113 protein-coding genes and 1 tRNA gene are annotated in these 112,992 nt (G+C 55.0%); 41 read left to right on the top strand and 73 right to left on the bottom strand.

Going from position 1 to position 112,992, the window contains the following annotated elements:
- The first annotated feature begins 561 nt into the window (after positions 1–561).
- The 5 genes from dapF to dacB are packed head-to-tail and all read left to right on the top strand — an operon-like array spanning position 562 to position 5,444.
- Complete coding sequence (gene dapF, locus SynSYN20_RS07320) at positions 562–1,704, top strand: diaminopimelate epimerase (RefSeq protein WP_186522624.1); 1,143 nt, start codon at positions 562–564, stop codon at positions 1,702–1,704.
- Positions 1,691–2,878 (top strand): cysteine desulfurase family protein, encoded by a 1,188-nt coding sequence (locus SynSYN20_RS07315; RefSeq protein ID WP_186522622.1) that lies wholly within the window; start codon positions 1,691–1,693, stop codon positions 2,876–2,878. The genes dapF and SynSYN20_RS07315 overlap by 14 nt, the downstream gene beginning before the upstream one ends.
- Before the next feature lie 34 nt (positions 2,879–2,912).
- Positions 2,913–3,614, top strand: a complete 702-nt coding sequence (locus tag SynSYN20_RS07310) for a DUF1995 family protein (RefSeq protein ID WP_186522620.1) — start codon at positions 2,913–2,915, stop codon at positions 3,612–3,614.
- A 46-nt stretch (positions 3,615–3,660) separates the two neighbouring features.
- Complete coding sequence (locus SynSYN20_RS07305; protein WP_186522618.1) at positions 3,661–4,176, top strand: DUF4330 domain-containing protein; 516 nt, start codon at positions 3,661–3,663, stop codon at positions 4,174–4,176.
- Complete coding sequence (gene dacB, locus SynSYN20_RS07300) at positions 4,173–5,444, top strand: D-alanyl-D-alanine carboxypeptidase/D-alanyl-D-alanine-endopeptidase (RefSeq protein ID WP_186522616.1); 1,272 nt, start codon at positions 4,173–4,175, stop codon at positions 5,442–5,444. Before SynSYN20_RS07305 ends, dacB begins: the two co-directional genes overlap by 4 nt.
- On the opposite strand, the gene SynSYN20_RS07295 is transcribed toward dacB, so the two are convergent.
- Positions 5,419–6,369, bottom strand: a complete 951-nt coding sequence (locus tag SynSYN20_RS07295) for a hypothetical protein (protein ID WP_186522614.1) — start codon at positions 6,367–6,369, stop codon at positions 5,419–5,421. The two genes, dacB and SynSYN20_RS07295, sit on opposite strands and share 26 nt — an antisense overlap.
- Before the next feature lie 10 nt (positions 6,370–6,379).
- Positions 6,380–6,862, bottom strand: coding sequence for a pantetheine-phosphate adenylyltransferase (gene coaD, locus SynSYN20_RS07290; RefSeq protein WP_186522612.1), 483 nt, complete (start codon positions 6,860–6,862; stop codon positions 6,380–6,382).
- A gap of 55 nt (positions 6,863–6,917) precedes the next feature.
- Here coaD and uvrC point away from each other — a divergent pair, with 55 nt between their 5' ends.
- From uvrC to SynSYN20_RS07260, 6 genes are read left to right on the top strand one after another with little or no spacing between them, the layout of a single operon-like run.
- Positions 6,918–8,873 carry an excinuclease ABC subunit UvrC gene (gene uvrC / locus SynSYN20_RS07285; protein ID WP_186522610.1) on the top strand — a complete coding sequence of 652 codons (1,956 nt, stop codon included), beginning with the start codon at positions 6,918–6,920 and terminating at the stop codon, positions 8,871–8,873.
- Positions 8,870–9,184: a hypothetical protein gene (locus tag SynSYN20_RS07280; RefSeq protein WP_186522609.1), complete on the top strand. Its 315-nt coding sequence runs from the start codon at positions 8,870–8,872 to the stop codon at positions 9,182–9,184. The genes uvrC and SynSYN20_RS07280 overlap by 4 nt, the downstream gene beginning before the upstream one ends.
- 6 nt (positions 9,185–9,190) lie before the next feature.
- Positions 9,191–10,597, top strand: coding sequence for a cryptochrome/photolyase family protein (locus SynSYN20_RS07275; protein WP_186522607.1), 1,407 nt, complete (start codon positions 9,191–9,193; stop codon positions 10,595–10,597).
- Positions 10,598–10,632: 35 nt separating this feature from the next.
- Entirely contained in the window at positions 10,633–11,226 is a 594-nt protein-coding gene (gene hemJ, locus SynSYN20_RS07270; RefSeq protein ID WP_186522605.1) for a protoporphyrinogen oxidase HemJ, read from the top strand.
- On the top strand, positions 11,219–11,872 hold the full coding sequence (locus SynSYN20_RS07265; RefSeq protein ID WP_186525515.1) for a PHP domain-containing protein: 654 nt from the start codon (positions 11,219–11,221) through the stop codon (positions 11,870–11,872). The genes hemJ and SynSYN20_RS07265 overlap by 8 nt, the downstream gene beginning before the upstream one ends.
- Before the next feature lie 27 nt (positions 11,873–11,899).
- The gene (locus SynSYN20_RS07260) at positions 11,900–12,475 is read left to right on the top strand and encodes a hypothetical protein (RefSeq protein WP_186522603.1); all 576 of its coding nucleotides are present in this window, start codon (positions 11,900–11,902) and stop codon (positions 12,473–12,475) included.
- Here the strand turns inward: SynSYN20_RS07260 and cobN are convergent.
- The gene (gene cobN / locus SynSYN20_RS07255) at positions 12,465–16,241 is read right to left on the bottom strand and encodes a cobaltochelatase subunit CobN (RefSeq protein WP_186522601.1); all 3,777 of its coding nucleotides are present in this window, start codon (positions 16,239–16,241) and stop codon (positions 12,465–12,467) included. The two genes, SynSYN20_RS07260 and cobN, sit on opposite strands and share 11 nt — an antisense overlap.
- 76 nt (positions 16,242–16,317) lie before the next feature.
- Here cobN and SynSYN20_RS07250 point away from each other — a divergent pair, with 76 nt between their 5' ends.
- The 3 genes from SynSYN20_RS07250 to SynSYN20_RS07240 are packed head-to-tail and all read left to right on the top strand — an operon-like array spanning position 16,318 to position 21,239.
- The gene (locus SynSYN20_RS07250) at positions 16,318–17,235 is read left to right on the top strand and encodes a branched-chain amino acid transaminase (RefSeq protein WP_186522599.1); all 918 of its coding nucleotides are present in this window, start codon (positions 16,318–16,320) and stop codon (positions 17,233–17,235) included.
- Between the two features lie 58 nt (positions 17,236–17,293).
- A complete protein-coding gene (gene metH / locus SynSYN20_RS07245) occupies positions 17,294–20,914 on the top strand; it encodes a methionine synthase (protein WP_186522597.1) in 3,621 nt (1,206 codons plus the stop codon).
- Between the two features lie 52 nt (positions 20,915–20,966).
- Positions 20,967–21,239 (top strand): DUF4090 family protein, encoded by a 273-nt coding sequence (locus SynSYN20_RS07240; RefSeq protein ID WP_186519126.1) that lies wholly within the window; start codon positions 20,967–20,969, stop codon positions 21,237–21,239.
- Positions 21,240–21,267: 28 nt separating this feature from the next.
- Here SynSYN20_RS07240 and SynSYN20_RS07235 read toward each other — a convergent pair whose 3' ends face one another.
- A complete protein-coding gene (locus SynSYN20_RS07235; RefSeq protein WP_186522595.1) occupies positions 21,268–21,498 on the bottom strand; it encodes a hypothetical protein in 231 nt (76 codons plus the stop codon).
- 111 nt (positions 21,499–21,609) lie between these two features.
- Between SynSYN20_RS07235 and SynSYN20_RS07230 the strand changes: the two genes are divergently transcribed.
- Complete coding sequence (locus tag SynSYN20_RS07230) at positions 21,610–22,017, top strand: DUF2237 family protein (RefSeq protein ID WP_186522593.1); 408 nt, start codon at positions 21,610–21,612, stop codon at positions 22,015–22,017.
- On the opposite strand, the gene SynSYN20_RS07225 is transcribed toward SynSYN20_RS07230, so the two are convergent.
- Complete coding sequence (locus SynSYN20_RS07225) at positions 21,999–22,739, bottom strand: SDR family NAD(P)-dependent oxidoreductase (protein WP_186522591.1); 741 nt, start codon at positions 22,737–22,739, stop codon at positions 21,999–22,001. The genes SynSYN20_RS07230 and SynSYN20_RS07225 overlap by 19 nt on opposite strands.
- Here SynSYN20_RS07225 and SynSYN20_RS07220 point away from each other — a divergent pair.
- From SynSYN20_RS07220 to SynSYN20_RS07195, 6 genes are all read left to right on the top strand, one after another.
- Positions 22,738–23,715: a SpoIID/LytB domain-containing protein gene (locus SynSYN20_RS07220; protein WP_255476194.1), complete on the top strand. Its 978-nt coding sequence runs from the start codon at positions 22,738–22,740 to the stop codon at positions 23,713–23,715. The two genes, SynSYN20_RS07225 and SynSYN20_RS07220, sit on opposite strands and share 2 nt — an antisense overlap.
- Positions 23,705–24,601 (top strand): ATP adenylyltransferase, encoded by an 897-nt coding sequence (locus SynSYN20_RS07215; RefSeq protein WP_186522589.1) that lies wholly within the window; start codon positions 23,705–23,707, stop codon positions 24,599–24,601. Before SynSYN20_RS07220 ends, SynSYN20_RS07215 begins: the two co-directional genes overlap by 11 nt.
- A 57-nt stretch (positions 24,602–24,658) precedes the next feature.
- On the top strand, positions 24,659–25,312 hold the full coding sequence (locus SynSYN20_RS07210; RefSeq protein ID WP_186522588.1) for a sigma-70 family RNA polymerase sigma factor: 654 nt from the start codon (positions 24,659–24,661) through the stop codon (positions 25,310–25,312).
- Positions 25,300–25,446, top strand: coding sequence for a hypothetical protein (locus tag SynSYN20_RS14700; protein WP_186522587.1), 147 nt, complete (start codon positions 25,300–25,302; stop codon positions 25,444–25,446). Before SynSYN20_RS07210 ends, SynSYN20_RS14700 begins: the two co-directional genes overlap by 13 nt.
- Positions 25,447–25,594: 148 nt before the next feature.
- A complete protein-coding gene (locus SynSYN20_RS07200; RefSeq protein WP_186522586.1) occupies positions 25,595–27,262 on the top strand; it encodes a DUF3370 family protein in 1,668 nt (555 codons plus the stop codon).
- Between the two features lie 41 nt (positions 27,263–27,303).
- Entirely contained in the window at positions 27,304–28,386 is a 1,083-nt protein-coding gene (locus SynSYN20_RS07195) for a molecular chaperone DnaJ (RefSeq protein ID WP_186522585.1), read from the top strand.
- Between the two features lie 788 nt (positions 28,387–29,174).
- On the opposite strand, the gene SynSYN20_RS07190 is transcribed toward SynSYN20_RS07195, so the two are convergent.
- Positions 29,175–29,669 (bottom strand): allophycocyanin subunit alpha-B, encoded by a 495-nt coding sequence (locus tag SynSYN20_RS07190; protein ID WP_186522584.1) that lies wholly within the window; start codon positions 29,667–29,669, stop codon positions 29,175–29,177.
- Positions 29,670–29,749: 80 nt separating this feature from the next.
- Between SynSYN20_RS07190 and rlmD the strand changes: the two genes are divergently transcribed.
- On the top strand, positions 29,750–31,144 hold the full coding sequence (gene rlmD / locus SynSYN20_RS07185; protein ID WP_186522583.1) for a 23S rRNA (uracil(1939)-C(5))-methyltransferase RlmD: 1,395 nt from the start codon (positions 29,750–29,752) through the stop codon (positions 31,142–31,144).
- Here rlmD and pheT read toward each other — a convergent pair.
- Positions 31,122–33,572, bottom strand: a complete 2,451-nt coding sequence (gene pheT, locus SynSYN20_RS07180; RefSeq protein WP_186522582.1) for a phenylalanine--tRNA ligase subunit beta — start codon at positions 33,570–33,572, stop codon at positions 31,122–31,124. The genes rlmD and pheT overlap by 23 nt on opposite strands.
- Positions 33,573–33,700: 128 nt before the next feature.
- On the opposite strand from pheT, the gene rpmG reads away from it, so the two are divergent.
- From rpmG to SynSYN20_RS07165, 3 genes are read left to right on the top strand one after another with little or no spacing between them, the layout of a single operon-like run.
- Entirely contained in the window at positions 33,701–33,901 is a 201-nt protein-coding gene (gene rpmG / locus SynSYN20_RS07175) for a 50S ribosomal protein L33 (RefSeq protein WP_011619264.1), read from the top strand.
- A 38-nt stretch (positions 33,902–33,939) separates the two neighbouring features.
- The gene (gene rpsR / locus SynSYN20_RS07170; RefSeq protein WP_006041316.1) at positions 33,940–34,161 is read left to right on the top strand and encodes a 30S ribosomal protein S18; all 222 of its coding nucleotides are present in this window, start codon (positions 33,940–33,942) and stop codon (positions 34,159–34,161) included.
- Positions 34,115–36,205 carry a ribonuclease catalytic domain-containing protein gene (locus SynSYN20_RS07165; protein ID WP_370586645.1) on the top strand — a complete coding sequence of 697 codons (2,091 nt, stop codon included), beginning with the start codon at positions 34,115–34,117 and terminating at the stop codon, positions 36,203–36,205. Before rpsR ends, SynSYN20_RS07165 begins: the two co-directional genes overlap by 47 nt.
- Here SynSYN20_RS07165 and SynSYN20_RS07160 read toward each other — a convergent pair.
- Positions 36,202–38,025, bottom strand: a complete 1,824-nt coding sequence (locus SynSYN20_RS07160) for an FAD-dependent oxidoreductase (RefSeq protein ID WP_186522581.1) — start codon at positions 38,023–38,025, stop codon at positions 36,202–36,204. The genes SynSYN20_RS07165 and SynSYN20_RS07160 overlap by 4 nt on opposite strands.
- Complete coding sequence (locus SynSYN20_RS07155; protein WP_186522579.1) at positions 38,022–38,672, bottom strand: Mo-dependent nitrogenase C-terminal domain-containing protein; 651 nt, start codon at positions 38,670–38,672, stop codon at positions 38,022–38,024. The genes SynSYN20_RS07160 and SynSYN20_RS07155 overlap by 4 nt, the downstream gene beginning before the upstream one ends.
- Positions 38,673–38,732: 60 nt before the next feature.
- Between SynSYN20_RS07155 and metG the strand changes: the two genes are divergently transcribed.
- Positions 38,733–40,277 carry a methionine--tRNA ligase gene (gene metG, locus SynSYN20_RS07150; RefSeq protein WP_186522577.1) on the top strand — a complete coding sequence of 515 codons (1,545 nt, stop codon included), beginning with the start codon at positions 38,733–38,735 and terminating at the stop codon, positions 40,275–40,277.
- On the top strand, positions 40,274–41,491 hold the full coding sequence (gene lptC, locus SynSYN20_RS07145; RefSeq protein ID WP_255476192.1) for an LPS export ABC transporter periplasmic protein LptC: 1,218 nt from the start codon (positions 40,274–40,276) through the stop codon (positions 41,489–41,491). Before metG ends, lptC begins: the two co-directional genes overlap by 4 nt.
- 1,456 nt (positions 41,492–42,947) lie before the next feature.
- Here the strand turns inward: lptC and SynSYN20_RS07140 are convergent.
- On the bottom strand, positions 42,948–43,589 hold the full coding sequence (locus SynSYN20_RS07140) for a cofactor assembly of complex C subunit B (RefSeq protein WP_186525331.1): 642 nt from the start codon (positions 43,587–43,589) through the stop codon (positions 42,948–42,950).
- Positions 43,590–43,657: 68 nt separating this feature from the next.
- Here SynSYN20_RS07140 and SynSYN20_RS07135 point away from each other — a divergent pair, with 68 nt between their 5' ends.
- The 7 genes from SynSYN20_RS07135 (at position 43,658) to SynSYN20_RS07105 (ending at position 49,909) form a co-directional block, all read left to right on the top strand.
- Positions 43,658–44,065: a tellurite resistance TerB family protein gene (locus SynSYN20_RS07135; protein WP_186525330.1), complete on the top strand. Its 408-nt coding sequence runs from the start codon at positions 43,658–43,660 to the stop codon at positions 44,063–44,065.
- A gap of 30 nt (positions 44,066–44,095) precedes the next feature.
- Positions 44,096–44,773 carry a photosystem II repair protein Psb32 gene (psb32, locus tag SynSYN20_RS07130; RefSeq protein ID WP_186525329.1) on the top strand — a complete coding sequence of 226 codons (678 nt, stop codon included), beginning with the start codon at positions 44,096–44,098 and terminating at the stop codon, positions 44,771–44,773.
- Positions 44,774–44,779: 6 nt separating this feature from the next.
- The gene (gene pxcA, locus SynSYN20_RS07125; protein ID WP_186525328.1) at positions 44,780–45,928 is read left to right on the top strand and encodes a proton extrusion protein PcxA; all 1,149 of its coding nucleotides are present in this window, start codon (positions 44,780–44,782) and stop codon (positions 45,926–45,928) included.
- A gap of 4 nt (positions 45,929–45,932) precedes the next feature.
- The gene (locus SynSYN20_RS07120; protein ID WP_186525327.1) at positions 45,933–46,499 is read left to right on the top strand and encodes a bifunctional adenosylcobinamide kinase/adenosylcobinamide-phosphate guanylyltransferase; all 567 of its coding nucleotides are present in this window, start codon (positions 45,933–45,935) and stop codon (positions 46,497–46,499) included.
- A 53-nt stretch (positions 46,500–46,552) separates the two neighbouring features.
- Positions 46,553–47,041: a tRNA (cytidine(34)-2'-O)-methyltransferase gene (locus tag SynSYN20_RS07115; RefSeq protein ID WP_370586723.1), complete on the top strand. Its 489-nt coding sequence runs from the start codon at positions 46,553–46,555 to the stop codon at positions 47,039–47,041.
- 109 nt (positions 47,042–47,150) lie between these two features.
- Complete coding sequence (locus SynSYN20_RS07110) at positions 47,151–48,155, top strand: M23 family metallopeptidase (RefSeq protein WP_186525326.1); 1,005 nt, start codon at positions 47,151–47,153, stop codon at positions 48,153–48,155.
- 308 nt (positions 48,156–48,463) lie between these two features.
- Entirely contained in the window at positions 48,464–49,909 is a 1,446-nt protein-coding gene (locus tag SynSYN20_RS07105; protein WP_186525325.1) for a hypothetical protein, read from the top strand.
- 10 nt (positions 49,910–49,919) lie between these two features.
- Here the strand turns inward: SynSYN20_RS07105 and SynSYN20_RS07100 are convergent.
- The 35 genes from SynSYN20_RS07100 to SynSYN20_RS06930 form a co-directional block, all read right to left on the bottom strand.
- A tRNA-Met gene (locus tag SynSYN20_RS07100) sits at positions 49,920–49,993 on the bottom strand.
- A 57-nt stretch (positions 49,994–50,050) separates the two neighbouring features.
- A complete protein-coding gene (locus SynSYN20_RS07095; protein WP_222929767.1) occupies positions 50,051–50,269 on the bottom strand; it encodes a hypothetical protein in 219 nt (72 codons plus the stop codon).
- Between the two features lie 69 nt (positions 50,270–50,338).
- A complete protein-coding gene (locus SynSYN20_RS07090) occupies positions 50,339–50,545 on the bottom strand; it encodes a hypothetical protein (protein WP_186525323.1) in 207 nt (68 codons plus the stop codon).
- A 211-nt stretch (positions 50,546–50,756) separates the two neighbouring features.
- Positions 50,757–50,960 (bottom strand): hypothetical protein, encoded by a 204-nt coding sequence (locus tag SynSYN20_RS07085; RefSeq protein ID WP_186525322.1) that lies wholly within the window; start codon positions 50,958–50,960, stop codon positions 50,757–50,759.
- Positions 50,957–52,222, bottom strand: a complete 1,266-nt coding sequence (locus SynSYN20_RS07080) for a glycoside hydrolase family protein (RefSeq protein WP_186525321.1) — start codon at positions 52,220–52,222, stop codon at positions 50,957–50,959. The genes SynSYN20_RS07085 and SynSYN20_RS07080 overlap by 4 nt, the downstream gene beginning before the upstream one ends.
- A gap of 38 nt (positions 52,223–52,260) precedes the next feature.
- Positions 52,261–52,566: a hypothetical protein gene (locus tag SynSYN20_RS07075; RefSeq protein ID WP_186525320.1), complete on the bottom strand. Its 306-nt coding sequence runs from the start codon at positions 52,564–52,566 to the stop codon at positions 52,261–52,263.
- A gap of 70 nt (positions 52,567–52,636) precedes the next feature.
- Positions 52,637–52,990 (bottom strand): hypothetical protein, encoded by a 354-nt coding sequence (locus SynSYN20_RS07070; protein ID WP_186525319.1) that lies wholly within the window; start codon positions 52,988–52,990, stop codon positions 52,637–52,639.
- Positions 52,991–53,037: 47 nt separating this feature from the next.
- The gene (locus tag SynSYN20_RS07065) at positions 53,038–53,361 is read right to left on the bottom strand and encodes a hypothetical protein (RefSeq protein ID WP_186525318.1); all 324 of its coding nucleotides are present in this window, start codon (positions 53,359–53,361) and stop codon (positions 53,038–53,040) included.
- A 66-nt stretch (positions 53,362–53,427) separates the two neighbouring features.
- Complete coding sequence (locus SynSYN20_RS07060; RefSeq protein WP_186525317.1) at positions 53,428–54,360, bottom strand: major capsid protein; 933 nt, start codon at positions 54,358–54,360, stop codon at positions 53,428–53,430.
- 171 nt (positions 54,361–54,531) lie between these two features.
- Positions 54,532–55,269: a hypothetical protein gene (locus tag SynSYN20_RS07055; RefSeq protein ID WP_186525316.1), complete on the bottom strand. Its 738-nt coding sequence runs from the start codon at positions 55,267–55,269 to the stop codon at positions 54,532–54,534.
- A 60-nt stretch (positions 55,270–55,329) separates the two neighbouring features.
- A complete protein-coding gene (locus SynSYN20_RS07050; RefSeq protein ID WP_186525315.1) occupies positions 55,330–55,953 on the bottom strand; it encodes a hypothetical protein in 624 nt (207 codons plus the stop codon).
- Complete coding sequence (locus SynSYN20_RS07045; protein ID WP_186525314.1) at positions 55,953–56,870, bottom strand: hypothetical protein; 918 nt, start codon at positions 56,868–56,870, stop codon at positions 55,953–55,955. Before SynSYN20_RS07045 ends, SynSYN20_RS07050 begins: the two co-directional genes overlap by 1 nt.
- Positions 56,843–57,913, bottom strand: coding sequence for a hypothetical protein (locus tag SynSYN20_RS07040; RefSeq protein WP_186525313.1), 1,071 nt, complete (start codon positions 57,911–57,913; stop codon positions 56,843–56,845). Before SynSYN20_RS07040 ends, SynSYN20_RS07045 begins: the two co-directional genes overlap by 28 nt.
- 95 nt (positions 57,914–58,008) lie before the next feature.
- Positions 58,009–59,706: a hypothetical protein gene (locus tag SynSYN20_RS07035; protein ID WP_186525312.1), complete on the bottom strand. Its 1,698-nt coding sequence runs from the start codon at positions 59,704–59,706 to the stop codon at positions 58,009–58,011.
- 99 nt (positions 59,707–59,805) lie between these two features.
- Positions 59,806–63,642 carry a hypothetical protein gene (locus SynSYN20_RS07030; RefSeq protein WP_186525311.1) on the bottom strand — a complete coding sequence of 1,279 codons (3,837 nt, stop codon included), beginning with the start codon at positions 63,640–63,642 and terminating at the stop codon, positions 59,806–59,808.
- Between the two features lie 34 nt (positions 63,643–63,676).
- Positions 63,677–66,022 (bottom strand): hypothetical protein, encoded by a 2,346-nt coding sequence (locus tag SynSYN20_RS07025; protein ID WP_186525310.1) that lies wholly within the window; start codon positions 66,020–66,022, stop codon positions 63,677–63,679.
- Positions 66,022–71,637: a LamG domain-containing protein gene (locus tag SynSYN20_RS07020; RefSeq protein ID WP_186525309.1), complete on the bottom strand. Its 5,616-nt coding sequence runs from the start codon at positions 71,635–71,637 to the stop codon at positions 66,022–66,024. Before SynSYN20_RS07020 ends, SynSYN20_RS07025 begins: the two co-directional genes overlap by 1 nt.
- 38 nt (positions 71,638–71,675) lie before the next feature.
- Positions 71,676–72,236, bottom strand: coding sequence for a hypothetical protein (locus SynSYN20_RS07015; protein WP_186525769.1), 561 nt, complete (start codon positions 72,234–72,236; stop codon positions 71,676–71,678).
- 36 nt (positions 72,237–72,272) lie between these two features.
- On the bottom strand, positions 72,273–80,309 hold the full coding sequence (locus SynSYN20_RS07010; protein ID WP_186525308.1) for a hypothetical protein: 8,037 nt from the start codon (positions 80,307–80,309) through the stop codon (positions 72,273–72,275).
- A 3-nt stretch (positions 80,310–80,312) separates the two neighbouring features.
- Positions 80,313–80,531 (bottom strand): hypothetical protein, encoded by a 219-nt coding sequence (locus tag SynSYN20_RS07005; RefSeq protein ID WP_222929766.1) that lies wholly within the window; start codon positions 80,529–80,531, stop codon positions 80,313–80,315.
- 36 nt (positions 80,532–80,567) lie between these two features.
- Positions 80,568–80,849 (bottom strand): hypothetical protein, encoded by a 282-nt coding sequence (locus tag SynSYN20_RS07000; protein ID WP_186525307.1) that lies wholly within the window; start codon positions 80,847–80,849, stop codon positions 80,568–80,570.
- Positions 80,849–81,286 carry a hypothetical protein gene (locus SynSYN20_RS06995; RefSeq protein WP_186525306.1) on the bottom strand — a complete coding sequence of 146 codons (438 nt, stop codon included), beginning with the start codon at positions 81,284–81,286 and terminating at the stop codon, positions 80,849–80,851. Before SynSYN20_RS06995 ends, SynSYN20_RS07000 begins: the two co-directional genes overlap by 1 nt.
- A 14-nt stretch (positions 81,287–81,300) precedes the next feature.
- Positions 81,301–81,639, bottom strand: coding sequence for a hypothetical protein (locus SynSYN20_RS06990; RefSeq protein ID WP_186525305.1), 339 nt, complete (start codon positions 81,637–81,639; stop codon positions 81,301–81,303).
- A 45-nt stretch (positions 81,640–81,684) separates the two neighbouring features.
- Complete coding sequence (locus SynSYN20_RS06985; protein WP_186525304.1) at positions 81,685–84,126, bottom strand: hypothetical protein; 2,442 nt, start codon at positions 84,124–84,126, stop codon at positions 81,685–81,687.
- 37 nt (positions 84,127–84,163) lie between these two features.
- Positions 84,164–86,380, bottom strand: a complete 2,217-nt coding sequence (locus SynSYN20_RS06980; RefSeq protein ID WP_186525303.1) for a hypothetical protein — start codon at positions 86,378–86,380, stop codon at positions 84,164–84,166.
- Positions 86,381–86,383: 3 nt separating this feature from the next.
- Positions 86,384–86,818, bottom strand: a complete 435-nt coding sequence (locus SynSYN20_RS06975; protein WP_186525302.1) for a hypothetical protein — start codon at positions 86,816–86,818, stop codon at positions 86,384–86,386.
- 80 nt (positions 86,819–86,898) lie between these two features.
- Positions 86,899–93,363 (bottom strand): phage tail tape measure protein, encoded by a 6,465-nt coding sequence (locus SynSYN20_RS06970; RefSeq protein WP_186525301.1) that lies wholly within the window; start codon positions 93,361–93,363, stop codon positions 86,899–86,901.
- 288 nt (positions 93,364–93,651) lie between these two features.
- Complete coding sequence (locus SynSYN20_RS06965) at positions 93,652–94,062, bottom strand: hypothetical protein (RefSeq protein WP_186525300.1); 411 nt, start codon at positions 94,060–94,062, stop codon at positions 93,652–93,654.
- 156 nt (positions 94,063–94,218) lie between these two features.
- The gene (locus tag SynSYN20_RS06960) at positions 94,219–94,848 is read right to left on the bottom strand and encodes a phage tail tube protein (RefSeq protein ID WP_186525299.1); all 630 of its coding nucleotides are present in this window, start codon (positions 94,846–94,848) and stop codon (positions 94,219–94,221) included.
- Positions 94,849–94,950: 102 nt separating this feature from the next.
- Positions 94,951–95,619, bottom strand: coding sequence for a lipase family protein (locus SynSYN20_RS06955; RefSeq protein ID WP_186525298.1), 669 nt, complete (start codon positions 95,617–95,619; stop codon positions 94,951–94,953).
- Positions 95,619–97,442: a hypothetical protein gene (locus SynSYN20_RS06950; RefSeq protein WP_186525297.1), complete on the bottom strand. Its 1,824-nt coding sequence runs from the start codon at positions 97,440–97,442 to the stop codon at positions 95,619–95,621. Before SynSYN20_RS06950 ends, SynSYN20_RS06955 begins: the two co-directional genes overlap by 1 nt.
- 33 nt (positions 97,443–97,475) lie before the next feature.
- Positions 97,476–97,700, bottom strand: coding sequence for a hypothetical protein (locus SynSYN20_RS06945; protein ID WP_186525296.1), 225 nt, complete (start codon positions 97,698–97,700; stop codon positions 97,476–97,478).
- A 48-nt stretch (positions 97,701–97,748) separates the two neighbouring features.
- Positions 97,749–99,539, bottom strand: a complete 1,791-nt coding sequence (locus tag SynSYN20_RS06940; protein WP_186525295.1) for a hypothetical protein — start codon at positions 99,537–99,539, stop codon at positions 97,749–97,751.
- A gap of 58 nt (positions 99,540–99,597) precedes the next feature.
- On the bottom strand, positions 99,598–100,665 hold the full coding sequence (locus tag SynSYN20_RS06935) for a collagen-like protein (RefSeq protein WP_186525294.1): 1,068 nt from the start codon (positions 100,663–100,665) through the stop codon (positions 99,598–99,600).
- A gap of 34 nt (positions 100,666–100,699) precedes the next feature.
- A complete protein-coding gene (locus SynSYN20_RS06930; protein ID WP_186525293.1) occupies positions 100,700–101,131 on the bottom strand; it encodes a hypothetical protein in 432 nt (143 codons plus the stop codon).
- Positions 101,132–101,217: 86 nt separating this feature from the next.
- Here SynSYN20_RS06930 and SynSYN20_RS06925 point away from each other — a divergent pair, with 86 nt between their 5' ends.
- Positions 101,218–101,763 (top strand): HNH endonuclease, encoded by a 546-nt coding sequence (locus tag SynSYN20_RS06925; protein ID WP_186525292.1) that lies wholly within the window; start codon positions 101,218–101,220, stop codon positions 101,761–101,763.
- Here the strand turns inward: SynSYN20_RS06925 and SynSYN20_RS06920 are convergent.
- From SynSYN20_RS06920 to SynSYN20_RS06875, 10 genes are all read right to left on the bottom strand, one after another.
- Complete coding sequence (locus tag SynSYN20_RS06920; RefSeq protein WP_186525291.1) at positions 101,729–102,163, bottom strand: hypothetical protein; 435 nt, start codon at positions 102,161–102,163, stop codon at positions 101,729–101,731. The genes SynSYN20_RS06925 and SynSYN20_RS06920 overlap by 35 nt on opposite strands.
- Before the next feature lie 62 nt (positions 102,164–102,225).
- On the bottom strand, positions 102,226–102,942 hold the full coding sequence (locus SynSYN20_RS06915; protein ID WP_186525290.1) for a hypothetical protein: 717 nt from the start codon (positions 102,940–102,942) through the stop codon (positions 102,226–102,228).
- Positions 102,943–103,139: 197 nt separating this feature from the next.
- Complete coding sequence (locus SynSYN20_RS06910) at positions 103,140–103,574, bottom strand: hypothetical protein (protein WP_186525289.1); 435 nt, start codon at positions 103,572–103,574, stop codon at positions 103,140–103,142.
- The gene (locus tag SynSYN20_RS06905; protein ID WP_186525288.1) at positions 103,574–104,038 is read right to left on the bottom strand and encodes a hypothetical protein; all 465 of its coding nucleotides are present in this window, start codon (positions 104,036–104,038) and stop codon (positions 103,574–103,576) included. The genes SynSYN20_RS06910 and SynSYN20_RS06905 overlap by 1 nt, the downstream gene beginning before the upstream one ends.
- A 3-nt stretch (positions 104,039–104,041) precedes the next feature.
- The gene (locus tag SynSYN20_RS06900) at positions 104,042–104,641 is read right to left on the bottom strand and encodes a hypothetical protein (protein WP_222929765.1); all 600 of its coding nucleotides are present in this window, start codon (positions 104,639–104,641) and stop codon (positions 104,042–104,044) included.
- Positions 104,642–104,687: 46 nt separating this feature from the next.
- On the bottom strand, positions 104,688–104,897 hold the full coding sequence (locus SynSYN20_RS06895; RefSeq protein ID WP_186525286.1) for a hypothetical protein: 210 nt from the start codon (positions 104,895–104,897) through the stop codon (positions 104,688–104,690).
- A gap of 45 nt (positions 104,898–104,942) precedes the next feature.
- The gene (locus SynSYN20_RS06890) at positions 104,943–105,149 is read right to left on the bottom strand and encodes a hypothetical protein (RefSeq protein ID WP_186525285.1); all 207 of its coding nucleotides are present in this window, start codon (positions 105,147–105,149) and stop codon (positions 104,943–104,945) included.
- Positions 105,146–105,301 (bottom strand): hypothetical protein, encoded by a 156-nt coding sequence (locus tag SynSYN20_RS06885; RefSeq protein ID WP_186525284.1) that lies wholly within the window; start codon positions 105,299–105,301, stop codon positions 105,146–105,148. The genes SynSYN20_RS06890 and SynSYN20_RS06885 overlap by 4 nt, the downstream gene beginning before the upstream one ends.
- A complete protein-coding gene (locus SynSYN20_RS06880; protein WP_186525283.1) occupies positions 105,298–105,642 on the bottom strand; it encodes a hypothetical protein in 345 nt (114 codons plus the stop codon). Before SynSYN20_RS06880 ends, SynSYN20_RS06885 begins: the two co-directional genes overlap by 4 nt.
- A gap of 82 nt (positions 105,643–105,724) precedes the next feature.
- Positions 105,725–105,964, bottom strand: a complete 240-nt coding sequence (locus SynSYN20_RS06875) for a hypothetical protein (protein ID WP_186525282.1) — start codon at positions 105,962–105,964, stop codon at positions 105,725–105,727.
- Positions 105,965–105,966: 2 nt separating this feature from the next.
- On the opposite strand from SynSYN20_RS06875, the gene SynSYN20_RS06870 reads away from it, so the two are divergent.
- The 3 genes from SynSYN20_RS06870 (at position 105,967) to SynSYN20_RS06860 (ending at position 106,806) form a co-directional block, all read left to right on the top strand.
- Complete coding sequence (locus tag SynSYN20_RS06870) at positions 105,967–106,107, top strand: hypothetical protein (RefSeq protein WP_186525281.1); 141 nt, start codon at positions 105,967–105,969, stop codon at positions 106,105–106,107.
- 5 nt (positions 106,108–106,112) lie between these two features.
- On the top strand, positions 106,113–106,412 hold the full coding sequence (locus SynSYN20_RS06865; protein WP_186525280.1) for a hypothetical protein: 300 nt from the start codon (positions 106,113–106,115) through the stop codon (positions 106,410–106,412).
- 91 nt (positions 106,413–106,503) lie between these two features.
- Positions 106,504–106,806, top strand: a complete 303-nt coding sequence (locus SynSYN20_RS06860) for a hypothetical protein (RefSeq protein WP_186525279.1) — start codon at positions 106,504–106,506, stop codon at positions 106,804–106,806.
- A gap of 48 nt (positions 106,807–106,854) precedes the next feature.
- Here the strand turns inward: SynSYN20_RS06860 and SynSYN20_RS14495 are convergent, their stop codons facing one another.
- From SynSYN20_RS14495 to SynSYN20_RS06850, 5 genes are all read right to left on the bottom strand, one after another.
- Complete coding sequence (locus SynSYN20_RS14495; RefSeq protein ID WP_255476402.1) at positions 106,855–106,983, bottom strand: hypothetical protein; 129 nt, start codon at positions 106,981–106,983, stop codon at positions 106,855–106,857.
- Positions 106,980–107,402 (bottom strand): hypothetical protein, encoded by a 423-nt coding sequence (locus SynSYN20_RS06855; protein WP_186525278.1) that lies wholly within the window; start codon positions 107,400–107,402, stop codon positions 106,980–106,982. Before SynSYN20_RS06855 ends, SynSYN20_RS14495 begins: the two co-directional genes overlap by 4 nt.
- A 63-nt stretch (positions 107,403–107,465) precedes the next feature.
- Positions 107,466–107,597: a hypothetical protein gene (locus SynSYN20_RS14490; protein WP_255476401.1), complete on the bottom strand. Its 132-nt coding sequence runs from the start codon at positions 107,595–107,597 to the stop codon at positions 107,466–107,468.
- A complete protein-coding gene (locus SynSYN20_RS14485; RefSeq protein ID WP_255476400.1) occupies positions 107,594–107,722 on the bottom strand; it encodes a hypothetical protein in 129 nt (42 codons plus the stop codon). Before SynSYN20_RS14485 ends, SynSYN20_RS14490 begins: the two co-directional genes overlap by 4 nt.
- 36 nt (positions 107,723–107,758) lie before the next feature.
- On the bottom strand, positions 107,759–108,076 hold the full coding sequence (locus SynSYN20_RS06850; RefSeq protein WP_186525277.1) for a hypothetical protein: 318 nt from the start codon (positions 108,074–108,076) through the stop codon (positions 107,759–107,761).
- A gap of 4 nt (positions 108,077–108,080) precedes the next feature.
- Here SynSYN20_RS06850 and SynSYN20_RS06845 point away from each other — a divergent pair, with 4 nt between their 5' ends.
- Positions 108,081–108,455 carry a hypothetical protein gene (locus tag SynSYN20_RS06845; protein WP_186525276.1) on the top strand — a complete coding sequence of 125 codons (375 nt, stop codon included), beginning with the start codon at positions 108,081–108,083 and terminating at the stop codon, positions 108,453–108,455.
- A gap of 105 nt (positions 108,456–108,560) precedes the next feature.
- Positions 108,561–108,968: a hypothetical protein gene (locus SynSYN20_RS06840; protein ID WP_186525275.1), complete on the top strand. Its 408-nt coding sequence runs from the start codon at positions 108,561–108,563 to the stop codon at positions 108,966–108,968.
- A gap of 15 nt (positions 108,969–108,983) precedes the next feature.
- Here SynSYN20_RS06840 and SynSYN20_RS06835 read toward each other — a convergent pair whose 3' ends face one another.
- From SynSYN20_RS06835 to SynSYN20_RS06785, 12 genes are all read right to left on the bottom strand, one after another.
- Entirely contained in the window at positions 108,984–109,256 is a 273-nt protein-coding gene (locus SynSYN20_RS06835) for a hypothetical protein (protein WP_186525274.1), read from the bottom strand.
- Complete coding sequence (locus SynSYN20_RS06830; protein WP_186525273.1) at positions 109,253–109,429, bottom strand: hypothetical protein; 177 nt, start codon at positions 109,427–109,429, stop codon at positions 109,253–109,255. Before SynSYN20_RS06830 ends, SynSYN20_RS06835 begins: the two co-directional genes overlap by 4 nt.
- Positions 109,393–109,521 carry a hypothetical protein gene (locus tag SynSYN20_RS14480; protein WP_255476399.1) on the bottom strand — a complete coding sequence of 43 codons (129 nt, stop codon included), beginning with the start codon at positions 109,519–109,521 and terminating at the stop codon, positions 109,393–109,395. The genes SynSYN20_RS06830 and SynSYN20_RS14480 overlap by 37 nt, the downstream gene beginning before the upstream one ends.
- An 83-nt stretch (positions 109,522–109,604) precedes the next feature.
- The gene (locus SynSYN20_RS06825) at positions 109,605–109,844 is read right to left on the bottom strand and encodes a hypothetical protein (protein WP_186525272.1); all 240 of its coding nucleotides are present in this window, start codon (positions 109,842–109,844) and stop codon (positions 109,605–109,607) included.
- Positions 109,841–110,047 (bottom strand): hypothetical protein, encoded by a 207-nt coding sequence (locus tag SynSYN20_RS06820; RefSeq protein ID WP_222929764.1) that lies wholly within the window; start codon positions 110,045–110,047, stop codon positions 109,841–109,843. The genes SynSYN20_RS06825 and SynSYN20_RS06820 overlap by 4 nt, the downstream gene beginning before the upstream one ends.
- Positions 110,048–110,067: 20 nt before the next feature.
- Positions 110,068–110,382 (bottom strand): hypothetical protein, encoded by a 315-nt coding sequence (locus tag SynSYN20_RS06815; RefSeq protein ID WP_186525270.1) that lies wholly within the window; start codon positions 110,380–110,382, stop codon positions 110,068–110,070.
- Between the two features lie 213 nt (positions 110,383–110,595).
- Entirely contained in the window at positions 110,596–110,838 is a 243-nt protein-coding gene (locus SynSYN20_RS06810; RefSeq protein WP_186525269.1) for a hypothetical protein, read from the bottom strand.
- On the bottom strand, positions 110,835–111,056 hold the full coding sequence (locus SynSYN20_RS06805; RefSeq protein WP_186525268.1) for a hypothetical protein: 222 nt from the start codon (positions 111,054–111,056) through the stop codon (positions 110,835–110,837). The genes SynSYN20_RS06810 and SynSYN20_RS06805 overlap by 4 nt, the downstream gene beginning before the upstream one ends.
- Entirely contained in the window at positions 111,053–111,415 is a 363-nt protein-coding gene (locus SynSYN20_RS06800; RefSeq protein WP_186525267.1) for a hypothetical protein, read from the bottom strand. Before SynSYN20_RS06800 ends, SynSYN20_RS06805 begins: the two co-directional genes overlap by 4 nt.
- The gene (locus SynSYN20_RS06795; RefSeq protein WP_186525266.1) at positions 111,399–111,557 is read right to left on the bottom strand and encodes a hypothetical protein; all 159 of its coding nucleotides are present in this window, start codon (positions 111,555–111,557) and stop codon (positions 111,399–111,401) included. Before SynSYN20_RS06795 ends, SynSYN20_RS06800 begins: the two co-directional genes overlap by 17 nt.
- A 28-nt stretch (positions 111,558–111,585) precedes the next feature.
- The gene (locus tag SynSYN20_RS06790) at positions 111,586–111,786 is read right to left on the bottom strand and encodes a hypothetical protein (RefSeq protein ID WP_186525265.1); all 201 of its coding nucleotides are present in this window, start codon (positions 111,784–111,786) and stop codon (positions 111,586–111,588) included.
- Positions 111,787–111,839: 53 nt separating this feature from the next.
- Positions 111,840–112,355, bottom strand: coding sequence for a hypothetical protein (locus tag SynSYN20_RS06785; RefSeq protein ID WP_186525264.1), 516 nt, complete (start codon positions 112,353–112,355; stop codon positions 111,840–111,842).
- A gap of 158 nt (positions 112,356–112,513) precedes the next feature.
- On the opposite strand from SynSYN20_RS06785, the gene SynSYN20_RS06780 reads away from it, so the two are divergent.
- Positions 112,514–112,699, top strand: coding sequence for a hypothetical protein (locus tag SynSYN20_RS06780; RefSeq protein ID WP_186525263.1), 186 nt, complete (start codon positions 112,514–112,516; stop codon positions 112,697–112,699).
- Between the two features lie 57 nt (positions 112,700–112,756).
- Here SynSYN20_RS06780 and SynSYN20_RS06775 read toward each other — a convergent pair whose 3' ends face one another.
- Positions 112,757–112,957, bottom strand: a complete 201-nt coding sequence (locus SynSYN20_RS06775; RefSeq protein ID WP_186525262.1) for a hypothetical protein — start codon at positions 112,955–112,957, stop codon at positions 112,757–112,759.
- Positions 112,958–112,992: the final 35 nt, after the last annotated feature.

The raw sequence follows: 112,992 nt of genomic DNA, 5'->3' as shown, positions 1-112,992 counted from the left end.
ACTAATGAAAAGCCAAAAAAAGCACAGATGTGGGCGCCCAAGGTTTGGATCTTTTTCTATTTTCCTAGGCTAGCCGCTGAAATCCTTTGCTATCACTGGTAGTTCGTTAGATAAAGTATCTAGCGCAAGGCTTCAGTACTCATAGAACCAGTGATGTAGGCCCACCGCTAAGTATTTCTACTCAGTCCTAATTAGCTGTCGATAGGGGTGGCTGAGACGTGCTGACTAGCTGGTCTTGGCTAAGTATTTATGCTTATTGGTCTGTTTTGTTTGGGATCTGTACGTTTTTTGTACCAGGATGACTGGACCAACGACGCTAGAATGCTCTGAGAGGGGCCTAGAAGGGCCTACAGCAAGCCTTAGATCCATCTATAGGCATATAGCCTAGAGATATTCAACACCCTCACAGGTCATCCTCGAAGGACTGAGAGGGTCCAGTTCTAATGAGACAACAAGCCCAATACAATGGCTACATCAGGCAAGGGTCACAGAAGTTAATGGGCTTACACAGTGGGCTTACACACTTTCTAAGAACCCAGTCACAGACAAGCTTTTAGAGAGATGTTGCAATTCAGCAAGTATCAGGGTTTAGGCAACGACTTCGTGCTGTTGGAAGGCCGCGGGGGACAGCTTCCTCTGACCATCACGGAGCCAGATCCCGTTTGGGTGCGCCGGCTATGTGATCGCAGATTTGGGATCGGAGGCGATGGCTTGATTTTGGCCCTGCCCCCACAGCATGGCGAAGAACTACGGATGCGCATTTTCAATGCGGATGGAAGCGAGGCCGAAATGTGCGGCAACGGCATCCGCTGCCTAGCCCGTTTTCTTGCTGATAGCGATGGAGATCAGCCAGGACGGACATGGAGAACCGAAACCATGGCGGGCGTCATCGTCCCTGAACTTTGTGATGACGGACAGATACGGGTCGACATGGGGCAGCCATTCCTGGAACCCGAAGATGTTCCCACCACACTCTCAAAGGGGCGGTCTGGACTTCCTCAAGGGGAAATCGAACTCGAGAGCAGCACTCTTCAGCTCGCCGCTGTGGGGATGGGCAATCCCCATGTGGTTGTGCCGGTACAAGACCTCAAAGCCATTCCCTTTGACGCATGGGGATCTGCGCTGGAGGTCAATCCTTTGTTTCCAGCCAAAACCAATGTGCACTTTTTGGAAGTGATCGATCAACATACACTCGAGATCCGTGTGTGGGAGCGCGGGGCAGGTCCAACCCTGGCTTGCGGCACGGGAGCCTGCGCCACGCTCGTTGCTGCAACGCTGCTCGGGTTATCGGAATCAGAAGCCACGGTGAAACTTTCAGGCGGGCCTCTCGAGATCAGTTGGCCTGATCGCAAGGGCTCCGTGTTTATGACCGGACCCGCCGTAGCAGTTTTTGATGGCGTTTTAAATCCTGAATTACTGCCAGAAACAAGGCAAGAGCAGCCAACTTCGGCGGCAGCTGGTGGACAAACCATGCCGTCTACAGCTGCTGCCGCCACACAATCAACGCAGAACTCGAAGAGCTTGAACTGCGCGAATGATTGCAAAGACACCTGCCAGAAACCGGACCATTGCTTACGCGATGAAGCCCAGGCTCGCGTCCAAGAATTTTTGTCGTCAACCTCTCTCGACGCCATGCTCAACCTCGCTGGCGACTCCCTCGAAGAGCGAACCCTGTCACGCTTGAATCGCGATGACAAACCCTGAAGACCCCTATTTTTATCTGGATGGGTGTGCCACCGCTCCTGTGAGAGAGAGCGTGATCACTTCCATGCTTAAGGCACAGAAGGGCAGCTGGGGCAACCCTTCCAGCCTTCATCGCATCGGCTGTGATGCAGCTGAGTCACTGGAACGTGCTCGCCTTTCGATCGGCGAGAGCCTGGGAGCTGAACGATCAGACATCCTGTTCAGCTCCGGGGCCACCGAGTCGGCCCATCTTGCATTAATAGGGCTGGCCAAAACTGAATCAGCAGGGCGGTTGGTGATCTCTGCTGTGGAACATCCCGCTGTTGCGGCTGCAGCTCAGCAATTGATCGCGTGCGGATGGACGGTTGAACGATGGCCTGTAGATGCCTACGGACAGATCCAAATGTTCCATTTGGATCGACTGCTAGCCCCTCCAACCAAAATCGTGTCCTTGATCTGGGGTCAAAGTGAAGTGGGAACGCTGCAACCGATCCAAGCTGTAGGTGAGGCCTGTCGTTCCAGGGGGATTCCGTTCCATACCGATGCCACCCAAGTCTTGAGCCAGGGTTGCCCTAATTGGGGAGAACTTCCAGTTGATCTGCTCACGGCCTCAGCACACAAGTGCGGAGGTCCAAGAGGCATCGGCTTGTTGCTCCTAAGACAAGACATCGCTGAACGGATCCAACCCTTATTTGCCGGTGGCCAACAGGAGAATGGGCTTCGCGCTGGTACTGAATGCCCCGTCTTAGCGCAAGGCATGGCGGCAGCATTCCGTGACATCGCTTCTTGTCAGGCGAATCAGGTCGAATCATCAGGATCTGGGATCGCTCGGTTGCGCGATGCCTTGCTTGCCCTGCTTTGCAAAAACGATGCAATCCGTCTCAGTGGACATCCCAGGGAGCGTTTGCCGCACCATCTCTCAGTGCTGGTCTCCGATCGTCACGGTCAGCCCATGTCGGGTCGCGCCTTGGTACGAGCCCTAGATCGTGAAGGAATCGCGGCGAGCAGTGGAAGTGCTTGTTCCTCCGGCCGCGATAGTGACAGCCCCGTACTTGCAGCAATGGAGGTGGATCCCTTATGGCGTCGATCAGGACTTCGGCTCAGTCTTGGTTACTGGAGTGACCCCTCAACATTGCCAGCGATCAACGATCGAATTCAAAACGCGATTGATCGTATGAATCACGATCGCGCCTGACGTCTAGGTACTCTCCGCACAGCACTCCAACGAGTTGAGTTTGTCCGTCACCCTTCCTGTCGATCTTGTACAGGCCGAGGCGATGACCCTCGCCTCTCTCAAGCAAGCTCTGAGCGATCGTCAGCAACGGCGTTGGACCGTGACCTGGCGCTTTGAAGGACTAAGGCTGCTCAAACCGGCTTTGCGCTTGGCCACGGCCTTGGAGACTGCAGGGTATGACGTGGTGTTGGGCTGGCCTGATGCAGGATCAACGGCCTTAGCGCAACGAGAAAGCCCGGAATTGGCTGCTCACTGCTTTGCCTTGAAGGATCTGATGCTCTGCAGCGACCCAGAGATCACAGGCCGAATGCTGTTGGCCATTGGACCGCAACCAAGCGATTACGAGATGGTCGAGCAGATCTGCAACAGCTGGCAAGGAGCGGTGGTTCTCCTCAATGGAAAGCTTGAAGATGCTGGTGTGGGCATTGGCAGTGTCGCCAGGGGAAGGCGCAAAGGGTTTCTCTCCATCTGGCGGTCTGCCTTCCACTTAGAGCCACTGGCTGAAGGGGCACTCCTGCAAACCGAAAAGGAGATGTGGCATCTGTTTAAGGCGGATCCTGATGGCTATCGGTTCCTGGGCACCATGCCTTCCAAACCAGACGCTGAAGCGATTGGGATGGCACTGAACGGCGATCGTGACAGTCTTGGGCGTCAATTAGGTGCTGTCGATCGCTTTATCGAGGATCTACGTGGTTGATGTTCCTAGTTAACGCTTTTACTGTGGCCAGGTGATCGGAATGGGTATGGCTTTAGGAAACCGATTACGAGGGTTCTCAGCTCTTGATGCCACTGCTGGACTGATTGCCCTAGGGGCCCTTGGTGGTGTTCTTTGGAGTCCCAAGCTCTCCAATGCGTTAGCCAAAGCAAACGGGTCAGTGAAATCCGTGCAGGTGATGGTTGACGTCCGTCGTGTGAGTGCTGCAGACCCTGAAGCCTTGGTCCAGGACGCCCTTGCCTCTGGACGGACGAGCATCATTATTCGGAATCAGCCCGCCGGAAGCGTCAAGTTGATTCGCGTAGACGACATCAACCGAGTGCTGGTACAGGTTCAACCTGATGGATCCGTCGTGACAGCACCCGATCCCAACCGGGCGAATATGGGCACCTTGAATGCTCGCTTTGTGCTTGAAGGCGATGCAACAGTTTCAAAATCTGGCGTGGTCCTCGCCGGTACCAAGTTGAAAGTCGGCACACCCGTGGAACTTGAAGGTGCTCTTTACCGCCTGAATGGGACCGTTAGCGGCGTCAAGGTGCAATGAAAGCAGCCCTCCTTCTCCTAACGCTGGCGGCAACAACTACAGCATCGATCCCTGGTCGTGCCGAGCCTGTCTTACTAACCCCTCCAGCGCCGCCCTCCGACCAACCTCTTCCTGATCTTCAACAACGGGGGCGTTCATGTGAACCCCTACAGCAAGCTTTGAATCGCTTAATCGCCCCCGTTGCCAGGGCATGGAGCGTGTCAGTGGTCAACAGCAATGGTGATCTGTTGGGTGATGTGAATGGTGCGATGGCACGCATTCCAGCCTCCAACCAAAAACTCATCAGCACGGCCTTCGCTCTCGACCAATTAGGTCCAGATTTCCGCTTGCGAACACAGTTAATGCAACGTGCTGATGGAACCCTTGAGCTCAAGGGTCAAGGTGATCCTGATCTAGGAATTGCCGGTTTACAGCGTTTTGCCATGGCCGCTATGGGCCAGGGAGGAGCGCGGGGAGCCTCTGCCGGGCCCGTTAACTTGATGGTGCGAGAGGAACCTCGTCAAAATTGGTGGCCAAACGATTGGCACCTTGCAGATCGCGCCTATGCCTATGGAGCCCCAATTACTCGGCTGGCCCTAACCAGTAATGCGTTGGGAGGTGCCGTGAGCGATCCCTACAGGCGGTTAGAGACGCTGTTCAAAAAAGAAGTGAAGCGTCGCGGCGGATCCGTTCAAGTGCAACAAGCTCGACCGATCAGCAACACTCAGTTTCAACAAAGCGATGATCAGATCGTGCTGCATGAGGAGACTTCTGCTCCGATGCATGCTCTGCTCAGCCTTGCCAACACCGAAAGTCACAACTTCACGGCAGAAGTGTTGCTGAGACAAGCAGCTGACCAATGGGATGTCCGAGCTGCATCGGCGTCCGCACATCGTTGGATGCAACAACAAGGAATCCCCGTGAGGGGGCTCATGGTTGCAGACGGCAGTGGTCTCTCGCGCAACAACCGTGTGTCGAGTCAGACCATCGCAGCGTTGCTGATGCGGATGGATCAACATCCTTACGCCGCCTATTACCAAGCTTCGATGGCGATTGCTGGACAGCGCGGAACGCTGCGCAATTACTTCATCGGCTCACCGATCCAAGGCAAGTTTTGGGGGAAAACAGGAACCATCAGTGGGGTGCGCTCGATTTCTGGAATCCTCCAAACCAGCGATGGCCCTAGGTATGTGAGCATGATCTCGAATGGTGCCAGCCGACCGAATGCAACGATCGGCCAGATTTTGAGGATCGTTTACAACCTCAGCCCGTGCTCTTCATCGATCTGAGACGGGACGCAGCACGACGTGCTTTGTTCATCGACACTGCTTTCCCCTGACGGTTTTTCGCTTCAGGGGTCTCTGTCTCAGGTGCGGAACTGTCGGGGCGAATCATCTGAATTTTGACGAGCTCCTGGCGACCGGCCAAAACCACCTGGGCCATCTCTTTGAGTCTTTGCTCAAGCTCACCAAGCGTTTGCTCGGCATAGCGGTTGGCACCATCCTGAACAGATGCGGCATCGTGACGTGTGCGCTGAATCAACGACTCACACTGCTGTTGGGTCTGCTGGCGAAACTGGAGTGCATCGTGATGAATACGCTCAGCTTCCGTTTGTGCTTCCTTCTGGAGTTTGACCCCTTCACTACGAATCTGCTCGAGCTCCTGAGCTGACTGCTGTTGGCTGCGCTCATGGTGCTCGGCCAATTGGCGCTTCAGTTCGAGCGCTTCCTGATCGAGCTGTTGACGGCGTTGCAAGGCCTCTTGCTCTAATTGTTGCCGACGCACAGCAAATTGCTGCTCCAGCTGAACCTGCTTGGACTGCATGTCGTGCTCCATTTGAGCGGCCTGCTGGCGAGAGCTCTGGAGGAGCTGTTCGCACTGCTGGCGAACTTGATCTCTCATCTCATTCACTTGGCGCTCCGCTTCCTGCCGAACCGCAGCAGCACTCACAAGCTGTTCACGCTGAATCTGAGCTTTTTGAACAATTTCGTCGGCCTGACTGCGGGCTGAGGTGATGAACTCATCCTTCTTTTGCAGCAACTGATCGGCCTGAGCAACCTGCACGGGCAGCGATGCTCGAACGCCATCCATGATCTCGACGGCATCCTGCTCATTGACCAGCCTTCCACCACTAAAAGGAATGCGGCTACCTTCGAGAACAATTTCCTCGAGCTGGTCGAGCTGGTCGAGCACGGAGAACTGGATCTCGCTCATCGCAACTGACTTATAAAGCCGAATTAAAGAACCTCTTGAGGTCCTCCGCCACCACCGCAGGGACCATGTGTTCAACACGACCGCCAAATCGAGCTACCTCCTTCACAACTGAACTGCTCAGAAAGCTGTGGTGGGCAGCGGTACTGAGGAAAATGGTTTCAAATTCAGAATCCAAAGATCGGTTCGTATGAGCGATCTGGAGTTCATATTCGAAATCACTCATCGCTCGTAAGCCTCGCAAAATCAACTGGGCATGATGGTCGCGAGCGCACGTCACCGTCAGGCCGTTAAAGCTGGTCACCGTGACCCCCTGCAGATGGGAGGTGGCCTGGGTGATTTGCTCTAGCCGCTGATCAAGGCTGAAAGCGGGGGACTTCCCTGGGTTCTGGAGAACGGCGACAACCACTTCTCCGAAAAGAGAACATCCACGTTCGATTAGATCGAGATGTCCAAGGGTGAGAGGATCAAAACTGCCCGGGTAGAGAGCGCGCATCAGCCATGAAGGACTGATCGGATCCTATGCAGCGCAGGGTCTCTAGATTCAGCACATGCAGCGTCCTTTGCTTGAGCAACCGGAGCGCCTGGAACAGCGCTTGAAAGAGATCCCCCCTGAGCCGGGCTGTTATCTCATGCGCGATGCCGACGATCGCTTGCTTTACGTCGGAAAATCAAAAACCTTGCGCAGCAGGGTTCGAAGTTACTTTCGCAGCAGCCATGACCTGAGCCCACGCATTCGCTTGATGGTGCGTCAGATCTGCGAAATCGAATTCATCGTGACTGACAGCGAGGCAGAAGCGCTCGCTCTGGAATCGAATCTCATCAAAAACCAGCAACCGCATTTCAATGTGTTGCTTAAAGATGATAAGAAATATCCCTATCTCTGTATTACCTGGAGCGAACCCTACCCCCGAATTTTCATCACTCGACGTCGAAGATTTCGAAGTCCACTGGATCGTTTTTACGGACCCTATGTAGATGTGGGATTACTAAGAAGAACCCTCTTTCTTGTGAAACGTGTGTTTCCTCTACGCCAACGTCCACGACCTCTCTATCCAAATCGTACCTGCCTCAATTACTCCATTGGACGTTGTCCAGGTGTTTGTCAGGAAAAGGTTAGTTCGGAGGATTACCACCAGATTTTACGCAAGGTTGCGATGGTGTTTCAAGGGCGGAGCGATGAGCTCAGGCAACTCCTCAACCAGCAGATGGAGCGCTACGCCGAGAGACTTGATTTTGAATCTGCTGCTGGAATACGCGATCAACTTCAAGGCATTGATCAGTTAACGGCAGATCAAAAAATGAGCTTGCCGGAAGCATCCGTGAGCAGAGATGTTCTTGCTGTTGCTCAAGATGAGCACTTTGCCGCGATTCAGTTGTTCCAGATGCGAGCTGGAAAACTCGTGGGAAGGCTCGGCTTTGCAGCAGACGCAACAGACCTGCAGGCAGGATTAATTCTTCAGCGGGTGATTGAAGAGCACTACAGCCAGGTTGATGCTGTTGAAATTCCTCCAGAAGTCTTAGTGCAACATCCGCTTCCTCAACAGCCTTTGATTGCCGAATGGCTTAGCGAGCAAAGAGAGCGCAAAGTTCAGGTGTTGCATCCCCAACGGCGCCAAAAAGCTGATCTTATTGATTTGGTCATGCGTAATGCTGAATTCGAACTAGGGCGTGCTCGCCAAAGCCAAGAACAACAAGCTTTAGCGAATGAAGATCTCGCTCAACTTCTTGAATTAGCCACACCTCCAAGGCGAATCGAGGGTTATGACATCAGTCATATTCAAGGCAGTGATGCTGTTGCCTCCCAAGTGGTTTTTATAGACGGGCTTCCTGCTAAGCAGCATTACCGCCGTTACAAGATCCAAAGCAGCAGTATTCAGGCCGGTCACAGCGATGACTTCATGGCCATGGCAGAAATTATGCGCAGGCGCTTTCGCAAATGGGCCCGCGTGAAAGCGGAGGGTGCTGACCTGGTTCAAATCAGGCGTCAATCCAGCAGCAGTCTGAACATGGACGGACTGCATGATTGGCCCGATGTCGTGATGATTGACGGAGGTAAAGGTCAACTATCAGCCGTGATGGAAGCCTTGCGCGAGTTGGATTTGCATGAGGACCTTGTGGTGTGTTCCTTGGCCAAACAACGAGAAGAGGTTTTCCTCCCAGAAGCCAAGCAACCCCTTGAAAGCGAGCCCGATCAACTCGGGGTGGCCTTGTTGCGACGTTTGCGTGACGAGGCGCATCGCTTTGCGGTGACCTTCCATCGACAGCAACGGGGCCAGCGGATGAAACGCTCACGCCTCTCCGATATTCCTGGGCTAGGCCCAAAACGCGTGCGAGATCTTCTGGCCCACTTTCAATCGATTGATGCCATTCAGCTCGCAAGCGTGGATCAGCTCCATCAAGCCCCCGGGGTGGGACTCTCGCTGGCCAAACAGATCCGCGCCTATTTTCATCCTCAAGACTTGGATGACAACAACGTGGTGATGGCAGGCGAGGACACGGCATGAAAAGGTGCTTTCAAGCCACAAATCTGGTCTTCACTGTTTTGATCGGGGTCGCCGTCACGCTGATCAGTCCTGATCGGGCTCTCGCAGCACCTGGTCTATGTACAGGTGTGGTGTGCGCCGATGAGATCACCCGCAGCGCTAAAAATCACTGGCAATTGCGCATGCGCCTGGAAGATCAACAAGGGCATCGAGAACGGGTGGTGATGGATTGCCGCAACCAACAGCTCAGCCCACGAGGCGGACTGGTGGATCGAATCCCAGCAACAGCTCTTGGAAAGCGAGCCTGTCGACTGGCGGGAGAAGCCGGTTAAGACGCTATGGACATCACCCTTGTTTTCCCCCATCAGCTGTTTGAACACCATCCCGGCATTCGTGCCAACAGAAGCATTGCCCTGATTGCTGACGGCTTGATCCTTGGAGGTGACCCTCAGTGGCCACTCACCATCCATCCACGCAAGCTCGAATTGCATCAACAATCGATGCTGGCGTATCAGAAACGCCTTGAATACGAAGGCCATAGCGTTTTTACCCTGACGCCACATAAACAGCAACAGACGTCAGATCTCCTGAACCAACTGATCGACTCTGGATATCAAACGTTTTACCTCGCTGATCCCGTAGACGATCTTTTAACCAAGAGAGTCAGAAAGACCCTGCAACAGCGAAGTTGCATCTTAGAAATTTTGCCCACTCCGATGTTGCTCACACCAACTGAAGTGATGGATGACTATTTCAATGGCCGGCGCAAGCCAATGATGGCCAATTTCTACCAAATGCAGCGCAAACGCCTGAGAGTTTTGATCGATGATCAGGGGGCTCCTGTGGGTGGTCGTTGGAGTTTTGACGCCGACAACCGTAAAAAACTTCCCAAGGGCATCAGTGTTCCTGACGAACCATCACTTGATTTGCCCGTTGATCACATGTCAGCACAACAATGGTTGGACACTTTTCTTGAACACAGACTGGCTGGTTTTGGCACCTACGAGGATGCGATCAGCTCCCAGCACCGTGTGATGTGGCATAGCGTTTTAACACCGATGCTGAATCTGGGACTTCTCACTCCCCAACAGGTTTTAAACCGAACGCTCAAAGCAGCAAACGCGAGTGAGATCCCTATGAATTCTTTGGAGGGTTTTCTGAGACAAATTATTGGTTGGCGTGAATTCATGGCCGCCATGTATTTGCGTCACGGAGTAACGATGCGAAATAGCAATTTTTGGAAGTTTGAGGATCGTCCCATCCCAGATGCTTTTTACCAAGGAACGACAGGAATTCCGCCCATTGATGATGCTATTAAACGTGCACTCAATACTGGTTATTGTCATCACATTGAGCGTTTAATGTTACTTGGAAACATGATGCTTCTTTGTGGCTTCCACCCCACCCGCATCTACACCTGGTTCATGGAACTTTTTGTGGATGCCTACGATTGGGTGATGGTCCCGAATGTTTATGGAATGAGTCAGTTTGCTGACGGTGGAATCTTTACGAGTAAGCCATATTTATCAGGATCGAATTACGTGCGCAAAATGTCTGACTACAAACCTGGAGAGTGGTGTGGGATTTGGGATGGCTTGTTCTGGAGTTTTATTCATCGTCATAGAGACTTTTTTCGTTCGCAACCACGGCTGGCGATGATGGCTAGGAATCTTGATCGCATGTCTCCAGAGGTTTTAGACACGCATTACATGAACGCACAACAGTTTCTTAACTCGCTCAGCTAACGGCTTTCTATTGTCGTAGCGAGATTGATGGGGTCATGACACTGACGCTTCCACCTGAGGCTTACCTGTGGTTCAAGACCCTTCACATCGTTGGGGTGGTGGTCTGGTTTGCCGGTCTGTTTTATCTCGTCAGGCTGTTCATCTATCACGTGGAAGCAGAGGAGGAGGAATCGCCTGTACGCGAAGCCTTCAAAGCCCAGTACGCCGTGATGGAACGGCGACTCGCCAACATCATCACCACACCTGGACTGATCCTTACCATCACGATGGCTGCAGGGCTGTTGATTGCCCAACCGTCCTGGCTTCAGCAAGGTTGGATGCACGCAAAGCTCGGGTTTGTGGGCTTGTTAGTGGCGTATCACGTGTTCTGCTATCGACTCATGGGCCAACTTCAGGCTGGGAGCTGCCAATGGAGCGGACGGCAACTCCGTGCCCTCAATGAACTTCCCACCCTGTTGCTCGTTCTCGTGGTGATGCTGGTGGTGTTCAAGACCCAGTTCCCAACTGGGGCGGCAACGTGGTTAACCGTCGGACTCGTGGTGTTCATGGCAGGAACCATTCAGTTTTATGCCCGCTGGCGTCGTCTTCGTGAAGCAGCTCTTGCGCAGGAGTCGGTCCCAGATGCATGACGATCACCCGTTGCGGGCTGTCCTTGACACGGTTGGTCCTGAGAGCTGTCCAGGCTTACTGAATTTTCACTGCCATACCGTCTGCAGTGACGGCAGTCTGGAACCGATTGCTCTGATTGAACAAGCCACTGAGCGGAAGCTGAGTCACCTTGCGGTCACCGATCACCATTCGACCGCTGCCTACGTTCCGATGGTTGCTTGGCTGGAACGCGCCCGAGATCAGGGTGAAACCACGCCAACGCTATGGAGTGGGATGGAAATCAGTTGCATCCTGCGCGGATGCTTGGTCCACGTTTTGGCTCTTGGCTTTACGCCAGGACATCCTGCCCTTTTGCCCTATTCAAGCGGCGATGCTGCAGTCGGTGCTCCACTTAGGGCTGGTGAGGTCCGCAAAGCCATCCATAGCGCCGGAGGGCTTGCAATCCTTGCCCATCCAGGTCGCTACAGATTGGGGTTCTCCGCCTTGATTGAAGCGGCGGCAGAGCTGGGTTTCGACGGTGGTGAAGCTTGGTACGACTACGACATGCAACAACGCTGGGCCCCTACCCCATTGATCTGTGAATCGATCGACAAACAGTTGAAGAACCTTGGCCTTTTGCGTAGCTGCGGCACCGATACCCACGGTATGGACCTAAAAGGCCGCTAAATTCATGTATCGATCTGGATCACAGGAATGGGCCTCTTTGATCGGCTGCTGAATTCAAGCTCCAAGGACGACGGTCAACAGGACCTTCCGAAGGACCGTGCCAAGCCGAAAGCCGAAGCCTTCTATCTCGACTCCGACGCGTCGTCGTCCTACGGAAACGTGGATTACATGCGAGAGGCCAAGACCATTCGTCGCACCTTCCCCGGAACCGCCGACAACCCTGGCAACAAAGAGTTGGTGACCAAGGTCGACGCAATGGACGTCACCGTTGGAAAGCGCACCCAAGGATTGGGTGATGAGAAGCCCAATGAGGAACCCGCGATTCCGTCTTTGCTCTCCAGCGGCATTCCTAAGCCGGTCAAAAAGACATTCGCCGAAACGATGACCCAGGCCCAACTGGATCAAAAACTGAAGGGGAATGCGTTACGCACAGCTGGCGTCAATACGCCAATGGCGGCTGATGCTGCCCCTATGGGTCGCAAGGAAGAATTGAAGTCTGAGCCCGAAATTCAGCCCAAGAACACGCCGGAATCGCGGGATCCCTCTGCAAAACCGGGATCGATTGATCCGTTCAAGGCCATGGTTCGCGACCTCAACAACTAAGACCTCCTTTCTCGACAGTCTCCTCAGCTTGAAGAACCAAGCCCCTGATCTGGTCAAGCTGATCAGGGGATGGTTGAGACCACAATCCTCGGTTGGCAGCTTCAAGTAAACGTTCGGCCATATCCCTGAGAACCCAGGGATTGGACCGGGTCAAAAAGTCTTGTGTGCCAGCTTCCAACAGCCACTGATCACAGATGGCCCCGTAGCACCAATCAGGAACGGCATTCGTGGAAGCGTCGTAGGCAAATAAATAGTCGAGGCTGGCTCCCATTTCGAAGGCTCCCTTGTAGCCATGCTGTTGCATTCCCTGGATCCAGCGTGGGTTTAACAAACGGCTTCTCACCACCTTGTCGAGTTCACGGCTGAGGGAATGAATGCGAAGCCGTTCTTGGCGAGAGTGATCTGCAAACCAGGGCTGCACTGAGGTTCCACCGGAACGACGCACCGCAGCCGTCATCCCCCCATGAAACTGGTAGTAGTCATCTGAATCGAGTAGATCGTGTTCCCTGTTGTCCTGGTTATGGAGCACAACTTGCACATGACGCAGAGCAGCCTCTAACCCTGCGCGATTGGCCTGGGCTCGCACATCACTGTCATAACTCCACGAACTCCAGGCTAAAAAAGCCTCTCCAAGTTCGTCCTGGTTGTCCCATTGTCCCGAATCGATCAAGGCTTGCAATCCAGCGCCATACGCTCCCGGTGCTGAACCAAAAATCCTCGATTGAGGCCCTTGCTCACGGGTGATCGCCGCAAGCGGGTTTTCACCGTCTGTTTCGTCGAGTGATGCGACGAGTTGCACAGCGCGATTCACCCAGCCCACAAGCTGGGGGAAGGCATCGCGGAACAGTCCTGACATCCGCAAGGTGACATCAACCCGGGGTCGAGCCAGCAGGCTCAAAGGAATCACTTCAAGGTCCACCATGCGCCGAGTTGGGCCATCCCAGAGAGGACGCACCCCCAGCAACGCGAACATCTGGGCGATGTCTTCACCCCCATTGCGCATCGTGGCTGTTCCCCACACCGACAACGCAAGGTGCCTCAGATCTTCTCCTTCCTCGAGTCGGTAGAGATCCAACAATTGCTCAGCGCTACGCCGGCCTAAATCCCAGGCCGCTTCGGTGGGAAGACCGCGCAGGTCAACGGAATAAAAATTGCGACCCGTTGGCAAAACATCTGGACGACCACGCGTTGGGGCTCCGGAGGGTCCACTAGCGATCCGTCGTCCAGCCAAAGCAGCAAGAAAAGCCTTCTTTTCACTGGAAGCACAGGCCAACAATCGCGGCACCAGCTCGTCGCGCAAGCGCAGCAGAGCAGGCTCTTTGTTGTCTTGAAGCCACTGCTGCAGCAAAGGACACAGAGATTCAGAGGGCTCGTCTGTGATCTGCTCCAGCAAGCGGAGCGCTTGATCATCGAGCCAACTCACAGCTGCCGATACACGTCTGGGCTGATCACAACCCAACTGCTCGAGGGTTCTGCAGTCGTGCTCGCTAAGACGAGCACCGTCTTCATCCGACCAAGGGTCGCATTCCAATCCAAGCACCTTGGCCATCGCCTGAGTGATGCCTTGACAGCCACCGGAGGGCGATCGAGCAATGGCCAGAAGAAGTTCTCTCTGCATCAACGGTTCAGGTTGGCTGCCAAGACGATGCAGGCCTGTTCTGATTTGCGCCTCCTTCAATTCACAGAGATAGGTTTCCACCTGATCAAGACAGCGGGCCCAAGACTCGTTGTCTTGATCAGGAGAACTTGATAAATCGTTTGGTGCTTCGTTTGATGCATTGGGGAGGGAAGGCCAATCCAGACGTTGAAGTAGCTGCTTGATTTGCTGCTCGAGCAGATCGCAGCGTTCGGCAGCAACCTGACGAGCCTCGACATACTCATCAAGCAAGGCTTCCAAAGACAGCAAAGATCCATGCAATCCAGCCCGACCCAAGGGCGGAGTGAGGTGATCGAGAATCACGGCATGGCCGCGACGCTTGGCCTGGGAACCCTCTCCAGGATCATTCACGATGAAGGGATAAATGTGAGGGATCGGAGCAAGCGCCAGTCCTGGCCCACAGGCCTCACTCAGTCCAACCGACTTGCCTGGTAGCCATTCGGCGCTGCCATGTTTGCCCACATGGACCATTAGCTGGGTGCCATGCACCTCCTGCAGCCAGAGATATTGGGCCAAATAACGATGTGGAGGAGGGAGATCAGGAGAATGAAGATCACTAATCTGATCGGGGTCATAGCCACGGCTGGGCTGAATCAACACAGCCACATGACCCAGGAGAAGACCATGCACAGCAAATCCCTTCTCCTCCAGATCCACGGCCTGTTCCGGTGAGCCCCAGCGGCGCTCAATCAGAGCTCGAGCTTCAGGCGTGAGCTGTCGCCACCAGCGCAAATAGTGGTTGAGGGGAAGATAGGCAAGAGGCTGAAGGTGAGAACTCTCCGGATCGTTGCTGCGTCCAGACAACAGTTGGGCCATCAACGCTTGAGACGCATCGGGACGCGACTCGCTGCCAAGTGCAACACCGGCTTCAGAAAGCCAGTTCAAAATATTGATGGTGCTAGCAGGAGTATCCAGACCAACCCCATTGGCCAAACGTCCATTGCGAACGGGGTAATTCGCAAGCACCAATGCCACGCGCTTCTCTGCTGCGTCCGTTTGACGAAGATCAACCCAACAACGGGCATGGTCCGCAAGCCAATTCAGCCCAGCAGCGTCGGGAACCAAACTTTTGACAGCGGTCGACAAACTGGATTCCGCATCCTGGACTTCACGGAATGCACCGATTCTCGTGGTGATGCGTCCATCCAACTCAGGAAGCACCACTTGAAGGGAGAGATCGATGGGATCGAGCCCCTGGGTGGTCGCGTCCCAAGCTTGTTTGGATCGTCCCGAGCAAAGCAGTTGCAACACAGGCAGATCAAGGCCATCCCACAGCGGAGTGCCCAGTCCCGCCTCTTGAAACTGCACCGATGCAAATGCCGTGGTGCTGACCACCAGCTGAACATCCTGCGCTTGAAATGCTCGTTGCACCCCCTCCTGAACCACGGGATCTCTCAAGCTGCTCACCCAGAGGGCACGCGGTGCTAGTCCACGACTTCGCAACGCCGTTAAAAGTTGATCACACCAATCCGTGTCAGCGGCGCGGGCATGAGCCCGATACAACAGGACTCCGACCTTCGCACCTGATTCATCACGCCAATCAAATGGGGCTGGATCAGCCATCCGTTCCGGCTGAAGATCGGGCGCGTCCTTCAAGGCCTCAGGTTCCGTGCAACTGGTGATGAAGGGATGAATCGCCTTCAAAACCTTGGTCATGTTGGGCATCCCGCCTTCGCGCAACAACAGAGCCAACTGTTGAGAAAGGGTGGGAGACACCGATCCAATCGGATGGAGTTCGTCGTTTTGATCAGCGGTCCCCGCCAAGACGATCAAGGTGCGTTGTGGGGCAGTCGACTGCCAACGCCTGCACTGTTCAAGCCCATAACTCCAGTGACCCCGCCCACCTAGCAAGCGCACCACAAGCACCCGGGCGGCTCGCCCCGTTGTGGCCAGATAGTGGTCAATTTGAGCCGGATGTCGCAGGCAATCGAGCGGCAAAGCCCGCAATTGCTCCTTCCACTGCCCCAGCTCTGGCTGCCGAAGACAAGCGGAGAGCGTACTGATATCGGTCGCAGCGCTAGTCAGGAAAAGAATGGGGGCAGGCGGTTGCTCAACAACGGTGAAAACCTCGTTGCTTTCGGCGCCAGGAAGACTGCTCAGTCGATGCATGTCTCCATTCTGGTCTGATCACATCACACCCACCGAGCGAGGTGAGTGAGAAAATTTGAGCATCGATCAATGAGCGATGCATCAGTTCCTTCCCTACGCCTGGTTTGAAGGCCGCTGCATCCCGTTTGACCAGGCCAAAGTTTCGATCGCCACGCATGCCCTTCATTACGGCACCGGTGCTTTCGGAGGCATGCGCGCGATTCCAGATCCGGAAAAACCTGGCGGCATGCTGTTGTTTCGCCCGGACCGCCATGCCAGGCGTCTCTCCCAGAGCGCCAAGCTCCTGCTCGCTGATCTCACGGAAGAAACCGTGATGGAGGCTCTCGTTGCGGTGCTGAGGGCTAATAAGCCCACAACGCCCATCTACCTGAGGCCATTTGTTTACACCAGTGATTTAGGCATCGCACCACGTCTGCACAACATCGAGACTGATTTCCTGATTTACGGCTTGGAGCTCGGCGATTACCTCTCTCCCGATGGCGTGAGTTGCCGCATTAGTAGTTGGACCCGGCAGGAAGATCGCTCACTTCCCCTGCGCGGAAAAATCAGTGGTGCTTACATCACAAGCTCACTAGCCAAAACGGAAGCAGTCACGAGCGGCTTCGACGAAGCCCTGCTCATGAACACGCGGGGAAAAGTGAGCGAAGCCAGCGGCATGAATCTATTTTTGGTGCGCGATGGAGTCCTGATCACTCCTGGAGTTGATCAAGACATTCTTGAGGGAATCACCCGCTCCAGCGTGATTGAGCTGGCAAAGCACATGGGATTTCAGGTGATCGAACGCCCCGTCGACAAAACCGAACTCTGTATCGCCGATGAAGTCTTCCTTACGGGAACTGCAGCAAAAATCACGCCGATTCGGCAACTCGAATCCACGGTCTTACCGACCCATCGACCGGTAATGGATGCCTTAAGACAACGGCTCGTGTCGATTACGCAAGGACGAGATCCTGAATTCAGCCATTGGGTCACCAGGATCGAACTCGAAGAATAATGATCGGCCTTAGGATCAAGAGCAGTTCATAGAATGGCTCGAGAGAAGCAACTGAGCGATGCAGGCCGTCACAGAGACCCCCACCCTGATCGCCTCACGTTTTTTAAAGCGGCTGCATGATCCATCAAGACCTGTCTTGGTGTTTGACGGAGCAACTGGCACCTCCCTGCAACAGCTCGACTTATCCGCCGATGATTTCGGCGGGGAAGCCTTAGAGGGTTGCAATGAAAACCTTGTCGTCACAAGACCCGATGCCGTTCAAAGCGTGCATCGACAGTTTCTTGACGCCGGTTGTGATGTCATCGAAACCGATACCTTTGGTGCCGCCTCTGTCGTGCTGGCCGAGTACGGCTTAGAAGACAAAACCTTCGAGATCAACAAGCGTGCTGCCGAGTTGGCCAAGGAAGTGGCCATGGAATACAGCACCGACGAAAAACCACGATTCGTGGCTGGGTCGATGGGACCCACCACAAAATTACCCACGCTGGGACACATCAGTTTTGATCTCCTTCGCGATTCCTATCAGGAGCAAGCAGAAGGACTGATTGCCGGCGATGTGGATCTACTCATCATTGAGACATGTCAGGACGTTCTGCAGATCAAGGCTGCTCTTCAAGGGATTGAGCAAGCCTTTGAAACCAGCGGTGAACGCCGCCCATTGATGGTGTCCGTAACGATGGAAACCACAGGCACCATGCTGGTGGGTTCCGACATCGCAGCTGTTGTTTCCATTCTTGAACCCTTTCCGATTGATGTTCTTGGGCTGAACTGCGCAACAGGTCCTGAACAAATGAAAGAGCACATGCGTTATCTGACAGATAATGCTCCATTTGTGGTGAGCTGCATCCCCAACGCAGGCTTACCAGAAAATGTTGGAGGCGTGGCGCATTACCGGCTGACACCGGTGGAGCTGAAAATGCAATTAATGCACTTTGTGGAAGATCTTGGGGTTCAAGTGATTGGTGGATGTTGCGGAACAACACCTGCTCATATTGGAGCTCTTTCTGAAATTTCATCAGAGCTAAATGCCGCACCAAGAAAAGTGCGCACCCACCACCATGAAAGAAAAGCCCTCAGTTATGAAGCAGCGGCCTCATCGATTTATGGCGCAACTCCTTACCTACAAGACAATTCTTTCTTAATCATTGGTGAACGACTCAATGCCAGTGGATCTAAGAAAGTACGTGAATTACTGAATGAAGAGGATTGGGACGGATTGGTCGCCGTTGCCAGAGGCCAGGTTAAAGAAAATGCTCATGTGCTTGATATCAACGTTGATTATGTCGGTCGTGATGGTGAGCGAGATATGCGCGAGCTGGTGAATCGAGTCGTCACCAATGTGAATCTTCCTTTGATGCTGGATTCCACCGAATGGCAAAAGATGGAAGCCGGACTCAAAGTTGCTGGAGGAAAGTGCATTCTCAATTCAACGAACTACGAAGACGGTGATGAACGGTTCTTCAAGGTGTTGGAGCTAGCCAAACGCTATGGAGCTGGAGTGGTGATTGGCACGATCGACGAAGACGGTATGGCCCGGACTGCAGACCAAAAAGTTGCGATTGCGAAAAGGGCCTATCGAGATGCTGTGGAGTATGGAATTCCAGCCCGGGAAATCTTTTACGACGCGCTCGCATTACCGATTTCCACTGGTATCGAAGAAGATCGACGCAACGGGGCTGAAACAATCGAAGCCATTCGCAGGATTCGCACGGATCTCCCCCAAGTTCATGTTGTCCTTGGCGTATCGAATGTGAGCTTCGGCTTATCTCCTGCCGCCAGAATTACGCTGAATTCAGTCTTTTTGCATGATTGCTGTGAAGCTGGAATGGATGCGGCGATTGTGTCACCAGCCAAGATTCTTCCCCTGATGAAAATCAGCGAAGAGCATCAGAAAGTTTGTCGAGATTTGATCAATGATCGTCGTGGATTCGAAGGAGATGTTTGCACTTATGACCCGCTTACAGTTCTAACAACGTTATTCGAGGGTGTAAGTGCCAAAGCCGCCCGTGAATCGGGACCATCCCTGAGCGACCTACCTGTCGAAGAGCGGCTGAAACAACACATCATTGATGGTGAGCGCATTGGATTGGAGGACGCTCTCAAAGAGGGCTTAGAAAATTATCCGCCATTAGAAATCGTCAACACCTATTTGCTTGACGGAATGAAGGTGGTTGGAGAACTGTTTGGGTCCGGGCAAATGCAACTTCCTTTCGTCCTTCAGTCTGCCGAAACCATGAAATCTGCAGTGGCATTTTTAGAACCCTTTATGGAGAAAGAAGAAGGGGAGCGATCTGCAAAAGCCAAGTTTTTAATCGCAACAGTTAAAGGCGATGTTCATGATATTGGCAAAAACCTCGTAGACATTATTTTGACCAATAATGGCTATGAAGTTATTAACCTTGGAATCAAGCAAGATGTGAATGCAATCATCACTGCCCAGGAAGAGCATCAGGCTGATTGCATCGCCATGAGTGGACTTCTAGTGAAATCCACAGCCTTCATGAAAAATAATTTGCAATCTTTTAACGAAGCAGGTATCAACGTGCCGGTCGTCCTTGGTGGCGCTGCACTTACACCCAGGTTCGTGAATAAAGACTGCAACGATGTGTACGACGGCAAAGTGATTTACGGCAAAGACGCTTTCACAGATCTGCGCTTTATGGACGCGTTAGTGACTGCAAAAGCAAAGGATCGCTGGGATGATCGCGCTGGCTTCCTCGATGGCACCCCCGAAGGTCTCTCGATTGGTGGGGACGCAGAACCCTCAGAGTCAGCCGACGCAGCGCCTGAGAGCTCCTCTGAGCCAACTGAGACACCTGATCTCAAGCTTCCCGTCAGTTACCACCGATCCGATGCCGTTCCTGAGGAGAAAGCCGTCATCACTCCCTTCCTTGGTGCCTCCGTTCTTCAGGGAGACGATCAGATTCCCCTCGACGAAGTGATTGCGTTCCTCGACCGTCAGGCACTGTTCGCTGGTCAGTGGCAGATGCGCAAAGCCAAAAACCAAAGCCGTGAAGAGTACGAACAGGATCTCGCGGACAAGGCCGAGCCAATCCTCCAAAAATGGCTGGCGCGGGCCAAAGACGACCAACTCCTTCATCCAGCAGTGGCTTACGGCTATTTCCCTTGCGGTCGCGATGGCAACGCGGTGGTGGTGTTTAACCCGGAGGGTGGTGCAGAGCTGGGTCGTTTTGACGTCCCCCGTCAACGCAGTGGGAATCGCTACTGCATCGCCGATTTCTTCCAAGACCTCAAAGAGGGGCATCCCTGCGATGTACTGCCGATGCAAGCGGTCACCATGGGTGAAGAAGCCAGTCGCTTCAGCCAAGAACTCTTTCGCAAGGATGCCTACAGCGACTATCTGTTTTTTCACGGATTAGCCGTTCAGATGGCAGAAGCGCTTGCTGAGTGGACCCACGCCCGGATTCGGCGTGAATGCGGCTTCTCCGATCCCGACGGGATGCCTCTCAGGGACATTTTTGCCCAGCGCTATAGGGGTAGCCGGTATTCCTTTGGCTATCCAGCCTGTCCCAACGTGGCGGATTCCCGTCAACAACTGGAATGGCTACAGGCTGATCGCATTGGTTTGACCATGGATGAAAGCGATCAACTGCATCCAGAACAGAGCACAACAGCCCTGGTTGCTTTGCACAGCAACGCTCGCTACTTCAGCGCTTAAAGCCACACAGCAATGTGTTGCCTCAGACTTCTGAGGCACTGCACTTGCTCCCATGGACTTCAGCGGCCCCGACGCCATCGACAATGCGATTAAGGCTGGATTGGATATCGATGGCAGCCCTCTTCCAGAAGCGATGCTCACGCTCTACCGCGAGGTCATGGATCAAGAGGCCCAACGAAAGCGCAGTGGAGTGCGTAAGTCGATGAGAAACCGGATCGTTCGCACCGGTGCCAAACATTTCAGCCAAGACGTCCTGAACACCCGATTAATCGAGGCTGGCTGGGAAGGCCTGAAGGACAAGGAAATCAGCTTTTACTTCAGCTGACAACCGATTCAATGTGAGCTCTGCAGGATCACTCCTGGCAGAGCTTTTCCATCGTGTCGATCACGTCCTGCTGAAAATCATCCAGCGCGCTGGACTCGCTCAAATCAAATCCTTCTCCCGCAGCGTTCTGCGCAAGATCCTGAAAGTGGAAGGCTCCCTCACCATTGGCAAGGAACTCAATAGCCGATGACTCGCCACTTTCGCGGAACGCATCGCAGAGGGCGATAAACGCCGCGTCTTCAGTGAACTCCCAATCCATCGAGGAGGCATAACTGAATGACCTTTAACGCCTAACCCCCGTGATCCGTCAACCATCTCGTCTCGGAATGTGCCAGTCGTTCGGCAGACTCCTGGCAGCAAATGCAAGCGAATGCCGTCACAACAACAAGAGCAAAAGCCAGTTGGGCAGGGGAATCTGAATGTTTTAGGTGGTGCGCTTGAAGGCTGTAGTTGTGAGCCGATGACAGGTTGGTTTCGAGATGGACACTGCCGAACAGATCCCAGCGACGTGGGGCAACACAGCGTCTGTTGCGTGATGTCTGAACGCTTTCTGAATTACAGCAAGGCCCAGGGCAATGACCTGAGCACTCCCATGCCCGACTTTGGCTTCCCTGGTCTCAAACCAGGCGATCACTGGTGTGTCTGTGCCCCACGCTGGAAGCAGGCCTATGACGATGGAATGGCTCCACCGGTTCGACTCGAAGCAACCGAACACACAGCGCTGCAGGTGATCCCCCTAGACGTCCTCAAAACGCACGCTCACCAAGGAATCTCCTGACCATCCCAAGCCAGGAAACGGCCGCTATCGCCTGCTGTCTGCTCGAGCAAAACATCAAGCAACAGGGCGGCCGCTTTTTGAGGACTGAACAGACGATCCGGCGGAACAAAATTTTGGAACGGCTTGGAAAGTGCTGTATCTGTGGTGCCTGGATGCAGCATCGTGACTGTGGCGAGAGGAAAACGCCGCGCCCACTCCACACTCAACGAACGCAAATACATGTTCTGAGCCGCTTTGGCTCCCCGATAGGCGTACCAGCCCCCTGTTCTGTTGTCGCCGATGCTCCCGACTCGCGCGCTGAGACTCGCAAAGTGAAAAGGGAGATCACGGTTCAGAGCTGGCTCAATCGCTTTAGCCAAGAGCAGAGGGCCCGCGGCATTGATCGCAAAGGATTCCATCAAATGATCGGCACAAACCTGCTGCAGACGCTTCTCAGGGGTGAGGGAGCCTCCATGCAGTCGCCCAGTGGCATTGATCACCAAACGCAGGGGCTGTGGATCCTCTAGGAGCCTCTGAGACAACACCGCAAGGCTCTGGGACGACTCGAGATCCACCTGCCAATTTCCACATTCGTCATCGGCTGAACCCAAGGTTCGGCCGCAAAGCATGACCTCCAGAGCCGGCTGACGGCGTTGCAACTCCTTGGCAAGTGCTGTACCAAGACCACCAGGCCCAACGACCAATGCACGGCCATTCCAAGCAACTCTGTTGATTTCAGGCATGATCAAAAGCGTTGTCCGAGGGACAGTGAGACAGCTCACCCCACTGTTGCTGGGCATGACCGCCACCGCGGGAATGATCGGTGTCGTCTCCTGGAGTGTCCAAGCGCTTGGGACGCTCGAACAACAGCGAACCCAAAAAAATACCCTTGAAACGCTGCTTGAGAGCTCCGAAAAAGATCAAGCAACGGTTCACTCCCCAGCTGATGGACGTGAGCTCCATCGGCCGCCAACTAAATCGGTAGCGCAGCCCACTCCTAGTGCAAGGCCACTAGGCGCTCCTGGCAACCCGATTGTGCGCGTTGCTTTGTTGAGTCAATCGCCACCGCGTGCCGTGGATTTATCAGGGCAAGCCGAGTGCCGATTCAGCAACGGTGAGGTCGTGCAGAAACGAACTCTTAAAAAACTTTTTGCTGATCGTCATTCGAACCTAGTGACCTGCCATTCAGGTCAAAATGGGGCCGTAGTCGTGAATGAGCGCTCCTATCCGGAGACAGTTTATTTCCTCAACAGAGGTGATGGTTGGATTGCGATTAATCAACTTTCTTTGGAGCGTTACGTAGCCTCTGTGGTTGGAGCGGAGATGCCGAGTCACTGGAATCCTGAAGCATTAAAGGCACAAGCTGTGGCTGCACGGTCCTATGCCCTCGTGCACCTTGTGCGTCCTGCAGATTCCGATTTCAATCTTGGTGATACAACACGTTGGCAAGCCTATGGAGGCCTCAATAGTCAAAGCGCACCCACGGCAGCCGCAACAAAAGCGACCCAGGGTTTGGTGCTGAGTTTTCAAGGAGGATTAGTGGAATCGCTATACGCATCGACCAGTGAAATCGCTGCTGAGGCGCACAGCCATTTGGGCGCAAGCATGAGTCAACACGGCGCACAAAACCTGGCCATGAAGGGGCTCAAGTTCAATGAAATCCTGAGTCGCTATTACGTGGGTGCCTCCCTAGCGAGGCTCAAGACAAATGGGAACTGAGACCTACTGGAAGCGAGCGCTCGAGCAAAGCGAGAGGGCACTGAAGTCTGGAGCGCTCGTTCCTCTTAGTACTTCATTAGAACATCTTGTTGGTAATCCAGAATCCAATTTCGAGTTGCGAACTCTCGAAAGTCGCTTGCCTAAACATTTAAAGAGAGAGGGACCTAAACCCAATCCATTTCAACCGTGGGACCCACAACTTGAGGTGGCACGTTTAGATCCAGGTCATGCAGTCATTTTGAATAAATATCCGGTCCAACGTGGACACATGCTTCTGATTACTTCCGATTGGGCCGCCCAGGATAGTTGGCTCACATTGGCTGACTGGACCGCGTTAGTTCACGTTGATCAAGACACATCTGGCCTGTGGTTTTTCAACAGCGGACCTATTGCAGGCGCGAGTCAACCCCATCGACATCTTCAACTGTTGCCACGCAACAAAGACGAGATTAGTTGTCCAAGAGACCTCTGGTTTCAAAAACAATTGGCTTCACAGAGAAGAATCGAAACAACGAACGATTCCTTGTTGAACAGCTGCTCCGTTGTCTCGCGATTCAATCCAAGCAAGAACCAAGATGAACAAGCACAACACCTTTATGACTGCTATCTATCACTTTCTAAACAACTAGGCAACGGACATCCCTCTCAAGATCAACGCCCAAGATCTTTCTACAACCTTTTGCTGACACCGCAATGGATGGCGATGGTGAGGCGTCGTCGAGAAGGTGCTGCCGGATTCAGCATCAATGCCCTTGGATTTGCTGGATACCTATTGGCCACCGCAAGCGCTGATCGGAACTGGCTCAAAGTTCATGGCCCAGAGGCCTTATTGCGTGAAGTCGCTCTCGAAATCCGTGGAAACACGGTTGTGGAGTCATCCCCTTAGCTGTCTGTCTAAAGAAGGACAACCGTCCGATACCGACCCCCTTCTTCGATAACAACCATGAACGAAAACCACACGATCAGAAATGCACGGATCAAGCATCATCTGAACCTGGTCGATCCGATTGCAGGGCATTACGCAAGACGATCAGGTCTGGATCGAGATGATCTCAAGCAGGTGGGCAGGCTTGGGTTATTGCGAGCGGCAGAAGGCTATGAGCAAGGTCAAGACAAACCATTTGAGGTGTTTGCAAGGCCTCACATCAGAGGAGCCATTCTTCATTACCTCAGAGACAGCGTGGGACTGGTGCGACTCCCTAGACGGCTCCAAGAACAAGCCCAAAACACAATTAAAAACACCTCTTCAGAACCGCAACAAGCTTCGATGTCAGCGGAGATGGAACTTCAGGTCCATGCCTATCGCCGTCGTCAATCGTGGGAGCCCCTAGACGAAAGCAGGGTGGCAGCAGACCAACCTGGATGGGAGCCGATGCTGATGCAGGAAAGCGCCCGCCGAATCTGGAAGGCCATTCACCAATTAGCGCCAACGGAGCAAAAGGCGCTGATTGAGGTCGTGATCGAAGGTGCCAGCCTCCGTGTTGCTGGGACAAAGCAGGGTGTCAGCGCAATGACAATGCAGCGGAGGCTGAAACGGGCCCTAGCCCAATTGCGGCAGGAGTTGGTAGATCAGGATTCGTCGCTGTGGTCGCGTTGAATTTGGCCCTCAAGTGTGGTCATCGCCGCGTTGACAGCAGCAAGTTGACGCTCAAGCCCATCGCGCCAGAAACGGAGCATCTCCAACTTGCGTTGTTGGTGATGACTCCGCCAATGACTGGAGGACTCACATGAGGGCTGGCAGAAAAATGGAGGCAACATGCGTAAACACACGATCTTCCATAATCCTGGCGAATTGTTCCAGAAATCGAGACTGCCAACACACACTTGGCGCTTCTGAACCAGACGATTAGGTTTGGAACTTGCGGAAGAATCCAGCCGCATGGAACAAAACCAGTCTCGCGTGTCGCACCGATTATCAAAACTGGTCCTAGTCAGCGTCGCAATTGCGACATGTGATTTAGGTGTCGTGGAGAAGGCGCATGCTTACGTGCCCTTGATGGCTGGGCAGAGAGCTCGTGCTCTTAATGGCACCTTTAATAACGTTCCAGTCCTTCATTCGAACCAACCCGAAATTGTCAAAGGGCCTGGGATCCTCGTCAATACAGCTCCAGGTTCAGCGGTCGCCGCTGAAAACAACCAGCCATTAAGGAATGCTGAATTCACTTTTAATGGCGAATTCGGGTTGCATATGCACCATAAATACTATCCTCAAGACAGCAGTAAATTAGGTGGTCGTCGATCCAGAGGATTGCTAACAGTCGCAGCAATTGCTATCAACCCAGGTAGCAAACCTGTGACCCTCAAATTTAAAAGAGGCTCTGTTAAAAACAGTTTTGAGGCGCCCTATCAGTCCAATCGTTTGATGGGCGTAAAGCCCCTTGGCCGTCGTCCATGGAATACGGGCCCAGGTGACGCCACAGCAGTGCAAATGTTGAGAGGCGAACTTGATCGCAAGCTCCCACGGCAAATAACGATCCCAGCTCGAAGTCGCAAAGTGATTGTGAGTTCAGTTCTTCCTGCGAGAGGAATTATGAACGGTCTATTGAGAGGTCGTAGTGACGGGCCATTCCAACTAGCTGTGGTAGCAGCAGAGGAAACAAACCAAGAGCAAAAGCTTATTGCTGTTCTTGATAGCAATAGACTGGCACCGGGGCGCATTTATTTGAACCGTCTCAATGAGATTCGTACCGGAAAAGTATTTTCAAGAGTGGCTGGTGTGGCCCTTGGTGACGAATACAAAGCCTCGATCAATCATGACCTCTCACAAAGTGCATTGCACATTCCTTTAACAAGCACTCGCAAGCATCACTTTGGAACGAGAGATATTCAGGTCAATCAATTATCAACACGGATGATTGATTCCGCTCTTAATAATGTTGGTACCTACGGAGTGCGCTTTGATGTTGAGCTGAATCTCTCTGGCATTGGGGCTCATGAGTTGGTTTTAAGCCATCCAGTGGCATCCGGTCGAAAACCTTTCACAGCTTTTCGGGGATCGATTGGGATCAAAAGTCAGGAAGGCTATCGAGAAGTTCATGTTGGGATGAAATCTGGGCAGAGCCTGCCCCTCGGCCAAATCAATGTTCAGGCAAACGCTGTCAATCCCGTCACAATCAGCGTTGTTTATCCAGCTGATGCCACGCCAGGACACTTGTTAAGCGTGGTTCCAGTGACCCAGCTCGCAGTGCTTCGTCGGCGTGAAGAGTTACTGGAAGCAGCAAGAAAAGCTGAAGCAGCAGCGAAAAAACGCAAGGTTGTTCCGCCAACGCCTCCACCGGCGATCAATGCGCAGCCAAATCCCCCTAAGGCGAAAGACAACAAGCCAAACCCCATCATCAGATCTCCTCGACCTGTAGCCACACCTCGGACCACTCCGAAACCAGCCCCAAGAATTCAGCCTTCAACGATTGCCGCGCCATCAAGTGGTGCCAATCAGTTGCCAGCAGCGATGATCATGCCTCAGCGCGTTAACGATTCATTGGAGCAGCGCTATCGCGATGCCATCAAGGCTCAGCAAGATTGGCTGCGCCGACTGCAAGGTCGATAGGCTGCGCGCATCGTTTTACTCGGATCATCGCGGCAGGCTGAATGGGACGTCGGATCACACTTGAACTTCCTGATCATCTCGTTGATCGCATCGACGAGCTGAAGAGAGAGTGGTGCATCAGGTCCAGAGGAGATTGCTTAACGCGATTGCTGGAAGAAATCTGGACTGATGAGACGGATTTTGAGACAGACCTCGAGGCAGGTGTCGCTGATCTTCTCAGCACTGGAGCCAACAAGGAGCCAACGGACGACGTATCAGTCGCGACCTCGCCTGATGCCATCGAATTAAAGCGAGACCAGCGACCAACGGAACCCTCCTACAACGAGGACCGGGCCATCGTCTTGGTTCGCCGTAGTCAAGACCCGAAGGAGCAAGACACAACATCAGTGCTCACCCCCGACACCAGTCAGCCGAGGGAGATCAACACAAAAAAACGAGGCATTGACTTACCTGGATTTGTGCGAAGCCGCACGCAGGCCATCCGAACCAGCCTTCAACAGCCTCAAACACCAGAAGAAGGGCGTGACAGTCCCTTTGTACCAGTGGTGAGCTTTGATCACTTAACCGCTTGCTGCAATAAAGCCATCGATCACTGGACCAGCCTGTATGGATCAGCGCCAGGGGCAACGGTTCTTGAAGCTGTGATGTTGTGGATGGCCCGAGATATTTGGCCCCAATTGGACGGAAGCGAGGGGCGCACCTTCACCTGGAGCCAGGTCAACCAATCAATGCAGGATGTCTGCACTGATTGGTCCGTCCAGTCTCCAAAATTTGAACATGTGATTGTCGCTGCTGCAGTTCTCGAAGATCCATTTGCCGCAGGCAACGTGGAAGATCGCATCCCAACGTTGATTCGTCGCTTTGTGAACCGCTTCAAACGAAGTCGGCGTGTGACGTCCTTTGAAACCTTGGAATCCACCATGACCTTGCATGGTGCGCTGCGATTGCTAGATCTTCCAACGCAAGCTGGAGCCTCCCTCACTCTGCGTACCATCCGAGACGCTTACAAGAAAAAAGCGATCGAAGCCCATCCAGACGCCGGGGGATCTACGGATGGAATGAGACGACTGAATGAGGCTTATCAGATGCTGCGGGAGCTTTATAGAGACAAAGAGTCTCAGTAATCTCAAACATGCATCAAAATAGGACTCACAATAAGACAAACTCAAGACGACTAAGAATCACAGATCTCAACTGAGTCTTATAACTGGTCTCAGAGCGAGTCCCAAACCAGACAAAAGATTGATTTGTTGTTATGAACTCACTTTTCGATTTTTTTAAATGCAAGCCTTGCCAGTTTCCTCATTCATAGAGCCAACAAAAATCAATCGATCATCCAGACCCAAGCATCAAAAGCGCTTTGAGAAGCAACGAATCGATCGCCTACACCCTGTCCAAGTCCATCAATCGGATGTCCAAGCGATTCTTGGCCAATAAAGACACAAGTGGTAGTCCCATTTTTAAAGCTTGCGTACCTGCTGTAGACACAGTGACGCAAGACCATCAGACGACCTGAGCAGGTCTATGACTTAAGCCACCTTGCGCAGCAAGGCAACAGCGCTGCAGGCTTTTGCCGCACCAAGCGAAGGAAACAACAATCTCAATCGAGACTTATTTCAAGACTCAAAGCAAGTCTCATTCGCGACATACGAAACAATATTTTCGGGGATCACCTCAAACGAGCCCCTTCGCTCTGAAACGAAGCGCAGCTGCAATCCACAACGAGAAACCCGCCTCAACAATGCAAGGCAAGCCCGCCTTCAGCAACCAAAAACAAGTCTCATGCGTCTAATTCAAGACCTTTAACTGGACTCATTAAATGTCTCAGGTGAGACTATTGCAAACAGTTTTGAATCTCTTTGGCATTAAAAAGCCGCCCGTAGGGGCGGCTTTCGAAAAAAAGCAAGACCGTTTAAGTCGAAGTTTGCATTCCTTGAATGAGGTAATCAAAGTATGGAGCTGCGAGGGCTTGCTGATCTTCGGAAAGAAGGGTCAAGGACGCCTCTCTCATACAGCGCATGGCTTCCACCATCCCAGGCATCGGGACTCCAAGACTGTTGTACATCTCACGGGCGCCAACAAGACCAATCTGTTGGATGAGCTCCGTACTTCCCGCAAGAACTCCGTAGGTCACAAGGCGCAAATACCAGCTGTAATCACGCAGGCACTGGGCGCGTTGCTTCTGACCGAAGGCGTTGCCTCCTGGAGCAACGTATTCAGGTTTTCGTGAGAACAGCTGTTTGGCGGATTCATCAACGATTTTCTTCTCGTTCTCTGTGAGACTTCGAACAACAGATAAACGAATCGAACCCTGGCTGAGAAAATCAACCATTGATCGCAGTTCACCGCTGCTGGGGTAACGCAGATCGTCATCTGCTTTGAGAATCAGATCCCGAACAACGCTCATGTCAGCTGGCAAGCTTGGATGATTCTAGAGCTATCGATCGCTTCGCATGAAGTTGCAGCGATTGGTGTTACGCCTTTGCAATGGCCCAGTCCTTGAGCAACCCACCAGTAGCTGGTCAAATCATCACCGTTCTGGGGAGCGATCTCAACCATCAGGGCCTCGGACTCGCGCGCTGGCAAGGCTGGGTGGTGATTGTTCCCCAGTTGCTTCCAGGTGAAGAGGCCCAGGTGCAATTGCTGCAACGCAAGAAGTCGCAATGGTTTGCGCGCCATCTCAAAACACTCGTTGCCGCTCCAGGCGCGAGAAAACCTCCGTGCATCCTTGCAAAAGACTGTGGGGGTTGTTCTCTGCAACACCTCGAGGAGAGCATTCAGTCGGAATGGAAGCGCACGCGACTTGAACAGACCCTGAAACGAATCGGTGGGATCGACATCCAGTCGCCTGCCCCGATCCATCACGATCTTGAACACTTGGGCTACCGCAATCGAGCCCTCATTCCTCTGCTTCGACAAAACGATCAGCTGCGTTTGGGTTACTACCGACGCGGAAGCCATCGCATCGTGAACCTCAATCGTTGTCCTGTTTTAGACCCACGCATCGATGCCCTCATCAAACCCCTGAAACAGGACCTTGAAGCCAGCGGGTGGCCGGCTGATGCTGACCTGCATGGCGAACTGGGGTTGCGCCACCTTGGTTTGCGCGTGGGTGTGCGAACCGGGGAACTGCTGATCACGCTGGTCAGTGCAACCAGCGAACTCAACGGTGTGAAAGACCTGGCCGTGGAGTGGATGAGCCGTTGGCCTGCATTAGCCGGTGTGACCTTGAACCTGCAGCCGCGCCGGAGCAACACCGTGCTCGGTGCGATCACCCACACCCTCGCGGGTCGAGATTGCATCAGCGAACGCTTCTGCGATCTTCAACTTCTGCTTAAAACAACCACCTTTTTCCAAATCAACACGGCGCGGGCGGAGCAGATCGTGATTGTGTTGCGGGATTGGCTTTTGAAGCGTGGGGACTGCAAACGCTTAATCGATGCCTATTGCGGCATCGGAACCATCAGCTTGCCGATCGCTGCAACAGGCATCAGCGTGGTTGGTCTTGAAATCAATCCCGCTTCTGTTCAACAGGCACAACAAAACGCGGCCTTGAATGGAATCACCGATGCCAGCTTTGAAGCGGGTGATGTGGCCTTGCTGCTAAGTGATTACCTTCCGGATCACGATGCTCTTGTGGTGGACCCACCGCGAAAAGGATTGGCGCCAGATGTACTTGACGCCATTCTGAATTGCCCGCCCAAGAGCTTGGCCTACTTGAGTTGTGACTCAGCAACCTTGGCGAGGGACCTCAAGAGACTGGTCTCAGAAGACGGTCCCTATGCCATTGATCGCATTCAACCCGTGGACTTTTTTCCCCAGACAACCCATCTGGAATGTCTGGTGCTGATGAAGCGCATCAACTGCGCAGTTCAACCTTGAATTGTTGAACCAAGGCTTGCCGAACTTTGTCTTGCACGGGCTGAAGTTGCTCATCCGTAAGCGTGCTGTCTTTACCTCGATAGCGAAGTCGAAAGGCTTGGCTGCATTGATCATCAGGAAGTTGACCTCCTTCAAATCGATCGATCAACTCCACACTTTCTAGAAGTGGCTTGCCAGCTTTACGAATGGCTTGCATTAAGTCTGCAGCTGGCAATGTCTTCGGCACAAGCATCGCAAGATCCCTCTCCATCGCTGGCAGTGTCGAGAACGCTTTGAAGGAAGGCACCCAGCGATTGCGACGCGTCACCGCTTCCAGGAGACGGGGGAGATCAAGATCAAACAGGTAGGTGGCGTCGGGGAGCTCGTACTGAGCACACAAAACCGGATGGAGCTGACCAAAGCAACCAAGGGTGCGGCCTTCCACCACCACCGCTGCAGCCCGCCCGGGATGAAGACGGGGGTCATCCGCTAGGGGACGGTCTTGGGTTTCAAGACCCAAGGAGTTCAAAACAGTGGCGAGTGCTCCGCGAGCCTTGAAGTAATCCGGAGCGAGTGCCTTGCCGCTGGTCGCCCAGCGTGAAACACGCCGTTCTCCGCAAATCACGCCGCCGAGACGTGCTGTCTGCACAATCTCTCTGTCCTGGGGATGGAAAACATGACCAATTTCGAACAGCCAACAACCGGGTTGAGAAGCCTGAAGATTGCGTTGGCAAATCTGGAGATGCTCCTGCCAGAGCGTGGTTCTGAGATGGCTGGTTTCCGCCAACAGTGGGTTACTGATTGGAATGCGATTGGGATCATCCGCATCAGCGCCCGTAAGCGATAAGCAGGTGATCTCTTGAAGCCCTGCACTGCAAAGGCGGCGACGCAACCGACGCTCCGCCTGCTGCATGTCCGTAAGACCCCCGGGAGCCAGGGGGTCAGGCAAGTGAGCACCAAAACAGTCGAATCCCACAAGACGCGCCACCTCCTCGATCAGATCCACCTCGCGAAGAAGATCCATCCGACGGGAGGGAGGCACAACCACCGTCCAGCCATCCTCAGTAGAGCTGAGGTGGCAGCCGAGTGCGGAAAGACAATCCTCTACCTGTTGATCACTCACATCGGATCCCTCTTCTTCTTCAGAAGCCAAAGGACCAAGAAGTTGATGAAGAGCATGACGGCGAAGGGTCACCACGGGTTCCGGGCCTTCCTCGGCACAGCACTGCCAACTGCGGCCTGCCACTCCGCCTAGGAGCTGTTCCATCAGTTCGAGTGCACGACCCGCTGCAGGCAAGGTGATCTGACGCGGTAACCCCTTTTCGTAACGAGAACTGGCATCCGTGCGCAACCCTGTTGCACGACTGCTGCTGCGAATCGAGGCGGGAGTGAACAGGGCTGATTCCAACCAGATTTTGGTGGTCGTGGCCGTTACTCCGCTCTCAGCACTGCCGATCACCCCCGCAATCGCAACCGGTCGATCACGACAGGTGACCAACTGAACACGCTCGTCAACCGTGATGGTGCGGCCATCTAATCCCGTAAAGGGTTCCTTCGCCCGTCCTTGCCTAAGTCCAAAATCAGCTGGCTTGAGATCGGGTCCACACAACCGTTCCAAGGCATCAAGGTCAAAGGCATGGAGAGGTTGACCTTGTTCCAACATCACCAAATTGGTGATGTCCACAATCGCGTTAACGGGTTTTACACCAGCCCGGAGAAGTCTCTGTTGAAGCCAGGCAGGAGCATCTTTCCCACCATCGAGACCACTCACTTCGGTCAAGGCGTACACACCCCCCTCTTTCATGGCAGCAGCATGGTCGGCTGAGGGGTTCAAATCAGCTGTCGCCTGTGGCGCCACCGGCTTGGGCAACTGCAGGGCGGCACCTGTCAGTGCCGCCACTTCCCTTGCAATACCTGTCATCGACAGACCATCTGGCCGATTCGCGGTGATCGCCAATTCCAGAACAGTGTCATCCAAGCCAAGGCAAGACGCCACTGCCGTACCAGGTGCCGGAAGGCTTTCAAGCAGATCGTCCAAGACAGCAATGCCGTCAACGTCGGTGGGTTGCCCGAGCTCTGCGAGCGAACAAATCATTCCCTGGCTCGCCACTCCACGCAGCTCACCAGCCTTAATCGTGAGATTGACCGCAGGAAGAACAGCACCAATGGTGGCGACAGGAACATGAATGCCTGCCCGCACATTGCTGGCACCACAAACGATCTGAACCGTCTCCTCCGCCCCTATGTCCACAACACAGACACTGAGTTTGTCGGCATTGGGATGTTTATCGCGCTCCAACACATGGCCCACCACAACACCTTGGGCGAATCGACTCAAATCATCGATCTCCTCCACCTCAAATCCAGCCATGGATAGGCGTTCGCCGAGTTGATCAGCGGCTTCATTTACCTGGACGAGATCCTGCAACCAGGAAAGGGAGACCCGCACGTCAACGTTTCAATCGGATATCGATCCTACGAAGCTCCGCGCAATCATCAAAACTGTTTGTGCTGTCAGCTGAAGATGTAAAGTCGTTGTTTGTTACTACGCTTCGCTTCTGCGGCGCAACGTCCTTTATGGCTAAAAACAAGGGCGTCCGGATCGTGATCACTCTCGAGTGCACTGAATGCCGGTCCGCCTCCGCCTCCGAAAAGCGTTCTCCCGGCGTGTCTAGATACACGACGGAGAAGAACCGACGGAACACCACTGAGCGGCTGGAGATCATGAAATTCTGTCCCCAGCTCAACAAAATGACTCTCCACAAGGAAATCAAGTGATTTTGCAGGTGTCCATCGTTCAACAGCTTTCCTGAGTTATGTCTAGTTCCTTCTTTAAGAAGCGTCTTTCTCCGATCAAACCTGGAGATCCCATTGATTACAAAGATGTGGATCTGCTCAAGAAATTCATCACCGAACGCGGAAAAATCCTTCCTCGTCGTTTGACTGGATTGACTGCCAAGCAGCAGCGCGACCTGACCAATGCTGTAAAGCGTGCACGCATTGTGGCGTTGCTTCCCTTCGTTAACCCAGAAGGCTGATCCACTGGCTTCGTCCGCTCTCCAACCAGGAGATCTTGTCGGCGTTCAAGAGTCGAAGGGGAATCAACTGGCTGTCGTTGAATCTCTTCAAGGCAGCAAAGCGCGCTTGAAGCTTGGATTTGATCGCAAATCCGTTGTATTACCCCAGCGGCAATTAGATCTCATTTGCCCCCTGCCATCTGGAGCTGAGCTCCCCGATGGACTGGGGGCTTCTCCATGGCATCTCAAGGCCGAGCAGCTTGATCCTTCCTGTCTCGATCGTCGCAGTTGGGGCGCAGCTTGGCTCTTGCTCCTGGAATCAGACGAGACGGTCGAGATCGACTTTTTTAGTGATCTCGTCTGTGGAGGGACCAACCCGAGCCAATTAGCCCTGTGTTGGTTGGCCTTGATGGGTCCCCAACTTTGGTTCCGTTACAAACAGGATCAGATCAAGGCTCGCTCGGCTGTCGAACTCAAACCGCTACGCCGACAACAACGGCTCAAAGCTCTTGAACAGCAAGTAGAGCAGCGTTGGAAAAAGCTACTCAGCGCTCGACAACAACTTGATCTGCAAAGCCTTCCACCAGCGCTTAGCAACAGGTTGGAACAACTCATGGACGTGGTTTCAGGGTCCCTCGAATTCGCCCAACTTGACCGGGTCGTTCAGCAAAGCCTGGTGGGTCTGCGTCTTGATCAAGACCGGGCAGATCTTCGCCTTCTCTTGGTGGACCTCGGCCTTTGGGACCCCCATCAACTGGCATCGATGGCTGGCACAACCTGGTCATCAGGATTCAGCCCGGCTCTGCTCGAGGAGGCTGAGCGATTGGTGGAGCTCAATACAAGCGAACGCCCCGGTGACTCCAAGCGCATCGATCTTTGCGATCAACGCTGCGTCACGATCGACGATGAAGACACGCGAGATATTGATGACGGGATCGCGCTGGAGCGTCGCGAGGATGGCACGCAACGACTCTGGATTCACATCGCAGACCCGGGGCGACTGATCGATCAAGACTCAGCTCTCGACCTCGAAGCCAGGCGGCGCGGAAGCAGCCTCTACTTAGCGAAAGGCAATCTGCCGATGTTTCCAGATTGCTTGTCGACAGGGCCTTTCAGTTTGCGAGCACGCACGCGAACGGCTGCCTGGAGCATTTGGGCTGAACTCACCAGCGACGGTGAGCTCGGAGATCACGGAATCCAACGCAGCTGGGTGCAACCCACCTATCGACTCAGCTATGAAGACGCCGATGAGTTGATCGAATTAGCGCCACCAGAAGACACCGACTTAGCAGAATTGGATGCGCTTCTCAGCCGTAGGCGGGACTGCCGAGTTCGCAATGGGGCCCTTCTCATGGATCTGCCAGAAGGCAGGATTCGTTGTCGAGATGGTCAGCCCTCTCTTGAGGTCAGTGAACCTGGGAGATCCAGGCAGATGGTGGCTGAAGCGATGATTTTGGCTGGTGCGGTGGTAGCCCGAATTGCGGAAGTGCAGGACCTGGCTTTGCCATTCCGCAGCCAGCTCCCCGCTGACCTCCCCCCCAGCTCCGAATTGGAGGCACTGCCAGATGGAGCCGTTCGATTCGCTGCTATCAAGCGCTGTCTCAGTCGCGGATTGATGGGAACGCAACCTGCGGCCCACTTCAGTTTGGGACTCGCCTCCTACGCCCAAGCCACATCACCCATTCGCCGCTATGGCGATCTTGTTGTGCAGCGGCAATTCCAAGCCCAACTCAATGGCGAGGAAGCCCTGGATCGCGATGCCATGCAACTGCTCATCAGCGACTTTGATGCAGCGGTGCGTGAAGGCATTGGTATTTCGAGGGAAGACCAACGCCACTGGCAACAGGTGTGGTTTGAACTCCATCACAAAGAGCAGTGGGCTGCTCAGTTCTTGCGCTGGTTGCGTCCTCAGGATCAGCTTGGACTGGTGCGCATTGACGATCTAGCCATGGATGTGGCGGCTGAATGTCCAAGAGATTCAGAACCAGGTGAGGGCCTGCTCGTCAATGTGCAGCATGTTGACTCGGCTCGTGATCAACTCAGGCTGGTGGCTTCTGCTCACTAAATCCCCCTGGAGCCCTGCAGGCTGATGCCCCGTAACCAGGGCCCCCAGGGGTTGGCCACCGCGAGCAACTCAACGGCCTTCGGGCGTTCCTGATGCGCCAGCCAACTGCTCAAGTCAGGCTCGAGGGTGATCAAGGGCCAACGCCGGCCGCTCACAAGTTCCAATTCGTATCCACCTTGGCCATCAGGCAGCAGCGTTCCTGACCAAACATCCTGTTGAGGCTGGGGAGGAGGTGCCATCCCAGACTGAGCATCAGAACCGAGCCAAGACCCATCGCCGCCGAGGAGCTCAGGGTTATCTAGACATGCGCGCTGTCTGTGTTGCCAATCTGGATGATGCCAAGGAGTGTCCCAAAGCGGAACGATTCCAGAGGGGGCTGTGGGCTCCTCGATCAGGAGCTCTTGAAGGAGGCGAACGGGCAGAGCAGCGAGTGGACGCTGGAGCCGAATCGACAAGGCCGCGGCTGCTCCAGCAGCCTGCCCCACATTGAAAATAAGCGGTTGAAGCCTTGTGGCCCCGTTGGCCATATGGCTAGTACTGAAGGACTTGTCAGCGCTCAACAAGTTCTCCAGGTCAGCACTGACTAGTGCTGGATAGGGAATGCAAAAGGGAGTCCCGGACCAACGGCCACCCCAGCGACAGCTTTTGGGGGCAAGCGGCCAATCAGGACCGGGATAGTGATGGTCGTTGGCGTAATTGCCAACAGCAATCGAGTCCAACGCACCAGCGTCATTGAATGGAAGCGCAGCGATCGATTGCCCGGTCGTCTGAGGCAGGAGCTCCTGTTCGATCACCGTCTTGAGACCAACCATCCGGCGCCCCTCACGCCAATAGGGCATGGCCGCCAACCAGGGAGCAGGACTCCCAGACTCGTGGGGGAACGCCTCGCCCCGCGTTAACCCACCGGCACTACACCGCAGAAGTTCATCGGCAAAATGCAGGCTGTGGGCTTGCATTTCAGCCATCAGCTCCTGCTGGACCTTGGGATTGGGGTCGAAAGCTCGATCTAATCCTCGATGCCAGTCGTTGCCATGCAAGGGCCAGTTCAGCATCACCAATCCCCCAGGCAAGCGCCCGTAACTGATGGTGCGATTCACACCAAAGGCTGCGCAGGCCTGTTCAAACGGCTCCGACAACACAGGGGGAGCATCGAGTCCCCGCTCTGAAGCAGGATCAGCGAAAGGGTGATCGCTGTGCAACTGACCCATCACCACCCAGGTGGGTGACTGCACTGGCTGCTCTCGAAAAAAGGCTTCCGTTTTAAGACGATGCGCTTGAGGCGCGCTCGGTTCCCCCCACAGCTCCTGAGCCTCCCAACCCAAACGAAAGGGTGCCTGAACCAAGGGCAGTAACTCTCCGCGATCACTGCCATCGATCACCACGTCGCAACCAATGCGATGGACACCTCCAGCGCGTTCGATCAGCACTGCTTGCACCGCTGATCCTGAACGTTCCACATCCAGCAGCTGACAATTAGCCCACCACTCAAGATTCGGGAGTGCCTGCACCCAATTTTGAAGAATCCGTTCAGCTGTCGTTGGCCGATAACCAAAACAACTCACCCAGTTCTGATCGAGGCCTTCTGGCTCGGTTTGATAAAGAGCCCTGAGGAAGGCACCCCACAAGCCGGTCTGCCAAGGGGCGAGTTCATTGCCATCAGGACAACACACTCCCGCTGTACTGACCATTCCTCCGAGCCAACGACCTGGGGTGAGCAGAAGTGTCTTGGCACCGGATCGAGCAGCCTGAAGGGCGGCGGCAACACCGCCCGTGCCACCACCCCAGACCACCACTGGGCTATGGCAAGTTTGCGTGGTCATACCTGAGCCGATTCGCGACAGCTGATCCGCAGTTGTTCATCCATGGAAAGGTGGCCAAGACAACGAAAACGCAGCGCTACTAACTGCTCGTACAAGGGATTGATTTTGCACATCGCTGGAACATGAACCAGCTTGCGGCCAAACAAAATAATGTCTCGCTCAAAAGGGCACTGAGAGGGAATCAGCTGAACGATGAAGGACGAAATCCTCTCGTCACGAGGATCCAAATCATCGAGCCATTGCTTCAGGGGATCCAAGGGTTTCCAAGGCTGAGGCTCCCGTGAAGAGCAGGGAACCAAGCTGTTAATCAGTTCACTGTTGAGGCCAAGCGCTGAGGCCCAGGTTTGGAGTAAATCAAGTTCAGATTGGCTGAGATGACCATCCGCTAAAGCAACCACGACCGCTGACCTCAGGAATTGCTCCGCACGATTGGGATCCGAAGAGAACAGACGGTTGATGTCAGAACAATCGGGAGCACGGCAGTGGTTCCAATCAAAACCTTGAAGTGGACAGTCTTCATTGAGCTGCTCGGCCAGCAGCCGCCGTTCCTCAGGATCGAAGTCTCCATCAACAAGGGCCAACTGGTGCAACGCTGCCAGCCAAGTTGACCTGGCCTCATCGACAGACGCAACGTTGAGAAGTGGCATGACGAAGCGAAGGGAGGTCGTTAGGATCCAAGGCCGGAAGGGGATCACCCCGGGACGACCATGATTTATACCCTTACAACCCCTCTTTACTACGTCAACGACAAACCACATCTAGGTAGCACTTACACCACCGTTGCCTGTGACGCACTGGCTCGCTTTCAAAGACTTGAAGGCCATGAAGTGGTCTTTGTGACTGGCGTGGATGAACATGGTCAAAAGATTCAACGCACAGCCGCTGATCAAGGAATCAGTCCTATCGATCACTGCAATCGGGTCACAGCCAGCTACGAAAAAGCCTGGAAAGAATGGGACATCAGCCACGATCGATTTGTCCGCACGACATCGGCTCGCCATTTACCTCTCGTCGAACAGTTTTTCCAACGCTGTGAACAGGCTGGAGATATCCGTAGCGGCCGTCAAACCGGTTGGTATTGCGTCGGCTGCGAGGAGTTCAAAGATGATCCTGCCGAAGCAATCAACCCAACCTGTTCCATCCACCAGAAACCATTGGAATGGAGAGATGAGGAGAACCTGTTCTTTTGTTTATCGCACTTCCAGGACAAAATTGAAGCTCTTCTCAACCAGTCTGATTTCATTGCACCAGCAAGTCGGCGCAAAGAAATTCAGAATTTCGTAGCGGGAGGATTGCGCGACTTTTCCATTTCAAGGGTCAATGTGGACTGGGGATTACCTGTACCAGGACATCAAGGCCACACCTTTTATGTTTGGTTTGATGCCTTACTTGGCTACCTCACAGCTCTATTAGATGACGGTGGGAGTATTGACCTTGAACGCCTAAACGCTGTTGGCTGGCCTGCAGATCAACATGTGATTGGCAAAGACATCCTGCGTTTCCATGCTGTGTATTGGCCAGCAATGTTGATGTCAGCAGGTTTACCTCTCCCCAAAAAAGTATTCGGACATGGCTTTCTCACCAGAGAGGGGCAAAAAATGGGCAAGTCGATTGGCAATGTTCTTGATCCAGACGTGCTCTTGGATCGTTGCGGCACCGATGCCGTGCGCTGGTATCTCTTGCGCGATATTCAATTTGGAGATGATGGTGATTTCCAACAACAGCGTTTTGTTGATCTCGTCAACAATGACCTCGCCAACACCATCGGCAATTTACTAAATCGAACCTCTTCGATGTCTCGCAAATGGTTCAACGAGTCCACACCCATCGTTGAGTCCAAAGACAGCGATCACCATGCGTTACGCCAAGCAGCCGAAACAGCCATCGCAACTGTCCGCGAGTCCATGCCCTCCATGGCCTTTCAGAAAGCAGCTGAGGCCATTCTTCAGCTTGCCATTCAAGCGAACGGATACCTCAACGACCAAGCGCCTTGGAGCAAAATGAAGAAGGGTGGTCAAGACGCCGAAGTTGCTTTGGATCTCTATGGAGTCCTTGAAAGCGCTCGACTGGTGGGTTGGCTCCTGCAACCCCTCGTTCCCGATTTAAGCGAGCGGATTTTGGCCCAGCTCAACCAATCCTCAGATGTAGACAACTGGTCTGGACAACTGGTATGGGGAGGCCTCGAATCAGGCCATCCCCTCCCCCAGCCTCAGCCGGTCATGCAACGACTGGAACTCGAAGAAGCACTGTGACCTTCGCTCAGCGCTTTCACTTCGGCAGCTTGCTGAAATGCACCATCTGGATCTCTCCAGTGATACTCAGTGCGCTTGTACAGGGCTGTGCCTCCTCAACAGGGAACCGTTCGCAAGCAGTGGCACCGCCGCCATTTGTCTTTCGCAAGCTGGAGCTTGAACAGAAAAAATCGAGTGGAGATGTCGACTGGAAACTCTCGAGCCCTGAAGCTCGCTATGAACTCTCTCGCCGATTAGTAAGGGCGAAACAACCCGTAGGAGTTCTCTATAGCAAAAACAAACCATCCTTCAAAATCAGAGCCGATTTCGCAATCGTCATCAACGATGGACAACAAATCATACTCGAAGGCGATGTTCAGCTTCAGCAAGTTAATGGCCAAAAAATATTAATCAAGGGCGAAAGATTGCGTTGGCAACCACAACTTTCCCGCCTTGTAATGGAACAACAACCAAGGGCTTTTAATCAACGATCACGAATTACAGCAACCGTTGCCATCCTGCAGCAAGATACCAATGAGCTCACACTCAGCGGTCCTGTTCAACTGGATCGCTGGCAAGACAAGCTCGCGCTCACTGTCAAACCGGATACGGCGGTACGCACAGGCAAGGCATTTTGGAACCTAGACAACGGCGCCCTCAAGGCTGATGGACCAGTTCTGGGTCAACGCCGTGATCAAGAGGGCGTTGTTCTCGAACAACTTGAAGGGCGGGAATTGATCGGCAACACTCAGAGAGGTGTGATCACGGTGAAATCTCCTGTGATTGTGACCATGCCAAAAAATAAAGGCCTTCTACGCGCCAAAGACACCAGCTGGAATTTCCGAAAACAAACCCTGAGCAGCAACGACCCCTTTGAAGGTTTGATCAATCAAACCCAGATCAACGGTGAACGGTTCCGAGCTGAACTTGATCAATCCTCCGTTGTCATCCCCGAAGGCTGTCGCATCCAACAACCAGGCGAACGCTTAGAAGCTCGCCAATGCCGCTGGAATTGGCAAACGGACGAAGTGTTGGCGTCAGGAGGGGTTCGTGTGGAACGTGAGAGCAACAATCAAATCACCGAAGCCCAAACGCTGAGTGGATCTGTGGGAGACGAGGGGACACTGACGTTCTCAGCACCAGGCAACAAGGTGCGTTCCCAGCTCACGATTGAGGAGAAGACAAACGGTCAGGATCAGACATCCAAGCGTTCTCAACCTCCAGTGTTGTTTTAAGACGTTTTCGATTGGTATATGACTGAAATCCGTTGCCGTAAAACTGCCCATGCCCAAGAAGGATCAGCTACCTAAGTACGAGAATCTTGACAAGCTGGGTGTCTCACGATTCAGCGGACAATCCCCAAGTGTTTGGTAATTTCCACGCAGCAATAGTGGCACTAGTTATTGCTTAACCAAAAATTGACAGTGATGATAATCCTCTCTAAGACTGTAGCTCGCCATTTCTTTGGGGATTCAGCCCAAAAGCAACCCGAGCTACCAACACCAAAACCAACTTTTAAGTATGTATACTTGACGTTTTTGTCAAATCTCAAACAACGAATAATCGACAACTCGTTTGAAGAAACAAAGTCAATTTAAATCCATGTCTCCCTCCTATCCTGAAGCCTATCGACGCGCTCTTGACCTGTTTACCGAGTCAGTCATCAAACCAGATCATGAATTAAGAACAAATGCGGCCTATGGGAAATGCTAAGCAGAACTTATGGAGGTTCGCCAACACTACCTAGCATACTGGAAACACTCTTAAAGATATCCATGATATTGAGTCTGCAGACGAAAGCGATGAAATCGAAGTCAATAAAAGTTTATCACCAAAAGGAATCAATGCGGATGGCTTTCTCTCATGGCGAAATGATGTAGACAACCAATCACTATCCATGAATTGGAGCTAAAAAACAGAAGGCATTAATGGTGTCAACTCATAGATCATATCGATAACTATCTAGAAACCCCCTTGGTGGCGGGGTTTCTAGAGTCTGAATAATCTCCAAAAAGCAAGATTCCGATCAGCACATCCCTTCCCATCAGGTCCTGAATAGACAGTTGAACTGCCTCCTTGCATACCGTCAGGTTCGCCAGGTGTGGTCATATCGGCCTTCGCAAACCCGGAGAACGCTTAAGCAAACGTCGAGCAGACATCCATCCAGCGATTAGAAGTTTTCAATTAGTGCATTGGACACAACAGCAGCAAGGGCTAGGCAACTAGCAACAGCGATGAAGCCCATGGGAGAGACTTGAACACTCCATGATCATTTCTCCTTAAGAGGACTATCGTCTGTCTCAGATGAGACCATTTTGAGATCAATCAAAGCTTTGCAAGCTTTAAGAAAAGGTGAGGTGTCCATCCAGAAACCGCACTACATGCATTGCCGCATCACCGTTAACTAAAGTGATGTAACCGCCATCCGCATTGGCGTTCAAAACATTGTGTACATCCCGGGGATCTCACGCTCCTCCTTCAAGGAGAACATGATCCCTCAACCAGTTGTTATCAGCCTCAAAACTCAGGAATGCCGATGGCTTGGCCTCATCAAATAGGTTGATAACCAGCTCCTGTGATCGAGGTAGGAAAGAACAAAGGGTTGGGCGTTATCAGTCCTCAAAAAGTTGCTCTTACGTTGCCCATCCCGCTAAGGCAACTCAAAAACTTATGAGCTGAGACTCACTGCAGCTACAGCCTCTCTACTTCTGAATCTGCAACACTCAATGTTGTTTTAAGACGTTCAGCCCAACCCATTAGCCAACGCTCATCGGATCGACTGAAACATCGCTCCGACCAGCCACCAATCACCACCCAGCCACTCTCTCCAAGAGGTTGCACCATCACGGAAGGCAAGCCGGGCAAAACGGGATCAAACTCAGCTTTGCCTGGGTAGAGGGCTGTTTTTACAAGAGAAATCAGTTCTTGCTTTTGAACGGATCGTCGACAGATCTCACCAGGTTCAAAATCACCAGTACCCAGAAGGCCCCGGCGAAGTAGGACCGAACCCTTCCAAAACACAAGAATGGTGGCTGCAGAGGTCGCAGTCAGAAATTGATGGCTACCCCACGCCATTTCAGCTCGTACAGCATCGGGTAAATCGGAGGAGAGGACAAAACCCTGTTCACCCTCCAGCGCAACCGCTTCCGGACTGCGTGGGGAGGCCCTGGTCCAGAGGATGGATACGAGCATCAAGCCAACCCCCGCCATCCCGGCAAGAACATCGGCTCGCTCCAGGCTTGGTGTAATGGTTTCAGCGGTGCTGGCGTTAAGGATCGAAAGCCCCAAAACAAGAACACCTGCGAGCAAACACCATTGGTGGGATCTCAACATGTTTTGCAACTCATGAGCAGTCAGATCAATGCACTTTTGCTGAAATAGAGGTCAATCCTCCAACGCTGATGACCGAATCCGAAGCCTTTGCCGCGATCGCGCTGGCCACAGTGGCTTGCGATGGAGTACTGGGCAAAGATGAAGCACATGCTTTAAGACTTCAATTGGAATATCGAACCCCTTACAAGGATCGAAGCGAGAGTGAGATGGCAATGTTGTTTGACCAACTACTCAAACGCCTTCGCGAGAAAGGATCAAGTCAATTGATCAAAGATGCCCTACCCCAACTCAAAGAATCCCAAAAGGAAACGGCTCTCGCTGTGGCCGTGCAGCTGGTTCACGCTGATAGGACTGTGACCACTGAGGAACAAACGTTTCTCGACGAGCTCGCTAAAAGCGTCGAGCTCCCTCAAGGCAAAGCACAAGCCGTCATGGACGCGATCATGGCCTTGAATCACGACAGCCTTGCCAGCTGACGACAGACCCCACTCATCGAACGCCTCATGATGCCTAGCCCCTTCAAGTCTCTGCAGCTGCTCATCGCCGCATGTCTCTGTTTCTTTTTGGCAGTGCCAGCAGGTTTTGCCTTGTCTCCCCAAGACCTACCAGCCCAGCCACCGGATAATGCCGTCCTGGATTCAGCTGATGTGCTGAGTCGGGCTGGAAAAAATGAGATTGAAACGCGACTGAATCAACTGGAGTCTTCAAAGGTGGACGCCAGAGTCATTACCGTTCGCAAACTTGACTACGGGCTGAGTCTCACGGGATTTGGGGAAGAGTTGGTTGAACGTTGGTCTAATAACGACAACACGAGTGAGCGTCCTCTCATTCTTTTTCTCGAAGAAACTCAGAACAAACAAGCTGCGATCGTTGTCTCAGCAGAGCTGAGTGATCAACTGCCAGAGGCATTGCTTCGCAGTACCGCGCGGACCACGATGAGTCAGCCGATGCGAGATGGCGAGCGATTCCGCCAGGCCTCCATGGATGGAATTGAACGCATTGCAGTGGTTCTCAATGGGGGCGAAGATCCAGGCCCACCCATTCAAATTGAACGCACCGCTCTTCCCACAAACGTTCCCACAGTTGAGGAAACGAGCGAAAGCAACGCCTTCACTTGGGTCATTGTGCTGCTGGTGGTGGGAACCATTGTGCCGATGGCCACCTGGTGGGTCTTCTCCCGCTGATCTGCTATGGCATTTCGCAATTGGATAGGAGCCTTTGGCAATGCCAACGCGCTTGATGTCAACTCTGATCTCGATCGAGGCTATGAATCGGCTCTATTAATCCAGAGCTTGGAACTGGAGTATTACGGCGACCGACCCATCCGTCCCGAACTTGAACTCTCTGTTCCGAAATCGGTTCAAGCGACAGTGCTGCGCAAGTTTCGAGTTGCAATCAATGTATGTCGTGCATCGCTAGATCAACTGGAGTACCAGCGTGCCCAGCTAGATCCCCAGGAATTGCGTCAACTTCAGCTCATTGAAAGTGTCGTGAATCGCTATAGCCCTAAACGGGCTTCGGCGGCTCCGACCATGACTCGAGCTCCAGATCCGCTGCCGCGCTCCCTGCTCGGAGTCTTCGACAAGGTGCGCAGGCAGCTCAATCCAGCTGGAGAAGCGACATTAGTTGCAGGCTTTCGAAGACGCAGGGATTCGACGCTGATCTCGCTGAAGGTTCTTTTACTCCTGATTCTGGTGCCACTGTTAGTCCAACAGGTCAGCCGCACTTACATCATTGGTCCTGCTGTCGACCGCTTTGCTCCAGACCTGCCATTCTTGAGTTACCCAAAGCCACAACTTGAAGAACAGGCAGTGGAAAAGTTGAGAGTGTATAAGGCAGAGATTGAATTCGATGCTCTTCTTCGCGGTGACTCAATCCCAAGCCAAGAAGAACTACAACAACAATTAGGGAAAAAGGCTGCTGAGCTCAAAGAAGAGGCTGATGCTGAAAGCACCCATGCTATAAAAAATGTTTTAGCGGACATATCAGCCACGCTTGCCTTCGTCATGGTTTGCCTGTTCAGCCGCGAAGAACTCAGGGTTCTTCGCGGCTTTTTTGATGAGGCTGTTTACGGATTAAGCGACTCAGCCAAAGCCTTCGCGATTATTCTCTTCACCGACATCTTTGTTGGATTCCATAGTCCAGAAGGTTGGACTGTCCTGCTTGATGGTATTGCCAATCACTTTGGATTTCCAGCCCGAGAAAATTTTATCCTTCTGTTCATCGCTACGTTCCCGGTGATTTTGGCAACGATTTTCAAATATTGGATCTTCCGTTATCTCAACCGTGTCAGTCCATCTTCTGTCGCCACATTGCGAGGCATGAACGGAGGCGGATAAAGCCTTGGCTCATTCAAACAAACAAAAACCAGAGGTTCCCAACGGACTCATTGTTGTAAGCGGGCCAAGCCGTGGAGGAAAAAGCCGGTGGGCTGAACATTTGCTCAGCTCTCAAGAAAGGGTCACCTACGTCGCAACTTCTGCGCATCGGTCGAATGATCCAAGCTGGGATGAACGGATGCGACTGCATCGAGAAAGAAGACCCGTGCACTGGCAGCTACGCGAGCCGGGAGCAATGCTTGCTGAATGCATTCGCACAGAAGAGGCCCATCACCCCTTGCTCATCGATGCCCTCGGTGGCTTTACAGCAGTGCACCTCGATCGCGATGATCATCAGTGGGAGCAAGAGGCTGAAGAGCTGATTGAAAGTCTTCTCACGCGAATATGTCCCACCGTGATTGTGATTGAAGAAACAGGCTGGGGCGTGGTCCCAGCCACCAAAATCGGCGGATTGTTTCGGGACCGCCAAGGCTGGCTGGCTCAACGATTAGAACAACACGCAACAGACAGCTGGCTCGTTGTTCAAGGAAGAGCTTTGAATCTCACCCAATTAGGCATACTCGTACCGTGAAGAAAGCTTCAAGAAATCAATCCATTAGCAATCAATCACTAGATCAGCAGTCTTTGATCCAAAAACCTTTGAGGGTGGCACTATTTGAACCACGAATACCTCCAAATACAGGTAATATTGCTCGTACTTGTGCTGCTTTTGGTTTACCACTAGATTTAATTGAACCACTTGGGTTCAGCCTTGAAGATCGTTATTTAAAAAGGGCTGGTCTTGATTATTGGCCTCATGTTGACATCACTATCCATAAGGATATTGATGCATTTTTTGAATCTCTTGCTCAATCCTCAAGGGTGATTGGCTGTAGCCGTCGAGGAGGGGTTCCTCTTCAAGAGATGCAGTTCCAATGGGGAGATATTTTGTTGTTCGGTCGAGAAGACACTGGCCTATCGGAGGCAACACGCAGCCGTTGCACTCAAATCACAACCATTTCGATGCCCTGCAGCGCTGGTGAAGATGGCCAAGGGGGCGTGCGAAGCCTCAATCTCTCTGTGGCTTGTGCCATCGTCAGCCACCAAGCCGGTTCCCAACTTCAGTTGTGGTAATTAGCAAGCTGACACTTCAGCCCTTGCGCCAACCTCCTACACCCGCTACTTTCAGGCCGTTCCTGAGCTGTGGTGGCTTCTCCAGGAGCACTACCAATTGCTGATTCAGATGAAGCCCCTTCTCGTTCTCGTCACGGCAATCGCTTCAGGAACGTCTTTATCTGTTCTGGCGCAGCATCCAGGCTTCGCGGACGCTGAGCACGTACAGGTCCCATTTCTTCTGGCATCGGCACCAGCAACTCAAAGCAGGATTTGGGTGAAGGTCTCGACGAAGAGCACTCTTAAAGGTATAGCCGCGGATCTTGGCCTTACCTCATCTGATTTAACCGCTCTTAACGACCAGACATCCTTTGAAGCGCTCAAGGCTGGTTCATGGATTGTCCTCCCTGCTGACGCTGAGGAAAGCCTCGCAAATACAAGCCGTCTTGACGGATCAACGATTCTCCATAAGGCACCTCTTCAATCTCCTCCAGATCCACAATCCGTTGTTCGCATCAAAGCGAACGAATCTCTCTCGACCTTTTCGCGAGACCAAGGGCTCAGCTTGAGTGAATTGCGCTCGCTTAATCCCGGTCTAGATCTAGCCCGTTTGACCATCGGCAGCGAAGTGCGAGTTGCCAAAGCTTCACCGCGGGCCCTGTTGGCGATTCGCCCAACGGTTTCAGGCGGCGCAAGTTTTCCATCTCTACCCCCATTGCCTGGAATGGAGGATGGTGGTGCCGTTGGGAATCAATCCTTCATGTGGCCCACAAAAGGAGTATTTACCTCGGGTTTCGGATGGAGGTGGGGCCGCATGCATAAGGGCATCGATATTGCAAACAACGTTGGCACCCCAATTGTTGCGGCCAGAGATGGCGTCGTGAAATTTTCTGGCTGGAGTAGCGGATACGGTTATTTGGTGGAGTTAGCTCACTCCGACGGTTCATCCACCCGCTACGCCCACAACAGCCGTCTACTGGTTCGCAAAGGACAGATCATTCCCCAGGGAGTAAAAATCTCACTCATGGGCAGTACTGGAAGAAGCACTGGACCTCATCTGCATTTCGAAATACGCCAACGCGGTGGTTCAGCATTAGATCCAATGGCAAAGCTTCCAGCACGTCGTCGGGCTTAAGACGTCCAGGCGATCGTCTAAAATTTCAAAGTTACGGCTCGGTAGCTCAGCTGGTTAGAGCGTGGGATTCATAACCCCGGCTGCTGTATCGAGTCGAATCGCTGAGATCCCCTGTCACAACTGGAACACTGCAGTAAGCGCAGTTGATCTCACGTTTTTCGAGAGGTGTTCAGTCTTACCACTGATGCCCACGAAGACCCCCACATTGCTATTTTCAGGTACACCGACCTAACCAGGCAAAGCCCGAAAAAGCCGTCTCAAATGGAGACGCATGAGACCAGTCGGCGCATTTCTCTTCTCGCTTCTCCATGGAATCTCAATCCCTTTGGAATCGACTTCAAGCAGATCTGAGGCTCGCTGGTTCTCGCTTTCGTCTGCGCAAAATCTCATCGATCAAGTTCATTCGCATTCGTGAGTACGAAGGAACCAAGGTCGTGCGCGAGTTCTCTCTTCAGCCTCTTCAGTGGCGTGACGATGATGACGTGCGCGTTGCACATTCAAAGTGCCTTGAATCAAACAAGGAAGGAGAGTGGATTGATGATCAGCGCTCGGAAGCGCCAGCAGGTTCCTGGGCTGCTCTTTGCTCGGCAGCTTTAGAGGACGTTCGCAAGCGAATTCCAAAGAAGGGTTCGCGAAGTCACCTCGAGTCAGCTCTTGGGCAGGAGATCTGCAAGTGGGAAGGAACCGTCAATGCGATGTCCTTGAAGGACTGGGTCTTAGAAGTCGATCCGATTGAGCAGCTCCCTCGGTTCAACAAACGCGTTGATGTGCTCGCACAAATTCAGAAGTCCTACGAGAAGATTGACCTAACGATTGCTCTCGCGGCCGTGAAGGCCAAGAGGCCAACGGGTTCAGCCGCAAAAGTTGCGAAAGCTCAGAAAAACAAAATCAGGGTCATCCCTACAGATTCTGAAATCGAGTCCTGGTTGAAGGGGCTCGACCATTTCGAGCAATGGGTCTACGGGATGCTCGCGACCTACGGACTGAGGCCACACGAGCTGTGGCATGTAACAGGGATTGATGAGAAGGGATGGCTGACTGTTCCTGGAGGACCAGACGCGAATGACGCTGGCCAAGCCTTACTTACAAAGACACGAACTCACCATGCACCACCTGTCCCGGCCGAGTGGGTTGAAGATTTCCAGCTCAAAAAGAACTTTGAAAAGTATCAGTCAGAGTTGAGAGATCGATGGAAGGTCCAGTGGGGCGTCGTCAAAAATGAAGGGCAGGCAAACGAGATCACTGTTCCGGTCAATAACGATGACCTGGGTCACTATCTCTACAAGCAATTCACGATGCGTGGCACTCAGCAACTCTTCTGTGATCTGAAGGTTGGCAAAGGCCAGGACTGGGTGCGTCCTTATGACCTGCGCCACACCTACGCGATCCGATGCAGCGTCCACTCGACCACCTTTCATGTTCCTATGACAATCCAGTCAAAGTGGATGGGGCACGGGGTTGAAGTGCACGAGCGCATCTACTTGAGATGGATCAACGCGGAAAGGGGGCTCGCGGGTATGCAGGCATGGCTCGAGAATCAGCTCGAGGCAAAACAAGACGACAAAGATGCGCTGCAGGCCTCGATGAATATCCCTTCGGAGGAAGTCCAGCCAGAGCCAACCTCAGCCGTCGATCCTCAGCAAGCTGCTGTGATGCAACGCCTGGAGGAGCTGGAGAAAGAGCTGGAGAAGGAAAAGAGGAAGAGTGCTAAGCAGAAAAAGATGATCGACGCCCTCCAGGAGGACGAGGACTGACCGGTGAGAATGCCTCCAGCCTGACTTGAACAGGCGACCTACGGGCTATGAATCCGTCGCTCTAACCGGCTGAGCTATGGAGGCAGGCAGGCAAAGCCTAACGGCAATGACTTCCGCGAAGAGCTTACACCGCAGCGGGTCTCAGAGGGCGATGCCCAGTTTCAAGAACACCCTGTCAACGTTCCAGAGAAGCTCGGACTTCGGGCGTGTTGGATTCTTCCGCCGGTAGTGACGACCTTCGGTCCAATAGCCCTCACCTTTCAGTCGGTGCAGGGTCGTATAGCTGAAGCCGACGATTTCACAAAGGGGACGTGACTCAACCCAGCGTCCTGCGGAGATCTCTTTCTTAGACATGCCCATGCTTACCAGCTCTTATCAGCTTTCCAACAACATACCAGCTGCTGTTCGAGTTCGCATCGCAATACGGGCTCAGGGCTCTGGTGTTTCTCCGGCTTCTGACTCGATGCACCACTGATCTTCCGTGGTGTCAGCTATCAAGTGACCTGGGACTTTGACGTATCGACGCTCGAGCCTTGTCCTTTCGACGTAAGGCGTGATGGGACTGCTTCCCTTGCTTGTGAACCAAACCTTGATCTCTGCTGCAGCCTCTCCGGTGATGGGTTTGCGCAGGGTCATGGATGATCGAATAAATTTTTCAGGCCCTCGATCCTGATGCGGATCGCTGCTGGGTGACCTAAAGGTCTTACCCAAAACGCTAAGTCACCCGCCTCGTTTTTGCCGAGCTGAGGTTCAGGGCAGCCATGCTTTGCTCCGGTGGCCGAGAGGACCACATTGCTCCTGCTGACTAAATATCCCGGCAAGAGACGATGTTCGATCCAGTTGGCCACTACTCCGCCGTGTCGCTGTTGTTGGAAAGGGTTCCGACGCCTTTAAGTGCCAAGTGTTTTGCAGCAACCCTGCTGTTGACATAAGAGTCAGCAAGCATTTCCGCGACCTCTCTCATCAAGCGGAGATCCTTGGTCTGAAATGCCTTTTCGATCTGTTGTTGGAGCTGGATCCGAAGGAGCTCGTCGTGGAGATCGGGTCTCATGGCCTTGCCTCAATCAGCCAGCCATCCCCTTCTCCTGCCACCATCCAGCGCGGGTTCAGGTTCTTGTAGGAGTATTTGACAAAGCGTCCATCGGATGGTCCGCTGCGCACATAAGACCCATTCACGACGTCCATTTCGCCTGCTGGGTCGTGCGCGTACCAGCATTTCTCGGTGTCATCGAAGCCGACCAAAACGATCCAGTGGCCACCTCCAGTCGGTTCCGAGACATGGCCTCGATGGAGAACTCCCACAGGGACAGGGATGTTGCGGCGAATCAGGTCTTTCGCGAGACGACTGGTGCCGTCAGTCCTGAAGGCAGCGTTGACGCCGTAGTACTTGAGAGCCTGGATCTGTGCATCCGCGCTCGTGGTGTCACCAAACTCAAGAACTGTGTCCAGGTAAGCGTCATCTTCCTGAACTCCTTTGAGAATCCCAGGACGCAAGAACTCGAGCAACATTGCATTGGAAGAGCTGAAGCACATCCGTGCGCCTTGGTCGCTGTTGCTGTCGAACTGATAAAGGTATGAAACGTCAAGATGGTTGTTCACGACTGGCGTGGTGGCGTCCTCTTCAACGTCTTTCTCCCTGTACTTGATCACCCAGTCAGCGATGTCCAGTAGGAGATCAGGGGCTTTGGCTTGCAGAGCTTTCTCAAGGCTTTCGACAGCAGAGACCTGCGCCTCTGTGCCGATGAAGTAACGGAAGAAGTCGACCAGAGCCACTTGAGAGGCCTCAGAAGCCGCTTTAGTGGCTTGAGAGGTGCTTGGTGTCATCTTTGTCCTGATTGGCGCTGCGTGGGGGCACGTGCTACCGCTGAGGGCAGAGTGGTCAACTTCGGCAATCCTGCGGCGTACGAGTCCAGCCATGACTCCATCGGCGCCTCTGTTCCATCGAGGAAGCTCTTGGGCAATCACCGCGTGATGAGGCTCTCCCGCGAGGATCCTTCGACGAAGAGTGCTTTCAGCAACTGCTCCCAGTCCAACGTTGAAAGCCCAGCTCACCAACGCTTCGAATTCATGTTTGCAAAGGCCAGGAATCAGCTCCTCGACTCCCGCCTCAAACCTGAGCAGGTCCTGTCGAAGTAGCTCTTCTGCTTCTTCCTCGGTGATGGCATCGCCTAGGTAGACGTCAGGGCCGGCGTGTCCATATCCAATGGTGAATGGCAACCCATCTTTTGAACCAGGGTCCGGATAAGCCTCCAGCGACAGTCCTTCAAAGGACTTGATCAGGCTGATGGCTTCCGCGCAGATTCTGCGGGCCATGGACTCCCTCGTTCAGTGACGGGGCAGGGTTCCGACAATCAGACTTCTGCGTCTTCTCCGTGATTGCGGAGTCTGCTTTTGAGTTCTCTGATGGTGGTTGATTGATCAAACACCAAAAGATCAGTTTTCTTGTCAAGGCGATCGATGCCTTTCATCATCCGCTCGATTGAGAGATGAAAATCGGCTTTAGTCACGAAGTTCTCGGCCATTTTGAGTTCAACTTTGTCGATCTTGTCAGAGACACGCTCGACAGAATCGAGGGCACGGTCAGTCCTCTTCCAGGTGAAACCCATCCATCCGAGGACGAGGGGGATCAACACACCAGCGAGAGCTTCGGGAAACATGAGGAACCAAGTGCCTGACACTTCAGGTTTCCCGAAAAACGACCCCCTAGATAGTTACTGGATCTCTAGATCACTCAGCACTGCGACGACGAGGGGCACGCTTAGCCTCTGGCTTGCTGCTTTCTTCGAGGATCTCTTTGACTTCCTCAGTCTTCTCCTCAACTTTTGCCTCGACATTCTTGGCAGCCATGGCGATGTCAGCAGGGCGAGGACGCTCAGCTTCACGGCCGGCAGAAGGAAGCTCAGAACGGAAGGCAGAATCGTCGAGTTTGCCGTTGGCTGGTTTGTCCAGGCTGTAGCGGCCAGTGGCTAGGAAGGCCTGAACAGAAGCGGGGTAGACCTTGTGGCCTTTGCCACTCTCCAGGTCATAGATAAAAACGGTTGACATGGTGAAGTGTCGTAAGCCACCCAGGATTCCGAGCATGAAAAAGGGCCCCCTGAGGAGCCCTGTGTTCGAACTGATCGTTGAGATCAGAAGATGGATACCTGAGCGGTGCCAGCAGTGAGGCCGGCGTAGTCAGCAGACACGGAGGTCACAGGGCCCAGCTCGTAACCGGAGCGAACCTTGATGACTTTCTTGTCGCTCTGATCAGCAGCGGACAATGTGATGACCTCGGAGCCGAGAGTCACAGCAACAGATCCGACAGCGTCGTTGCTGAAGTAAGCGATCAGGGTCACTTCGCCGGAGTGCTGAAGGTTGGGGACGGTTAGTGCGTCGCCGTTAGCGGGGATGATTGTTGCGGCGTCAACCCACGCAGCCTTGCGGGGGAACATGCCGCTGGAACGTGCAGCCATGATGGAAGTCCTAGAGAAAGGGGATGGTGTGGGGCTGTGCGTCAGCCCCGGACGTGATCACCTAGATCAGACGATTGCTGCGACAGCAGGATCGATGGAGGCCAAGCGAGCAACGGAGCGGCCGTTGATGGTTGCCAGGCCGCAGTACCACTCGACGCGTGTCAGGAACTGAGGAGCGGAGTGGGACTCACCCAAGTCACGGACGGACAGGCCGCCGTTCTGGATGCCGACGGTCAAGAGATCGCCGAAGCTGATGCAGTAGATGGAGGAGGTCAAACCGTTTCCAGCGGCTGCTTCGTTAGCGCCGAGGATGTCGTTGTTGTTCTCGTCCTTGTCGACGATCATGATCGGGGTGTCCTGGTAGTAGGACTGCTTGCGACCCATGGCGTCTTGCATGATCTGGATTCCGCCGTTGATCACGCCATCGCGTGCGGCTTGAGTCAGACGACGGCGCATTGCCTTCGACATGATCATGTACTTGCTGCCGCCTTGTGCGTCGACGGTGTCGAGCATTTCGTCGAGAGCAGCAAAGCTGAGACCGCCGCCGCCGTTGTCGACGACTTGGCTGGTGCCACCGATTTCGCCGCAGCGCTTCTCAAGGCCGTCGAACTCGAGGCCGTTTGAAGCTGTCTCGGATCCCTTGATGAACACGCGCTCGTAAGCCATGCGCATTGCGCGGATCTTGGACTGCACCTGATAGGCGCGAGCTTCAGGTCCTTCAAGCTCGAGGATGGCGCGGTCAACAACCACGTCGCCACCAAAGAACTTGAGGGCTTCTGACTGCTGACTGGTCTGACCGTAGTCCTCAGCAAGGCCTTGGTTGATGTGACGGAAGCCGACGTTCGCCAGGCTTTCTTCACGCTTCCAAAACAAGCCGGAGCCTGAGATATTTCTGAATGGGAGTGAACCGAGGAGGTCGCCTTCGGCGAGTTCGCGCACAACGGCGAGTTCCTCAGGAGAGCGGGCGTGCTTAGACGCCTCAAGAAGGGTTAGAGCCATTTTTAGGTTCTGTAAATGAAGGATGGGGAGGGTTCAGACGCCGAGGCCTCGCGCCCCTTTGTCTTGGCCACCCTTCGGACTTCACGCCTTCCGGGGGCTTCTCCCTAAGGGTTCCGAGCAAAAGAAAGGCCCCGCCTTAGCGGAGCCGGTGTTGTCAGTTGTCACCTGAGATCAGACGACCTTGCGTCCGAAGGCTTGGCCGAACAGCTCCGAAGTAGACAAGCTGTGCATGTCTGCACCGTTGGCAAGTGATGTTCCTGGGTGAGGAACAAGACCGCTGCCAGCACCGCGTTCTGCTTGGAAGGTGTAGCCCAACAGTTGGTGGCCTTTGTACTGCTTGAGGTGCTCAGCAGGATCAACGCGCTTGCCTTTGTCATCAACGACGAAGGCTCCAGCCTTATCGACAACGGCGACAGTCCCGTCATCCATCAGCTTGAATTCGGCCTGGAGCTTGGTGTATGCCAAATCGGTGAATTCACCACCTCGACCACCGGCTGAAGAGAAGGCTCTTTCGAACGCATACTTCTTCTGCAGCTCGTGAACCTGAACTGCAGCCGCTTCCTGTTCGGTCTTAGCTGCACTGAGCTGATCGGCGTAGCTCTTCTCGATGGCTCCGACCTTGCCGGCCAGTTCTGCTTCAAGTTCTGCACGCTTGGCGGACTCAGCTTGGAGACGGGCATAGGTCTCGGGATCAATGCCCTCGAGCTGTGCGAGTTGAGACTTTGATTCCTTGAGGCTCTTCTCGTTCTGCTTGCGGGCTTCCCGCTCAGACTTGAGTGCCTTGAGAAGATCTTGGACTTCGTTCTCGCTGTAGCTCTTCTGCGCTTCTGCGGCAGAAGTTTCGGCTTGAACATCGCCGCCTACTGGAATCTCCGTCTCGGAGGTCTGCGGAGTGAGTTCTTCGGACATAGGGCGAACAGGGAATCACTCCCCGTTGAAAGTTGCGTCCGAGTGTTCCGATTCGAACCGTTACACCTTGCGGGGATAAAGCAGGCCGTCGTCTGGGCGAACTGATCCACCATTGCCACCTTCACCTCTCAAGATTGGGTTGAGATAGGGGTTGTTCACGCTTGCGCAGACTTCCTGGAGAACATCACCAGCAATCAAGGGTGAGACAGACCTGAACTGAGTACCGAAGTCAGTATTTATCAGATAAAAGTCGTTGTCCGTGTAGTACTCAACCGCCGTCAGTGGGTGAAGGTCATCTTCACTGATGAGAACCGCTGCGGACCACATCGTCTCTTGGTCGATGTATCGCTGATTCCAAGATCCCTTGAGCGAAATAGACGGAGTCCCTGGGCGGCCGTTTAACTGATAGGGGGAGGGACCTGCATGGACCTCACCTCTGAAACGACCGAGAGGAGATGTCTGACTGACGTCGACTTGTTGAATAACTTGCGTTCCTACATAAGGACCTGGATGCACTGAAGAGATCACCCCACGTCGAAAGTCTTTCGTCAGGAGTGGAGGCACAGCAGGATTCACGAGGAGCTGTCCTGGGATGGGAAGGAACTTCTTGAATGGAGCGATGACGCGAATACTTTGCACAGAAGTGCTGAAGTCGACGATCGCTTGAACAGGATCAGCTGCCATCAGAGAATCCCTTCACCAGTGACATCGATGACCAACCCATTTCTCCAGGTCATGAACTGACGACCATCAGGAATCTGGACCACGTTTAGTGATTTTCCAGCAACATTCGAGTAACTAACTGTTTTGGAATTTGCCACCCAATTGTTTGTATAACTGTAAACAGGTGGGTCTATTTTTAAGTAAGGTATATCTGGGTTTGTGCCTCCGCTGCCAACGCTGCCCCAGGGATCGACTCCACCTGAGAGGGGTGAATATCGTTCGCTGAATTGATTCAACCCCCAGGTGAAAGCGTTGTTTCCGCTGAACACAGCCCAGCCCTGGTTGTGTCCAGGAGTGAGGCCTGGTCGAGGTTCCGTCTTTGCTATGACACAATTCAACCCAAAGATTGAGGACGAACTTTGACTATCGCTGATCGCAAAGAATTCTTTGCCAGGCGTATCTGAATAGCAAACGGCGAGTTGATAGCCCTGAGTCACATTCGGTCCATAAAAATGCTGATAACTTGATCCGAGCTGGTCTGAGTCAGTGGTAAAAAACTTTCCATAAGTGTCGCGAGAACTGTTCTTATTGATCTTTTCTGCGAAGCAATAAAAATACCAGTTATTCCCTGCCATCCATCTCAGTGAGCTCCAGTAAGGCTGAGAGAAACTGCCATCTCGCTCATCGTCCATCTTAAAAGCCAACTGAATAGAAAGGTTTGAAGAGGTGGACCCCCAGTCATAACCGCTTTCCTGCCATTGCTGAACACCGGTGAGCAGCTCCATCTTGTTTGGACCGACTTTTCCAGCCCAATCGGCGAGCTTTACCGCCAGAAAAGAAAACCACTCGGTAGATGGATCGAACGCATTCGAGATTGAGTTCCTGTAGTTGAGGTAGTCAAAAGTAATACTCACTTTGAAGTCCTCGCGAAGAGACATTGACCAAAGACATCCCAAACTTCGGTATTGTTTTGAAGTTGCTTACTAAAGCTTCCGCCGAAAGCTTTGTGGTATCCAAGCCCTGGCGGCATGATGCCAACTACATAGGAATCTCCATAGACAGCCTGGCCAGTAAAGAGCACATCATCGTCTGCTGATCTCCTAGGACTATGCTCTGAATAGCCAAACAATTCCCTGTCTTTGTCGACACCGATCAATGGATACATTGTCATAGTGGTAGTACCAATTCCCCAGCACCATCTAGAGGCAACCGCTGAATCTGCATAGACACCCCCTGCAGGTTGAAGCGTCTCGAACAACTCAAAATGGCTGAAGTAAGCATTATCTGTCATGACGAACCAACGATCATCTGGCTCTGTGGAATAAGCAACACGAACAGCGTATCCGTCTCCATCGCCGTCGTGATATGTATTTATAATCGGGTTGCTATTTACGTCAAAAGAGCCGTAGTTGTTATTTGATGTGCCTGGAGTGTGGGATCTAAAATCATAGACTCGGGTGCTTGATGTGTTGCTTGTTTTGTAGTAAAAGAGTCCTCGGTTATAGCTGTTTTGCCTTTCTGCTCCAAACATGAATCCCTTCAAGGAATCTGTTCCAGCTCTGGTGACGTCATAAATGAAGCCGAGGCTTGCATTCGCAGAATCGAGAACAATGGTGAAGCCAGAGCCGCTTCCTCCGACCTGTGCAACGTTCGGGATATTCAGCTCGTCTCCAGTCTTGAATCCGTTGCCCTTTTGGGAGATCTGCACATCACTCACACCGCCGCCAGCGATAGTGACTGTGCAAAGCATGTGGTTGCCACCAGTCTGAGTCGAAGCCGTTCTCCGCAACTCCACTTCGGTGTAGACGCCGTCGATATACCCCGACCCGGCATTGGTGATTGCCCCAAATTGGGGGTCGCAAATCTCTCCCAGCCAGTCGATCAGCCGATCGTTTACCCAGCCCCAGACTGACAATTCAGTCGGGTCGCCGTCGTACAGGTTCAAGCCTGTAGTCGACTGTTCTCCAATGAAAAGGGTCACGGCTGGGCTGGCAGAAGCGGCCTAGGGTTCCGGACTGCAGGCACAAAAAAAGGCCCCGCCGAAGCGAAGCCAAAACTGTTCAGTTCAGACCGAGATCAGGCAAGGCCTCCACCGCCACCCGATTGGTTCATATCGATCTGAAGCCAGCCACCAGCGCCCTCGTTCGGATCAAACGGACCGGTGTAGATGACCATCGTCCAGTCGTAAGCGTCGATGAAAACATCACCAACGGTGCCGGGATCTTCCCATATTGGTTTCGCTGATGTGTCGGCAAAAGTCAGTGCGATGCCAACGATTCGGAATGTCTCACTAGGGATGAATTTGTTTGCAATCGCGTTGAACATCAACGCGGTATTTGCTTGCGGAGAGGACGCCGCAATTCCTTGATCGATCTCGATGTCACCGGTCACGGTCGAGGATCCGCCGCCGCCGCCGGAAGGAGCCGATGGCAAGTAGTAGCCGGCGGACTCATTCCAGGTCAGCACTTGTCCTTCCTGGGGAGGAGCTTCAGCGATGCCGGTGTCGATGTTGTATTGACCAGTGATCTCTCCACCGGAACCGCCACCGGTTGCTGGTGCAGTTGGCTCCCACTTACCGGCTGTGTTGTTGTAAGCGAGAACATTGCCATCCGATGGAGTGAGTGCATCAACATCGGTCAGGGAGCTGAGGGAAGAGCTAGAGGGCGCAGGGAAGTAAAGGCCTTCGGTGATTCCATCCTGAAACTTTGGAGAACTGATTGTTGTCCCAGGTATAAAACTCGTACCGGCAGGATTTTGTAAGCCCAGGATTAAGTACTCAATCTCAGAAGTGGCTGTTGTGTTTGATTGGGTAACTGTAGCCGTGAAAGGAACTGATTCTCCAGGGATGATAAATGTAACCTCGTCCCCAACTTGCAATCTTCTTAGATCATCGACAGGAATCGTGGGTTCATTCAAGCCATAGAAAACACTCCCGTTGTCCAATGCCCAAGTAGTTCCGGATACCCCGCCTTGAGGGTATGTATTTCCCACAGTAAAAGTGTGAAACTGATCGCCCGTCGCAGTAAAGGTGAGGACACTCCCATCCCCCGGAGCGAAGGCTGCGGTCCCGGTTGCTATTCCGAAGTCACCACTGATGGTGGGGCCGTTATATGTAGAGCTCTCAAGAGTGGTGACTCGGGGGCCTAGATCATTCAGAGCTAACTGTTGAGTTGTGTCGATTGCAGCCGTGGTGAGCGCATCGGCTTTGATGTCGGTGATTTCACCTTCAGCGAGAGCCACGCGAGCAGCCAACGCAGTTGCATCGGTCTCGAGAGTATCGACGTCGGTCTCGAGAGTATCGACGTCGCTCTCGGCGAGAGTCACGCGAGCAGCCAGTGCAGTGTCGTCGTAGGCACTCAGACCAGAGACGTCTGATTCGAGTTGAGTGACACGGCCGTCGATAGCGGTGTCGTCATAGCTGGAGAGCCCAGCAACGGTGGTCTCCAGGGCATCAACGTCGCCTTCGACAGTCGTCACGCGACCAGCAAGAGCGGTGTCGTCATAGCTGGAGAGCCCAGCAACGGTTGTCTCAAGAGCATCAACCTCTCCCTCGACCGTTGTCACGCGACCAGCAAGAGCGGTGTCGTCGTAAGAAGTTCCGGATCCTGATCCGCCTGAAACTTTTACGAGGGAGGCGCCGACTTTCTGGTAGTAGGAATTTTCGTCGATCGCATAACAGATCTCACCCTCGACAAGGGCGGAGACATTGGCAAGTAGATCGGCTGCGTTACCCCGTGCGGGCAGCAGCTTCGAGCGTGGGGAGGGGACTGGCATCGGGGTGACGCTGTGGTTTCGCAGTCAGGGTTCCGGGAACCTCTGGTTCTGCACCCGTTTCATGTACGGGCGCAGATCTTGTCTTTGAGAGGGCCTCGATCAGCTGCTGAAGTCGCCTCCATCCATTTCGACAGCGGCTCCAGATGACTCGCCGGAAGTGAAGTCGCCAGCCCCAAATGTCACATCAGCTCCACCCGCTCCGCCGCTCGTGAAGTCGCCACCACCCTCAGCGGTGAAGTCGCCACCATCCATGGTCACTGACTCTCCCGAGGATGTTCCGGTCGAGAAGTCTCCGGCTCCATAGGTTGAGTTGTCATCACCGGATTGGCCGGAAGTGAAGTCACCGCCGCTTGCTTCAGGGCCGCCGAAGTCACCACCATCAAGGTTCACATCACCAGAGCCAGGGCCTCCGGTCGAGAAGTCACCGCCTCCGTAAGTCACATCGGGGCCGCCGGATCCACCAGCAGTGAAGTCGCCGCCACCGGTCGTCAGGCCATCACCCTCGAAGAAGCCTCCATCAAGAGTCACGTCCTCAGAGCCAGAACCACCGGCTGAGAAGTCGCCGCCTCCATAAGTGATGTCAGGACCACCGAATCCGCCGCTGATGAAGTCACCGCCACCAGCCAGCAATCCACCACCATCGAGGACTCCGCCATCAAGGGTGATATCGGTCGAGCCTGATTCTCCGCTCGAGAAATTGCCACCGCTCAGAGTGACGTCGGGCCCACCAGAACCACCGGATCCGAAGTCGCCGCCGCCGAAAGAGGGGCCACCGCTACCTGAAGAGAAGACTCCACCGTCGAGATATTCATCCGAACCACTGGACTGACCACTGCGGAAGTCGCCGCCACCGAAGGACCTGTCGTCGGTTCCACCGACTCCACTGGTGAAGTCGCCGCCACTGAGAGTTTCCTCAAGAATGTCAGGCGAGATGAAACCGCCGTCGAGAGTCACATTGGACTGGCCAGGGGCTCCGCTGCTGAAGTCCCCACCGCCGTAGCTCGCATCGATACCACCAGCCGCGCCAGTCGTGAAGTCACCACCAGAAGCGGTCACGGTGCCGCCAGAGAAGTTGCCTCCGTCGAGGGTCGCGTCACTGTTGCCAGCTGATCCTGTCGTGAAGTTGCCACCAGCAAGAGTCAGGTCGACACTTCCAGCAGCACCGGTTGAGAAGTCACCGCCATTGATGACTTCAGGGACGTCTGGCGTCTGAGGACCTCCACCGCCACCGGGCTGGAAGCCAAGAGCAGCAAGAACTCCAGCGAGGCTGAGCCACTGTCCGTCCTGACGAACGTAAGCAGATCCGTCTTGCGGGGCTGGGTCGATCTTGGTTTCGAGCTGGTCCTGCAGGGTTAAAACCTCAGCTTGAAGCGCTCCAATCTCTGCCTGGATCTCTGCTTGGACCCAGGTCTCCGTGGCGTAACTCTTCTCTTCGACCCAGGTCTCGCTTGCATAACTCTTCTCTTCAACCCAGACCTCTGTTGCATAACTCTTTTCTTCAACCCAGGCCTCTGTTGCATAAGTCTTATTTTCAACCCAAGACTCTGTGGCGTAGTTCTTATTTTCGACCCAGACTTGGGCGGCGTAGTTCTTGTCTGTAACCCAGGTCTTCGTCGCGTAGTTCTTCGCCAGAAGCCATAGATCAACCCAAGCCTCGGTCGCAAAGTCCTGCGCATCAACGAAAGACTCGGTCCAGGTTTCGGTTGCATAGCCCTTGGCCTCAACCCAAGCCTCTATCGCATCTATCTCATCATCGAAAGCCACCGTTAGCGGTTTCCATCCCTGGCTTGCCGCGTCGTAGCCCAGCACCTGTCTGTCAGTTGGAAGTGTCGTGGCGAGATCAACGTCCTCGAGGTCATCGAGATTGACGGAGGGCTCAGGAAGCTGAGCACCCACGAACGATTGAAGTCCGTTATTCCACTTCAGGATGTCGCCGTCTGAAAGATTTCCTCCAGGGAGTAAGACATCATTCATGTCCTGGATGCCCAGGCTTACTTCACCTGTCTGTTCGTTGACACTCCCGACAGCAGCTTCAGGTAAACGGAGCTCAGCAGTTTTATATTTCTGATCGGAATCGTGCCATTGAAGGATGTACTGGGTCGCTTGTCCGTCAGTAGCTCCATCCTCAAACCGAGGGGAACTGATTGCTACGCCAGCAACGTAACTAAGTTCAGCAGGTGCCTGTAATAACAGATCGACATACTCAACATCTGAATACGATAGAAGTGGTTGCGCTGCTTGGTCGACTTTTACATTGAAAGGTGGAAAGCCATCCTTAGTGAATGTAAGTTCGTCCCCAGGTTGCAACCTTCTCAGGTCATCAACAGGAATAGAAGGGTTTTGCGTACCAAAAATGATGATCCCATAATCAATTCCCCACGTGCCTTCGTCGATATTGCCGGAAACTATTACATCTTCTTCAGCAATAACGTGATACTGATCGACAATAGGTGCTGAATCACTAAGAGTTAAGACCGGACCGGGTCGGAATTGTTGAAAGTTTTCGTCCCACTGCAGGACTTCTCCCTGCGCTGGAAGTGTTCGTGAGACGTTTGATAGATCTTCTATCCCCCGACCGCCGCCGAGGATCTTGAACGTCTCCCAAGTGAAGTTTCCAAGGTGACCATCTCCTTGATAGCTCCAGCCACCAACAATCAGCTCATCATCAATAACGATTCCCTGGCGTCGGGAGCCGAGTTGGATGTCGGATCCACTGTTGCTGCCATAGATCACCCTGATCGTGCCATCGGTCTTGAAGCTGACCTCAACTGGAACTCCGTTTTGGCTGTTGTAGGGGAGCCGCTGCTCTAGTCGAAGGGTCCAGGTCGTTCCATCGAACTGCTCAAACGTGGCCCTTGCCTGTGTGTCTTGACTCCACAAAGCGAGAAAAAACTCGCTGCCTCTGTCTGCGTCGTCGCGTATGTCGCCTCCGCCGATAAAACTTATCTCTTGCGCATTGACTCCCCAGTAAAGGGCCCCATTGGTGTCGAAGAGAATCTCGGCCGGAATTGGCTTGCCATAGAACACGACACCGACTAAATCCGCTGGGGTTTGGAGACGGTGGGACCGGTCATCACCGGTCAAATTCAGGTCTGTCCAGCCGTCCCCCACTGCGTCTTGGGGTATTCCGTAAAAAGTAGAAGGTCCAAGCAGTCCAAGGCTGCCTCCAAATGAACGTGCCCCCTCCTGTGGGTCAATAGAGAGGAGCGGGAAGTCCGCCTTGAACGTCTGGCTCGATCCATCCCAGACCACCGGAAGGTCGTCGACAAGCTCAGTCGGTGTCAGATCGACGTCATCCAGGTCCACGAGTTTGTTCGGGACGCTTAGCTCTGCAGACGTTGGGACCCATTGACCCTTCGTGGCATCGAACACCAAGAGATCGCCGTCGAAGCTGGCCGATTCGCTGTACGGATCCGCCCAGGCGACGTAAAGCGTTGAGGAGCTCTGAATCCCTGGTAGTTCGACGACGTCGAAGGTGATCAGTCCTGCCGCACCATTGATTGCCAGGTTGCTGTAAGCGGTCGCAAGGAAGTTGATGTCGTCGTTACTCCACCAAAACGTTCCACTCGCTGGCAGTGTTGAGACGTATGGCGTAACGAGGTCGCCGTTGGCATCTTCCTTGTTGAGAGTGAGAGTAGAACTTGCATCGATGTCGTAAAACCACCCACCGGCACTCGTTGCGCTCTCGCCGTTGTTCCATGAGGCGTAGCTGGTGGCAACCTGCCGAGGTTCGACGTTTCCGATGCTTTCGATCGTGCCACCACCGCTTCCACCTCCGCCGGAGATGGACTTGATCGTTCCATCTGTGTGCTTGGTAAAGAGAACACCATCGGCCGTATTGACTGCTAACTCCGCCAGCTCTAAATCCGTAGGCGCAGGAACTTCACCAGAAACCGTCGAACGCTTCGGCTTGATTCTTGCGATGAAGTCAGTCACGGAGGCTGGGCGTCAGACGCCGCTAGGCTTCCGGCTAGCCAGAGCCGAAGGTCCCGCCGGAGATTGCCTGGGTGTCTGTCTGAGTGAAGGCCCTGACTGTCACGTTGACGAGAGCTGTTTCGCCACTGCGATTGGTGACCCTGGCGTAAAGCTTCTGCTCGGGGAGAAGATCGTTGTTGTAGTACAGCGCAGCGGGAGTGATCTTGACGACCTGTCCAGGTTGCTTCGTTCGGATCTCAAGAAGCACCCCAGACCCCGGCAAAGGATCAGTGTCCTCGTCTCTGGTTATGTCACTCAATCGATCCTGACTGGTCGGATAGAACCGCACCCAAGCCGCCGAACTTGTAGTGACTTGCACGAAGGAGCCAGCTTCTCCTAGCCCATTGAAATCAAGATTCGCACTGCTGTTCGAGTCAAGACTGGCTCCAACCGTGATGTCTGCACGTTCGGTGATAGCTCCTGCTGTCGTAGATCCACCGCCGCCACCGCCCGTTGGATCCGCTGGAGTCCATTTGCTTCCATTCCAGACAAGAACCTGACCGACAGTTGGTGCATCAGAAAAATCTGTGTCGTCGAGCGTGGAGATCGTGGTGGGGATCGTTGGTGCGTTTCGAACCAGGCTGTAGTCCAGGGTCTCGTTGATCCAGTTGGATCCGTCGTATCGAATGATCTGGCCAGTTGTCAGGCCCGTGAAGGCTGTGTCAGCCAACTCCTCCAGAACGATTCCACTGACGTCGGTCGCGACGTCTCCTGGCTTCCATGTCCCAGCGATTGCATCCCAAACCAAGGCTTGTCCTTGAGTCGGTGGATTGGTCAGTGTGTTGACATCGACCAGGTCGTTGACATTGATGCCGAGCGAACTGAGCGGGATTGGCCGGAAAGCCTGCTTCGCACCGTCCCACTTGAGAGTGTCTCCTTCTCTTAGCGGATACGAGACCTCAGCTCCTGGAGTATCGAATGCCAGAAATAAGCTCGGACCAGGAAGCGGAGCGGTTGCAAAGTCAATTCGGACAAGAAGTGCACCCAAAAACAAGCCGCTGTATGGGGTCTCATTCCAAGAGATTCCATCTGCAGACCAAAAGAGAATCCCTGATGTGCTCGCCTCCTCGATAAGCAAGGTCTGATCGTTCGTCGCGCTATCGACGACGTTGAGTAGCCATGTCTCACCGTCAACTGAGTACTGGCCAGGGTTTGATTCACTCCCTTGATCCCACCTGGCGACAGTCGGCAACGACTCGCTCAGCTGGAAGTCTCCGGAATCTTGGATGCGAGCAAAACGATTGGCGAAGGTGTTGGACGAGGAGTCGTAGACCAAGGCCTGGCCGTCCTTTAACTCCAACCTGTTGATCGAGACATCCTCGAGTTTTTGCAGGTTGAATCCGAGGTCACCCGTCGACCCGAAGGGCTCAGCTATGACCTCGTGGTCAACCAATGGCGCGTATTGGGTCCGCCCTTGAATGATCCGTGCACCACCAAGCCACCCCTCGAAGACAGGGTTGCCTTCAGTGCTCTCCTCGAAGCTGCCAAAGGTCAGCCGAGGGAGCAATCCTGTGGGGTCGGCACTCTTGACATACGACTTGGACCCAAAGAAGACGCCATCCAACCAAAGGGACAGGCCACTGCCGCTTGCTTGAAATACAACGTTGATCCACTTGCGGCTGTAGTCGAGCGGGACGTAATTCCAGACGATGTTCTGCTGTTCTGAGCCTGACCAATAGCTGAATGTGGCCTGCCTGGCTCCAACCTTGGTGCTCCAGTAATTGCCATTCTCTTCCCTCCATCCATAGTCACCACTGTCGCCAGCGGATGCGCTCAGGATCCATTCGCCATCATCGACCAGGACGCCATCCGACGAGAACCAAAACTCGAGAGTCCATTCGTTCTGGTCCAGCTTGTAGGCCTGACTTCTTTCCCAATTCACCCAAGATCCGGTGCCTGGATTGAAGACGCTCCCGGTGCCGAACAGTGTCTTGGAATCGAAGGCAGAGTCTCCGACATAGGTGAGCGCTTCTTTCGCTCCAGCAGTGTTGTTGCCATTGCCCTCCATGTTGGTGAGGAAGGTGGTGGTGGGATCACCTCCAACAGCAGCCGGAGGCAGTCCGCCGAGCACCGGGCCATTCACCCAATCCACGCCGTTCCATACGAGCGCCTGGCCTAGGAGCTCACCAGGAAGGAGGTCATTGGAATCCAACGAGCCAGATCCAAGGGTGACGATCGTGCCGTCGGATTTCTTGGAAAAGATCTTGCGATCCTCGAGGTTGAGGACCAGCTCGCCCACATCGATGGGGTCCTGCCCCAGTCCCACCATCGTCAAGTCGTCAGGTTCTCGTCCCTGTACTTCTGTACGGAGGGGCAGGATTCTTGCGTTTAGATCTGCCATCAGAAGGTTCCTCCGACCACGCGGTCGTACGTGGTGTCAACTGCGCTGAGGATTCCGTCCTCATCGAGTTGACCAGTCGCAAAAGCGAAGGCCTCTCCAGCTGAGTCCAGGGCGTAGAGAACTTGGTCAGCCATGTTCAAGAACAGCTCACCCGCCTTCAGTATCGAAGGGTTGGGGATAACTCCAGGAGTTGCAGTTCGCTGCACCAAGGGAGTGATGCCTCCGTTTCCATCGACCTTGCTTCGACGCCAGGCAGCTTGAGCAGCATCCCAGCGCAGAACGTCATCCTGGTCGGGCACCGAGTTGGTGGTGTCGACGTCTACGAGGTCGGTGAGTGAGTTGGAGCTGACGTCGTAGGCGACAGCTTCAAGAGGTCCAGGCCTCCAAGCCTTAGCGACGTTGTTCCACTGCAGGACCTGACCGTTGGACGGCTCGTAAGCCCCCGAGGACTGGACATCCTCCAAGGCGTCAAGAGAGCCGAAGACCGCTTTCCATGCACCAGGGGGAAGCGGTTCAACAGGGACCGGGACATTGCTTGTGTCAGTGGCGTAAGGAAGCCAGCCCTTGGTGAATCGAATGTCATCTAAAGCGGCGCTTAGATAGCCGTTAGCGTTTTGACCATTGGAATTTTCCTGGCCACCAAAAGCCAGGCCTCCAGGCATCGTGAAGGCACTGTTTCGCTGAATCGTATTGACAAGCTGGCCGTTGAGATAGAAGCGATGACGGCCCGAACCTTCGTGCGCGACATAAACGTGGTTCCAAGCGTCGAAGTTGCCCTCAGCAGTTAAAGAGCCGCTAGCGGGCCTGTTACTTTCATTGCTTGCAGTGTCAAGAGTGAAGAAAAAGAGGTTTCGTTGATCCCCGCAGAGGCCGATATGAAGCCCTTTGGATTGCCCCGAGCCTCTATCTTTCGGCGCCAGGATGTACTCAAGCTTCCCATCGCTGGCATCTGACGCGGAGATGAAAACCCACATCTCCATTGACCAAAGCGTGTCGGTGTTCCAAAGGAAAGGAGCGCCATCATCAGTGGACCACGTGATCTTGTCCTGGTTGATTTTTCGCAGGTTGTATGAGTACTGATCAGCAAATGGTGAGAAGTACTGCGGATTGGGCTGCGACGTGACTTGAACATCCAGCGGCCAGCCGTAGTTCCGTTCAGTGAAGCTGTTGCCATCCATAAAGAACAGCGCCGTGTAGTCCGCCGCCTGTCTTGCAATCTGTTGCTTGACCTGAGACCAAGCAGGGATGGTCGAGTCGGTTAAGCCAGGAGAGGTGGTGTAACGGAGACCACCAGCTGCTTGAACCTGGATTTCCAGCTCTTGGACGCGGACAAAAGAAGGAAGCAAGGAATAGGCCGAGTTGGCCATGATCGGAGAACCGCCCCAGACTCCAGACCATCCGATCCGTGCTGTCCGGTTCTCATTGGTGAGTTCGATGCCGCCAAGGTTTTCTTGCGGTGCATTCGTGCGCAATTCGCCGACATCAAAACTCAGAACCCCATCGTTTGTACTTAGATCTGAATTCTCAGTCTTGGTGACGTCACGAAGTTCGCCAACAGAAGTAAGGCTGACGTCAACAGCTACCCCTTGAGAAGCTGACCAATTGGTGCCATCCCAGACAAGGGCATAGCCCGGAGCCTTTCCAGCGGTATCGACGTTTCCGAGCTGCTCGAGCGTATTTGGTGACAAGTCAAGGTTCGCTAGTCCAAGGTCGATGTAATCGACTAGAACGCCTTTAGGTGCTACATCAAAAAGCCCATAGTCATTGAGGTCGCGGTTTTGGTTCTCGTACCTGATCAGCAGGTTGTCACCGATCAGTAAGCCCTGGCTTCCCCAGTTCTGGCCATGTCCGGCAAAGCGTATGAAATACGAATTCAGCTCGATCCAGGTCCAATTCGGCACCTGGGTTCCTGTCTGTTTGCCCGAGGTAAGAGTTGTGGTCTTGTTTTCGTGAGTGGCGACCGATGCACCACCGGCCCACTGCATCCCTCTGTATCCACTTGAGATGAGCCCATCACTGAGTCGATCGTTCTGGTCAACGTTGTTGATGACACGAGGCGGATTCCTCATGTTCGTTGTATTGAACGGTTCGTCGACATAGAACCGTTCAACGCTCATGTCCGTGAGATCACGGAGTTGCACATTGAAGGGTGTATTCCTCCAGGACTGACCGTCGTAAACCAGGAAGTCGTCGAGAACAGCGCTTAAGCAATCAACATTGCCCAGATCATTCAGCTCGTTATTCGAGACATCTGCAGCGATCGTGCTGGTAGGAGCCCACTCGACACCATTCCATGCCAGGGCTTGACCAAGGGTGGGAAGCGTCGCCGCGACATCGCCTAGCTGGCGGAGCTTGCCGTAGGGCAGGATCTCGTCAACGTGGTCCTGGATGACACCCCAGGCGGGGATATAGGTCTCCGGAACGGTTCCTGGAAGATCATTTCCATCACTTTCTCCTCGATCGGGGCAACCGGCGTAGTGAAGGGCATCCTCGTGATAAGTGTCTGGAACGAGCTTGCAATCCTGGAAGACGTTGGAGATCGTCATCCGCTCAGCTCGGACGATCACCTGCCCCTTGTTCGTGGGCATGATGTAAGAAGTGCTGCCGTTGGCGTACGGGCCGTCGTTCCCGCAGGGGCTTCCTGACCCGCACACATGACTGCAGTCGTTCCACTGGGTCACAATCCCGAAGGACTGGTTCCCCTGGCGGGCCTGGCTTATCGAGCCCCCGTCATCACTTGCATTGAAGGCATTGCTGAAATTGAGCTTCTCGGCCTGAGAGAAGCGAATCGAAGGAGTTCCTGATTGATAGAAGGTCTCGACATCTGTCATGTCGTTCAACGACCACGTGGCGCCAATGCCAGGAATGCCAGGCTCCCAGGCTGCGCCAGTCCAGACCAAGGCATCACCCTGTGCTGGGTCGTTGGTGCCGGTATCTACATCTGCAAGTTCATTGATCGACTTGTTGCTGATGTCGCCCTCAACGCCAGAAACATTGGTCCACCTTGTGCCGTCGTAACTAAGAAAATCGCCAGCATTCGGGGTGGTGTCAATAATCTCAGCTTCGATTGATGCAGGCTGCGAATAAGAGTTTCCGCTGTATTTGCTGCGTCCTTTGGTGACCCTCAGGTCAGACATGACACCACGGAAGAAATGATGCGTCAGAACATTGTTGTCATCGAGGTCGTTCCGACCCATGACGAACATGTCGTCACCTGTCCAAGGGGTGGTGCTTAGGGCCTCGCCTACAAGATCCCCGTCGACATACATCCTGTTGGATGCTCCCTCTTTAACAAGAGCGACGTGGTGCCAGTTGTTAGTCGAGATGAAGTTGGAAACCGTTGAAATCGTGAAGCCAATCTCGCCGGAAGGTGCTGACACGGCAAAGCGCAAGGCGCCTGTCTGATCGAGTTGCAGGATGTAGCCGCCGGTGCCTGGGAGCAGAGAAACGCGACGGAAAAGTGTCCTGGTGTCGAGGAGCTGCGTTGGATAGAAGTACAGCTCGATGACACCATCACCGTCGATCGTCTGCCAGGAGTTGTCCTTCGGCCAGCGAATGTAGAGGTCAAGAATCTCGGCCACTGACATCGGTGGCTGAGATCTCCAGTTGAAGAAATAGGTTCCACCTTGAGTAGGAGCTTGACCACCACCAAAAGCATTTTCTCCCCAGCGGGCGTAGGCCGTGGAACCTGGGAAGTAGCTGTCCTTTGGAGTCGAAACAGCGAGGGTCGTAGAGACGTCTTGGTTGTAAACAAAAGTAGGGCCAAGTGCCGGGGAGTCCGTAAGCATGAACGCCGCAACCATCTTGGTGTTGGTAACACCTAAGGATCCAAATTGAACATCCTGAAGATCATCAAGTCGTACTTTCTGGTCCAGGCTGCTGGCGTACCACTGCTCGCCGTTCCACAGCAGTCCGTAGCCCACACCAGCGCCGGTGAGATTGACATCGCCGAGCGCTCCTACCGAATAGCTCTGCAGGTCTAGAGCCGGGAAGCCCATCTCGAAGGAGGACGTCGAGGCGTTGTAGATAGGAGCAGCACCTGGGAAAACGTCAGCAGTACTGACGTTGGCTAGCGATCCAAGAGTTCCCTCGTAGGCAGCCGGAGAAAGGGCATCCCTTCGCTTCTCGAAGCCATAGGCCTGCCTGTACTCGTTCGGAGCGTATTGACGGCGATTTTCGGTCAGGTTGTAGCCGTCGACCAGGATCTTGACCCAGTCATAGGTGGATTCGAAATTCCCCGTACTGGAATTGAGATCTCTAGTTCTCAGGCAGACATAAGCCTTGTTTCTGGCAACCGTGAATTGGCCGAGAGTCTCTTCCTTGCATTCTTCGCAATAACCCTCTCCAAGAGGATCATCTTCTGAGAAAACCCCATTGCCAAAACCTTCTGGGTTGTAGTCCCACTCAAGATCTCTCGACCTCAAAGTCTCAGGGATCCAAGTGTTATCTGTGTCGTTCCAGGTCAGGGGCTTGCCGCGACCCTTGGCTTGAGCATTGACGTCTTCGAGGCTCTCGATCGAAGCCTGAGAAAGGTCTGGAGCGATCCCCGATGTTGGGATGTATTCCTGTCTGATCGCATCCCAGGACAAAACCTGTCCCTGAATGATCCCAGTGTCATTGACGTTGTTGAGGAAGTTAAGGTCCGAATCACGTATCGCTTGATTGACGTGCTTGAGCGTGGCGAAGTATCTCTCGTCAGTAATAGTTAAAGGAACATCATCGATCCGCTCGTATCTAAGAGCGCCAGGTTTTCCTTCATTGTTTGCATAGCCATCCCCAAGTTTGATGACGATGTCTTCACCGTCTCGGACTGACAGATTGATGGAACCGAAAGAACTGGCTTCGACGCCATGGATTCGGTTGCTGAGATTCCTACCTCTGTACTGGTTGAAGAGCATGGATGCCCCGCCAGCGTCCGAGAAACGCGCAGATGACGTCGCAGTAGATGTGAGATTCCCAAACTCGATGCCCTTGTGGACAGTCCTGTTGAAGACGAGAAACCGATTCCGGGTCGTGAATTCATCGAACAGATCGATCTCAAACTTGGTCGGTGCCCATTCATATTTTGAGGACAGGTTGTTGAACTTGTAGAGGAGAATGTCGCCACCCTCAGGTCCAAACTTGTTCAGGGATATTGCGTAAAAGCCATAGTTGACGTCACCAACATTGTTCAGGGACTCAAGGATCTTGGCGCCTTCCCCTACCCCTGGTGGATCGCGCAGCACAAGCTTGGCGCCGTCCCAGGTGAGAACCTTGCCAGCTTGCAGCAATAGCTCGCCGCCGCTGGCGCCATCGAGGATGTCGACGTCCTTCAGGAGACCGATGCTGGCTTCTTGCAGCTCGGAGGTCGACCAAGGCGGAATCTCAGCTCCGAAATCCACGTAGATCTGAACAGCTTCCTCGCTGTCGTTGACTGTCCAGAATTCGACTTGACCAGGGGACTCGTTTACCGTCTCGCCTTCCGGGCCGAGCCTGCCAGCACCGGTATAGCGAAGAACGGTCTCGCCTTTTTCAATTCTATTTCGACTATCTCTCCCTCTACCTTCGAGGGTATCTATCAGATCCCTCTGGCTCAGGTTGCTCGTCTTCAGGAGTATCTGATCGAGCTTTGCCACAACCGTCTGGAACCAAGAATCCGCCTAGGGTTCCGCGCCTACCAACGGCCGATCGGGCAGCTTGATTTCTTGACCCTGGTCTTGGCAGGTAAGAAGCAGCCACACTTGCCGCAGCGTTGATCGTCACCCTTGAAAGGGCAGGTGTTGCAGATCTCCATCCGAGCGGTTGGATCGGTAACACCGCCCGTCGCCAGGTCAGCGGCCGACTTCACCAGGCTTCGAGCCATCTTCAACGGACCCGCTTCGACCCTCTGCTTGATGGCATCTTCATCTTTGAAACCGAGGTTCGCTTTGGTGAGGCGGTCCAGCTCGCTGTTTCTCTGTTGTCGCAATGCTTCTAGCTGTTGCTGCTTCTGCACTGCTTCGTTCTTTTTGGACTCAAGCTCCTCAGCCCTCTGGATCAAGTACTCCCTTGAATAGGACTTGACCTGCGCGTTGATCTCAGCCTCTTCAGGGCCAAGCCATTGGCCGATATAGCCAATTGTCCAGATGTAGTTCTTAGGTAGTTCGCTCAAGCTGAAGCTGGTCGCAAGCAGACATGCGGGGCCGGCGGGGTCGGTGTCCGCTGAGCGGAAGTGAGTCCAATCAGGGGTCTGCATGGAAACGAGTCAGAAGCGCCTGAGTGTTCCGACCCACTAGCGCCCTGGATACCACTTGTCCTCTCCCTTCTTCTTATCTTCCTCAATCACCTCCTTGTACTCCTCGTTGAGCTCCTTCATGGTCTTCCCTTCCGCAGGAGGGCCAGAGGCTTCGGGAACAACAGGGACATCGAGCTCATCTTTCAAGCGGTCGAACTCAGACTCTTTCGCAGAAAGTTCTGATTCAGATTCGGTCTTCTCGTTTGCAATTTCTTGATTGCTGTTTTCGATATTGGAAAGGATTTCTTCTTTCTTGGCAATCTGTTCCTCGATATCTCCAACTTCGTCGAGGACCACGTCCCTTTCTAGAAGCTTAGTGAGGCGGATGACCTCTTGATTTGTAGATAGGAGTTCATTGTTGAGGGATCCAAGCTCGGCAATCGCCTCATCAAGCTTGTACTGAGCATCGGCAAGAATCTTGTAATAAACTTGATAGTTTCTCTGCTCTATGCTGATTTTCTTTTCGAGCTCCTTGATTTCATCTTTGATCGGCTTTATTTCAACTTTGATTTCTGCTTCCTCATCCGCATAGGAATCTCGTTCACCTTCTAGAAAATCCTTTTCTGATTCAACTTCATCAGCCCGAATCTCCAATGCTTCACGTTCCTCCAGGAGATTGAAGCATTCAAGACTGTCAGCATTGGGAAGCTCGCCGCAATCGGAATCGCCTGGACATTCGCAGCCGTAGTCAACAATTGTTTGACCAAGAATAGCTAGCTGATTCTTCAACTTTATTAGTTCCTTCCGTTTGCGTTCCGCCGCTGCTTTAGAACTATTTTTGTTGGACTGAGCGTTCTCCAAGTCTTCTTCGAGAATAGTCAGCACTTCTGTTAGTTCGTCCTTCTCGATCGACAACTCTTCAATCTTATCCTTGCTCTCCTCAAGCTGTTCTGATTCTTCATCTCGCTTCTCTGTAGCACTCTCAACCTTGGGCTCTTGATTTTTTATATCGGCCTCAATCTGTGGAATAAAGCCCTCCGCATTGATCAAATCATCTTCAAGTTTGTCATCATCAATCTCTGCATTTTCCAGATCTCTTTCAAGCTGCTCAATATCTCTGTCCGTAACATCCTTGAGATCTTTGAGTTGCTCCGTCACCTCGTCGAGGTTTTCAAGATATCTCTCCAGAGCCTTGATCTGAGCCTCCAGACGCTTCAAGATCCCAGTCTTGTCGCCAGCTTCAAACAGGAGCTCTAGTCCTGCAGCGCAGTTCGGATGCTCCGGATCGCACTCGTGATAGATGATTGCCTCATGGCAACAGGGATGGATCTGAACAAGGGAGGTGTATCTAACGAGCCAATTACCTTGGATACACCCGGTCGGATTCGGATAAGCGCAAGCTGTCTTGAACTTATCCTCCTCAGGTTTGCTTAGTCGAATGCCTTTCTTTGGATCTGCACCATCGCCTTCTGTGTTCTTGTTGTAGGCATACGTGCCCGCCTCTGAGCAGTCGATGTCATATTTCCAACCGTTCCAATAGTTGTAGAAGCTGGTGTTGCCTCCGCTGGGATTGTCACGGCAGGAGAAGACACATCCAATGATTGATCCGTAGCAGTAGTCATACCAAGAAGTATTGGTTCCAGTGCAAAGCTCATCCACCCATGAGATGCCATCCTCGCAGCGGTATTTCACACAGTCCCCTTCCTCGCTGCTGAAATAAACGGAATTCGTTCCACCGCTATATCCCTCGCCCAATTCCCCGATAGTGCAGCCGCCAGGAGCAGGGGTGTTTCCATTCAGGTCAGTGCAACCTGTACAGACTTCAGTCTCTAGAACAGATGTGTAAAGAGCTGCCCGGAAGTAGCTGGACGGTTTCTTGACGCAGAGGTAGCAAGTTCCGTAGGTGCACTCATCCTCAGGACGACACATGCCATCAACGCAACACTGGCATTTCCTGACCTGTTTGAATTCCGCAGGCCTGTAAATCGTGTTCCTTAACTGTTGCGAAAGCTGGCGTTGATATCCGAGGTTGTCCTGTAGATTTTTATCAGCTTGCGCTGCACTATTTCTTGCTGATTGACATCGTGAAGAGTCAACTAGCTCCCCATCGACGATGTCTTGGTTGATGCAAGCATCAGGGACAGCGGCCAACGCATCCTCAAGATCGAAGCGAAGCAAGGGTTCTTGTTTCTCATACTCATCCAACTGCTCAAGATTTTTGTCGCGATCAGCCTTGGCTTGATCACCATCTCCACCTTCCCCGCCATCAACTCGAACCCAGGCGTAGCAGGACTCTGCTTCTTGGTAAGGAGCACAATCAATTCCATTCTGTGTGCACGAGCACGGTCTGGTTTGGCCTTCGTCACCGCTTGCGCGGGATTCTGTCCAATTCTCGTAGAGCTCTTTGCATTGGCCATCGTCGGTGCAGCAAGAGCAGTCACCGGCCTCAGGATCAACAGCATTTTCCTGGCCGCACTGAACGACGCACTGGTAGCCCCTACAGGTCTTATTGCCAGAGCAGTGGCTGTCTTCTGTGCAACCAGCGCAGATGCCCGCGTCGAAGTCGATACACCAGGGGACTTCGATGGTTTCCAGGTTGCCGTTCTGATCCGTCTCTGTTTTTAGCTCGCAAGAGTCGCGTTTTTTGCCTGCCTCTTCAGGAGTACTGAAACCACTGCAGCACTGGTTCGCGTCCTTGACTTGGCAAGTGCTTTTCGTAACCGCCGGAACCGCTTGTCCAGTTTCTGGATCAACGCCTGCAGGTTTAACTGTGGCTGAAACTCCCTCGACGCACTTACCGAACCTCTCCTCGCAGGTTGGGCACTTTCCGCCAGTACTGAGTTCGCCTCCATCGGGGCACAGCTCCTCGCACTTGGCCACGCACCTGCCCTCTTCACCGTTTAAGCCGTTGAAGTTGCAGGCCTCACAGGGTCCGCAGTCAGAAGCGGACAAGCAACCACATTCCTCGTCCTCGTCAGGCGCTTCTTCTTCAAAAGTTCCATTGACAGCACGGCAGAGATTTCTCGTAACGCTGTCGTTACCAGCCTCATCCGCTACTGGGCAGCAGGGAGTGCTCTGCCAGGTCTTAGACCTGCAGACCATGCAATTCCCGCAGTCTTTATTGCGGAAGCACTCGTCTTCTTCTGGAGGCACTTCATCGCACTCGCATTCTTTGTCCTCTTCTTGCTCGGCCTTGCATTCCTGAACGAGCAGCTTGTATGTCTGCGCCGAGCTGAGATCGGCGCCAGACCAGCAGACCTTGCGGCGCTCACCATCTTTCAGCGGAATGCCATCTTCGTCCTCGTAGACGAATTCGCAACCTTGGTAGCCCTTGCCTTTGCCAAGAACCACAACGTCGAGTGGATCACCTTCTGGACCTAAAACTTCGCAGTAGACCTCTCCAAAAGTGCAGGACTCGGGAGCTCCGAGTTCTGTTTGAGGGTGCTCATTGAAGTCGATACATAAGCCCGACTCCGGGTCACAGCAGCCTTCCTGGCAAGGGTGCTCATCATCACAGGGGCAGTCGTCACAGAACCCCTCGTCGTTGCAGCATTTGTCGAGAGGCTCGCAGTTGTCAGCAGCTTTAGCGTTGTCGCGATTGTCGCCCAGATCGGGATCGGGAACCTCTTCTCCAAATTCATCCCGAGAAACGCAGAGGCCTTTTTCGCAGGTCTTTGCTCCAAAACAGCCAGCATCGGTGAAGCACTCCAGCTGGCCTTGAATGAATGGCCTGCAGCCTTTTCTTGCCGTGTCGCAGAAAGTGCCACTTGGGCAAGACTCCGCGTCCATGGTCGGCTCGATACCGGGGTAGCCCTCACGACTGCAGAGGTTGGTATCGCAGTTGCAGTTGTATCCCTCTGGGCACAAAATTCCAGGGCTGTAGGGGTCGAGACTGCACTCACAGACAAGGGCTTGCACCTCGCAGGTGAATTCACAGGCACCAAAGACGCAAGTGCGCCCGCCACCGCAGTCTTCATCCTCCAGGCAGACCCCCTTCCTGCAGAAGCCTTCACCACCACAGAGCTCTTGTCCTGAACAGTCAGAGCTTCCGATACAGGTCTCACCCACTTCGCATTTGTTGTTCATGCAGTACATGGACTCGCCGAACTTGCTGTTGAACCTCTGGCAGTCGAGATCGGTGTCACAGGTTCCATCGAACGAGACGCACTGGCCGCTCGTGGCGCCAGAGTTGGAGCAGATCGAATCGTCAGGACAGTCACTGTCGGCCTGGCAATTGCCGACGCACTCTTTGCAAAGGATTGGACGCGTATAGGCCTTGCCTTCTACGAAGATCTCGTAAGTACCGCAGACCTTGTCGACCTCTGTGCACACAGCATTTCCTGGGCACTTGTCGGGGCAGTTGCCACAGGTGTCTCCGTAGAAGAGGCCGGTGAAACAGTCGCCGGTCGAAAGCCCCGTGTAGCAAGGGGTCTCGCAAACATTTTCAACGCAAACCAAGTCCCCGCTGCCATAAGCATCCGCGCAGTCCTGATCGTTGCGGCATTCGATGCACTGGCATGAGCGATCTTCTCCAGAGCCATCGCAGACGCACTTGCCTGCTTCGCAGTCGCTATCGGACAGGCATTCGTCGCCGTTGTCACCGTTGTCGCCGTCGCCCGGACAAACCTCATTCCCGCAGCGGAAAGTGGTGGGGTTGCAGATCTGGCAGTCTTCGCAGCCAATCTCAATAGCGGTGACCCGCTGATCGTCGTTGAAGCAACGTCCTGACTGGTTGCAGGCGTAGCCCTCAACGCAGTCATAGTCGCCGTCGCAGCGGTTATCGCCAGCACAGAAACCTGCGTCACAGAACTCTCCCTGCTGGCACTGGCTGTCGCCGTTGCAGCGACGCTTGAACTGGCAGCCGCCGTTGTAGCAGCTCTTGGGAAAGTTGCAGTCGCTGTCGCTGTTGCAGGCCTCACCCTGCTGGCAGACGCCTCTTGTGTCGCAGTAGCGATTGTCTGAACTGCCACCAATGCAAAGACCAGAAGAGCAGGCTCCGTAGTCCGAACCGCCGACACAGATGCCAACAGAACCGAACTGCTTGCAGGTCTGACCAGGTTCAGTGCAGTCGGCAGCTGATTCGCACTGCTTATTGCCGCAGTCAAGATCGGACTCGCATGTTCTCTTGCAATCGCTGCTCGAGCTGCAGCGATCACCCTGCTCACACATGCTGGTCGCGGGATTGCAGACCTCAGAGCTTGAGCAGTCCTCGTCGCCAGAGCAGCGAATATCCTCCGCGCAATATCCGTTTAAGCACCAGCCCTCACTGGAAGGACAGTCGCTATCAGAAAGGCAGGAGTATCCAACCTCAACACAAACTCCACGAAGACATAGCTCCGTGTCCGTATTGCAATCGCTGCCACTCGAACAAGTAGGGAGGCAGCGGTTGTCGTAGCACTTCTGCCCCGGAAGGCAGCTCGCGTCGCTCCGGCATCCCTGGGTGCACTGGGCACCGCCACCCTCTTCTTCAGTTCGACCGAACGCGTCGGGTCGGCAGTAGCTGTCCGCCGGACAATCACCATCGGAGCCACAGGGTGAGGCCGGGATACAAGGAGTGGCGCAAACTCCATCTGACTCGCCTTCCGCAATGTCGCAGACCTGACTGTTCTTGCAGTCCTGGTCTCGTCTGCAGTAGCCACATTTGTTGTCCGTTAAGCAGTCGCCGCACTCGCAGTCGCCCGTGTTGGCACAAACTGATCGACTGCAGCGACCCTGCTCGTCGCAATTCTCGTAGCACTCGCATCCAGTGCGACCGTCTGGACTGTCAATGCCACTTGGTTGAAGCGCACATTTGCCAGCTTTTGTCAGGTTGTTGAACAGAGCCGTGTAGCGCTGCAGCTCTTGTGGATCAGGATTTTGGCCGTTCGCCTCCATCCACTTGAGGCGCTCGTATCTTTGCCTGATTTCTTCCTGTGATCCTGTGTCGCGCTGGCACCTTGAGTCTTCGGTCTCAGTGTTGAGAGACGCGCACTCAGCATCGTCTAAGCAATAGTTGGTGCATGTCTGACCGCTGCAGATCCCATAGCGGCCACACTCTGAATCGGTTCGGCAACCATTCGAATTGCAGGAACCATCGAGGCAGATGCCATCGGTGCAGTCGTTGTCGTTACTGCATGGTGGCTTGGGAGTACTGATGCAAAATCCGTCAGGACCGCAGATCGTTCCGTCTAAACAACCAGCGCCGCATGACTGCTCGCATCCGAACTGGAAGCAGATCTCACCGTTCTCGCAGTCGCTCTGCTCTTGGCAGCCCGCCTCGCAGATGCCAGCCCCTGAGCAATAGCTCCCTTCGGGACAGTCGCTTTTTTGATTGCAGGTGACGATGGGCTCGCAGGCAATGCCACAACAGCCGCCGGCCAGACACATCTCGGGGTCAGGGCAGTCACTGTCAGAGCCGCAAAGGAGGTGGCACTTGCCATCGTTCTGGCAGCACTTTCCAGCAGCACATGGATTCTCTGAATCACAGCCTGGAACGCAAACTCCGTCGTCGCAATAGCTGCAGCTCTCACAGTCCGAATCCACCGAACAGACACCAGGGGCACACGTGCCTTGCTTGGTGCACAGCTCGCCGCACTCGCAGCCGTAGAAATCCTCATCAAGCTTCGGGCTGATAAAAGCGCATTCGCGAAACTCGACGATCTCGATATTTCCGTCTGCGTCGACTGTCTCTTCGGTCCATTCCCAACACTTCTCGATGGTTGACCGGGAGGTCACCGAAACGCAGCGAGGGGATCTGCCTTCAACCTCCTCGCACTTGTAACCCTCTTCACAAGGACAGGGAGTGATGCAGGTGTTTTGGTCGCAGACTGCGTTGGGGTTGAAGCTCTCAAGACAACCTGGATCCCTGGGACAGCGACCTAAGCAGGCAGGATCGCGCTCACAAAATTGCTTCCAAGAATCGTCGTTCGGATCGCAGAGGGAGTCCTCGCCATAGATAGTCAGGCAAGAGCATGAGGGCTCCGGCGGACAGGTAGAAACGCATTCCGATAGTGCTGGACATTCCTTGCGGCAATCGATGTCGCCGGTGCATCCAGAGGAACAGCGGCCATCGCCATTGCAGTACTCGCCATCTCCACAGTCGCCATCGCCAACACAGATGAAGCCAATGGACTCACAGATTCCCGCGACGCATCCATAGCCGAAGTCCGTAGGGCAGTCTTCGTTCCCATTGCACGGCCTGACGCAAGAGTTGTCGACACAGAAGGTCTCGTATGCGTAGCTCTTGTCTGAGCAATCGGGATCAACATCGGTATCGCATCGCTCGGTAAAGATCTCTGGCTGGCACTGCTCGTTCTTAGAGCAGCCATCGAGACAGGCATAGATCTCGCCATCGCCATCACCTTGAGCTTTGCCGACACGTTCGCCGCAGTAGCTGCCCTCTGGGCACGTCGTGGTGTCATTTGGACCCTTGCAGATGAGATCCGGCTCACAAGGCCGAACACACTCAAAGTTCACGCAGATCGAGTTGGACTTCGCGTCAGGAGCCGCGTTTGAGCTGCTGGGATCGCAGGCATCATCGCTCTCACAGCCTGGCTCGCAGAGAAAGCTGTCAAGGTTGCAGGCCTGGCCTAGCGGGCAGTCTGGTGTCTCAGCGCAGGTCAGCTTGCACTGGGTGTTCTCGCAGACGTAGCTCTGGTCTTCGCTTGGGGCGCAGGGGCAGTCTGCGTTGGAGTTGCAGGGCCGATTGGGGTCAATCTCAACGCACTGAGAGTTGACGCACTGAGAGCAGCGGTCGCACTCGTAGTCCGAGTAGCAGAAGTCAGAACCGGCGCAGCTGACACCGTTCGTGCAAGGAGCATCGGTCCAGGAGCCGTCCTTGTTTTTTTGAGGGCGGGGATGATCCGCAAAGATCAAGCCACCAGGATCGTCAGCCGGAGACTCGACGATGAGCGTTCCGGGCGGGATGGAAGCAGGACTCGAGTCCGTGTAATTGAGTCCGCTTCGTTGCTCGTAGGTATCGGAGCCGTCGATTCCTCCATGGCGCTGACCAGGATCGGGCTCTTCGTATGAGAGCTCGTACTCCTCCTGTTCCATCGCACGAATCTCGCCCTGAATCCTTAGGAGGTCATTCAGGAGATCTCTTTCGGTAGACACTGATCAGCCTCCGACTTTCAACCAGCGAGACCGGTCGTCGGATCCCACGTAAAGGTCACAGCTGGCGGGTCCAGTGCGGACCGCGATCAACTGCCCAGGGAAGAGGGGCACGTTGTCTGGTGGACTTGCAGTAATTGGGTTCTTTGTCCGCCACGCGATGGCGGTGTCAGTCGCGAACCGATGGCCGATGGTGTTCTTGAGTTCAGGCCTATTGATCGACACCGCTCGAGTCCGCTTGAGTCGGCGTAGGGTTCCGGACTATTGCCAATCGACGAAGTTGCCCTGGCGTGTCCTTCTGAGGTTCACGGGTGAGTACTTCGGGCGACAGGTATTGGATAAAAGCTCGGCTTCATAAAGCTGGCCGTTGTAAAGAACCAGTCCGGAACCATCGGCGGTGTAACCCCACCAGCGGCCGGTCACATCAGTTCTTTTGCGTTCATCAAGCGCCGCTTCCTTTGCACTCACGACCTCCTCGGTCCTGACCAACTCTTGAAAGTTGAGCAGTGCTCCTAAAAGGTCAGCTTGTATCTCGTTCGCCATTACTCCACCACAAACACTCCGTAGAGCGTTAAGTCGAAGTAAAAGATCGCGGACTGCCCATCACTCAACGTTGCTCGCGCCGAGAGCTTGGTGACTGCAACTGCAGCGGTTTCTGTGGGGTTCAGCAGCACGACGTGAGAGAAGCGGACCGTCTCCGCTGTATTCCCGTTGTGAACGAAGGTGGCTGCCTTACGAGCGAGAGCTCTCCTGCCGTTGTTGTAGCTGTCAAGGTCAGCTGAGGTGTAGCCAATTTGCTGGCGGCTGTAACCGCCAAGCCCCGAGGTGACCTCGTTCGCCAAGATCGTTGACAGTGAGTCGGTTGCGTCGAAGTCGCTGCCAGGGGCATCCACCAAGGCAACACGAAACGTGTTGTTGATGTACGACTTCTCGGCCACCCGCGCTAGTTCGGCGGCCGATACCTGTGAGGGGACTGGCATTGTTCAGCCCTCCTTTAGGTGGTGATATTGATCGGGCCGCCCATGGTCGGTGTTCCGACTGCGTAGTAATAGAGGACCGCTGGTGCAGAGGGGTCGACTTGGACCTGGATGAAGCGGGAGGTGGCGCCTGCGAAGCCGGACAGGTAAGTGGTCCTGTTCACCTCAAGATTGTTCAACCAGTAGCTCACGCCCACGGTGTATGGGGCGCCAGCGTTGTTGTCGCCGTCCTCGGTTTCGGAAAGACTTAAGGGTGCTGCAGCATTCGACCCGTTGTTCTGGTCGAAGCGGTAGATGTTGCCCTTCACCATGGTCAAGGTGTCCTGGGCGACATTGTCGATGTAAAAGACAGCCATTGAATGGGGGGCGTCGCGTGTTCGGCCGTAGGGTTCCGAACGCCCTTAGGCCGTGACTTCAATCACTCCCCCGAACTTCTGGTCGTTCGAGCTGGCGTAGTAATAGGTGCCGGGAAGCAGGAAGCGCATCTTCATAAGGCCGTCAGTTGTTCCCTGTCTCACAAGGAGCTGCATGAAGTCGGGGCTCTGGACTTCGGTGCCAGTGCCAGGAGCGCGTTTGATGTAGACGGGCTGATCCGGTGCCACCACAGACAAGAACAAGGTTTCGCTCACACCGACGCTGATGGTCGGGTTGCTCTCATTCAGCAAGCCTTCACCGGAGAGGGTGTAGCGATCCTGAGCCTGCGACACCGTGTAGATCTTCTGATCCATGCCGACGCCCGTGACGACGATCTCTCCACTCATGGCGGCATGGAAACCGCAGTTGTAGTAGTACGTGCCGGGCTGGGAGAAGATCACGCGGATCGCTCCTAAAGCAGCCCCCTGACCGACGATGTCGTGGATGTAAGGAGTGACGGAGTCCTTCACGCCACTTGAGTTGCTGTCGCTGACGTAGAAGGGGTGGCCGGCTGCATTGATAGCAATTTCGAGCATTTGCCCCACCTCGAGATTGAGTGTGGGATTGGACGCGAAACTCAGTCCATTCCCGCTGAACAGGTACGAGCCAGCTCCAGAGTTGGTCACGTTGTAGGAGAGCGGCGCGGTTGCGCTGAGAACTTCGAAGCTCTCGAGAGGAAGCTCAGGTCCAACAGTGCTTTCGAAGATCTGGTGAACAGGAGGCGCTTCGTTTTGAATGTCCACGACGAAGACCTCGTCAGGGAATTCCGGGCCGACGGTCACATCGAACAATTCGCTGAACCCCGTGGGATCAGCTCCAACGAAGACATCAAAGATTTGATCAGGAGCTGCAGAAGACACGCCTGTCACCTCGATGACACCAAAGGCTTCAGCGTTGAACTCCGACTGGTAGTAGAAGGTCCCGCTCTGCAAGAACTGAGCCTTCACAAGCTTGTTGGTCGTGCCTTGGTTTGTAACTGACACGAAGTAGGGGTCGAGTTCGCCTGCACCCGCCTCTTGGACGTCCTTGATCCAAAGGGCATTCCCTGGGGTGTTCACGTAGAGGTGAGCCATCTGACCAACCTTCAGAGCGATCTCTGGTTCAACAGCAAACTCAAGGCCTTCACCGCTGACGATGTAGTTCTCATCGCCAGAGATATTGGATTCCTGGATCTGATAGGTGACCCTGCGCTCGTAGGCATCAACCTCGAACTCCTGGATGACAGCAGTGTCATAGATCTGAGTGGGGATCTCAGGTCCAACCTCAAAGCTGAACAGTTGGTCGTAAGGGATGGCGCTTGTGATGACTTCGAAGACCTGGGACGGTGCTTCTGGGCCGACGGTGACGGAGAAGGGAGCCTCGAAGGCATCCACCACTCGGTTGGTGATGACCTTGATGTCGAGAACTCTGTCCGGGGTCGCCCATGACGTTGAAACGTCGAAGATCTGGAAAGGATCGGGGATCGGAGGAGCGTCGGGGCCTCCGACTGAGACGCCGAAGATTTGATCCGGATCTCTGGCAGGTGGTGGACCCAGTTGCACGTAGAACGTTCTGTCCGGAGGTGCGAAAGAAGTAAAGACCTCGAAGGTGTTGCCTGTGAGTACTTCGAAAACCTGCGAGGGAATCTCTGCTCCACGGTTGACAACAAAAGTCCTGTCCGGAGGAGTCGCGCTCGTCCTGGTACTGAAGATCTGGTCGGGTACTTCTGGACCCACCTCTACGAGGAAAGGAGGCTCAGCCACGGAGATGCCGTAAGTCCGAATGCTCTCAACGCTGAAGATCTGATCAGCAGGTTTCGCGAATGTGCTGACATCAAAGGTTTGGTTTGGAACCTCAGCGAAGACCCTCACCGTGAAGACCTCTTCAAAAGCCTTCGGACCTGTTCCAACAAAGAAAGTCTGATCCGGACTGCGCTCCACCTCTGGATCAAACAGATCTGGAATGATCACACCATCGTCAGAGACAAGGATGCTGTCCTGGAAGTCAGGGATGCCGCCGATGTAGTCCGCTTCAAGGATCTGGGCATTCGCTCCAACCTTCTCGCCTGAAACGAAGACCAAGATGTTGAAGTTGAGCCGCAACTCCTCTGGGACATCCCAGCTCGTAAGGACTCCGATGCCATCGTCACCATTTCCGGTGGAGACCACAGCGCCGACAGGGATATCGATGGCAATGAATTCGACAACGTCTGGACCAGAGCCACCCGAAGAAACAGATGTTTCACCAACAACAGTTGGAATCTGGACTACTGCTTCAACGGTGTCTTCGTATGTCTGTTGAGCGTTTTCTTCTGCCTGGCTTGCATCGTCTAAAGCGTCCTGTAAATCCTCGACCTCGACCTGGCACACCGAACAACGTGAAGCGACCTCGACCCGAAGAGCTTCAAGCTCAGCATCGGTGAGATCTTCCAGGTAGTTGTAATCGGGCATACAAGGGGCCTGGCATCACGGCTAGGGTTCCCAGTCCCTAGTCGGCAACTGTCACCTCGAAAGTGTCCGCGGTTATGACCTCGAAGGACTCTTCTGCGCTGATCACTCCGTAGGTCTTGTTGGCAGGTGGCGCATCGTTCTGAATGTCGACAACGAAGATCTCGTCCGGCTCAGGTGCTCCTGTCGTCACGACAAATTCAGGAACCTGAATCACAAGAGCCTCAAAGATCTGGTCGGGCTCGTCAGGAAGGAGTCGTTCTGCCTGCTCCTCTTCGATAGCTGCCAGCAGGTCAAGGTCAACGTCGCAAGCTTGATCGGCGACCTCAAAGGCATCCTCAGCGATTTCCGTCTGATTCCTCTTGAAGAGCACTTCCTCGAAAGCGTTGTTGGCGCTGACTGCGTCAACGTTGCTGGGAAGAGTGACCGTGCCATTCGAGACACCAATGAACACTCCGTCGGTCGAGAAGATCGCTTGACTGGTCGAAAGAGCCCACCCCGTTGCGTTCATCCTCAACTTGATGAGTTTCTCAAGCGTGGGGTCGAAGAAGCTGAAAGGCATCCCTGGGTAGTAGTCAAAGATTTCCTCGCGCATCGATTCGGCCACCCTGATGCCAGCAGCGTCGCCCTCGAGTAACTGGCGCTGGTTTTGGGTGTAGGCGGCAGCTCTAGTCCTTGCTTGTGATTCTGTGTCGCCCAAATTCGTGTAAGGGACGCTCGTGTTCAAGACGATGGATCCAGCAGTCGTTGGTGTGTATTTCGCAGACTCGTTCTCATAAACCTCTGACTTCGTTGAAATCGCAGCTGTGCCTGGATTCCTTGGCGGCTGGTCAGGATTTAGCAAGCCTCCACGACTGGTCCGCGTCTGCGAAGTTTCGACTCCGTTATTGGTCGCATCGATGTTCTCAAGGATTCGCTCGCCTTGGGTTGGGAAGATGCCAACGCCGTTGCACTGAGCACTTGATTGGAGGGTGGACTTCTTCTCAATCGTGCGGTCATCGAAGTACTCCCACTCAGTGGTGACCTTTTGCGATAAGTACAACTTGTCGGAGGGGATGTCAGTCAAGAATCCACGAGTGCCCTGCGACGGGGGGTTCTCTGGGTCGTACTCAGAGCCAGTGTCGAACGTTCCTGCTCGCCAGTCGTTCGTAGTCATCGCCGAGATGTAGTTCCTGTAGGTGTACTCAATGGTCTTGAGTACTTCGCCACCGGTCCCGTAGACGTAGCTCTTCTCTCTCTTCTCTTGGACGACCGTGTTCAGACCGTCGAGGGGAACGTTGGCCGCAACGTAGTTAGCTCGAGCAAGCTTGAACGCATAGAGCTCGCCGAAGTATCCGCCAGCGAGCTCAACAGCAGGCCCCTCCGTGATTGAGATCTCGCTAGATAAAGAGGCACCGAGTGCTCCGTAGACACGCCTTGAATTGTTGGTCTTAGTGACTGAGAAGGATTTCTTGCCGTCATTGACTTCGACCTGTCGGCAGGTCCTAGTCCCAGCCAAGTCAGTGGTGCATATTTTTTGAGTCTTCTTCAGTTGAGCGGGGTGCTCCAGCCAATAAACAGAGACCGTTTCATCGATGTCCTCAGCTGGTCCATCGCCGCCGCCGCCATCGTCTGACTCGACAGTTGCCCAGGTGTAGGTGCACCGGATCAGGTCTGGGATTGGATTGCCTCCGCCTAGCGGCTGGGACGCGATGGCCGTCTGATCGCGAACGCTGACCCACCTAGCCGGGTATTTATTGGAGCCGAGTCCGTCAGATCCGAAGAAGGAAGAGAGCTGTATCGAGCCGTCGCTCTTTTGCCATGCGAACTTCGATTCAGAAGCCAGTGCGGCACTGAGATCGCTCATCCCCGCCTCGTTTGGCAAGTCGAAGACCGTCAGGTATTTCAGGTTGGTGATGTCATTCGTCAAGTTGTGCAATGTGAGCAGGCAACCCACCTCGACAGTCATCGAACGTGTCTCTGGCGAATAGGTGGCCGTGATCACGCGAAGGTGACCGCGAGGATGGCGGCGCATCTCAGAACCTGCGGTTTGCAGGTCGATCGTGACAATGCCTCCACGACCAAACTTCGTGTCGTCGTAGTCCTCTAGGCGGCTGAATCCGGGTAAGTCTTGAAAGGTGAGGCTCCCGCCCGTCGTGACGAATCCTCCTTGGACAACACTCGAATCCGACAGAGAACCGCCGGTGAACTCGTCGCTGTAGTCCGCGCCGTTGATGGAGACCGTGCAGCGGACCGCTGTGTTGTTAAGCCATGCCATGAATCAGATCTCCGTCAGTCCGAAGCTCAGCAAGTCCGTGACACCTGAACGGCGCTCGAAGACAGGAGGAGCAGTAAAAACAGCAGAAGCAGTAATGGGGGAATTGATCGGGTCTCGGACGCGGGTCTGATCGGTGATCGCAACCACAGCTGTCAGGCCTGAAGCTCTTGCTGCATCCCAGGCGCGATAAAGCTCATCAAGACTGAAACAGGTCTCGACGCTTGCGAAGGCGCTGATCGCCCATGTCATCCGGTTCGCACGGCTGCTGCCTGACTGGGTTGCAGTTCCCGACGTACTGAATGTCAGTTGGCCGGCCTCAACGAATTGCCTGGGCTCAGCAGTGAACTTGTCGATCTGAACCTTGTACAGAGTGGTTCCGTCGGTGAATGTGACGGTGATGCCAGGGTGTTGGATACAGGCCACAGAACCGTCGATCACGTCGGTTCAGGGTTCCGGAGCCCTTGGCTCTGCGGGCGATACATATATGAGCGCAGATCTTGTCTTTGAGAGGACCTCGATCAGCGTCGTCGTCGTTGGCTCCTGAGTCGAGCCAGGTCAGTGAGAATGCGAGAGGCATCGTTGACCGGAGCCTGGCTGGTGATCTGGACGTTGTTGGTCACCTGCTGATTGGTGCCACCGCCCAGACCCTTGAGGCCCTTGAGGATTGCGTTGGACATGTCGCTGCCGCCACCGCCCTCGCCGGACAAGCGTGGAGAAACTGCGCCCTGGACAGATTGGATCTGTTGAGCGGCTGACTGTGCTTCACGGTTGTCGCGGATCTGTTGGGCGATACCTGCAGGGATAACAGTTCCGCTCGATGGTGCTCGCCAGTCTCCGAATGCGGGAGCCTTGATCTCCGAGAGGCTGCCTGACTTGGACATGAACATCTCTTTCCCGAGCTCGTTGACCGTGTAGGTCTGACCGCCTTCAACAGGGCCACCGGCGAATCTTGCGGCGGCTGCTCTTGCTGCGGCACGTGCGGCACGTTCCAGAGCGCGGGCCAATGAGTTGGCAGGGCCGACCGCTCTCCTGATATTCGATGACAGGGGCCTGGTGTTGCTTGCCAGTGGCCTGGCTGCGTTCGCTGCTCCGCGTAGCTCCTGAGCGAAGTTGGATTGGGCGATCGACTTGGCGCCCTCTCCCGCTTCTGTCAACGTGGCGGCAAAGCCTTCAGGAAGGCGGATGTTGCCCATTTCCTCAGAGGCTTTCTTGATCGGTTCGCTGAGTCCCTTGTTGATCGCCTTCTCGATTTTCTGGACATCGATCTCATCCCCAAGGTTGGCAATGTCCTCTTTGAGGACTTTGAACTCGTTGTCGAAAGCTTTGACGATTTTTTCGGAAGCACCCTCAGCGCCCTTGGACAGGTTGTCCCCGATCTTCACGCCAGCATCTTCCGACCACTTGATCACTTCCTCTCCACCTTTCTGAGCTCCCTCGGAGAATCCGCTGCCAATGGCGTCGGCGATCTTTTCTGCAGCGGGATCTTTGGTCTCATCAATCTTCTCGGTGATCTTCTTGGCGCCGTCTTCGGCACCTCCCTCAAGTCCGGACGCAAGGTCTCTCTCGATCTCTTCGATCGTGTCGCCTTCGAGCTTGATGTTGTTGAGGAAGTCTTCGCCTACAGCCGCTCCTTCTTCGAAGCCTGTTCCCAAAATTCTGGCGACCTCTTCCCTGGGGATCGCGTCAGGCAAACCGGCGATGATCTCGTTGGCCCGCTCAGTGCCCTGGAAAGTGCCGTCTTCTAAGGCAAAGCGCAGGTTGCCAATGATGGCCTCCTTGGGGATCAGATTCCCGAATCGTTCGCCGACGGTACTGGCGAACTCGTTGATCACTGGGATCGATTCCTGAGTGAAGCCATTGGCAAAGTTGAAGCCATTGGTCTCACCCGCTCCGCTGATCACAGTGTCCAGGTCCCCGCCGGTGAAGTACTCGATCAGTCCGTTCTTGATTCCCTCTGCTTTTTGCAAGAAAGCGGTGGTGTTTTCTTCACCGAAGATTTGACCGGCAATTTTTCCAGCCTCCCCAAAATCATTGGTCAGAGCTGCTGTGATGGTGCCCATGCCTGGGATGATCACGTCGCCAATGCTCTGAACGAATCTCGGGGCTGCAACTGTTGCTGCCTCGTCAAGGCCTTCCGCCAGTGACTGATTCAGTGATTGGCCAGCCCCTTGAGAGAAGCCGGAGAAGTTGTCAGCAAGGGTGATGAAACCCTGGCTCATGTCACTGACGATGTTGTTGTTGAAGAAGGTCGGGATGGTTGAAAGGCCGTCCTTAGCCACCTCTCCGATGGCGTTGAAGCCTTCGCGGCTCCCCTCGGAGAAACCTTGCGCGATCTGCTGGCCAGAGGTGAGAGCGAACTCTGCAATTTCGATGGAGGAGGATCCCAGGCCCAGCGTCATCTGGTCGAGGCTGGCCCGACCTACTTGGCCGAGTCCTTCAAGCGCGGGCTTGGCCGTTTCCGTTGCATAGTTGATCTCTGTTGTGAGCTTCTCGCCTGCACCGCTGAACAGACCAGGAGGGAGTGGTGTGTTCGCTAGAGCCGCGTAGCCCGCGTTGACACCCCCTTCGAGAGCGAGGGCCAGAGTCCGGGCTGCCTTCTCGGCAGAAAGCTTGTTGGGTAGCTCGGAGAAGCGACGCTCAGCTTCTGCGAGTGAGACGTTTGCGCCATCGACGAAAGCGTTGATGAGTTGATCTTTGATCAGATCCTTTGGGATCGCATCGCCAAAACGATCGAGGATGTTTTTGGCAGCAATGTCACCAGCCAGTACGGACTCGGTTTCGAAAGCGCTCGTGAGTCTCTTGGCGGTCTGTTCGGCAATAGCAGGGGTAAAGCCACGATCCAGCAAGGACTGCTTGAGTCCTTCGAAGGAAACTTCGCCAAAGCCTTGTTCGATGATCCGTTTGGATTCTTCGACGCGTTGTTTCACGTCCATGGGGATCTCGCCCAATCCTTTCTTCAGCGGCTCCCAGGACTTCTCGAGCTGCTGCGTCTCGCCCAGGAAGCCATCGAGAGCGCTGCTGACCGACTCGATACTCGTGACGACGGTGCCGTAACCAGAGGCGACACCCTCAGCGCTGGCCTTGGTTGAGATCTGCTGTTTGCCGATGTCTTCTTCGACCTTCAGGACCGCGCCCTTCAGCTTCTTCATCTGGTCCAGCTGACCGAGCTGCTTCTTCAAGATCTCTTCCTCCTTCTCGAGGGCCTCGATCAATTTCTTGTCACCGCTGTTTTCTGCTCGTGCTTGGGCTGCAGCGTTCTGCGCAATGGCCAATTCTGACGAGACCCTTGCCTGCTCATACCAAAGTTCGAGCTCGACCTTCTTGAGAGCGATCTGAGCTTCGAGTGCTTTCTTCTCGAAGTCGATCTGTTTCTGCATGATGTTCCTGCGCTCGTTGACGTAGCTGCGCTCGGCGTCCATGCGTGCGGACTCGGCATTGGCTTCCGCTTGCCTCTTCTTCCTTGCTGCTGTCTTCTCTCCGTAGCCAGCTTTCTCGATTGCCCTGAGCCGGTTCTGCAGGTTGTTATCGATGGCTTGATCTCGAGCTGTCTTCGCCCTATCGATCCCAGCAATCTCTGCGTTTGTGACCTCCTGAGCCAGGGTCTTGAACGCTGAGATACCAGTCCCACGAACCTGCTGAATCTCGCCGATGGCGGTGTTGATCTTCTGGATCGCTGAAGCCACACCCTGAGCTTCTCTCTCGTACTCAGCGATGCGCGATTCGACCGCTGCCCTGATTGCTTCCGTTGCTGCCCTTTCAGTCTCGATCCGGCCTTCCGTCAGGCCTTCCATGGCCTTATAGGCCGCATCCATCCGCTTTTCGTACTGATCGAGGGAGATCGCGCCTTCGTCGTAAGCCGCCTGAATCTCCGTCATCTCGTTGTTGACGGCCTTGATCTTGGCGTCACTTGCATTGAGAGCCGCCTTGGCATTGATTGCACGCTCCTCGGCTTCGTTGATCAGGCCTTCCTTAAGCGCGTTGTAAGCCTCCAGTTCGTCGTAGATGACCTGAGTATCTGCTTTTGAGAATGATTTCTCTCTTGCTTCGGTGGCTTCATCAAGCCTCAGCGTGTAGTTCTGAACAGATCCGCTGAGCTCCTCATAGGTCTGTCTTTCTTCACGCAGCAAGGCTTCGTTCGCCTCGATGACGGGGAGCTGATCCTGGTACTTGCCCTTCATCTCCTCGAGGGCATCGATCGTTCTGCGGTTCGCTCCTTCGTTCTCTTTGAGTTTTGCGATCGTGCTGTCGATCGCTTTGATGCGGTCCTGAACGGCATTCTTCTCAGCCTTGATCAGTTCAGCGTTCTCAGTTGCCAGCCGCCCGAACTCTTCCGACTCCGGGTTGAGTCGTGACATCGCATCGCGGTTCTCGCTGATCTTCCGATTGGTCGCATCCATCGACTTCTGGAACTTCGCATACTCGTCGTTGACCTGCTGGACAGCGGCGTTGTTGCGGCTCCAGTTGTCGACCTTGCCGAGAACCTCGGCGACGAGCTTGATGCCGTTGTATAGGGGGCTGGCAATACTTAGTAAGCGATCGAGCGGACCAAGTGCGTCCTCGATGGCTTTGCCCCATCCGGTGTAGCCCTCGGCGGCGACTTCTCCGCCTTCTCCCGCCTTGCGAAGTGCATCGTCAAGCGATGACTGTGAATCCGCCAGCGGATCTGCAACGGCCTTGGCTGCTTCCCAACGGCGTTGAATGGCGACCCATGTGGCAACAATGCCTGCACCGATTGCGATAAACGGAGCCGCAGCGGTTACAAAGCCTCCGATCGCAGGCAAGAGACCCTTAAGCGCACCCAAAGCTCCGTTTGCTCCGACCTTGAGGCCGTTCATCGCCGCAGGGATGCCCTTCTTAGTGGCGACCTTGAAGAAGTTCGAGAAGCCCTCGGTGAGGTTGTTCAGGATGTTCCCGACCTTGATGCTCGAGAGCGTTTTCCTGAAGTCGTTCAGGCTCTTGGTCGCATTGGTGAGGCCCAAGATGAGTGTGGCCTTGACCTTCTTCCCAAAAACAGCGAGCGAGCTCACCCAGGTCGTGAGAGTCCCTCCGATGTTTGCTGTGGCAATCGATGCGGCCCATTTCTTGACACCGGCAGCCGCTTCCAGGAAGAAGCCCGAGACCTTGGTGCCTTTGAGGAGATTGAGCGCCACCACAGTCGCGCCGATGGCAGTACCGAGCAGAGCGAGGGTGGTGAGGAGGTTCTTGATCGGACCGGGGAGCCCATTCAGAGCTGCCAGGACTGCAGTGGCCGCATCGATCAGCGGCTTCAGTGCTGTCGCGATGATCGCGCCGATCTGAACCAGGGCGGCCGAGACATTCGACTCGAGGACTTTGAACGAACCAGACAGACCGGCCAGTGCGTTCTCCGCCTGCTCAGCTGCTTTGCCTGCCCTGTTCTCAAGACCTTCGGCCAACTTGTCGATCTGCTCTGTACTGGCGTTGATCAGGGAGTTCATTGCGGGCAGCCCTTCAGCGCCGGCAAGCGCTTTGGAGACCAGCGCCTTCTCTCCAGACGACAGACCTTCCATGGAGCGCTGCAGCTCCTCGATCAAGTCGCGACCCGTTAGAAGTTCGCCATTGGCGTCGGTCATGTCAGCGCCGATCACCTTCAGGGTTTTGGCCAGTCGCGTGGAGCCTCGAGTCAGGCCCATGAACTCCTCGCCCGCGCCTGATGCTGCGATCTGGAGGTTGGTCAGAATCGTGCGGAAGCTGGTGCCTGCCTGTGAACCCCTGATGCCGTTGTTGGCTAGCAGTTCGAGGGCCAGGGAAACGTCTTGCAATGACTGACCTGTCGATGCCGCGATCGGGCCGACGTATTTGATCGCCTCTCCCAAGTCATTGACTGACTGGTTGGAGCTGTTGGCTGCGACCGTCAGGGTGTCAACAACGTCAGTCGAGTCACTTGCAGCAAGACCAAATGCACCAAGAGCTGAGACGACGATGTCGCCCATTCGCTCGTAACTGGTGCCAGTTGCTTCTGCGCCTTGGATGACCCCGGTGGTCGCCTGCTTGATTTCATCGAGCGAGAATCCAGCGCGAGCCAAGGACTGCTGAACCTTTGCGACCTCGACAGCCGTCGCTGCGAACTGACTCGAAACGTCCAGAACTGCTTGCTGCAGCTCACCAAACTTCGAAGCACCTGCGCCAGAAATTTCAAGGGTTAAGCGGAGCTGCTCATCAAGCGCTCTGAACTCTTCAACCGCTGCAGGAATAACGCCAGCGATGTTTTTCAGGGGCTGCAGGATCGCGTTGCCGAGTGCGAGGCCGATGCCCTGAGGAATGCCAGTCGCCAGATTCTTGAAGCCGTTCCTGATTGAGTCGAGGAATCCCTCACCAACGGTCTTGGACTTCGTGAATTCGGTGCCGACACCGGTCGTTGAATTCTTGACACCCTGAAGCGCTGTCTTGACGGCGTTGAGCCCTGTGGGCAACTGGGTCAGCGACTTGCCGCCTTGCCCTGCATTGTTGAGCGCAGTCTTGAGCGTCCCGAAGGTTGTGGTGGTTGTTCTTGCTGTGCCATTGATCTGGTCCAGCGTCGCCTTCATCCCAGGCAGGGGCTTGGCCCTATTCAGGCCTGTGATTGCAGCCCCGAGAGTCTTCGCGCCTGTAGAGAGATTCTGAACGGAGCCGTAGGCCGTCTTGGCGTCAGTGCCAAGAGTCTTGAGTCCATTTCCGCCTTGCCCTAAGCCTTGGAGCGTTGTCTTGAGGGTCTTGCCCGCGGTTCCCAGGCTGTCGAGATCTGTCTTGGCCTGCTTGGTTGAAGTTGTGATGCCCTTGAGGAGATCACTCTTTTGTAAGGGCTTGAATTGATCTGTAAGTGTCTTAGCGGCCTGGCCTGTTTTCTTGAGGCTTTCGTCGAGGCCCTTAAAAGGATTCTGAACAGGGTTCTTTCCAATGCCGGAGAAGAACTCCGCCATCTGGCCTTTGGCCTTGGACGTGTCAAGTCCTAGCGATACCTTGACTTCTCCAAGTCCACCTGACATCTGGTCGCCTGTTCAACGTCCTTTCAGGCTTCCGGCGCCCAGGTCTCCCAAAACCCCAACGGGCACTTGATGTGTGCAGCCCTGGCCTTGACTGACATGAAGCAGCCACAAGCACTACAGCGATCACTTGGTAGCCATCTGATGCAACCCCTACAGATCGCAAGCCGTTGGTCATAAACCAGCTGGGGAACGTGCATAAAAAAGGGGCCAACTGGCCCCTGGTATTCCGTGGTCCTTGTCCTTGCCGATGAGTCGCGGATTGGTAGGTGGGGGACTTCAGGTCGATGATCAGGCGATGGTTGAGACGGCTGCCGTGATGGTGACGTCTGGACCTGCTGAAATGGTGTCTTCGTCGACGGTGGCGACAGTGATGACCAGATCGGTGCCTGTAGTTGCTCCAAGATCGGAAGCAAAGATTGTGATTTCGTCGGCTGCTTCGTAGTCGGCGCCAGCAGCATTGAGCTGGACGTCGGTAACTGCACCACCGGTGATGGTGATGTCGAAGCTGGCTCCAGCACCAGAGATCGATGTAGTGGAAGAAGAGGCGACACCAACAAGGGTCTCGTCTGCTGCGTCCAGGCCATCGCCAGCGGTGAAGCTGGTGGTGAGAACCTCGCCAGTTCCAGGAGTGATGGTGTCCTCTCCTGGAAGGGTTGCGGACAGTTGGTCTGCAACCTTGTAACCGGTGCCGGCGTTCACGATGGTGAAGCCGGTAACGGTGCCACCTGAGACTTCGATGTCTGCGGTGGCATCAGCGCCGGACCCTGTAGTTGACAGGGCCTGGGCCGAGTAGATGTCGTCAGCGATAGCGATGCCGGCATCAGTTACTGAAGCGGAGGCGACTCCTCCAGTCAGCTAAACGCTGGCGCTGTTGTCCAGATCGATAGAGATCGGACCGTAGCCAGTAGCTGTCACGCTCCAGGAAACGATTGAACCTGCTTCTACTGATTCAGAGAAGTTGGTCAGGGTCACGTAGCCGTAAACGGACTCAACAGTTCCGGAAGGACCGATGCGGCCGATCTTGCACTTGAGTGAACCAGCAACAGAGTTGAGCTCAAGAAGACGGAGCGCCTTGTAGGCGGAGTCGCCGAACTGGCTCACACCTTCCAAGCTGAGGCTCCAGCTCTTGGAGGTAGCGACGTTCTGGTCGAAACCCTTTGACTCGGTGTCGTAGGTGGTGACGGTCTCGGAAGAGGTGTCAGTCTCGAGAGCTGCGTTGGTCAGGCCCAGGAGCTTGAACACTGTCTCGGTCGTTACAGTGTCGTTGTCATAAACGATGTTCGCACCAGGATCGCCCAAGAGAATCTCAGCAGCGCTAGCGCCTTCGACAATCTTTTCGGTTGCAGGAGCAAGAGCTGTGGGATCGATGAAGCCACCAGCGCCGACGCCGCCGTTGACTGAGTTCAGGTCAACGCCGCAAGCGCTGACAGGAGTGATGAATACTTGATAGCCGAATGCGGCTGAATACTGAGAACAGGAAGCCATAGGAAGGGAACTCCTTGAAGTGACGGGTCGGGGCGTGGCGAGACCTGCCCCTTCTGTCTGAGGATTCCGGGCTTGGTTCTGGTAAGAACTCCTCTAGAGCTTTCAGTCGGGATTCGAACCCCAACCGGTTGTTTTCAAAGAAGTGGCCAGCAGTTCCGCATATCGCTTCGGGTGGTGATCAGCAAAACCTTTGAGCAACATCCGCACCAAAGTTCGCTCCGCACCAATCCGCCGGACCTCTCCGACGTGGCGATGAAGGAGAACGGGATAGAGGGGGACAACATCGCCGCCATGAACGAAGCGCCTCACGACTGGAACCTTCTCTTGGATCCGTTCCGCAAGCGAATGGTTCACCACTCGAGGGCTGCCGAAAGTGATCAAGTGGCAAGCCCATGGCAGCTGCCAAGCCGCAAGGGTCGCCACTGCACCGCCCATGGAGTGGCCAGTAATCGTCAGATGAGTGAAAGAAAGGCCAGCAAGCTTCTCCTCGACCGCATGGCTCAGACCCGCCCAACAGCGGGCATATCCCCCGTGAATCTCACCCTGATGGCGTGGGAATGCCCTGAAGTTCCGGCTCCAGTCACGAAGCTCTTCTGAACCTCGAAAGGTCAACACAAGCCAATCTGGCTGGTCTTGGTAGGCATAGATCCCAACGGAATCGCTGCCCTGGTGGTGCTCCCAAATCAGCCGGCAACCAGCCACCGGCTTGTACTCGTAGGACGCGTCACTGCAAGCGGCCGCCAGGGCCGATTCAAAGTCAAGGGAAACCATCAGACGATCTCCCAAGTCGTGTTCCATTGATTGATCTTTCGGCGAAAAAAGCGACCGTCATCTCCGCGTCTGATCTCTGCCTTGATGTCAAAAGGCGTGATCCCGACCATCAGGGTCTCGTCGTCATTGATGGGGATTCCGGGAAGCTGTTGTCCTCCTGTTCCCCGATAGAACCGATCAGGAGTGCTGCTGTTGGCGCTGTTCTGCTCGGAGTTCACCACCACCGTGATCGGGACGGTCGCTTCCACATATCCGCCATTGAATCCAGCGCTCGCCTGAGTTCCTGTCCAGATGCAGTTGTCGCCTTCTCTGATCCGGCTGACCATGGCTGAGGCGGGGACGTTCTGCTCCTCCGCGTTCGCGGCTGGTGTCGAGCCCGTTCGCCTCGCGAGGGGAATGTCTTGGATGAAGGCGTTGTTTGAGTTGGCCACCGTGACAACTTCGGCCTGACCGGTGGCTGGGTTCCATTCGTACAGGCGGAAACTTCCAGCGAATGGAGAGGCGACTGCAATCCCGTTGTTGCCGCCATCACCCGAAGCAGCGACGAAACAAGGGATGGCCACCCGCTGGGTCATGTTCTTCGTGGCCAGCAGAGGAGTGGCTTCCAGACCGGCTGAGTCGGCGCCTGAGTAGGCCGAGATCACGCCTGCCGCCTTGTAACGGGTGGCGCCTTCTGCCTCGTAATCGGACTGAGCGGCAGCTGTGCCGTCTTGGCTGTCGGAGTCGATCGGGGCGCCAGGGCTGACGACGAAACTGCCATCGTTGTTAGCTCCCTTGAATCCAGCGTTGTTCCAGTAGCGAACCAGGGTGCTGGGGAACTGGGCCGAGACGAATCCGGACCTTGGCCAAGTGATCCCGTCAGTCGTCATCGGCATGATCAGCCGCGAGTCGTAGAAGCGCGGGCTCGGGCCCATGCTTGCGTTCAGTGCAGCCATGCAGAGCTGACTACTGGTGAGCCGGTATTCGGTGTTTCCTCGGGTGTAGAGGCGGCGATATTCCCAGGGGGCCAGCTCGATTCCGATCTGGAAGTTCCCGTCGTAGTCCGCGACCGGGAGGCCGTTGCCGAACTGCAGGTTGACCGTCGAGGCGATCGGACCATTCACCACATGGATCCAGCCTTGGTCCGTTCCACCTGGGGTCTGGCCTTCTGAGTTCCTGAAGGCGAAAAAGAATGAATCGTTGAAGCCGAGCGCAAGGCTGAGCAGTGGCATGGGCGACACGCTGGCGCCGCTGCCCTGCTCGCAGATGCCATATCCGCCCTCTTCCATCGTGATGATCGCGCCAGGGACGACCTCGTCGATCACATAGATCTCGCCCTTGCTCAGGAAGATCGGACCTTCCTGGATCGTCTGGGTGAGGAAGTCGTTTCCGCTGGCGTAAACGAAGAGGGTGTTCCCGTCTTCAAGGCTGACGACCTGACAGCGGCCACGCTCGACTCCACCTTCAGGGCGTGCGACCGCCAAGGCATCTCGATCGCTGTAGACGTAAGGAACAGCGAAAACGGTCTTTCCGATCTGGCGGTTCTCAGCCAGAAGCTTCTGAGTCAGGCCAAGGGTGAAGCCCGCTGCAACGGGGGCCGCTGCAATCGCTGGATTGACCGCGTGCCAGTACTGATCCGCTTGGCTCCATGACAGGACGGCACCATCGAAAGCCTCGACGTCCTCGCCCACGTTCGCCAGATCTTCGACGCGAAAGTCATCGATGAAGTCTTCAAGCCGGATCTTCCGGGTCTTGAAGGTCGCGCCACCGTCTTCGGTGTAGCTGATCATCAACAGGGACTCGTCCGAGCCGTCCGGGACTGCCTGAAAGCCTGAGATCTTCATGCGAGTGGCGCTGTGACGCCACAGGCTTCCGCATCAGCTTTTTGATCTTGACCTGCGTGAAGCGGCGGGTTTCTTGGGCAGCTGGACCTCGACGGCCTGCTTGATTTCCTCAGGAACATCGACTGGCTTGACGATGTCGACGGACTTCAGAAATGCACCCAGGGCCTTGCTGGCCATGCCGATGAGCAGCTTGTTGTCGGTCTTTTTCGCGGCTGCATAAGCCTCCACAAGTTCGATCAGCTCTTCACGAGGTGCCATGAAAAAAGGGGGCAAGTGCCCCCAGAGTTCCGATTGATCTGATCAGGATCAGGCGGATTCTTCGGTCTCGATGAAAGTCTTGTCGAGGACCTTGATTGAGCCATCGGCCTGGTCAACCACCATGAAGAGGTAGTTAGCAGGCTCGGTCTCTGCAACCGTTCCAGCCACCAATTCGGTGACGTTGGCGCCTTTGCTGACGTAGTTGCCAGCACCAGCTTCAACAGCAGCTTCCAACTCGCTCAAGGCGGTTTTCACGCTGGCGTTGTCGCTGATCGTGCCACCGGTGAAGGTGCCGAGGTTGATGTCGCCGTTAGCAGTTCCTTGAGCGGAACGCAGGGCGGTGATCTCAGCCAAGTTGGCTGCAACAGCAGAGCCGGAGCCTGAGTCAAGTGCCAGCTGCTCGAGAGCTGTTTCCAGTTCTTGCAGGGCGTCACGGACGGATCCGTTGTCGGTGATGGTGGCACCCGTAAAGGAGCCCATGTCCTGCACACCGTCAGCAGCACCTAAAGCATCCTGAAGGTCAGAGATGCGGGTGGACTGAGCTGTATTGATTCCATCGATCGAGGCGATGTTCAGCTCGTTGGCAGCGATCCGGCTCTCATGATCAGCCAGTTCGGTGTCGTTCGTCGCGATGTTCGAGGCGACTGCTTCGGCCAGGGTCTCCAGGGATTGGAGAGCTTCCTTGATGGTCGAGGAATCGGCGATCGTGTCGCCAGCAAACGTCCCGAGATCGCTGCTTCCGCTCACTCCAGTAAGGGAGGCCAGGTCACTGATGTCCGAAAGGACAGCAGGAGCAACGCTGATCTCGTTGCCAGTGATCGAGATGCCGTTTCCAGCGGTGATCTGACCAGCGCCAGAGAACTGAACAAAAGTGAGATCCGTTGCGCCTACAAGGATCGGGTTGGCAGTCGACAGCGAGAAGCCGTTCTGACCATTGACCGTGCCTTCTTCGACGAAGGTGAACATCCCTGAGGTGACTTCACCGTCGGGGTTGCCATCGGCGTCTTCTGCACGGGTCCAAGCGCCTGCGTCGACGACGTAGATGCCGTTCTCGCTGGCGTCGGTCTGGCTCTTGACCAGAACGCGATCACCTGCCGTCAGGGACACACCGTCAACAACCTGCTCACCGACGAGAGCAAGCTCAACAGTTGTGGCTGCACGGACGGACTCTTTGAGGTCCAGGCCTTGAACGGCCAGGTCCACATACTGCTTCGTGGCAGCGGAAGAATCCTGTGTCGGGATCGCCAGGTTGGTCAGCTCAAAGCCGCCCATGGACTGGTCACCCTCGAAGGCGACAGAGCCGTCCTTCTTGACATAAGCGCCTTCAGAAACGCTGCCAAGGGTGCTGATCTGGGTGTCAACGTAGGCCTTGACCGACTGCTGAGTCGGGAGGTGGCTGTCGCTGTTGCTGACGAAGTCATCTTCGTCGAGAGTCTTGACACTTAGCTCATCGCTAGAGAACTCAAGGAAGCCGCCGGTGGCGATCTTCAAAGAGATGTTTCCCTGAGCATCGAGCTCGACACCGTTGCCGGCAGTCAGAGCGCCTTGCTGAAGTTCGAGGCTGCTCTCAAGGGCCTGAAGGGCTTCCTTGATTGTTGCGCCCTCGGCGATCGTGTCGCCCGTAAAGCTGCCCAGATCAGCTGATCCTGCAGGGACACCTTGAAGGGTGAGCAGGCTGGTGAGATCTGAATCTTGCGCGAGGTCATCAAGAAGATCCTGTACGCGGATCTTTCGTGTGGAATAAGTTGCGCCGTTGTCTGCGGTGTACGCCAGGAGCAGCAGAGAATCTGCTGTCGTGTCTGTCACCCCAGTGAACTGCGAGACCTTAAAACTGGCCATAAGTCTCCTAGGAGCTGGAATCCGATGACTGGTGGGCCATCAGTTCAGGCTTCCTCTCTCAGCCCTCTGGGCTGATCACGTCCTCAGGTTCCACAGCAACGAGCAAACCGGTGTCGAGGTCGATGACGATGTTGGCGTAGTTGCTGGGGTATGCAGTGATGGAGGTGGGCAACTCGATATCGGTGTTGACCGTGTCCAAAGGGATCCAGGTGCCATCTCTACGGACATAAGCAACCGAGTTCTCAGGAGCTTCAGAAACGTCGCCGTCGCCATAGCCCAGCTGATTGCCGTCAAATGAGATCCGCTCGTTCTCGTTGATCGATAGCGGCTTGTTGTCCATGTAGACGGTGTTGCCCGTCACATAGATCTCGCGAACCGGCTGAGTCGGTGAGCCCAGGTTCTGGTCCTCGCCGTTGGGAACCAGGTGCCCCTCACTTGTCTCGGTCCAGTGCTGAAGCTTGGCCTGACCACCACCAGCTCCGCCACCACCGCCGCCGCCGCCTCCCATTGGGGGGAAGCGCAGCTCCCAGGAGTCCGTCGCCTCCTGATACATCACGACTTGGCCCTGCTTGGGGGTTTCGTCTGAGACGTCGTTCAGGTCCTGAAGATTGGCGTCCGTAGCCAGGAGATCTTGGCCGTCACGTCCCGCGGCACCACTCGGACCTTGTCGTCCGGGCGGGCCTGCTTGCCCCTTGGCCTTCACCAGGGACATGAACTCGATCTTCTCCTCGAGCGCATCGATCTTGGCCTGCATGGCCTCGAGCGTCTTGATCAGCAGGTCATCCCTGCGTTCGTCTGCCTGGACTTTTGCGGCCTTGCGTTCTTGCCTGTCGTCGGCCTCCATCTCCTGCCGCTCACTGGCGGTGATGGCCTCATCGAGGACGGCTGTGATCTTGTCGCCTTTGCGGCTGGCATCGAAGCCAAGCGTCTCGAGGGACTTCTGGATCAGGCCGTTGTACGTGCTGTCGTCAACGATCAGGACTTCAAGCGTCCAGGTGCGGAACAACCTGTCCTCGTCGATGACGGGCGGTTCCTTGTAAATAATGCGAATCGAGCCATCGCCGATCGCGGCCTTGAGGACGGGGTTGCCCTGGATCTTCTTCTTTAGCTGATCCAGCGACGCCATAAGCCCCTTCCGACCTTCTGGAGTCTTCCGTCCCCTAGTTCAGATCAGCCCACGGAGCATGAGCTGGAATTTTGACGACTATCTGCTCGATACCTGCGATCTCGGACTGAGTGTCCCCTGTACCGACTGAGCTGTAAGACGCCCCAGGACAAAGATCAACGATGCGATCAGCGGCAAGCATTGCTGCGTCGAGGTCACTTCCTGCGTACTGAACCAGGTAGACCCTCCACATTTTTTCGCGGATGCTGCAGCCAGCGACCATCGCCCTGGAGGTCATGTCTGGCACGCGGCCGATGATCGCCTCGACTCCGACGACTTGCTTGATGTTCGGGACGTGCTGATTGGAAGCGAGCACGGTCAGAGCTGTCTCGATGATCCCGCTGCCGAAGTCGTAGTGGCCGACGTTCGCCATGAAGTCTGCGTCCGCCTGAAGCTTCAACAGGATCTCGTTGGCTGACTCGATCACGGGAGGGCGTGCGCATTCGTGTGTCCAGGGTTCCGAGCACAAGGCCACCGGGAAAGTCAGGCCACCACTGCCTTCTCGGGAACGCTATGGCATCCATCGCACCGGTAGAAGCCGGAGAAGCCTATGCGTCGCGCTCTTTCGACCAACAGCAGCTTCTCCGTCACTTGCAGCAAGTGAGCGGCACCTATCCCTCTCCCGCCTGGAAGTTCGGCTCTGTTGAGCCACCCAGGCCCACGCACAAGGACTACCTCTTCGCCCTGGAAACAATGAATAGAAAGGAAGCCCGAGCCATCTGGCGCGACGGGATCAAGGCCTGCTGGGACAACCGCTGCGCTTTTTGCAACGCCACACCAATCGACGACGAATCTCTCACTCTTGACCACGTCAAACCAAAGAGCAAAGGAGGCGAAGACCTGACCAGGAATCTCGTCCCGGCCTGCCAGTCCTGCAACACCGACAAGGGAAGTGAGGACTGGAAGGAGTGGTATCGGAAGCAAGACTTCTATTGCCGCACTCGTGAGCTTGAGATCGAAAGCTGGATGGCCCAGGGCGACCGCACAGGTGGCGAGCAGTGGGAGTCCAATCTTGAGGCGATCGTCATGATCCAGGCGGAACAGGCTCAGGCGGCCTGACCACATCGATCTCGATGCTGTTTTCAGCCTTCACGTAGTCCTTGAAGTCAGGTACTTGAATCACCCAGGTTTGGCCCATGTGCTGAACCTCGATCACCTGACCTGCAACTTCGTTTTCAGCGAGCATCGTGCCGGTGAATCCACCATCGATCGGCATCGGCGCAAGCAGAATGAAGCTCTCGTGAACGAGGGCCTGCTCCTCCCATGGAGCCTTGCTCGCTTTGCCGTGCTTGAAGTCTGAGAAGAAACCAAGAGCAAAGCTTGGGAGTTGCTTGGCTTGCACCAAAGACATGAAGGCTCGAGCCGCTCGTTCCTCCGGCTTGTTGTAGCCGTGGTCGACGAAGAAGCAGAAGTCCTCGGCCGTATAGGCCTTGCGGGTCCTTTTGGGGTCCCTGTTCAAGTTGGCGTGAATGCTTGAGAGCTGCGCGATTGGCAGCTCCAGAGCGTGATAGTGATCGCGTCTTAGCCGGCTTCCTTCTCGGAGGCACTCGAGGACGTATCCGCTTTTGAGCTGGCCGAACGTTTCCGGCGTGAACTCTTGGGAGCCGGGGTAGAGGTCTCTGAGCTGGTGGAAGATGTCTCCCCAGTCGGGGTGCTCGACTCCTCCGTAGGTTCCGTCTTCGACTTTCCCAGCATTTCCGCAACCTCCTCGACGGCGCCCTCCTTGTCGAAATCCTCTCCTCGTCCCTGCTCCTTTAGAGCGAACTCATAAATGGCCTCACAGAGTTCACTCGGGAGGCTTGCGGTGTCCTCGGGATTCCACTCGTGCATTCCTGGAAGACGGTGGCGGATCACGCAAGTCACAAGCACTTGCTGTTGCATCACAGACAGCTCGAGAACCTTGAAGGCGGTCTCCTCGAGTTCACGGATGTACTTGACCTGCCAGGCCAATTCCAGCTCTGTGAAGTTCACTTGACCACCCATCGAGGCGACCAGGACTTTGGAGACGAAGTTATGGGTATCAATCGGCTTGGCGTTCTCAACGCGGGCGATCTTGAGAGCGGTCTTGGATGTGTAGGTGAAGGCTGTGTTCTTTGCTCCGTTGGCGGCCATGAAAGCCGTCTCGGTGATCGTCAGATCGTTGTAGACGGGAAACTCCAGAGTGCCTGTGCGCTCATTCCCTAGGACTACCCGCTCTTCTGCTGGTGCGGTCTGAAACGGGAGCTTGAGGGATGCCATGAAGTCTCGGAATCTGGCCGAGTGTTCCGGGATCAACCGAACCGGATCGAGGTCCTCTCAAAGACAAGATCTGCGGGCCTATACAAAACACACGGGGAACCAAAGGTTTGAAATCCGGGCCTATTTCTTGCCGCCTTTCTTGCCACCTTTTTTGCCGCCTTTGCCGCAGCCCTTTGCAGTGATCAGAGGAAGAGGCATCAGGAAAGAATGTTGGTGATTCTCTTAGAGAGTTCCGTGGAGAAGTCGTAGACCGGGATGCTTGCTGAGGTTCCGCCTTCGAGGACTGCATTGGTCCAGGGCCTCGCTGGGATGTTGGCGCCATTCCAAAGCCGAGCACCTTCGTGCACTGCTGCTGCGTAGTTGGAGGTCCACTTCCACTCGGCTTGCAGACCCGAGAGCTTGAAGACCCCTGACTGCTTGAGTGCCCCCGTATCGACGATGGAGCGGGGACTGCCCTTGCCATTGCTCGCAGGGAAGGGCCAAGGCCACACAGCTGAGCTGATCGCATCGGTGAAGCGTCCATCGAGCTCTGCAGACACCTGCTTCATCGCTTGCTCAGCTGCTCGCTCGAAGGTCTTCTCTGCTCCTTTCGGGAGTTCAACGTTGATCTCAAATTGAAAGTTGTTGGCCATCAGAAACGCTCGAATTTGACGATGAGTCGATCCCCGATCACGTCGCGGACGATCTGGCCGATGCCCTCATCGAGGAACACGCCTGCGGTTTCGATCAGTTCAGCGACAGTGAAGTGGCGACCGGACATCAGAACCTCGACCCCTTTGGGGGCCATGAATCCTGGGAAGCGGAATCCGGTTGAGTCGTAGTTCGCATCGGACCTGAAGGCGTAGGTCTTCCAGTCCTCACCGTCTGGGATGGGGCAGAAGCCTGTGATGTAGCCCTCGGCGATCTCGGTCGAAACCTTGAGGTCGACCATGCCCTTGAAGGTGTCCTTCCGATCCGGTTTGACCAGCTTCAGAAATGCCAGAACGATGTACTCCTGGCCAGGAAGCTCCTGGAAACCGGTCTCCGGACCACCCCTGCCACCGGGGGCCGTGACGAGAAGGCGGGCATTGCTGAACTGCTCGAGCGGAGTCGCCATCAATCAGCTCCGGTACATGTGAGTGGCACCGCGCCGATAGCTCTTCATGGCGGTGGGACCGTCGCAGCAAGGGGCCTCGCTCAGGTCATAACTGCACAGATCCAAAGCCCTGCAGATGCTCATTTTCAGGCGTGCCATGCGCTCACGCATTGGCTGCAGCACGGTCTCCATGTAGTTAGTGCCGTTCTTGAGAGGCTCCTCGGAGTACTCGACCACGTCGGCCTTGATGATCGGCAAGCCGTCGGGCGAGACATTGGTGGGGCTCTCCTCTTGTTTGGCGTTGAGGATGTCTTCGAGCTCGAGATACCGGATCACGTCAACGAGAACGGTCTTGACGGCGACCGGGTTGTAAGCAGCGAGGCCGTTCATGGCCATCGAAAGTTTGTGGATCTGGTCGTACGCGCCGCGCAGGTCTTGGATCTCGCGAATGAACTCGCGGACGTCCTCGGCGGTGTACAAAACCAAGGTCTCGTCTGCTGTCATCAGGATCCAGCTTTCATCGAGTTCAGGGAGGGGCCCAAAGAGGGGGCCAACGCGAGAGGCAGGCATAGGTGACGACGAGAGCTGCCTCAAGGTTTCCGGCCGAGGTCCTCTCAAAGACAAGATCTGCGCCCCTATACGAAACGCAGGCGGAACCAAAGGTTGGGGCTCACTCCTCGAGGGAAGCCAGCCAGAGGAGGTCGTCGGTTGACATGCCAAACCCCTTGAGTCGTCCGAACGCTCGCTTGAGCTGAGACTGGGGGAGAGTCTTGTCGGCTTTCTCGGCAATCTGGCTGACAAGGACGGGATCGCGTCTCTTCACAGCGACAGCCAGACAACAGAGGAGGAGATGGCCAGGATCTAAGGAGGGAAGGGCCATCGAGGTGCAGTCAATGGCACAGGCTACCGGTCGTGATTCGAACCATTACATCTGGAGAGAGATCAGGTTGATCCGGCCTGTGGGAAGCAACTCCTGGAAGGCAAAACGCGCTGCGCATTGCGTCGGAGCCGAAAGGGTCCACGAGGCGCGGAAGCCAGCTCGGGTGGTGTAGTGAACGATGAAAGGCTTGAGAGAGACACGCTTTGGACGAGCCGGGGCGGTGTAGGTGGGGCGAGGAGTGAGTTGGGTCATGGATCTTTACGGGTTGGCTTGGTGGGTGGCTTGGGCTTTTTCTGGGCGTCAGAAATACAAACAAAGATCAGGGTGAGAATGAAGACAGGTAGAACGATTGGCCAAAGGGCAACGCCGATCGCGATGCCCAGGCCAGTCCAGATGTATTTCATGCGGCCACGTTCAAACAACCGCAGCCACGGAACTCGTCCTCGAGTGCCAGGGCTGCCTCGGGATCGTTGTCGGCGGCCATGTTGTAGTTGGCTGCGATGTAGGTGTCGACCTGCTCCCAGGTGGTGAGCTTGCGGAACTTCATCAGTTCGGTCCAACCCTCGGTGCAGCCGTACTTCTTAGCGGTAGCCCAGAACTTGCGGGCCTGAGCGGCAGTGCTGATCTTGTCTTCGATCTTGGTGACGCCCCAGGGCAAGACCTGGATCACGGTGGCGACGTCGCCGGAGATGCGGAAGAGCCAGTTGCCCTCGCCGTTGGTGAGCTTGTGGGTGGTGGTGGTCATCGGGTTGCTGCGATCTCGATGCCTCCATCATGGTCCTGGCTGGCCGTGGTGTCAATCAGTGCGACTTAGAATCGGCTGAGAATCAAGCCCAGGGCCAGGACAGCTCGACATCTTTCTCCCATGCGTCATCGGAGATCGGATTCATGGCCACGTAAGCGCGGAACGACTGCTGCAGCTCTTCAAGCGTGCATCCGACTTCTGTCGCCATCAGGCGCACATTCGACTGGCCTTTGAACAGGATCTGATGCGCTTCAAGCAGAGACATGAACCAAGTGCGAACGGCTGAGCCTTCCGGAACCCTGCGGCAGTTCACATCACTCATCCATGGAATTCGTCACGGTCGCAGCTCTCGTTCTGCTTGTTGTTTCTGAGGTTCTTCCCTACACCCCGCTGAAGGGCAACGGTGTGGTGCAAGAAATCATCGAAGTCCTGCGCGGTGTCTTCCCTTACGCGCCGAAGAAGTGAAATCCTTGACCACCACGGTGGTCCTCCAGGCCCTGGTCGTTGAGCTGATTCGTCGGCTCTGGGACCGGGGCCTTCTCTCTAGGACCCACCGAATCGCCCAGATGATCCACGACAACTGGTTCTCGTCTTGGGTGGAGTACAAAACGGCCAAGACAATGGCCGGTCTCGACGAACAGATCGAAGCGATCAAGGCCAAGTGGGTTGATGACGACCCTTGGACCCGTAGCGAGACACCAGAAGGCGAAACGCCTCTAGGCGGCGAGCTAAGAGCGAGACATCGCGCCTTCGACGAAGAGGCTCCCTGAGGGACGCCTAATCAGGAGACTGCAGGATCTGACCCAGAACAGGGCGGAGGGGCCTTCCTGGCCCTCCTGTAGATCGCACACGGCGGACGTGATGTCAGTCCGGGTTCTTCACTCGGGTGGTCCGGCGCGGTGTCGGTTTGGTGGGCGTGTCGTCGCCCGGTGCCTTGGTCAGCCAGGCCCAGCCCATGCCCACGGCTCCGCTGGTGGCCAGTCCAGCTGCGTTCCAGTACTCGTCGCAGATCTTCTCGGTCCCGCAGGCAGCGGCCCTGTAATACGAACCGCTGACCCCGATGAAGAGGCCAGCGATCACGACGCCCAGGGCGAGTTCTCTAGTGGTCAAGGAGGGGGAGGCGGCTCCCCCAGGATTCCGCTCAGTTGCCGAAGCCCTCGATGATCAGGCAGGGCAAGGCAAGAAGAATGACAGGGACAAGGATCAGTTCCATCAGTTCATCTCCACGGAGAGGGTGCAGGGATTGGTGGTGAAGCGGTAGGCCATGAACAGAGCCCAGGCCTGGTCGAACAGGAGGCCCTTGCGGGCGTCTCCGTTCCTGAAGATGCAGGAGTAGGTCATGCGAGCACCTGCAGGAGTTCCTCTTTGCGCATCAGGTGGACGCCCTTGGCGAGGCCTCGGGCCCGCTTGCGGAGTTCGGTGACCTTGAGCTTGGCGAGGTCGAAGGGAGCCATGAACTCGACGTACTCGGCGAAGTCAGGCATCTCAGTGATGGTGGGCTCGTGGACGGGTGCCTCGATGGCGTAGACGTCGCGGGGATCGATGAGCTCGGGCTCAGCAGTTTCCGCGGTTAAGGGGGCGTGGAAGCCAGCGGCCTCGTTGATGATCCAGGCGATGCCTTCAAGCAGGAACAGGAAAGCGACGATGGCGTGATCGATGGGGTGAGTGGTGGTGGTGTTCATCAGTTCTGTGAGAGCGGGAGCCGAAGAGTTGCTCGACCGATCTGTGCCAACTATGGCCCCAGATGGACGTGGTGTCAACATTCGGAACTGAGAGTTGCCTGAGAAAACGAAACCCGGCTCGAAAACCGGGTCGCGCATGTGTCATTGAGTGGGCGTCCTATAGGCCTCAGCCAGCGCAGCCCGTTCACCGATCAGCTGGTGTTTCAGCTCGTCAGTGTCTGCGGCCTCGATGGCGAGATCCAGTAGCGCCAATCGATCAGAGGCGCGGCTCACTGCTCGGCTCCCTGGCGGAATTGGCGAACCTGTTCGTCGAGGCGGGCCTTGAGCGTTGCGGCGTCGACGAGGGGTGAATGCTTGCGCTGGTGACCCTTGAACGGGCCGGGAGAGAAAACGGTCATAGTACGAACTCGAACAAGACACAGCTACCAGTCGCCCTAGCGTTCCCTCCACTCCTTGAGCGGCATCAGCACTGGATCGTCCTCGCAGTCGCTGAAATACATCGCCGGCGTCTTGAGGTGAGTGGTGCGACCAGCGCGGGTGCGGGCAGCCATGGGGGAGGCGGGCGAGTGAGCCTTTGCTCGGCCCAGATTCCTCAGCTCTTCCTCGATCACCCACTGAGGCGTTCCCTCTTTCACGTAGATGTTCACGTTCTCGATCACAGGCCCGAGGTTGACCTGAACCAGCGGAGCTGCAGGCGCAGGAGCGGGCGTCTGTTGCGCCAGAGGCCTTGCCGCTGCAAGGACCAGTGCCATCCCGATGAATGGCAGGAGTGCTGGCAAGCACCCGATCGAGGGGCCGGGGAAAGCGCCCCCAGCTACGCGTCCTCCGCGTGACATCTCAGGTCAGCGCGGCGTTATTGACCAAGGCGGTCAGTGTGTTGTGGCGGCCGATCAGGGCGGGGATGGCCTGCAGAAGGCCTTGGCGCTTAGCGGCGCGGATCATGTCCTCGGTCTCGCGCAGGTCAGCTGCGAACTGCTGGCGCTGGGTCGGGCGAGGTGCTGGCCTCTCGGCCTTGATCACGACCACCTGCTTGTTGCGGGCGTTTGCTGCGAGGTTGGCGGCCTTGAAAGCGGCGACTTCTTCAGGGGTGCGGAGTTGGCGTTGCATGTCGTTCTCTCGGTGACTCGTTAAGCATGGATCCTGGGGGACGTGGTGTCAACAAAAAAGGGGCCGAGGCCCCTGAGAATTTCCTGAGTAAGGGCAAACTCAAGCCCTGCGTGCTTCCCCTTCGAAGAAGTGGGAGTACAGGTGCGGCCAGTGCTGCTTGACGACCTCACCGGCTTCTGGGTCTCTCCCAGCCTTGCGGAGCTCCCGGACACGCTTCATGGCAGCGAGGAGGGTGGCGACGTTCTCGGGTCCGTAGGGATCAGTGGTGAATTCGGTCATGGCTTACTCGGGCAGGGGTTTGCTGGTGTCGATGAATTGGACCTCGTCGCCATTGAGGCTGACGTCCAGTTCCAGGTCGTAGGCCTTGGCAGTGGTCTGCAACGCCTTAGCGATCTCAATCCAGGCCCGCTTCACCGTGTCCTCGGTCCACTCGTAGTTGGACTTGCTCGTGCAGTTCTCCAGAAGGCGGAACTGATCGACAAGCTTCTGGGCACGTGGCGGGAACATCCGGGCGAAGCGGTCGCGCTTCTCGGCTGATGACTGAGCCATAGATCAGCCCTCCGTCTTCACGAAGCCGTACAGATTCGGCCTGATGGTCCCGAACCCGCGGCGAATCTCGAGCACTTCGCAGCCGTTGTCGTGCAGGGCGTCGAAGATGTCGACGCTCTTGTAGGCCCGCAGGGCGCTGATCTGCTCGATGCCCTCTTTGATGTAGCGCACCAAATGGGTGTCACTCGGGAGGCTCTTGTCTTTGGCCTTGAGGTCTGCCTCGGTGGTCTCGAGGAACAGGACGTGGACGTCGGAGTGTTGGGTGAGATCGATCATTGGACTTCAACGATGCGGAGGACTTTTGCGACCTGGTCGGTGTGCTGACAGGTCTGGACGGCGAGGAAGAGCGAGTCGGCCTTGACGTGTTCGGTGCGACTGGCTCCCTGCTTGGTCATGAAGGTGACGGAGTAGGTCATGGCTGGCGCAGAGATGTGATCTCGCGGAGGCACGCGTACATGCCGAATTTGTTGCCCATATCGCTGTGCATCTGAGCTTCCTTCGTGAGTTCGATGATGCGCAGTTCGCGTGAAGTAGCGGTCATGGTAAGAACTAGAACAAGGTGGAGGCTTAAAAAAAGCCGGTTCGGGCTCGACTCCTTAAGAGTCGCTCAGCGAAGACTTGATGTCAAGCTGTTCGAGTGAGCATTGCCTGAGACATCTCAGAATTCCTGCAGCGCTCGATGATCGCCTCGATGTCAGCGAGCGGCATACGAAGTTCAGGCGGAACCTCGGACAGAACCTCGCCGATCTCCGAGCAATCGAGGCCGCTGCGGGTGACGGGCCACTGCTGAGCTGGCGCGAGGTAGAAGCACAAGCCAATGCCGGCCATGCTCGCCGCAAGGGCGAGATAGAAGCGGGTGATCACTGGCCTGTCCCCCCGATGAATCCAGCGGTGCGCACGAAGCCGAGATCAAGCATGGCCCAGGTTGCGCCCCAGGTGATGTGCCCATCGGTGTGGTGGATCGTGTTGAAGCCAACCAGAGCGAAGAAGCCGAGATTGAGGACGAAGGCGGTGTCGGTCACCGTGAGGCGATCAACCGGACGGGGTCTTGCCGTAAACATGTTCAAGCTGTACGGAACAGGACAAGCTACGAGCCCGGTTCGAAGCCAGACAGGTCGATGGCAGTGCTGATCCGCCGGTACTGATCCAGGGGCACATTCCAGGTGTCGATCCATGGAGAGCGAGCCTCACCCGGCGGTGGAGTTGGAAAGCCTTGGCCTGAGAACGACTCCTGATGGTCCACGGCCTGCTTCAGCTCGAACTCGATGACGAAGTCGCCTTGGCCAATCGCCCGACGCACTTGGTGGTATCCGAAAGCGTCCAGCTCATCGTTCTCATCCCATCTGACGTGGTCGATGATTTTGAGGAGCTTGACTTGGTGATCAGTGAGTGGCTTGTCCACGCTTTGAAGGGAGACGCGGAGGAGGTTGCCGAACGAAGTGAGGTTCTTCTTCTTCTTCTTAAAGAGCTTCTTATAAACCTTCTTATATGTTGACGAGTAGCTCTTCACCTTGATGACGAGTAGCTCTTCATCTAGATGACGACTAGGTCGTCACCCAGTGACGAGTAGCTCTTCACTGACGACTAGCTGTGCAGTGACGAGTAGCTCGTCAGCTCAGGGGTAGAAGCGCAGCCGAATCAGACCAATCACGCAACCGATCAGCACCACATAACAGAGGCGGACCTGGTCGGTCATGCCCTCTTCTTTGAAGCTCGGCAAGCGGGTTAGCTCGGTGAGGATTCGCACCCAGAGAGCGAACTCAACAGCGCCCACGATGAACCCGCCAAAACCGATCATCGCGGTCCACAGGGAGAACTTGCGCAGTCTTGTGGCGTGGGAGAAGTAAAGACGGATCACAGCGTCACCAGGCGAGTGAGACCAATGGCGATGTAGAAGGCGTCGAGGGCGACCATGTCCCAGACCTTGTTACGGATCGACCAGGGGATAAAGGCGCACTGGCCGGCCAAGGCCACGAAGATCCCGGCGGTCGTCATGCCGTGGGTGAGCAGCCCATAGGCAATCAAAGCCAAAGCAGACGCGCAGCAGCGCATCACCGAAAGGGCACGGTTGCTCATCCGTTGTCTCCTGGATAGTTCGGATAGTTCTTCCCAGGAGGCGGCGAGGCGGCATACCACCAGCGGCGATGCGCCATGGAGTTCATGTAGGTGAAATCCGTGATCACCTGCTCCCAGGTGTGCCCGGAGCGGTCGATACCAATCACGGAATAGGAAGGGTTGCGCTTGACAGCGATGTCACCAACGAAGCGGCGGCCGACCCGGTTCCAGCTGGGCTGCTTGCCCTTCCACTGCAGCGAGCAGGAGGGCCAGGGCAATTCCTCGCGGTCGTACAGGCGGCAAACAGGCCCCTGGATCACATACGAAAAACTCCCCCCAGGGGAGGAGAAGGAGGTTCCGGACTCAAGCATCGAGTTCATCCAGGTCGATGATCACGACGAGCTGTCTGCCCTTTGACTTGGATGCCCAGACGGAGCCGGGTGGAAGGACCCTGCAGGAGAAGCCTTTCTTGCTGAACAGAAGCTTGAGGAGTTCAAGCATGGCCGCTTGTGCGATGTGCAACAAGCTACGAGCCCTGTTCCAAGTGTGATCAGTACTCGATCTCGGCCCAGCGTGGGTCGCCTTCGTGCTGCCAGAGAGCGATCTCACCAGCTTTGGGCTCCAGGGCCATGACGTAATCGATCAGACCGTTGACGTCGTCATCGAAGAGAGCGGTGATCTGCAGTTCAGTCCCGCGCTCTTCAGAGACAGACCCCGACTTGAAGCAGATTCTGATGACGAGATCTTCCATGAGTCGGGGGTTGTTTGGTTTAGGTTGCCTGTATCTGTTCGAACTAGAACAGCTTAAAGGCGACAGACGCGGCGGATCAGGTCAGAAACCTCCGCATTCGTGAGCAGAGCAGCTCCAGACCAGGCTTCGAACTCGAGCATGATCATCTGGTCATCAGCGCCCATCTCCCTGTAGGCACGCTCGATCTCAGCGAAGTTGAGGGTGGTGGAAGCGAGCTTCATCATCTCCATCACAGAGATCAGGTTGCGGGTGGTCTCCAGTTCACTGTTGAAGCTGCGATCCATGCAGTCCTGAGCGAGGTGAATCCCCTCATGGCGCAGGGTGTCTTGCTCTTCAGCATTGAACTCAGAAGGATCCTTCCCTCCAGCGCAGACAGCCAGAACACGGCGACCAGGCATGTAGACGCCCTGGAACTTTGCCCCTGGCGGACACTCGTTGAGGAACTGCGTTCCTGTAGCTGAGATCGTGGCGGCCAAGTCCTTGACGTTGTCTGGATCAGAAGCCATGACGGGCGTGGCAAAAGCCAAGGTGATGATGGCCATTGCGGCGGCGGCTGTCTTCTTGAGCATGAGAAAGAGGGGGTTGTTCTAACTCGTACAGGCTCCCAGTCGTCGTTCGTCGCAACCGCTACAAAGACCGGTAAACTGAAAGCACGTTGACCCGGCAGTCGTCGGGTGCAGTCAGATCCAGGCCACGCAACGGGGGCCAGGGCGCTGTGGAGACCTTCATGTCCCCTCTCGCACACGCACAACGCTTCGCACAGCGTCAGCAACGCCTAAGCGATGCACAGATGGCGCATCTGCGTCAGACCGCCTATCGCGGTGTCAATACGACCGCCCATCAGTCTCCGGCGGCACTCAGAGCCCAGCCCAAGGTTTGCACCTACCGTGGTGTCAGCTATAAAGCCTCCTGAACGCGGTGATCAACCCGCTTCTCTGAGCAACCAAGGGCCTTCGGGCCCTTTTTCATGTCACCACATCAAGGGGGTTTCGTTCGGGATCTCCACCTGGAAGTCCAAGCCCAGCTCTTCAGCGATCTCGCGGGCTTGATCGACTTCTTGCGTCACACCAGCGCGAAACTCTGCAGCTTCCCCTGACTCGCGCCCAGAAAGCTCTTCTCCTCGCGACACCTGGGTCACGATCCGTTCCATTTCTTCGGCGCTGAGCGTCATGGGATGTGTCTCCAGATGGACGACGTGTCAAGTCT

The organism is Synechococcus sp. SYN20 (genome assembly GCF_014279555.1).
Lineage (GTDB): Bacteria > Cyanobacteriota > Cyanobacteriia > PCC-6307 > Cyanobiaceae > Synechococcus_C.
The sequence above is the reverse complement of the archived record's forward strand: the minus strand, read 5'-3'. Positions and strand labels throughout refer to the sequence as shown.

What these genes read in the sequence shown, in the direction of transcription:
- dapF (WP_186522624.1), top strand. Translation starts at nt 562, where the DNA reads ATGTTGCAATTCAGCAAGTATCAGGGTTTAGGCAACGACTTCGTGCTG.
- SynSYN20_RS07315 (WP_186522622.1), top strand. Translation starts at nt 1,691, where the DNA reads ATGACAAACCCTGAAGACCCCTATTTTTATCTGGATGGGTGTGCCACC.
- SynSYN20_RS07305 (WP_186522618.1), top strand. Translation starts at nt 3,661, where the DNA reads ATGGCTTTAGGAAACCGATTACGAGGGTTCTCAGCTCTTGATGCCACT.
- dacB (WP_186522616.1), top strand. Translation starts at nt 4,173, where the DNA reads ATGAAAGCAGCCCTCCTTCTCCTAACGCTGGCGGCAACAACTACAGCA.
- SynSYN20_RS07295 (WP_186522614.1), bottom strand. Translation starts at nt 6,369, where the DNA reads ATGAGCGAGATCCAGTTCTCCGTGCTCGACCAGCTCGACCAGCTCGAG.
- coaD (WP_186522612.1), bottom strand. Translation starts at nt 6,862, where the DNA reads ATGCGCGCTCTCTACCCGGGCAGTTTTGATCCTCTCACCCTTGGACAT.
- uvrC (WP_186522610.1), top strand. Translation starts at nt 6,918, where the DNA reads ATGCAGCGTCCTTTGCTTGAGCAACCGGAGCGCCTGGAACAGCGCTTG.
- SynSYN20_RS07280 (WP_186522609.1), top strand. Translation starts at nt 8,870, where the DNA reads ATGAAAAGGTGCTTTCAAGCCACAAATCTGGTCTTCACTGTTTTGATC.
- SynSYN20_RS07275 (WP_186522607.1), top strand. Translation starts at nt 9,191, where the DNA reads ATGGACATCACCCTTGTTTTCCCCCATCAGCTGTTTGAACACCATCCC.
- hemJ (WP_186522605.1), top strand. Translation starts at nt 10,633, where the DNA reads ATGACACTGACGCTTCCACCTGAGGCTTACCTGTGGTTCAAGACCCTT.
- SynSYN20_RS07265 (WP_186525515.1), top strand. Translation starts at nt 11,219, where the DNA reads ATGCATGACGATCACCCGTTGCGGGCTGTCCTTGACACGGTTGGTCCT.
- SynSYN20_RS07260 (WP_186522603.1), top strand. Translation starts at nt 11,900, where the DNA reads ATGGGCCTCTTTGATCGGCTGCTGAATTCAAGCTCCAAGGACGACGGT.
- cobN (WP_186522601.1), bottom strand. Translation starts at nt 16,241, where the DNA reads ATGCATCGACTGAGCAGTCTTCCTGGCGCCGAAAGCAACGAGGTTTTC.
- SynSYN20_RS07250 (WP_186522599.1), top strand. Translation starts at nt 16,318, where the DNA reads ATGCATCAGTTCCTTCCCTACGCCTGGTTTGAAGGCCGCTGCATCCCG.
- metH (WP_186522597.1), top strand. Translation starts at nt 17,294, where the DNA reads ATGCAGGCCGTCACAGAGACCCCCACCCTGATCGCCTCACGTTTTTTA.
- SynSYN20_RS07240 (WP_186519126.1), top strand. Translation starts at nt 20,967, where the DNA reads ATGGACTTCAGCGGCCCCGACGCCATCGACAATGCGATTAAGGCTGGA.
- SynSYN20_RS07235 (WP_186522595.1), bottom strand. Translation starts at nt 21,498, where the DNA reads ATGGATTGGGAGTTCACTGAAGACGCGGCGTTTATCGCCCTCTGCGAT.
- SynSYN20_RS07230 (WP_186522593.1), top strand. Translation starts at nt 21,610, where the DNA reads ATGCCGTCACAACAACAAGAGCAAAAGCCAGTTGGGCAGGGGAATCTG.
- SynSYN20_RS07220 (WP_255476194.1), top strand. Translation starts at nt 22,738, where the DNA reads ATGATCAAAAGCGTTGTCCGAGGGACAGTGAGACAGCTCACCCCACTG.
- SynSYN20_RS07225 (WP_186522591.1), bottom strand. Translation starts at nt 22,739, where the DNA reads ATGCCTGAAATCAACAGAGTTGCTTGGAATGGCCGTGCATTGGTCGTT.
- SynSYN20_RS07215 (WP_186522589.1), top strand. Translation starts at nt 23,705, where the DNA reads ATGGGAACTGAGACCTACTGGAAGCGAGCGCTCGAGCAAAGCGAGAGG.
- SynSYN20_RS07210 (WP_186522588.1), top strand. Translation starts at nt 24,659, where the DNA reads ATGAACGAAAACCACACGATCAGAAATGCACGGATCAAGCATCATCTG.
- SynSYN20_RS07200 (WP_186522586.1), top strand. Translation starts at nt 25,595, where the DNA reads ATGGAACAAAACCAGTCTCGCGTGTCGCACCGATTATCAAAACTGGTC.
- SynSYN20_RS07195 (WP_186522585.1), top strand. Translation starts at nt 27,304, where the DNA reads ATGGGACGTCGGATCACACTTGAACTTCCTGATCATCTCGTTGATCGC.
- SynSYN20_RS07190 (WP_186522584.1), bottom strand. Translation starts at nt 29,669, where the DNA reads ATGAGCGTTGTTCGGGATCTGATTCTCAAAGCAGATGACGATCTGCGT.
- rlmD (WP_186522583.1), top strand. Translation starts at nt 29,750, where the DNA reads ATGGCCCAGTCCTTGAGCAACCCACCAGTAGCTGGTCAAATCATCACC.
- rpmG (WP_011619264.1), top strand. Translation starts at nt 33,701, where the DNA reads ATGGCTAAAAACAAGGGCGTCCGGATCGTGATCACTCTCGAGTGCACT.
- rpsR (WP_006041316.1), top strand. Translation starts at nt 33,940, where the DNA reads ATGTCTAGTTCCTTCTTTAAGAAGCGTCTTTCTCCGATCAAACCTGGA.
- SynSYN20_RS07160 (WP_186522581.1), bottom strand. Translation starts at nt 38,025, where the DNA reads ATGACCACGCAAACTTGCCATAGCCCAGTGGTGGTCTGGGGTGGTGGC.
- SynSYN20_RS07155 (WP_186522579.1), bottom strand. Translation starts at nt 38,672, where the DNA reads ATGCCACTTCTCAACGTTGCGTCTGTCGATGAGGCCAGGTCAACTTGG.
- metG (WP_186522577.1), top strand. Translation starts at nt 38,733, where the DNA reads ATGATTTATACCCTTACAACCCCTCTTTACTACGTCAACGACAAACCA.
- SynSYN20_RS07140 (WP_186525331.1), bottom strand. Translation starts at nt 43,589, where the DNA reads ATGTTGAGATCCCACCAATGGTGTTTGCTCGCAGGTGTTCTTGTTTTG.
- SynSYN20_RS07135 (WP_186525330.1), top strand. Translation starts at nt 43,658, where the DNA reads ATGACCGAATCCGAAGCCTTTGCCGCGATCGCGCTGGCCACAGTGGCT.
- psb32 (WP_186525329.1), top strand. Translation starts at nt 44,096, where the DNA reads ATGCCTAGCCCCTTCAAGTCTCTGCAGCTGCTCATCGCCGCATGTCTC.
- pxcA (WP_186525328.1), top strand. Translation starts at nt 44,780, where the DNA reads ATGGCATTTCGCAATTGGATAGGAGCCTTTGGCAATGCCAACGCGCTT.
- SynSYN20_RS07110 (WP_186525326.1), top strand. Translation starts at nt 47,151, where the DNA reads ATGAAGCCCCTTCTCGTTCTCGTCACGGCAATCGCTTCAGGAACGTCT.
- SynSYN20_RS07105 (WP_186525325.1), top strand. Translation starts at nt 48,464, where the DNA reads ATGGAATCTCAATCCCTTTGGAATCGACTTCAAGCAGATCTGAGGCTC.
- SynSYN20_RS07095 (WP_222929767.1), bottom strand. Translation starts at nt 50,269, where the DNA reads ATGGGCATGTCTAAGAAAGAGATCTCCGCAGGACGCTGGGTTGAGTCA.
- SynSYN20_RS07090 (WP_186525323.1), bottom strand. Translation starts at nt 50,545, where the DNA reads ATGACCCTGCGCAAACCCATCACCGGAGAGGCTGCAGCAGAGATCAAG.
- SynSYN20_RS07085 (WP_186525322.1), bottom strand. Translation starts at nt 50,960, where the DNA reads ATGAGACCCGATCTCCACGACGAGCTCCTTCGGATCCAGCTCCAACAA.
- SynSYN20_RS07080 (WP_186525321.1), bottom strand. Translation starts at nt 52,222, where the DNA reads ATGGCCCGCAGAATCTGCGCGGAAGCCATCAGCCTGATCAAGTCCTTT.
- SynSYN20_RS07075 (WP_186525320.1), bottom strand. Translation starts at nt 52,566, where the DNA reads ATGTTTCCCGAAGCTCTCGCTGGTGTGTTGATCCCCCTCGTCCTCGGA.
- SynSYN20_RS07070 (WP_186525319.1), bottom strand. Translation starts at nt 52,990, where the DNA reads ATGCTCGGAATCCTGGGTGGCTTACGACACTTCACCATGTCAACCGTT.
- SynSYN20_RS07065 (WP_186525318.1), bottom strand. Translation starts at nt 53,361, where the DNA reads ATGGCTGCACGTTCCAGCGGCATGTTCCCCCGCAAGGCTGCGTGGGTT.
- SynSYN20_RS07060 (WP_186525317.1), bottom strand. Translation starts at nt 54,360, where the DNA reads ATGGCTCTAACCCTTCTTGAGGCGTCTAAGCACGCCCGCTCTCCTGAG.
- SynSYN20_RS07055 (WP_186525316.1), bottom strand. Translation starts at nt 55,269, where the DNA reads ATGTCCGAAGAACTCACTCCGCAGACCTCCGAGACGGAGATTCCAGTA.
- SynSYN20_RS07050 (WP_186525315.1), bottom strand. Translation starts at nt 55,953, where the DNA reads ATGGCAGCTGATCCTGTTCAAGCGATCGTCGACTTCAGCACTTCTGTG.
- SynSYN20_RS07045 (WP_186525314.1), bottom strand. Translation starts at nt 56,870, where the DNA reads ATGTCTCTTCGCGAGGACTTCAAAGTGAGTATTACTTTTGACTACCTC.
- SynSYN20_RS07035 (WP_186525312.1), bottom strand. Translation starts at nt 59,706, where the DNA reads ATGCCAGTCCCCTCCCCACGCTCGAAGCTGCTGCCCGCACGGGGTAAC.
- SynSYN20_RS07025 (WP_186525310.1), bottom strand. Translation starts at nt 66,022, where the DNA reads ATGGCAGATCTAAACGCAAGAATCCTGCCCCTCCGTACAGAAGTACAG.
- SynSYN20_RS07015 (WP_186525769.1), bottom strand. Translation starts at nt 72,236, where the DNA reads ATGCAGACCCCTGATTGGACTCACTTCCGCTCAGCGGACACCGACCCC.
- SynSYN20_RS07000 (WP_186525307.1), bottom strand. Translation starts at nt 80,849, where the DNA reads ATGGCGAACGAGATACAAGCTGACCTTTTAGGAGCACTGCTCAACTTT.
- SynSYN20_RS06995 (WP_186525306.1), bottom strand. Translation starts at nt 81,286, where the DNA reads ATGCCAGTCCCCTCACAGGTATCGGCCGCCGAACTAGCGCGGGTGGCC.
- SynSYN20_RS06990 (WP_186525305.1), bottom strand. Translation starts at nt 81,639, where the DNA reads ATGGCTGTCTTTTACATCGACAATGTCGCCCAGGACACCTTGACCATG.
- SynSYN20_RS06985 (WP_186525304.1), bottom strand. Translation starts at nt 84,126, where the DNA reads ATGCCCGATTACAACTACCTGGAAGATCTCACCGATGCTGAGCTTGAA.
- SynSYN20_RS06980 (WP_186525303.1), bottom strand. Translation starts at nt 86,380, where the DNA reads ATGGCATGGCTTAACAACACAGCGGTCCGCTGCACGGTCTCCATCAAC.
- SynSYN20_RS06970 (WP_186525301.1), bottom strand. Translation starts at nt 93,363, where the DNA reads ATGTCAGGTGGACTTGGAGAAGTCAAGGTATCGCTAGGACTTGACACG.
- SynSYN20_RS06960 (WP_186525299.1), bottom strand. Translation starts at nt 94,848, where the DNA reads ATGGCTTCCTGTTCTCAGTATTCAGCCGCATTCGGCTATCAAGTATTC.
- SynSYN20_RS06955 (WP_186525298.1), bottom strand. Translation starts at nt 95,619, where the DNA reads ATGGTTTCCCTTGACTTTGAATCGGCCCTGGCGGCCGCTTGCAGTGAC.
- SynSYN20_RS06950 (WP_186525297.1), bottom strand. Translation starts at nt 97,442, where the DNA reads ATGAAGATCTCAGGCTTTCAGGCAGTCCCGGACGGCTCGGACGAGTCC.
- SynSYN20_RS06945 (WP_186525296.1), bottom strand. Translation starts at nt 97,700, where the DNA reads ATGGCACCTCGTGAAGAGCTGATCGAACTTGTGGAGGCTTATGCAGCC.
- SynSYN20_RS06940 (WP_186525295.1), bottom strand. Translation starts at nt 99,539, where the DNA reads ATGGCCAGTTTTAAGGTCTCGCAGTTCACTGGGGTGACAGACACGACA.
- SynSYN20_RS06935 (WP_186525294.1), bottom strand. Translation starts at nt 100,665, where the DNA reads ATGGCGTCGCTGGATCAGCTAAAGAAGAAGATCCAGGGCAACCCCGTC.
- SynSYN20_RS06925 (WP_186525292.1), top strand. Translation starts at nt 101,218, where the DNA reads ATGGCATCCATCGCACCGGTAGAAGCCGGAGAAGCCTATGCGTCGCGC.
- SynSYN20_RS06915 (WP_186525290.1), bottom strand. Translation starts at nt 102,942, where the DNA reads ATGGCATCCCTCAAGCTCCCGTTTCAGACCGCACCAGCAGAAGAGCGG.
- SynSYN20_RS06910 (WP_186525289.1), bottom strand. Translation starts at nt 103,574, where the DNA reads ATGGCCAACAACTTTCAATTTGAGATCAACGTTGAACTCCCGAAAGGA.
- SynSYN20_RS06905 (WP_186525288.1), bottom strand. Translation starts at nt 104,038, where the DNA reads ATGGCGACTCCGCTCGAGCAGTTCAGCAATGCCCGCCTTCTCGTCACG.
- SynSYN20_RS06895 (WP_186525286.1), bottom strand. Translation starts at nt 104,897, where the DNA reads ATGGCCCTTCCCTCCTTAGATCCTGGCCATCTCCTCCTCTGTTGTCTG.
- SynSYN20_RS06890 (WP_186525285.1), bottom strand. Translation starts at nt 105,149, where the DNA reads ATGACCCAACTCACTCCTCGCCCCACCTACACCGCCCCGGCTCGTCCA.
- SynSYN20_RS06885 (WP_186525284.1), bottom strand. Translation starts at nt 105,301, where the DNA reads ATGAAATACATCTGGACTGGCCTGGGCATCGCGATCGGCGTTGCCCTT.
- SynSYN20_RS06880 (WP_186525283.1), bottom strand. Translation starts at nt 105,642, where the DNA reads ATGACCACCACCACCCACAAGCTCACCAACGGCGAGGGCAACTGGCTC.
- SynSYN20_RS06875 (WP_186525282.1), bottom strand. Translation starts at nt 105,964, where the DNA reads ATGAGTGATGTGAACTGCCGCAGGGTTCCGGAAGGCTCAGCCGTTCGC.
- SynSYN20_RS06870 (WP_186525281.1), top strand. Translation starts at nt 105,967, where the DNA reads ATGGAATTCGTCACGGTCGCAGCTCTCGTTCTGCTTGTTGTTTCTGAG.
- SynSYN20_RS06860 (WP_186525279.1), top strand. Translation starts at nt 106,504, where the DNA reads ATGTCAGTCCGGGTTCTTCACTCGGGTGGTCCGGCGCGGTGTCGGTTT.
- SynSYN20_RS14495 (WP_255476402.1), bottom strand. Translation starts at nt 106,983, where the DNA reads ATGACCTACTCCTGCATCTTCAGGAACGGAGACGCCCGCAAGGGCCTC.
- SynSYN20_RS14485 (WP_255476400.1), bottom strand. Translation starts at nt 107,722, where the DNA reads ATGACCGTTTTCTCTCCCGGCCCGTTCAAGGGTCACCAGCGCAAGCAT.
- SynSYN20_RS06850 (WP_186525277.1), bottom strand. Translation starts at nt 108,076, where the DNA reads ATGGCACTGGTCCTTGCAGCGGCAAGGCCTCTGGCGCAACAGACGCCC.
- SynSYN20_RS06845 (WP_186525276.1), top strand. Translation starts at nt 108,081, where the DNA reads ATGAATGGCAGGAGTGCTGGCAAGCACCCGATCGAGGGGCCGGGGAAA.
- SynSYN20_RS06835 (WP_186525274.1), bottom strand. Translation starts at nt 109,256, where the DNA reads ATGATCGATCTCACCCAACACTCCGACGTCCACGTCCTGTTCCTCGAG.
- SynSYN20_RS14480 (WP_255476399.1), bottom strand. Translation starts at nt 109,521, where the DNA reads ATGACCGCTACTTCACGCGAACTGCGCATCATCGAACTCACGAAGGAA.
- SynSYN20_RS06805 (WP_186525268.1), bottom strand. Translation starts at nt 111,056, where the DNA reads ATGAGCAACCGTGCCCTTTCGGTGATGCGCTGCTGCGCGTCTGCTTTG.
- SynSYN20_RS06800 (WP_186525267.1), bottom strand. Translation starts at nt 111,415, where the DNA reads ATGAACTCGATGCTTGAGTCCGGAACCTCCTTCTCCTCCCCTGGGGGG.
- SynSYN20_RS06790 (WP_186525265.1), bottom strand. Translation starts at nt 111,786, where the DNA reads ATGGAAGATCTCGTCATCAGAATCTGCTTCAAGTCGGGGTCTGTCTCT.
- SynSYN20_RS06785 (WP_186525264.1), bottom strand. Translation starts at nt 112,355, where the DNA reads ATGCTCAAGAAGACAGCCGCCGCCGCAATGGCCATCATCACCTTGGCT.
- SynSYN20_RS06780 (WP_186525263.1), top strand. Translation starts at nt 112,514, where the DNA reads ATGTCCCCTCTCGCACACGCACAACGCTTCGCACAGCGTCAGCAACGC.
- SynSYN20_RS06775 (WP_186525262.1), bottom strand. Translation starts at nt 112,957, where the DNA reads ATGACGCTCAGCGCCGAAGAAATGGAACGGATCGTGACCCAGGTGTCG.